The organism is Candidatus Ichthyocystis sparus (assembly GCF_900078745.1).
GTDB classification, from domain to species: Bacteria; Pseudomonadota; Gammaproteobacteria; order Burkholderiales; family 2013Ark19i; genus Ichthyocystis; species Ichthyocystis sparus.
Genome location: NZ_FKII01000044.1, coordinates 57,672 through 173,014 on the forward strand (window position 1 = coordinate 57,672; position 115,343 = coordinate 173,014).

The 115,343-nt window shown below is 39.4% G+C and carries 101 protein-coding genes, 2 tRNA genes and 1 other RNA gene (2 of these 104 cut by a window edge); 46 read left to right on the forward strand and 58 right to left on the reverse strand.

Annotated elements, in window-relative coordinates; all coding sequences use genetic code 11:
• A protein-coding gene (locus A6733_RS01675) for a hypothetical protein (protein WP_139057454.1) crosses the window boundary here: on the reverse strand, positions 1-325 show its 5' portion. Its footprint begins 959 nt before the window's first position; the window shows 325 of its 1,284 coding nt (coding positions 1-325); it begins with the start codon at positions 323-325; its stop codon lies beyond the left edge, outside the window.
• Positions 326-471: 146 nt separating this feature from the next.
• On the opposite strand from A6733_RS01675, the gene A6733_RS01685 reads away from it, so the two are divergent.
• The 5 genes from A6733_RS01685 to A6733_RS01705 are packed head-to-tail and all read left to right on the forward strand — an operon-like array spanning position 472 to position 5,183.
• The gene (locus A6733_RS01685) at positions 472-1,677 is read left to right on the forward strand and encodes a branched-chain amino acid ABC transporter substrate-binding protein (protein ID WP_092460311.1); all 1,206 of its coding nucleotides are present in this window, start codon (positions 472-474) and stop codon (positions 1,675-1,677) included.
• Between the two features lie 5 nt (positions 1,678-1,682).
• The gene (locus A6733_RS01690) at positions 1,683-2,612 is read left to right on the forward strand and encodes a branched-chain amino acid ABC transporter permease (protein ID WP_092401453.1); all 930 of its coding nucleotides are present in this window, start codon (positions 1,683-1,685) and stop codon (positions 2,610-2,612) included.
• Positions 2,613-2,618: 6 nt separating this feature from the next.
• Positions 2,619-3,689, forward strand: a complete 1,071-nt coding sequence (locus tag A6733_RS01695; RefSeq protein WP_092401455.1) for a branched-chain amino acid ABC transporter permease — start codon at positions 2,619-2,621, stop codon at positions 3,687-3,689.
• The gene (locus A6733_RS01700) at positions 3,686-4,468 is read left to right on the forward strand and encodes an ABC transporter ATP-binding protein (protein ID WP_092401458.1); all 783 of its coding nucleotides are present in this window, start codon (positions 3,686-3,688) and stop codon (positions 4,466-4,468) included. The genes A6733_RS01695 and A6733_RS01700 overlap by 4 nt, the downstream gene beginning before the upstream one ends.
• A complete protein-coding gene (locus A6733_RS01705) occupies positions 4,446-5,183 on the forward strand; it encodes an ABC transporter ATP-binding protein (RefSeq protein ID WP_092401461.1) in 738 nt (245 codons plus the stop codon). Before A6733_RS01700 ends, A6733_RS01705 begins: the two co-directional genes overlap by 23 nt.
• Positions 5,184-5,202: 19 nt before the next feature.
• Here A6733_RS01705 and A6733_RS01710 read toward each other — a convergent pair whose 3' ends face one another.
• Positions 5,203-7,899, reverse strand: a complete 2,697-nt coding sequence (locus A6733_RS01710) for an Rne/Rng family ribonuclease (RefSeq protein WP_092401464.1) — start codon at positions 7,897-7,899, stop codon at positions 5,203-5,205.
• Between the two features lie 419 nt (positions 7,900-8,318).
• Here A6733_RS01710 and A6733_RS01715 point away from each other — a divergent pair, with 419 nt between their 5' ends.
• From A6733_RS01715 to A6733_RS01745, 7 genes are all read left to right on the forward strand, one after another.
• A complete protein-coding gene (locus A6733_RS01715; RefSeq protein ID WP_175330505.1) occupies positions 8,319-9,314 on the forward strand; it encodes an RluA family pseudouridine synthase in 996 nt (331 codons plus the stop codon).
• Between the two features lie 91 nt (positions 9,315-9,405).
• On the forward strand, positions 9,406-10,302 hold the full coding sequence (locus A6733_RS01720; protein WP_242641585.1) for a S49 family peptidase: 897 nt from the start codon (positions 9,406-9,408) through the stop codon (positions 10,300-10,302).
• A gap of 45 nt (positions 10,303-10,347) precedes the next feature.
• Complete coding sequence (nadB, locus tag A6733_RS01725) at positions 10,348-11,841, forward strand: L-aspartate oxidase (RefSeq protein ID WP_175330504.1); 1,494 nt, start codon at positions 10,348-10,350, stop codon at positions 11,839-11,841.
• A gap of 704 nt (positions 11,842-12,545) precedes the next feature.
• Complete coding sequence (locus A6733_RS01730; protein ID WP_092401476.1) at positions 12,546-12,926, forward strand: Rid family detoxifying hydrolase; 381 nt, start codon at positions 12,546-12,548, stop codon at positions 12,924-12,926.
• A gap of 20 nt (positions 12,927-12,946) precedes the next feature.
• Positions 12,947-15,025, forward strand: coding sequence for an ATP-dependent DNA helicase RecG (recG, locus tag A6733_RS01735; RefSeq protein WP_092401479.1), 2,079 nt, complete (start codon positions 12,947-12,949; stop codon positions 15,023-15,025).
• Positions 15,007-15,867 (forward strand): 4-hydroxybenzoate octaprenyltransferase, encoded by an 861-nt coding sequence (ubiA, locus tag A6733_RS01740; protein ID WP_092401482.1) that lies wholly within the window; start codon positions 15,007-15,009, stop codon positions 15,865-15,867. Before recG ends, ubiA begins: the two co-directional genes overlap by 19 nt.
• Before the next feature lie 50 nt (positions 15,868-15,917).
• Positions 15,918-17,873, forward strand: a complete 1,956-nt coding sequence (locus A6733_RS01745) for an APC family permease (RefSeq protein ID WP_092401485.1) — start codon at positions 15,918-15,920, stop codon at positions 17,871-17,873.
• Here the strand turns inward: A6733_RS01745 and A6733_RS01750 are convergent.
• Complete coding sequence (locus A6733_RS01750) at positions 17,864-18,961, reverse strand: hypothetical protein (protein ID WP_092401488.1); 1,098 nt, start codon at positions 18,959-18,961, stop codon at positions 17,864-17,866. The two genes, A6733_RS01745 and A6733_RS01750, sit on opposite strands and share 10 nt — an antisense overlap.
• Positions 18,962-19,018: 57 nt before the next feature.
• The gene (locus tag A6733_RS01755; RefSeq protein ID WP_092401491.1) at positions 19,019-19,726 is read right to left on the reverse strand and encodes a type IV pilus modification PilV family protein; all 708 of its coding nucleotides are present in this window, start codon (positions 19,724-19,726) and stop codon (positions 19,019-19,021) included.
• A gap of 129 nt (positions 19,727-19,855) precedes the next feature.
• Here A6733_RS01755 and A6733_RS08265 point away from each other — a divergent pair, with 129 nt between their 5' ends.
• Entirely contained in the window at positions 19,856-20,344 is a 489-nt protein-coding gene (locus A6733_RS08265; RefSeq protein ID WP_176695541.1) for a prepilin-type N-terminal cleavage/methylation domain-containing protein, read from the forward strand.
• Position 20,345: 1 nt separating this feature from the next.
• On the opposite strand, the gene A6733_RS01765 is transcribed toward A6733_RS08265, so the two are convergent.
• From A6733_RS01765 to A6733_RS01785, 5 genes are all read right to left on the reverse strand, one after another.
• Positions 20,346-21,653: a hypothetical protein gene (locus tag A6733_RS01765; protein ID WP_092401497.1), complete on the reverse strand. Its 1,308-nt coding sequence runs from the start codon at positions 21,651-21,653 to the stop codon at positions 20,346-20,348.
• 20 nt (positions 21,654-21,673) lie between these two features.
• Positions 21,674-22,414: a type II secretion system protein gene (locus tag A6733_RS01770; RefSeq protein WP_092401500.1), complete on the reverse strand. Its 741-nt coding sequence runs from the start codon at positions 22,412-22,414 to the stop codon at positions 21,674-21,676.
• Entirely contained in the window at positions 22,401-22,841 is a 441-nt protein-coding gene (locus A6733_RS01775) for a type IV pilin protein (protein ID WP_092401503.1), read from the reverse strand. The genes A6733_RS01770 and A6733_RS01775 overlap by 14 nt, the downstream gene beginning before the upstream one ends.
• An 83-nt stretch (positions 22,842-22,924) precedes the next feature.
• Positions 22,925-23,872 carry a TraB/TrbI/VirB10 family type IV secretion system protein gene (locus A6733_RS01780; RefSeq protein WP_092460313.1) on the reverse strand — a complete coding sequence of 316 codons (948 nt, stop codon included), beginning with the start codon at positions 23,870-23,872 and terminating at the stop codon, positions 22,925-22,927.
• Complete coding sequence (locus A6733_RS01785; RefSeq protein ID WP_092401509.1) at positions 23,869-24,828, reverse strand: TrbG/VirB9 family P-type conjugative transfer protein; 960 nt, start codon at positions 24,826-24,828, stop codon at positions 23,869-23,871. Before A6733_RS01785 ends, A6733_RS01780 begins: the two co-directional genes overlap by 4 nt.
• Before the next feature lie 147 nt (positions 24,829-24,975).
• On the opposite strand from A6733_RS01785, the gene A6733_RS01790 reads away from it, so the two are divergent.
• Positions 24,976-25,800, forward strand: coding sequence for an HAD family hydrolase (locus A6733_RS01790; protein WP_175330477.1), 825 nt, complete (start codon positions 24,976-24,978; stop codon positions 25,798-25,800).
• Here A6733_RS01790 and A6733_RS01795 read toward each other — a convergent pair.
• From A6733_RS01795 to A6733_RS01805, 3 genes are all read right to left on the reverse strand, one after another.
• On the reverse strand, positions 25,797-26,171 hold the full coding sequence (locus A6733_RS01795) for a DUF4124 domain-containing protein (RefSeq protein WP_092401515.1): 375 nt from the start codon (positions 26,169-26,171) through the stop codon (positions 25,797-25,799). The two genes, A6733_RS01790 and A6733_RS01795, sit on opposite strands and share 4 nt — an antisense overlap.
• A gap of 173 nt (positions 26,172-26,344) precedes the next feature.
• Positions 26,345-26,968: an alpha/beta hydrolase gene (locus A6733_RS01800; protein WP_092401518.1), complete on the reverse strand. Its 624-nt coding sequence runs from the start codon at positions 26,966-26,968 to the stop codon at positions 26,345-26,347.
• 5 nt (positions 26,969-26,973) lie between these two features.
• A complete protein-coding gene (locus tag A6733_RS01805; RefSeq protein ID WP_092401521.1) occupies positions 26,974-28,824 on the reverse strand; it encodes an autotransporter domain-containing protein in 1,851 nt (616 codons plus the stop codon).
• Positions 28,825-29,166: 342 nt separating this feature from the next.
• On the opposite strand from A6733_RS01805, the gene purT reads away from it, so the two are divergent.
• The 5 genes from purT to recJ all read left to right on the forward strand — a co-directional run bounded on the left by purT (position 29,167) and on the right by recJ (position 35,009).
• Positions 29,167-30,369, forward strand: a complete 1,203-nt coding sequence (gene purT / locus A6733_RS01810) for a formate-dependent phosphoribosylglycinamide formyltransferase (protein WP_092401524.1) — start codon at positions 29,167-29,169, stop codon at positions 30,367-30,369.
• Positions 30,370-30,448: 79 nt separating this feature from the next.
• Positions 30,449-31,705 carry a lipoprotein-releasing ABC transporter permease subunit gene (locus tag A6733_RS01815; RefSeq protein ID WP_092460318.1) on the forward strand — a complete coding sequence of 419 codons (1,257 nt, stop codon included), beginning with the start codon at positions 30,449-30,451 and terminating at the stop codon, positions 31,703-31,705.
• 51 nt (positions 31,706-31,756) lie between these two features.
• Positions 31,757-32,389 carry an ABC transporter ATP-binding protein gene (locus A6733_RS01820; protein ID WP_175330478.1) on the forward strand — a complete coding sequence of 211 codons (633 nt, stop codon included), beginning with the start codon at positions 31,757-31,759 and terminating at the stop codon, positions 32,387-32,389.
• Positions 32,379-33,296, forward strand: a complete 918-nt coding sequence (locus A6733_RS01825; protein ID WP_092401533.1) for a hypothetical protein — start codon at positions 32,379-32,381, stop codon at positions 33,294-33,296. The genes A6733_RS01820 and A6733_RS01825 overlap by 11 nt, the downstream gene beginning before the upstream one ends.
• A gap of 21 nt (positions 33,297-33,317) precedes the next feature.
• On the forward strand, positions 33,318-35,009 hold the full coding sequence (gene recJ / locus A6733_RS01830; protein WP_092401537.1) for a single-stranded-DNA-specific exonuclease RecJ: 1,692 nt from the start codon (positions 33,318-33,320) through the stop codon (positions 35,007-35,009).
• Here the strand turns inward: recJ and coq7 are convergent.
• The 3 genes from coq7 to rpe form a co-directional block, all read right to left on the reverse strand.
• A complete protein-coding gene (coq7, locus tag A6733_RS01835; RefSeq protein WP_175330479.1) occupies positions 35,006-35,629 on the reverse strand; it encodes a 2-polyprenyl-3-methyl-6-methoxy-1,4-benzoquinone monooxygenase in 624 nt (207 codons plus the stop codon). The two genes, recJ and coq7, sit on opposite strands and share 4 nt — an antisense overlap.
• Positions 35,630-35,694: 65 nt before the next feature.
• Positions 35,695-36,876 carry a porin gene (locus tag A6733_RS01840; protein WP_176695540.1) on the reverse strand — a complete coding sequence of 394 codons (1,182 nt, stop codon included), beginning with the start codon at positions 36,874-36,876 and terminating at the stop codon, positions 35,695-35,697.
• Positions 36,877-37,032: 156 nt separating this feature from the next.
• The gene (gene rpe, locus A6733_RS01845) at positions 37,033-37,707 is read right to left on the reverse strand and encodes a ribulose-phosphate 3-epimerase (RefSeq protein ID WP_092401547.1); all 675 of its coding nucleotides are present in this window, start codon (positions 37,705-37,707) and stop codon (positions 37,033-37,035) included.
• A gap of 46 nt (positions 37,708-37,753) precedes the next feature.
• On the opposite strand from rpe, the gene A6733_RS01850 reads away from it, so the two are divergent.
• The gene (locus tag A6733_RS01850) at positions 37,754-39,799 is read left to right on the forward strand and encodes a M3 family metallopeptidase (protein WP_092411224.1); all 2,046 of its coding nucleotides are present in this window, start codon (positions 37,754-37,756) and stop codon (positions 39,797-39,799) included.
• Between the two features lie 4 nt (positions 39,800-39,803).
• Here the strand turns inward: A6733_RS01850 and A6733_RS01855 are convergent, their stop codons facing one another.
• Complete coding sequence (locus tag A6733_RS01855) at positions 39,804-41,765, reverse strand: monovalent cation:proton antiporter family protein (protein WP_092401553.1); 1,962 nt, start codon at positions 41,763-41,765, stop codon at positions 39,804-39,806.
• A 243-nt stretch (positions 41,766-42,008) separates the two neighbouring features.
• On the opposite strand from A6733_RS01855, the gene A6733_RS01860 reads away from it, so the two are divergent.
• Together A6733_RS01860 and A6733_RS01865 are read left to right on the forward strand one after the other, a co-directional pair.
• Positions 42,009-42,782, forward strand: coding sequence for an enoyl-CoA hydratase-related protein (locus A6733_RS01860; protein WP_092401556.1), 774 nt, complete (start codon positions 42,009-42,011; stop codon positions 42,780-42,782).
• A 66-nt stretch (positions 42,783-42,848) separates the two neighbouring features.
• Positions 42,849-43,397 carry a hypothetical protein gene (locus tag A6733_RS01865; protein WP_092401559.1) on the forward strand — a complete coding sequence of 183 codons (549 nt, stop codon included), beginning with the start codon at positions 42,849-42,851 and terminating at the stop codon, positions 43,395-43,397.
• 62 nt (positions 43,398-43,459) lie between these two features.
• Here A6733_RS01865 and A6733_RS01870 read toward each other — a convergent pair whose 3' ends face one another.
• From A6733_RS01870 to rsmH, 15 genes are all read right to left on the reverse strand, one after another.
• Positions 43,460-44,362, reverse strand: coding sequence for a methyltransferase domain-containing protein (locus A6733_RS01870; protein ID WP_092411223.1), 903 nt, complete (start codon positions 44,360-44,362; stop codon positions 43,460-43,462).
• A 3-nt stretch (positions 44,363-44,365) separates the two neighbouring features.
• On the reverse strand, positions 44,366-45,523 hold the full coding sequence (ftsZ, locus tag A6733_RS01875; protein WP_092401565.1) for a cell division protein FtsZ: 1,158 nt from the start codon (positions 45,521-45,523) through the stop codon (positions 44,366-44,368).
• A gap of 23 nt (positions 45,524-45,546) precedes the next feature.
• On the reverse strand, positions 45,547-46,785 hold the full coding sequence (gene ftsA, locus A6733_RS01880; RefSeq protein ID WP_092401568.1) for a cell division protein FtsA: 1,239 nt from the start codon (positions 46,783-46,785) through the stop codon (positions 45,547-45,549).
• Positions 46,782-47,531 carry a cell division protein FtsQ/DivIB gene (locus A6733_RS01885; RefSeq protein ID WP_092401571.1) on the reverse strand — a complete coding sequence of 250 codons (750 nt, stop codon included), beginning with the start codon at positions 47,529-47,531 and terminating at the stop codon, positions 46,782-46,784. The genes ftsA and A6733_RS01885 overlap by 4 nt, the downstream gene beginning before the upstream one ends.
• The gene (locus A6733_RS01890) at positions 47,521-48,459 is read right to left on the reverse strand and encodes a D-alanine--D-alanine ligase (RefSeq protein WP_092411222.1); all 939 of its coding nucleotides are present in this window, start codon (positions 48,457-48,459) and stop codon (positions 47,521-47,523) included. Before A6733_RS01890 ends, A6733_RS01885 begins: the two co-directional genes overlap by 11 nt.
• The gene (gene murC, locus A6733_RS01895; RefSeq protein WP_092401844.1) at positions 48,443-49,849 is read right to left on the reverse strand and encodes a UDP-N-acetylmuramate--L-alanine ligase; all 1,407 of its coding nucleotides are present in this window, start codon (positions 49,847-49,849) and stop codon (positions 48,443-48,445) included. The genes A6733_RS01890 and murC overlap by 17 nt, the downstream gene beginning before the upstream one ends.
• Positions 49,850-50,223: 374 nt before the next feature.
• Positions 50,224-51,288 (reverse strand): undecaprenyldiphospho-muramoylpentapeptide beta-N-acetylglucosaminyltransferase, encoded by a 1,065-nt coding sequence (murG, locus tag A6733_RS01905; RefSeq protein WP_092401838.1) that lies wholly within the window; start codon positions 51,286-51,288, stop codon positions 50,224-50,226.
• Positions 51,285-52,442, reverse strand: coding sequence for a putative lipid II flippase FtsW (gene ftsW / locus A6733_RS01910; RefSeq protein WP_092401835.1), 1,158 nt, complete (start codon positions 52,440-52,442; stop codon positions 51,285-51,287). The genes murG and ftsW overlap by 4 nt, the downstream gene beginning before the upstream one ends.
• Positions 52,443-52,455: 13 nt before the next feature.
• On the reverse strand, positions 52,456-53,862 hold the full coding sequence (murD, locus tag A6733_RS01915) for a UDP-N-acetylmuramoyl-L-alanine--D-glutamate ligase (RefSeq protein ID WP_092401832.1): 1,407 nt from the start codon (positions 53,860-53,862) through the stop codon (positions 52,456-52,458).
• A gap of 13 nt (positions 53,863-53,875) precedes the next feature.
• Positions 53,876-54,937 (reverse strand): phospho-N-acetylmuramoyl-pentapeptide-transferase, encoded by a 1,062-nt coding sequence (mraY, locus tag A6733_RS01920; RefSeq protein WP_092401829.1) that lies wholly within the window; start codon positions 54,935-54,937, stop codon positions 53,876-53,878.
• A 10-nt stretch (positions 54,938-54,947) separates the two neighbouring features.
• Positions 54,948-56,306, reverse strand: coding sequence for a UDP-N-acetylmuramoyl-tripeptide--D-alanyl-D-alanine ligase (locus A6733_RS01925; protein ID WP_242641480.1), 1,359 nt, complete (start codon positions 56,304-56,306; stop codon positions 54,948-54,950).
• Between the two features lie 5 nt (positions 56,307-56,311).
• Positions 56,312-57,790 carry a UDP-N-acetylmuramoyl-L-alanyl-D-glutamate--2,6-diaminopimelate ligase gene (locus A6733_RS01930; protein WP_092460321.1) on the reverse strand — a complete coding sequence of 493 codons (1,479 nt, stop codon included), beginning with the start codon at positions 57,788-57,790 and terminating at the stop codon, positions 56,312-56,314.
• Positions 57,791-57,796: 6 nt separating this feature from the next.
• The gene (locus A6733_RS01935) at positions 57,797-59,521 is read right to left on the reverse strand and encodes a peptidoglycan D,D-transpeptidase FtsI family protein (RefSeq protein ID WP_092401820.1); all 1,725 of its coding nucleotides are present in this window, start codon (positions 59,519-59,521) and stop codon (positions 57,797-57,799) included.
• A complete protein-coding gene (gene ftsL, locus A6733_RS01940; RefSeq protein ID WP_092401817.1) occupies positions 59,518-59,802 on the reverse strand; it encodes a cell division protein FtsL in 285 nt (94 codons plus the stop codon). The genes A6733_RS01935 and ftsL overlap by 4 nt, the downstream gene beginning before the upstream one ends.
• An 11-nt stretch (positions 59,803-59,813) precedes the next feature.
• A complete protein-coding gene (rsmH, locus tag A6733_RS01945; protein WP_092401814.1) occupies positions 59,814-60,731 on the reverse strand; it encodes a 16S rRNA (cytosine(1402)-N(4))-methyltransferase RsmH in 918 nt (305 codons plus the stop codon).
• 32 nt (positions 60,732-60,763) lie between these two features.
• On the opposite strand from rsmH, the gene cutA reads away from it, so the two are divergent.
• The 3 genes from cutA to A6733_RS01960 all read left to right on the forward strand — a co-directional run bounded on the left by cutA (position 60,764) and on the right by A6733_RS01960 (position 64,067).
• A complete protein-coding gene (gene cutA / locus A6733_RS01950; protein WP_092401811.1) occupies positions 60,764-61,459 on the forward strand; it encodes a divalent cation tolerance protein CutA in 696 nt (231 codons plus the stop codon).
• The gene (dsbD, locus tag A6733_RS01955; protein WP_092401808.1) at positions 61,459-63,246 is read left to right on the forward strand and encodes a protein-disulfide reductase DsbD; all 1,788 of its coding nucleotides are present in this window, start codon (positions 61,459-61,461) and stop codon (positions 63,244-63,246) included. Before cutA ends, dsbD begins: the two co-directional genes overlap by 1 nt.
• A gap of 218 nt (positions 63,247-63,464) precedes the next feature.
• Positions 63,465-64,067: a hypothetical protein gene (locus A6733_RS01960; protein WP_092460323.1), complete on the forward strand. Its 603-nt coding sequence runs from the start codon at positions 63,465-63,467 to the stop codon at positions 64,065-64,067.
• Positions 64,068-64,134: 67 nt separating this feature from the next.
• Here A6733_RS01960 and hemL read toward each other — a convergent pair whose 3' ends face one another.
• Genes hemL through A6733_RS01975 form a run of 3 tightly spaced genes read right to left on the reverse strand, consistent with a single transcriptional unit; the run spans position 64,135 to position 68,666 of the window.
• Positions 64,135-65,451 carry a glutamate-1-semialdehyde 2,1-aminomutase gene (hemL, locus tag A6733_RS01965; RefSeq protein ID WP_092411221.1) on the reverse strand — a complete coding sequence of 439 codons (1,317 nt, stop codon included), beginning with the start codon at positions 65,449-65,451 and terminating at the stop codon, positions 64,135-64,137.
• A 41-nt stretch (positions 65,452-65,492) separates the two neighbouring features.
• Positions 65,493-67,685 carry a RelA/SpoT family protein gene (locus A6733_RS01970; protein ID WP_175330577.1) on the reverse strand — a complete coding sequence of 731 codons (2,193 nt, stop codon included), beginning with the start codon at positions 67,683-67,685 and terminating at the stop codon, positions 65,493-65,495.
• A gap of 42 nt (positions 67,686-67,727) precedes the next feature.
• Positions 67,728-68,666, reverse strand: a complete 939-nt coding sequence (locus A6733_RS01975; RefSeq protein WP_176696096.1) for an alcohol dehydrogenase catalytic domain-containing protein — start codon at positions 68,664-68,666, stop codon at positions 67,728-67,730.
• A 91-nt stretch (positions 68,667-68,757) separates the two neighbouring features.
• On the opposite strand from A6733_RS01975, the gene A6733_RS01980 reads away from it, so the two are divergent.
• Both A6733_RS01980 and A6733_RS01985 read left to right on the forward strand, forming a co-directional pair.
• Positions 68,758-69,483, forward strand: coding sequence for a bifunctional hydroxymethylpyrimidine kinase/phosphomethylpyrimidine kinase (locus A6733_RS01980; protein WP_092401793.1), 726 nt, complete (start codon positions 68,758-68,760; stop codon positions 69,481-69,483).
• Positions 69,484-69,716: 233 nt separating this feature from the next.
• Positions 69,717-72,281, forward strand: coding sequence for an EAL domain-containing protein (locus tag A6733_RS01985; RefSeq protein WP_092460325.1), 2,565 nt, complete (start codon positions 69,717-69,719; stop codon positions 72,279-72,281).
• A gap of 21 nt (positions 72,282-72,302) precedes the next feature.
• Here A6733_RS01985 and A6733_RS09850 read toward each other — a convergent pair whose 3' ends face one another.
• The gene (locus A6733_RS09850; protein WP_092401787.1) at positions 72,303-72,914 is read right to left on the reverse strand and encodes a glycerol-3-phosphate acyltransferase; all 612 of its coding nucleotides are present in this window, start codon (positions 72,912-72,914) and stop codon (positions 72,303-72,305) included.
• A gap of 93 nt (positions 72,915-73,007) precedes the next feature.
• Between A6733_RS09850 and lgt the strand changes: the two genes are divergently transcribed.
• Entirely contained in the window at positions 73,008-73,814 is an 807-nt protein-coding gene (gene lgt / locus A6733_RS01995) for a prolipoprotein diacylglyceryl transferase (RefSeq protein WP_092401784.1), read from the forward strand.
• Here the strand turns inward: lgt and aspS are convergent.
• The 8 genes from aspS to rnpB all read right to left on the reverse strand — a co-directional run bounded on the left by aspS (position 73,799) and on the right by rnpB (position 82,289).
• Positions 73,799-75,589, reverse strand: coding sequence for an aspartate--tRNA ligase (gene aspS / locus A6733_RS02000; protein WP_092401781.1), 1,791 nt, complete (start codon positions 75,587-75,589; stop codon positions 73,799-73,801). The two genes, lgt and aspS, sit on opposite strands and share 16 nt — an antisense overlap.
• A gap of 28 nt (positions 75,590-75,617) precedes the next feature.
• Positions 75,618-76,229: a DUF502 domain-containing protein gene (locus A6733_RS02005; protein ID WP_092401778.1), complete on the reverse strand. Its 612-nt coding sequence runs from the start codon at positions 76,227-76,229 to the stop codon at positions 75,618-75,620.
• A gap of 41 nt (positions 76,230-76,270) precedes the next feature.
• Positions 76,271-76,591, reverse strand: coding sequence for an FmdB family zinc ribbon protein (locus A6733_RS02010; RefSeq protein ID WP_092401775.1), 321 nt, complete (start codon positions 76,589-76,591; stop codon positions 76,271-76,273).
• Positions 76,592-76,644: 53 nt separating this feature from the next.
• Positions 76,645-77,538, reverse strand: a complete 894-nt coding sequence (locus A6733_RS02015) for a prepilin peptidase (RefSeq protein WP_092401772.1) — start codon at positions 77,536-77,538, stop codon at positions 76,645-76,647.
• Positions 77,539-77,540: 2 nt separating this feature from the next.
• Positions 77,541-78,761, reverse strand: a complete 1,221-nt coding sequence (locus A6733_RS02020) for a type II secretion system F family protein (protein WP_175330482.1) — start codon at positions 78,759-78,761, stop codon at positions 77,541-77,543.
• Positions 78,762-78,797: 36 nt separating this feature from the next.
• Positions 78,798-80,501, reverse strand: coding sequence for a type IV-A pilus assembly ATPase PilB (pilB, locus tag A6733_RS02025; protein WP_092401766.1), 1,704 nt, complete (start codon positions 80,499-80,501; stop codon positions 78,798-78,800).
• A 21-nt stretch (positions 80,502-80,522) separates the two neighbouring features.
• Positions 80,523-81,836, reverse strand: coding sequence for a CNNM domain-containing protein (locus A6733_RS02030; RefSeq protein WP_092401762.1), 1,314 nt, complete (start codon positions 81,834-81,836; stop codon positions 80,523-80,525).
• Positions 81,837-81,932: 96 nt separating this feature from the next.
• An RNA gene (rnpB, locus tag A6733_RS02035) (RNase P RNA component class A) lies at positions 81,933-82,289 on the reverse strand.
• A 38-nt stretch (positions 82,290-82,327) separates the two neighbouring features.
• On the opposite strand from rnpB, the gene A6733_RS02040 reads away from it, so the two are divergent.
• The gene (locus tag A6733_RS02040) at positions 82,328-83,701 is read left to right on the forward strand and encodes a DNA recombination protein RmuC (protein WP_175330483.1); all 1,374 of its coding nucleotides are present in this window, start codon (positions 82,328-82,330) and stop codon (positions 83,699-83,701) included.
• A gap of 250 nt (positions 83,702-83,951) precedes the next feature.
• Here A6733_RS02040 and nadA read toward each other — a convergent pair whose 3' ends face one another.
• Together nadA and nadC are read right to left on the reverse strand one after the other, a co-directional pair.
• A complete protein-coding gene (gene nadA, locus A6733_RS02045; protein WP_092401758.1) occupies positions 83,952-84,965 on the reverse strand; it encodes a quinolinate synthase NadA in 1,014 nt (337 codons plus the stop codon).
• On the reverse strand, positions 84,937-85,824 hold the full coding sequence (nadC, locus tag A6733_RS02050; protein WP_092401755.1) for a carboxylating nicotinate-nucleotide diphosphorylase: 888 nt from the start codon (positions 85,822-85,824) through the stop codon (positions 84,937-84,939). The genes nadA and nadC overlap by 29 nt, the downstream gene beginning before the upstream one ends.
• Before the next feature lie 211 nt (positions 85,825-86,035).
• Between nadC and rpiA the strand changes: the two genes are divergently transcribed.
• From rpiA to hslU, 6 genes are read left to right on the forward strand one after another with little or no spacing between them, the layout of a single operon-like run.
• Entirely contained in the window at positions 86,036-86,704 is a 669-nt protein-coding gene (gene rpiA / locus A6733_RS02055; RefSeq protein WP_092401752.1) for a ribose-5-phosphate isomerase RpiA, read from the forward strand.
• 26 nt (positions 86,705-86,730) lie between these two features.
• Positions 86,731-87,453, forward strand: a complete 723-nt coding sequence (phoU, locus tag A6733_RS02060; protein WP_092401749.1) for a phosphate signaling complex protein PhoU — start codon at positions 86,731-86,733, stop codon at positions 87,451-87,453.
• Positions 87,454-87,494: 41 nt separating this feature from the next.
• The gene (gene fba, locus A6733_RS02065) at positions 87,495-88,529 is read left to right on the forward strand and encodes a class II fructose-bisphosphate aldolase (RefSeq protein WP_242641475.1); all 1,035 of its coding nucleotides are present in this window, start codon (positions 87,495-87,497) and stop codon (positions 88,527-88,529) included.
• A 31-nt stretch (positions 88,530-88,560) separates the two neighbouring features.
• Positions 88,561-89,460 (forward strand): phosphoribosylaminoimidazolesuccinocarboxamide synthase, encoded by a 900-nt coding sequence (locus tag A6733_RS02070; protein WP_175330484.1) that lies wholly within the window; start codon positions 88,561-88,563, stop codon positions 89,458-89,460.
• A 28-nt stretch (positions 89,461-89,488) separates the two neighbouring features.
• Positions 89,489-90,022 (forward strand): ATP-dependent protease subunit HslV, encoded by a 534-nt coding sequence (hslV, locus tag A6733_RS02075; RefSeq protein ID WP_092401743.1) that lies wholly within the window; start codon positions 89,489-89,491, stop codon positions 90,020-90,022.
• 39 nt (positions 90,023-90,061) lie between these two features.
• On the forward strand, positions 90,062-91,408 hold the full coding sequence (gene hslU, locus A6733_RS02080) for an ATP-dependent protease ATPase subunit HslU (protein ID WP_092401740.1): 1,347 nt from the start codon (positions 90,062-90,064) through the stop codon (positions 91,406-91,408).
• A 51-nt stretch (positions 91,409-91,459) separates the two neighbouring features.
• Here hslU and A6733_RS02085 read toward each other — a convergent pair whose 3' ends face one another.
• Positions 91,460-93,067 (reverse strand): ABC-F family ATPase, encoded by a 1,608-nt coding sequence (locus A6733_RS02085; RefSeq protein ID WP_242641586.1) that lies wholly within the window; start codon positions 93,065-93,067, stop codon positions 91,460-91,462.
• Between the two features lie 114 nt (positions 93,068-93,181).
• Here A6733_RS02085 and gshA point away from each other — a divergent pair, with 114 nt between their 5' ends.
• Complete coding sequence (gshA, locus tag A6733_RS02090; RefSeq protein WP_092401734.1) at positions 93,182-94,408, forward strand: glutamate--cysteine ligase; 1,227 nt, start codon at positions 93,182-93,184, stop codon at positions 94,406-94,408.
• A gap of 87 nt (positions 94,409-94,495) precedes the next feature.
• On the opposite strand, the gene erpA is transcribed toward gshA, so the two are convergent.
• Genes erpA through rplM form a run of 4 tightly spaced genes read right to left on the reverse strand, consistent with a single transcriptional unit; the run spans position 94,496 to position 96,322 of the window.
• Positions 94,496-94,846, reverse strand: a complete 351-nt coding sequence (gene erpA / locus A6733_RS02095; RefSeq protein ID WP_092401732.1) for an iron-sulfur cluster insertion protein ErpA — start codon at positions 94,844-94,846, stop codon at positions 94,496-94,498.
• A gap of 7 nt (positions 94,847-94,853) precedes the next feature.
• The gene (locus tag A6733_RS02100) at positions 94,854-95,477 is read right to left on the reverse strand and encodes a hypothetical protein (protein WP_092401729.1); all 624 of its coding nucleotides are present in this window, start codon (positions 95,475-95,477) and stop codon (positions 94,854-94,856) included.
• Between the two features lies 1 nt (position 95,478).
• Positions 95,479-95,871 carry a 30S ribosomal protein S9 gene (gene rpsI / locus A6733_RS02105; RefSeq protein ID WP_092401726.1) on the reverse strand — a complete coding sequence of 131 codons (393 nt, stop codon included), beginning with the start codon at positions 95,869-95,871 and terminating at the stop codon, positions 95,479-95,481.
• A gap of 28 nt (positions 95,872-95,899) precedes the next feature.
• Positions 95,900-96,322, reverse strand: a complete 423-nt coding sequence (gene rplM, locus A6733_RS02110) for a 50S ribosomal protein L13 (RefSeq protein ID WP_092401723.1) — start codon at positions 96,320-96,322, stop codon at positions 95,900-95,902.
• Positions 96,323-96,571: 249 nt separating this feature from the next.
• Between rplM and A6733_RS02115 the strand changes: the two genes are divergently transcribed.
• Positions 96,572-96,799, forward strand: a complete 228-nt coding sequence (locus A6733_RS02115) for a hypothetical protein (RefSeq protein WP_141663440.1) — start codon at positions 96,572-96,574, stop codon at positions 96,797-96,799.
• 1 nt (position 96,800) lies between these two features.
• Here the strand turns inward: A6733_RS02115 and recR are convergent, their stop codons facing one another.
• From recR to dnaX, 3 genes are all read right to left on the reverse strand, one after another.
• Positions 96,801-97,415 carry a recombination mediator RecR gene (gene recR / locus A6733_RS02120; RefSeq protein ID WP_092411220.1) on the reverse strand — a complete coding sequence of 205 codons (615 nt, stop codon included), beginning with the start codon at positions 97,413-97,415 and terminating at the stop codon, positions 96,801-96,803.
• 41 nt (positions 97,416-97,456) lie between these two features.
• The gene (locus A6733_RS02125; protein WP_092401714.1) at positions 97,457-97,780 is read right to left on the reverse strand and encodes a YbaB/EbfC family nucleoid-associated protein; all 324 of its coding nucleotides are present in this window, start codon (positions 97,778-97,780) and stop codon (positions 97,457-97,459) included.
• 102 nt (positions 97,781-97,882) lie between these two features.
• The gene (dnaX, locus tag A6733_RS02130; protein WP_092401711.1) at positions 97,883-99,487 is read right to left on the reverse strand and encodes a DNA polymerase III subunit gamma/tau; all 1,605 of its coding nucleotides are present in this window, start codon (positions 99,485-99,487) and stop codon (positions 97,883-97,885) included.
• Positions 99,488-99,669: 182 nt separating this feature from the next.
• Here dnaX and A6733_RS02135 point away from each other — a divergent pair, with 182 nt between their 5' ends.
• The 7 genes from A6733_RS02135 (at position 99,670) to glnA (ending at position 109,716) form a co-directional block, all read left to right on the forward strand.
• Positions 99,670-101,655 (forward strand): EAL domain-containing protein, encoded by a 1,986-nt coding sequence (locus A6733_RS02135; protein WP_176696135.1) that lies wholly within the window; start codon positions 99,670-99,672, stop codon positions 101,653-101,655.
• Positions 101,656-101,698: 43 nt separating this feature from the next.
• Positions 101,699-102,664 (forward strand): ATPase, T2SS/T4P/T4SS family, encoded by a 966-nt coding sequence (locus tag A6733_RS02140; protein ID WP_176695539.1) that lies wholly within the window; start codon positions 101,699-101,701, stop codon positions 102,662-102,664.
• Between the two features lie 114 nt (positions 102,665-102,778).
• Positions 102,779-103,066 (forward strand): hypothetical protein, encoded by a 288-nt coding sequence (locus A6733_RS02145; protein WP_092401701.1) that lies wholly within the window; start codon positions 102,779-102,781, stop codon positions 103,064-103,066.
• 298 nt (positions 103,067-103,364) lie between these two features.
• The gene (locus A6733_RS02155) at positions 103,365-105,890 is read left to right on the forward strand and encodes a VirB4 family type IV secretion system protein (RefSeq protein WP_092460327.1); all 2,526 of its coding nucleotides are present in this window, start codon (positions 103,365-103,367) and stop codon (positions 105,888-105,890) included.
• A gap of 44 nt (positions 105,891-105,934) precedes the next feature.
• Positions 105,935-106,675 (forward strand): hypothetical protein, encoded by a 741-nt coding sequence (locus tag A6733_RS02160; RefSeq protein ID WP_141663017.1) that lies wholly within the window; start codon positions 105,935-105,937, stop codon positions 106,673-106,675.
• Positions 106,672-107,622, forward strand: coding sequence for a type IV secretion system protein (locus A6733_RS02165; RefSeq protein WP_092401689.1), 951 nt, complete (start codon positions 106,672-106,674; stop codon positions 107,620-107,622). Before A6733_RS02160 ends, A6733_RS02165 begins: the two co-directional genes overlap by 4 nt.
• 678 nt (positions 107,623-108,300) lie before the next feature.
• On the forward strand, positions 108,301-109,716 hold the full coding sequence (gene glnA / locus A6733_RS02170) for a type I glutamate--ammonia ligase (RefSeq protein WP_092401686.1): 1,416 nt from the start codon (positions 108,301-108,303) through the stop codon (positions 109,714-109,716).
• Here the strand turns inward: glnA and A6733_RS02175 are convergent.
• Complete coding sequence (locus A6733_RS02175; protein WP_176696757.1) at positions 109,713-110,693, reverse strand: threonine/serine dehydratase family protein; 981 nt, start codon at positions 110,691-110,693, stop codon at positions 109,713-109,715. The two genes, glnA and A6733_RS02175, sit on opposite strands and share 4 nt — an antisense overlap.
• A gap of 73 nt (positions 110,694-110,766) precedes the next feature.
• Here A6733_RS02175 and A6733_RS02180 point away from each other — a divergent pair.
• A tRNA-Ser gene (locus A6733_RS02180) sits at positions 110,767-110,859 on the forward strand.
• 47 nt (positions 110,860-110,906) lie between these two features.
• Positions 110,907-110,983: transfer RNA gene (locus A6733_RS02185), tRNA-Met, on the forward strand.
• Here the strand turns inward: A6733_RS02185 and A6733_RS02190 are convergent.
• The 4 genes in view from A6733_RS02190 to A6733_RS02205 are tightly spaced (at most 30 nt apart) and all read right to left on the reverse strand, a layout consistent with a single transcriptional unit that may run on beyond the window.
• The gene (locus A6733_RS02190; RefSeq protein ID WP_092401680.1) at positions 110,984-111,832 is read right to left on the reverse strand and encodes a 3-hydroxyacyl-CoA dehydrogenase NAD-binding domain-containing protein; all 849 of its coding nucleotides are present in this window, start codon (positions 111,830-111,832) and stop codon (positions 110,984-110,986) included. It lies immediately after the preceding tRNA gene.
• The gene (locus A6733_RS02195; RefSeq protein ID WP_092401677.1) at positions 111,825-112,304 is read right to left on the reverse strand and encodes a rhodanese-like domain-containing protein; all 480 of its coding nucleotides are present in this window, start codon (positions 112,302-112,304) and stop codon (positions 111,825-111,827) included. Before A6733_RS02195 ends, A6733_RS02190 begins: the two co-directional genes overlap by 8 nt.
• Complete coding sequence (locus A6733_RS02200) at positions 112,264-113,712, reverse strand: OmpP1/FadL family transporter (protein ID WP_092401674.1); 1,449 nt, start codon at positions 113,710-113,712, stop codon at positions 112,264-112,266. The genes A6733_RS02195 and A6733_RS02200 overlap by 41 nt, the downstream gene beginning before the upstream one ends.
• 30 nt (positions 113,713-113,742) lie before the next feature.
• Positions 113,743-115,343 carry the 3' portion of a 3-hydroxyacyl-CoA dehydrogenase NAD-binding domain-containing protein gene (locus A6733_RS02205; protein WP_175330514.1) on the reverse strand. 367 nt of this gene lie beyond the right edge of the window, so only the last 1,601 of its 1,968 coding nucleotides appear in the window; the start codon falls outside the window, past its right edge — the gene reads right to left on this strand; it ends in the stop codon at positions 113,743-113,745.

Consider the following 115,343-nt stretch of genomic DNA (forward strand, 5'->3'; position numbering starts at 1 on the left):
ACATCCTAAGCCGTTGTAGCCAATTGACTCCAAAATACTGACTAAAGAAAATAGACAACAGCCCATGACCGGAGCCAGACAATGCCTTCAGTGGGGAGTCACCGTAATTTTGGAGCACGGCATCCCACTGGGATTTAGTAAATTTATGAGTATCTGCAACGACCGCCAGGCGATTAGGCTTGTACAAACACGAATCAGATTGAGTTAGACCATCAAGCACCCTGCTAGACAATTTATCAGATAACTCTTGGCATGAACCTTCTTTTTCTGAGAAACGCAATCTTAAGTCTCCAATGGAAGCAAATCGCCTATAATTAACAACCAAGTGTTATCAAAGCCTGCATTGTATACGAAAACTAGGTAGATAAAGGCAAAAGTAGGAGGAAAATATTTTATTTTTCTTCCAATAGGAATAGGATAGTTCACATCTACTACACGTACCTTAACTCCTGCCTTGATTGAGGATATCAAATGATTTTTTTTAACCGTGCAGCATCTCTGATACTATGTCTGTCCTGCTTATTACTATCATCTTGCTTTTCGGAATCAAAAAAAGGGAATTCACAAAACACCGAAGTCATAATTGGATTCTCCGGACCCCTTACAGGTGATACCGCTCATATTGGAGTGGACTATCAAAATGGTATTCGTCTTGCCATAGAAGACATGAATAAAGAGGATCTTAGGGTTAATGGTCGCCGTATAATTTTTCACCTATTATCACAAAATGATAATTCAGACCCTAGGATGGCAACTATAGCTGCTTCATATCTAGTTGATAATAAAGTACTGGCTGTCATTGGGCATGTAGATTCTGGGTGTACCATAGCATCATCTAGCGTGTACAACAAAGCTAATGTCATTCAAATTGCTCCGTCAGTTTCTAATCAAAAATACACCCAACAAGGATTTCGTAACACATTCAGAATGATGTCACCAGATACTATCCAAGGTCTTTACATTGCAAAATTCATATCCCAAATGGCTAAAAAACCGATCGTATCTATTATCGATGATAGAAGCTCTTATGGGCAAAATTTAGCAACCCAGGTGGAAAATTCGCTTAAAGAGAAAAACATCAAAATTGTAAGACATGAATATACAAGACGTGAGGATCTGGATTACTCAGCTATTCTCGCAAGCATCAATAAATACAAGCCAAACATTCTATTTTTCTCTGGAACTGATTCCCAGGCTGCAAGATTGATCAGGCAGGAGCGATCTATAAACCCAAGTATTTCATTTGTAACTGGAGATATGGCCTGCACTCCTAGATTCGTCTCATTAGCAGGAAAATTTGCTGAAGGAACCTTTTGTTCAAGAAATTCTCTTCCTATTGATGGCTTGCCTATGGTAACTGAGTTTAAGCATCGCTATGAAAAACAATTCTCCATAAACGTGCAACCATACGCCTTGTTTAGTTATGATGCTGCCAGATTAATAGGAAATGCTATTGCCAAAACAAATTCACTTGATAAGAACAAAATTATATCCTACCTACATAACCAAGAATCAAACGGCATAACAGGACGCATTGCTTTCAAGAAAAACGGCGATCCTGCCCACTCAGCAACAACAATATTTAAGATTTCAGGTGGTACATTCAATGTACAAAGGGTATACTCCAACGACAATTTTTCTTGCTCACATAAACAAACTCTTCCCAAGAAAAAGTAACACTCATGAATTTTTTCACCGACTTATTTGTCGATGGCCTGTTTGTAGGTAGTACATACGCCATACTAGCCCTTGGGTATTCGATGGTTTATGGCGTGCTTGGTCTGATTAATTTTGCTCATGGCGATGTACTTATGATAGGAACCTTCGTCTGCTATTCAGCCATAAATATACTAGAACACTATTTACCATCTACGTCACATGGTATAATACTAGTCGTAGCTACGTCGATTTCAATGATTATATCTGGAATAACAGGAGCACTACTTGAGCTTGTCGCTTATAGAAGGGTTCGCAAGGCATCAAGCCTCATATGTCTCACCACGGCGATAGGTGCATCCATCGTTATACAATCCATCGCCATGATTATTTGGGGTCGTCAATACCTAAAATTTCCTCAGTACATCCCTATGCACATGATCCACTTTTGGAAAATTTCAGCACCGTTTTCTCATATCACTACAATAGCAGTTACTACCGTCACGATGTTGTTGTTGTGGTTGTTCGTGCGTAAAACTAGAATTGGTCTATCCATACGTGCCGTATCAGAGCATGATATGGTTGCTGAGCTTATGGGGATTAACAGCAACGCTGTAATTTCTATAACTTTTATTATGGGTTCAGCATTAGCTGCATTGGGAGGAATATTATTAGCCAGTAACTATGGCATCATAAACTATGGAATGGGGTTCGTACCGGGAATAAAAGCTTTCACCGCTGCCGTTATTGGTGGCATAGGCAGCATACCGGGTAGCATGGTCGGAGGCATGTTGCTTGGTGTAGTAGAAGCCCTGGTTACGGGATATATAACCGATTGGACGGGAGGAATTTTGAATTCAGATTATCAAAATGTCTTTTCTTTCATCATATTGCTCACAGTTCTGTTGGTGCGACCAAACGGACTTTTGGGAACAAGCAATACCGATAAATCCTAGGAGGCTATGTTTTTATCTAAGGCTCACAAACTAGCATCAAAAGCACAACCGGTGATTATCAGCGCCATATGTTTGATGCTGCCGTTCTTAGCGGGTATGGTGGGACAAACGTGGGAAAGAAATCTAGATTTTATACTTTTGTATATTATCCAAGCTTTTGGTCTCAATATCGTTCTTGGATACACTGGTTTGCTAGATTTGGGATTCGCAGCGTTCTATGGCTGTGGTGCCTACTGTTATGCCCTACTAGCTTCAACGCAACTTGGCATTCATTGGCATAGCATAGCTCTTATACCTGCAAGTGGGCTAGCGGCTTGTGTTTTGAGCCTAATAATAGGTATACCCGCCTTGTTACTCAAGGGAGACTATTTCGCCTTAGTAACTCTTGGTTTTGGACAGGTATTTGTGGTTATCATGAATAACCTAAACCGGCCTATAAACATAACAAATGGCCCCCAAGGAATAACTGGCATTGATTCGTTTCGAATATTAAGTCTCGATCTATCTCAAGCACTAGATATCGGACCGCTCCATGTATCGTCTCTCAAGCTGCATTATTACTTGTTCTTCATAATCACTGCCGTATTAGCATATGTATACCATCTACTAAGAAACAATTACATAGGAAGGGCCTTCATAGCGATCCGAGAGAATGAAGTAGCAGCAAGATCGTGTGGAATTAAGCCATATAGGTACAAAATGTTAGCTTTTTGCTTGGGTGCATTTTTCTCTGGTGTGGGTGGAGCGCTGTTTGCTGGATTCCAAGGATTCGTGAGCCCTAATAGCTTTAATGTTATGGAGTCGTTCAACATATTGACTATAGTTATTCTAGGAGGAAGCAGTAGGATAATTGGAATAGTATCAGCATGTGTATTCATAATAGCGGTTCCAGAGTTGCTACGTTCTTTGTTACCACTTATTGGACAATATCTTATAGACGATCAATCTTCATCTTGGATTAGAAATCTTGCAGATCCGGAGATTATACGACAACTAATCATAGGTTGTGCTGTCATTTTGATGGCAACATTCAGGCCAAACGGTATATTTTCTGAAAGAAAACAATTGATCAAATGAATCACAATGTTCTCCTTGAAGCTAGAAATGTATGCAAGAAATTTGCCAACATTAGGGCCCTTAGCAACGTTTCCTTCACCATTAGGGAAGGGGAAGTATATGGAATAATAGGTCCTAATGGCGCCGGCAAAACCACTTTGTTTAACTGTTTAACTGGTTTTGGTGCACATGATAACGGAGAGTTCATTTTAAGTGGAAAAAAATTAAGAAAAAACTCCCCAGAGTATAATGTTTCACAAGGCATATCTAGAACGTTTCAAAATATTAGGTTATTTAAGAAGCTTAGCGTTTTGGAAAACATATTGGTTGGATTTCATAAAGATTTCTCAAGCTTATCGCTAATGGAGTCAATTTTCTGTAAGGCAAAACGTAAAAAAATAGTAGATAGTAGCTGTGATCTTATGTCATACGTAGGTATAGACCATAGTAAAAAGCTCATGCAAGCTGGAAACCTATCATACGGAGAACAACGAAAACTTGAGATAGCCAGGGCCCTTGCCACACACCCGATAATCATAGCTTTAGATGAACCAGCTGCAGGCATGAACTCTGTAGAAAGGGAAACGCTAAGATCATTAATAAGAAAAATACGTGATGATGGTGTGGCTGTAATTATTATAGAGCATGACATTGAATTGGTGGTAAATCTGTGTGATCGAATAGCAGTTTTAGATTTTGGAGAAAAAATAGTAGAGGATACTCCTGAACATGTGATAGCAGATCCCAAATTTATTAGCGCATATCTAGGAAAAGACTATGAAGAGCCAACAGGGCGGTAATAGTAGTTTACTTAGTATTCACAATCTTCGCGTTTGTTACGGAAAAATATGTCCAATAAGTAATATTAGCTTTGATGTTCAAAAGGGAACCACTCTTTCCATAGTTGGCCCCAACGGCGCTGGAAAATCTTCATTACTGAATGCTATATCCGGGTTCATACCTCATAGTTCAGGAAAAATAATATATGCTGGAATGGATGTTTCCACGCATAGAACTTATCAAAGAAGTAGAGCAGGGCTGATATTAGTACCAGAGGGACGTAGGTTGTTTACAAAATTAACAGTCGAAGAAAATCTCAAGTGTGGTCATATAGTACGCCCCAACAAACTGTTTCATACCATTAGAGATGAAATATATGACCTATTTCCACGCCTAGCAGAAAGAAGAAATCAGATAGCGGGACATCTGTCGGGCGGAGAACAACAGATGGTTGCCATAGGAAGAGCAATGGCCAGCTGTCCCAAACTACTGATGCTAGACGAACCGAGCATGGGGCTAGCACCTCAAATTGTAAAAAAGGTGTTCGAAGCAATAAGCGCCATATCCAAACAAGGGATAACTATAATATTGGTAGAACAAAACATAGGTCTAGCAACAAGGCACTCCCACAAAACTATAATACTAGAAGGAGGAAAGATACAGGCACAAGACAACTCCACAGAAATACTAAACAACCCCAATATAAGATCAACCTATCTCGGCGTTGCCCTATAGGCAAGGACGACGATGTTATCTAGCAGTGCGGTGGCGGTGCATCTGTTTCTTTCTTCCTAGTTTCTACCTGCACCATAGACTGTTCTACATTGTTATTATGTACCTCAGGATTAACATTTGTTGTAAAACGTGCAACCTTCTTAACGACTGCAACAGAAGCAGGCAAATCATCACCTGAATCAATGTTTGGCAATCCATTAATTTTAGTCTCAATAAGAACCAATCCACCGGATAACTCTGGAAACTCTTTCCTCCTATTAGGAGCAGGAGCAGAAAAATTCTCAGTAGAAGATGCTGCAGTAGCATCTAATTTCTCTGCTTGCGGTTGAAATTGATTTACATCTTCAGATATATCATTTTCGGCAGCGTAATACGTACTTTGAGATGATGAATCATCACAATCTGCTGATATAACTGCCTCTACGACCGAAGCTGAGTCATGAGAGGTACATTGCTGTTGAACAGAGACAACTTTATCATCATCTCTACAACGGCGCGGGCCTCTGCTACGACGTCGGTTTACGTTGTTGTGCCCTGCTGCGCTTACATTGTTACGATGTGTAGCAACTCTAGCAGGTGGCGAAGCCACAGCACTGCCAAAATCAAGCATACTCCTATCCCTAGAAACAGAATCAGAATCATCGCAAAAAGTTTCTACATCAGCAGCTTGAGGAGTTTTAGTTCTAGAAAACCTTTGTTGACGAGAAGCAGGAGCGCGACGTCTAGCAGCAGACGCATCAGTATCAGAAGAAGTAACAGAGTCCGCAGTCCTTACTGAATCAGAGTTTGTTGGCCTACGTCTGGTGCGCGTCTGACTTCCATCAAAAGAGGATGAAGAAACACGATTTGACGAAGATCTGCCACCCTGAACTCGTGTACGACGATTTGTAATATTGCGCTCATTGACTGATTGTATTTTCTCTTCAGGCACAAAGTCCACCGCAGTAGTACTTGATGGATCAGAGGGAGAATCTGTTTTAGCAGATTTGTTCCTAATCCAACCCCAAACCCTATCTAATATACCCTTGCTGGCAGTACCAGAACGACTAACAAAAGGCAAAATAGCAGATGTCTTTACAAGTGGTTTCATCCTTCTGGATTTATCAGACGCAAACGAGCTAATCTCAACGGATGCATCAATTGCATCATCTTTAGAGGTAATCATCCTGTAACTCATTATGTCAGAATCATCACAGTCAGAGTGAACAAGCTGAATACGATAGGCTGGGGTTTCCAAATGGATGCTGGGAATCAAAATTATATTTACATGAGTACGTTTTTCCAACCCCAGTATCTGACCACGTTTTTCATTCAGTAGAAAAGTAGCAACATCTACTGGAAGATGAACATGAACGGACGAAACGTGCTCCTTCATGATAACTTCCTCTTGCAAAACACGCAGTATGTGCAACCCAGATGATTCTATGTTTCGTACAAAACCAGTACCTGAGCATCGTGGACAAACAACATGACTCAATTCCCCCAAGGCTGATCTCAGCCGCTGCCTTGAAAGCTCCAACAAACCAAATCGAGAAATTTTCCCCATCTGGACTCTAGCGCGATCATACTGCAGAGACTCCCTCAGCTTATGCTCCACGGATCGCTGATTTTTAGCAGACTCCATGTCTATAAAATCTATAACTATCAACCCTCCGAGATCACGCAAACGAATTTGTCTACCAATCTCTTCAGCGGCCTCTAAATTAGTTTGGAACGCAGTTTCTTCAATGTCTGAACCACCAGTAGCGCGAGAAGAGTTGACATCTACTGCAACCAAAGCTTCAGAATGATCAAAGACAATGGAACCACCAGAAGGCAAAGTCACCGTACGAGAACAAGCCATCTCAATTTGACGTTCAATCTGAAACCGTGAAAACAAAGGCACAGAATCAGAGTACCGCTTCACAATTGAAACATTGTGAGGCATAACATGCGCCATAAATTGCCTAGCCTGTTCATATATATCAGGAGAATCTACTAATATCTCCCCTATGTCATGCTGGTAGTAATCTCTAATCGCCCTGATAATTATAGAAGAGTCTTCATAAATCAAGAACGCCGGGGGGTTAACACGATCCTTAGTTTCTTCGTATACGATATCCCCAGTTTGAGATTTATAACGAGGACGCGACGCCTCAAAGATAGCATCCCACAGCTTCAGCAGGTACTCCAAATCCCACTGCAACTCATCAAACGAACGACCGATAGCCGCGGTACGACCTATGATGCTCATACCAGTAGGAAGCGGCAAGCCCTCCATAAGATTCTTAAGTTCAGCTCGCTCATCACCCTCAACACGCCGAGAGACACCACCTCCTCTAGGATTATTCGGCATCAAAACCAAATAGCGCCCGGCCAAAGAAATATAAGTAGTTAAAGCCGCACCTTTAGAACCACGCTCTTCCTTATCTACTTGAACTAAAACTTCCTGACCTTCGTTAAGAGCTAGCTGCCCCTTACGACCAGCGTAAGTAGGTTTACTATAATATGAAGATTCAATCTCCTTAAACGGCAAAAAACCGTGGCGCTCAAAGCCATAATCTACAAAAGCAGCGTCTAAACTAGATTCAACCCTAGTTATCACACCAACATAAATATTACTCTTCCTCTTTTCTCTATGAGAAGACTCTATGTCAAGATCGAGTAACTTCTGCCCTTCCACTATGGCAACCCGCAACTCCTCGGGCTGAGCCGCATTGAACAACATCCTTTTCATGAAATATTCTCCGCGCAACTAAACAGCGCACGCAGAGCCCCAAATAGTATGCAAGAAACAAACTAACGACAGCAAATAAACAATCCGGAACGGAAAAATCTGCTTTTTTTCAGATTAAACAAAAAACCATTCCACTATTCTAGTATGGTCGTCCCTTATCACGACCACCGACCATTATTTATGCAACGTCATACGCAAACTGTGGCTTACTGATTTCCATCATGCTCCACCAAGAGGGACACTCCGCCTGTTGCAAACAAAAATTTAAAAAAACGCCTAGGGAAAAGCCCAGAAGCATCCCAAAAAAACATCACCGTCAAGTAATCACCCCAACTTTTATATGTAAAACACATCAGCTAGGGTGTACAATCGGTACCCAAGGATCAGTCCCTTACACAAACGCACCACCCAAACATCACATGACTAAAGAGAATAACCCTAGTACAACCGTTACTGTCCAGGAGGAATGCTCCGGGCAGCGCCTGGACAACTATCTCATACGCATAACAAAGCGACAACTCCCACGCTCACGAATTCACCGTATGATCCGGTCGGGAGAGGTAAGAGTCAACCGGCGCAGGCGCCCAGCCCTAACCAAGCTAACTATAGGAGACAAAGTCAGAGTCCCACCATTCTTCACAAAGGATACAAATAAACGTCCAAGGCACAACGGCTACACAGCAATGCTAGCACAGTTTGACAAGGATATCATCTATGAAGATGACAGCCTACTAGCAATAAACAAGCCATCTGGGTTATCTTGTCACGGAGGTAGTGGTATTTCATTGGGTCTTATAGAACAAATACGCCTCATTATGAATCAGTACAAATTCCTAGAATTAGTGCACAGATTAGATAGAGACACATCAGGGATTGTACTAATAGCCAAGAAAAAAAGCACCCTAACCGGGCTACACTCAATGTTCCGTGATCGTAAAATTGATAAGAGATATGTGGCACTTATTGATGGTAAAATACAAGATCCTTTCAGGAGCATAAAGCTACCACTTGGAGTTAGGGTACGCAATAATGAAAAAATAGCATTCATTGATAAAATCAATGGCAAGCCATCAATAACTGAAATTTTTTTATTGCTTCATAATACAGGAAATTCCCTTATTGAGGCACGTCCGTTATCTGGTCGTACACATCAGATTCGTATTCATCTATCTGCGGTTGGATATCCGATTGTTGGTGATACCAAATATGGTAAAAACTCTAAAGGCAATAGATTATTTCTGCATGAGCACATGATTTCATTTCAACATCCTATTAGTAGGGAACAACTTACCTTGACTAGCCCTATACCTAAAGAAATGATTTGTGAAATACGTAATAGCCAATTAAGAGCATTTCATAGAAAGGATAGTAGAGCCACTCTCTCAGCACAACAACTTGTCGATATGATTCAATAAGTGAGACAATGGCGTACTTTATTTGACCCCGCAGATTAGAGGTTTGAACATGTCAACCAACACACCCACTGACAATCAGTGTATATCAGCAATGAGAGACATTTCCATGTTGGCCGTAAAGGAGATACGGTCTGCTCGCAGATGGCGTATATTCTTTAGGGTGATTTTCTTATTAGTCTTAGGTTTTGTCTTTCTGCCCGGATTCTGGAGTAGCTACCACAAAGTTCACAGCACTCATGTATATGTTACCCGTTTGAATGGAATCATATCTGATACATCGCTTTTTAATGCTCACGACACAATTCACACCATAGAAAGTGCCCTATCTGATCCTCTCACAAGAGCGGTCGTATTGCTACTTAATTCACCCGGGGGATCTCCAGTTCAGTCCAAGCGCATCCACGATAGCGTACTCACACTTAGAAAACAGTATCCCAATAAACCTATATATGCAGTAATAGATGACATATGTGCCTCTGGTTGTTACTACGTAGCCTCAGCAGCGACAAAGATTGTTTCTAGTCCGGTAAGCATAGTAGGATCCATTGGAGTGATCATGCAAGGTTTTGGTATGGTGGAACTTATAAAAAAAATTGGCGTAGAAAATAGGACTATAGCTTCTGGAAAAAATAAGGACTTTCTTGACCCATTCTCTGCCCTAAATCCGGATCACGTAAAAATTGCAAAAGATATAATTAATAAGTCTCTATCAATATTTGCCAACGATGTAAAGGATGGACGTGTTGGCAAACTTAAAGGAACTGCCGAGGACTTGTTCTCTGGTAGGGTATGGATAGGAGCAGATGCTGTAAATCTTGGATTAGTTGACGAGCTGGGTGATGTAGACTCCATAGTTAGCAAAGACTTTGCTGGGAATGCTGTAGTTTATCAAACCTTTGAAGATTGGCCTCAATCTTTTTTAAAAAAAATTGGGTATGAATTTACTGGCAATCTCATGAATCAATACTTGGTAGCACATCTGAAGTAGTACCTATACCACTCTCAAGTTCTGCGATGGGGAAAATATTAGATAGTGAGTATTTTTGTAATTGGTTCCGGACTATCTGGGGTAGTTGCATCTCTTGAAATAGCCCGGTACCGTGATGTGTATCTGGTATCGAAGACTCCGTACAATATGTCTTCCAGCTACTGGGCCAAAGGTGGCATTGCATGTTCTCTCTTGGCAGATGATTCGTACCATAAACATTTGTGTGACACATTTACTGCAAGTGGAAACACTTCTGAGCGCGACCGCGCATACGATATAATCAGTCAATCTCGTAGTTCCCTTAAGTGGCTTACCGATAACGGATTCTCATGTACAAAACATGAGGGTCATATTCATCTAACACGCGAGGGTGGTCACAGCAAGCGTCGTGTAGTTCACTACGAAGACGCAACTGGTTATTACATAATGGAAAGTCTCTACTCGTTAGTAAGAAGCAACCCTCGTATCCAACTTATGGAAAATACAGCTGCTTTGCAATTAATAATTGAAAACAAAACATGTGTTGGTATAAAGTTATCTCACCTTGATCAAAGCACAATAACAACTTACAAAGCAGGGCATGTAGTTCTATCTTGCGGAGGATTGGGGCAAGTATATCTTAACTCTACCAACCCTATTGAAAACACAGGTGATGGCATAGCGTTAGCTTGGAAAGCAGGCTGTGAAGTAGTTAATATGGAGTTTATCCAATTTCATCCAACTGGATTTTACGCACCAGATGGAACAGTGTTTCTAGTTACTGAGGCGTTACGTGGAGAAGGTGGAAAAATATGTGATAAAAGAGGATATTGTTTTGTCAAAGACTTCGATAGTAGAGGAGATCTTGCTCCCAGAGATGTGGTGTCGCGTGCTATTTTTTCTCACCTACAGCAAAATAATGAAAAATGCGCATACATAGACATTAGTCATAGAAAACCGGACTTCATAAGGAAGCGTTTCCCAAACCTTTACATGCAGTGCAAAAAATACAATGTAGATATTACCAGCGACCTTATACCTGTCATACCATCTGCTCATTATTGCTGTGGTGGGGTACTAACCAATCGCCATGGAGAAACGGCCGTTCAAAATCTATGGGCAATCGGTGAAACAGCATACACTGGATTGCATGGGGCCAATCGACTAGCCAGCAACTCTCTCTTGGAATGCTTAGTAACTGGACGACAATGCGCACGTGCCATACTGAGCCGAAGAATAATAGCCAATAAAAACATCGTTGTAGAAAAATCAGAACCCTTGCCAAACTTGCGCCCTAACCCCAAAATCAGGACAACTATACAAGAAATAATGTCGCAACATGTAAGCATAATACGTAGCACTCGCAGCTTAAAAATAGCGGCAGAAAAATTATCATCTATTATAACTCCACAAAAAAATACAGATATAGACAATATGTACCTTTGTGCCCAACTAATAATTAAATCTTCTCAACAGAGAAAAAATAGTTACGGCTGTTATTACAACGAGGATTTTAAATCAACCGGTACAGTTTTTAAGCCAACCTACTTAGTTCAATAGTAGAAAAAAATCGGAACAATTAGTAATACTTTTGAAAGGTAATACTTTATGTGATTACCTGAACGTACAAAGATTACTATTATAAAAATTATGCTATGTTATATGTTCCAACTAAAACCATATAGAGCATGTAAAAACACGGGTAGGAAATTTGGTAACTAGCGCTTTAGAGTTTATAGGTTAATTCAAGCTATTCTTATGGGATATGTTTACAACTACTAGGACAAATTAGGTGCTGTGTATATAAACGATCACAGTACTTTTACTAAAATTGGACACATCACAAGCACTGTATAATAAACATAAGCGTTGGAAATAATTTACTGTTTAAGTAATAGTGGATAGAATTGCTACAGATCAGAATTTACCCAGCAACAACTTTATCTTAGCATCAGGGGATCGTTTTTAAGTGAACAACTAGAGTTAGGGAGCACAGTATGCTTCTACCGAAGCGCCAACAGTTAACAGGAAAATTACTTGTTGTTGTTGCAGTAAAGGAGATAATTAGAAATAGACAAACATGACGTTCACGAAAATTTCAAGTATAGTATACGATATGTCAGAGGTGATTAACACTAAAAGGTAGCATTTTAGCCGTGGTGTGCGTTCGTCTGGGTCAAATAAAAACGGTGGCTTAATCTTAGGTCAACAAATAGAAAAAACTGAAGAATTTACTCAAGTTTTTCATAAGGAGGAACAGAAAAATGTCAAGCATTATTGATACAGATCAAGCACCTAAATCCATAGGTCCATATTCTCAGGGATATGTAGTAAATGACTTTATATATACATCTGGTCAAATAGGACTGGATCCATCAACTATGAAGATGAGAGAAACATTTAAAGAACAAGCAAATACCATATTTAATAATTTAGATGCAATTCTTAGCAGTGCTGGCAGCGGCCTCTCTAGTGTAATAAAACTTACTATTTATCTAGTTGACATGAAAAATTATCCTACTTTGAATGAAATTATGACAGATCTTCTTGCCAAACCTTACCCTGCAAGAACAACAATAGTGGTATCACAATTGCCGCTAAATGCATTGGTAGAGATAGAAGCTGTAGCCGTAGTAAGAAAGTAACGTACGTCTTTGTAATCAGTATGTCTTACTCTAGATACGAATTGACAGCAACAAAGGATGCCTTTTCCAGACTAGGGAAAAGTACTCAGGATAAATTAAGACGCATGGGCATCTCCTGTCCTAAAGATCTGGTTTTGCACATGCCTATACGCTACGAAAATCAAACAAAAATAACACCAGTAAAAGCAATCCGTAGCAGTGAATCGTGTTCTGTTGAGGGTGTAGTAGTATCGGCTAATTCAATACCCATTGGTAATAATAGGATGAAAATAACGATTACTTTGCATGACGATATTGGTGATGTATTCAAAATAATTTTAACTAACGCCCGGCCTTACCAAAAAAATATGTTCCCTCTTGGAACACGCATTCGTTCTTTTGGAAAATTCACAGTAGGAAATAGGGGAAAACAAGTCATTCATCCTGACTGCAAAATAGTAAAAAAAGGAGATCCGTTACCTCAGAACTTAACAGCAGTATATCCAACAACACAGGGATTAACTCAAAAATTATTAAGTAAAATCATTCATTCAGCCATAGAAGAAAAACCATGGATTGACATTTTACCAAAAGAGATTTTACTACAGTACGGGCTTCTATCAGTAGAAGAGTCACTGATCAGTATACACTTCCCACCTGCAAGTTCTTATATAGGTATAAGCTCCATTATAAATAGAACGCACCTTTACTGGAAAAGGATAAAGTTTGATGAGCTGTTATCGTATCATATAGCACTTATTCTAGAAGAAAAAAACAGATCTACTGCTAGAACTACTTATGCTATTAGAACAAGCAATAATTTGGTGAAAAATTTCCTAAAAGAACTATCATTTGAACTAACAGATGACCAAAAGCAAGCGTGGAAAGAAATACAAGATGATCTCTGCAAAACAGAGAGTATGTACAGACTTCTACAGGGAGATGTTGGAAGTGGAAAAACTGTAATTGCAATAATGGCTGCATTAGCAGTTATAGAGTCTAGCCATCAAGTGGCATTCATGGCACCAACTGAGGTTTTAGCAGAGCAACACTATATAAGGATGCTGTCGTGGTTTAGCAAAGTAGGTGTTCGTCTGGAAATACTTCTATCATCAACTCCGTCTAAAAAAAAGCAACAAATATTAGAAGACCTATTATCTGGAAAACTTTTAATTGTTATTGGAACACACACCCTTATACAAAAAGACGTAAAATTTCTTCGCGTGGCATTAGTAATTATGGATGAACAACATAGATTTGGTGTGGAGCAACGTCTATCACTTCTGAATAAAGGAGACTGTCCTCACCAACTACTTATGAGTGCAACACCCATTCCACGTACTCTGGCAATGGCTTATTCTTCGCACTTACGCGTATCAACGTTGAAGCAACTGCCAAAGGGTAGGCAACCTATAGATACACATCTTTTCAAATTATCCAAGAAGGAAAAAATAATAGAAAAAATGAGAGACTACCTAAACCTAGGTCAACAGGCGTACTGGATTTGTCCATTAATAGAAGAGTCGGATAAAATAGAACTAAGCTCTATTTTAGAATCGCAAGAACTTATACAAAAAATTCTCCCTGAGTATCGTATTGGAATCCTTCATGGAAAAATGAAGAGCTCTCATAAAGCTAGCATAATGAAAAGCTTTCTGGATCATGAACTAGACATACTAGTAACAACCACAGTAATAGAAGTAGGAATTGATGTACCAAATGCTAATGTTATTGTAATTGAGCATGCCGAAAGATTTGGTTTAGCTCAGCTACATCAGCTTAGGGGACGTGTAGGTAGGGGAGCAGAAAAAAGCCACTGTCTACTTTTATATGACTCTGATATTTCTGATACTGGTAAGAAAAGACTATTGTCACTTTATAGGACACAAGATGGTTTTTTTCTATCTCAAATGGATTTGAAAATTCGTGGGCCGGGACAAATATTTGGAGCAAAGCAAAGTGGCATGCCTCAGTTGCGTTTCTCTGATCTAATAGCTGATGCTGAGCTATCACAAAATGCTCGCACGTGTGCACTAAAATTACTGCAAAATCAGTATGAAATAGCATGTAAACATTACAAATTTTGGTTATCGGATGCTACATGCTACGTCAATACCTAATAAATATTTTAGATTTAATACGATTCAACAAACCCGTAGGTACGTTGTTGTTGCTATGGCCAACTCTTACAGGACTTTGGTTCGCAAGCAATGGAACCCCAAGTTTAAGACTTGTGTTAACATTTGTAGTCTGCACGTTTCTATCACGGTCTGCCGGTTGCTGTTTTAATGACATAGTTGACAGAAAGATAGATGGTCACGTGAAGCGTACACTAGCCCGTCCATTGGTAACTGGTAGATTATCTGTAAGCAAAGCCATATCCACCGGCATAGCTCTACTTATTTTATCCTTTATCCTTATTATATGGCTACCAGTAAAGGTATGGATGTTAGCTGTCGTGGCAGTTATTTTAATGATAACATACCCATTTACTAAGAGATTACTTAAGATTCCACAGGCTTATCTTGGGATATGCTTTGGGTTTGGTATACCTATGACATATGAGGCAGTACAAAACCAAATACCTAAAGCATGCATACTAATGTGGATAGCTAGCTCATTATGGACGCTATCATATGACACTATATACGCAATGGTGGATCGTGATGACGATATAGCAATAGGAATAGAATCATCTGCACTATTTTGGGGTTCTCTTGATTTGCTATTTGTCAATTGCTGCGGATTTATGAGCATAATAGTATGGGCGTTAGCTGGATTTTATTCTGGTGCAAGATTAGTGTTTTACCTGGGATTAATTATGGCTGGAGCTGTAATGATGTACTTATTCAACATAATTACTAGTAGAAGCCGATCACATTGCTTGTATGCCTTTACAAAAAATCACTGGATTGGCTTTATTATTTTTATCAGTACAGTCGCTAACTTTATCCTATATTAGAGTGCTAAGTGTTTATTAAAAGGTGCTAGGTATTTAATGGGAATGCTTGGATGTGGCAAAAAATACGCCGGTTGATCTTGGGTAAACCCCTGGACCCACTTAGCAAAACGGTACGACATCAAATAGCACTTGTGGCTTTTCTGGCCTGGGTTGGCCTAGGGGCAGATGGTCTATCATCATCGTGCTATGGCCCGGAGGAAGCTTTTCTAGCCCTAGGAAAAGCCACTCATTTGGCACTTTATCTTGCAGTAATGACAGCAGCTACTGTTTTCATAATATCACTTTCTTACACGCAGGTTATTGAGCTTTTTCCTAACGGTGGTGGTGGATACCGAGTTGCCACGACGTTACTTGGAGAAAATTTGGGGCTCATATCTGGTTGTTCTCTTCTAGTTGACTATGTGCTAACCATAGCCATTTCTATAGCCAGTGGTACGGACACTATCTTCTCTACTTTGCCTTATGAATGGGGAAAGTTTCGTCTATTTTTTGAGTGTATTAGCATCCTTGGACTGATAGTTATCAATCTTAGAGGAATAAAGGAATCTATAGTTTTTCTATTACCAATATTTGTTGGTTTTGTCATAACCCACTTTATATTAATTGTTCTAGGAATCATCCTACATAAGAGTAGTCTTCCCAACCTTATTCCCGCCACAATTGAAGAAACCAATATTATGAAATCATCAGTGGGATGGGCAACTACCATAGGATTATTACTTAGAGCCTACTCACTCGGTGGAGGAACGTATACTGGGATAGAAGCAGTATCAAATAATGTACATTCCCTAGCTGAGCCGCGTCTAAAGACTGGTCGTCTAACAATGCTGTACATAGCTCTGTCCTTATCGTTTATGGCTGGTGGGATAATTATTTTGTACCTGCTTTGGGATGTTCATCATGTTGAAGGAATGACTCTCAATGCCGTAACTTTCAGCATGATTTTACACGAGATAGGAATAAATGGATGGTTAGCGCATTCAGCTCTGGTAATTATATTATTCTTGGAAACAGCTCTACTTTTTGTTGCCGCTAATACTGGCTTCTTAGCTGGACCTACTGTACTTTCCAACATGGCTATTGACTCTTGGGTGCCTAGACAATTTCGCCATCTTTCTATCAGGTTAGTAACACAAAATGGGATTTTAATGATGGGTGTAGCTGCACTTTTCATTATTCTCTTATCGCAAGGTCAAGTAAAATTTCTCATAGTACTATACTCAATAAATGTTTTCCTTACCTTCTCATTAACACTATCTGGTCTTTCTCTATACTGGTGGAAACAAAGAAAAACGAAAAAAAATTGGATAGGTCGTTTCATGTTATCTTTTGGATCATTTTTGCTAACTGCTAGTATCTTGGTAGTTACAGCGTTTGTAAAATTCTCTGATGGTGGTTGGTTAACATTATTGATAACAAGCGCAGTAATAATTTGTTGTATATGGATAAAAAACCATTACTCGCAAATGGAAAAAAGTATAGAGTCTATAGATGAATCTCTTGCCCATCTTCCTTATGGTACAATAACTAATCCGGTTAAATTGTCACCTAATGAGCCTACAGCTGCTTTCATAATTGGCAGTTCTAGGGGTGTAGGAATGCATGACCTGCGCTGGGTACAAAAAATGTTTCCTAATCACTTCAAGAACTTTGTTTTTATAAATGTTGAAACGGTAGATGCTGAATCTTATGTAGAAGAAATAGAGATAAAGAAAATTAGACAAGAAGCAATGATGAAAACCAGTTACTTTGTCAATTTTTGCAACAGCCACGGTCTATCAGCAAAGCAGTATATTGGGTTTGGTATAGACACTATAGAGGAGATATTCAAGCTATCTGAGCGTGTAGAAACGGAATTTAGCAATGTTATTTTTTTCAGCTCTCATCTAACATCTAAGGATGAAAACTGGGTAACTAGACTCTTGCACAGCAACACTCCATTTGTTCTACAAAAGAAAATGCACGCTGTAGGAATGAATATGGTTATACTACCTCTTCAGGTGTAATAGTTGTCTTTTAATTTCTTAATCATATCTTTAAAAAAATCTGAAACTTCTGATTCGCTAAATCTGTAACATCCGGTAACGTTACTTCCATAGCTATAACACCTTACTTGCACACGCGGATGAAAATAATTTGAATTTGGATTATGTACGGTTACATCCATCAGTATCATAGTTTCGGTAGCAAGTAATCTTCCAGCTGGCAGGTAAAATAGCACCCCCATTATGTATGGCCTCACGTTACTCCTTATAGAATGTGCTGGAGAACGTTCCTGAAAAATAGCATACCTTCTTATATAAGAATTAATGTTAGACTTACCCACTATGGGGTCGCTAACTCCATTCATAACAGGAGAAATAACTAAACCGCAACTTCCATTTACGTAGCTAGCGTTGTAAACGGTAGACCCTGGAAAGTACTTATACAAGTGCTTGCATTTTACACTACCAGAAATATATCCATTGAAGTTAAGAGGATCATATATCATCTCAAATAATGGCTTCAATAGTGGAGTTGCTTCTGCAAAGAAATTAATTGTTTCTGCACTTCCATAATACCCACTATAAATATCATTTATAAAATAAGAGGCATTTCCATCATTATCAAAGATACGTTCATAAAAATTATATCTAAAATATCCACCTGGTCTTAAGCCAGATGGATATGTAAATCTTAAGCACGACCCAAACCACTTTGATTGGCACGACCTAACAATTTTAGCATCTGATTTTTTGTAATTATATATGTAACTATTAACCATAGGCAATGTATTACTGCCGATAGGAGGAGATCCAGAAAATATTATATCGCCCATAAATGAATCTGCAGGTATCATATATGAATAGGTTAACCTACCTGGTGTCCATTCAGACTGAAACATTCCCTTTAATACAATATCACCTGTTGAAAAAGAACCAATATTTTCTTGTATAGCTGACTTCAAATATGGATTCCATGCTGAAGCCAACATGGCTTGTTCATTCATTGTTATATAAGAATTAAAAATATTTATATTTGAATTCTTAGATCTAATAAAAAATACTAATGATGTAGCAATGCCTACTGCTATAAAGAGAGTAAGTATCAACACATTCCCGCTGTAGATTTTTTTTATCATAATATAATTATCTTATCTAGAGTAATATTTCTATTCATCTCTTTCAACAGTATATGGTAACTTGTAATTAACGTGACTATATAGATCTGGATTAGAAGTTTCAAAGTAGAACCTACAATTAACATGTGGCATACTATTAAGCTCACACCAAAGTATATCCTGCATAGGTTGTCCATCAACATTTATAGTAGGCGTGGAAACATAGGGCAATGCAGCAGAAAATGAATACTTACTATCTTTCATATTTAGTGATTTGTAACAAACTGTAGCAGTTAATGAAATAACATCTGCGCTACCATAAGTGGATCTTACGATACCTATTGCTACAACTGGGCTAATGAGAGGGATAAAACCGTTCTTAAGAACATTATTTAACCATAAATTTTTCTGATTAATATACCCGTTTGATCCTAAAGTAGGTGTAAATGTTGCCTCCCTTACTCCACTATTACAGTTATTAGCTATGCCAGATTGCGTACTTAAATCTAAGATATGCGATTTTATGTAAATATCACTATTATTAAATTTTCTGGATAACATTACTGAACAAATAGAATAATAGTTATATATCTCTGTAGAAATAACCATACGTTGTATATAGTCATACTCAGCATTGTCATTATTAGCTATTAATTTAAAAACACCTAATATCGACCCAGTTAAAATCAGCATAGATAACAATACCTCAATAAGAAAAGACCCTTTTTCTTTTCTTGTAATATAGTAATAACTTTTCATGTTCTAATGGTTCTCTTGTTATCCCTAAAGTTAATTATACAATGGAGAGTTAATGATCTTCCTGAACACATTATTTTTATAATGTGTTTGTAAGACAAAAAAATTCACAAGTACTATGGAGAACAAAAATTGTCTATTAGGTCAAATGGATTAACTCTACTTGAACTACTTATGGCTCTAGTTATAGTTTTATCACTATTTATTGGCACTAAAAATATAATTATTAATTATTCTATTGAAAATAATATTAAAAAAATGGCATATGACTGTCTTAATATATTCACAGTTGGTAGCAACAAAGGAAGACAACACGGGGATCCATGTGGTGAATTGTCATCTGATACCAGTATAAAAATGAATACAAATATGTATACGGCCTCATGTTTACCATCTGGAAAAAATCTAACTATAACAGTAGTCGGTAAAAAATCTATAGCTGGAATCACTTTTTTAATGTCAAATGTCGATAATAAAATAACTATGACCACCTCTATATCTGGTAGCATAATTTCCAAATTTGATCCAGAACCACCATCTACTACAATTAACAACTGTATAGTGTCTGATCTACAATTAAATTGCATCCAAAATCCAGATGCATTTATCCCAACTCCATAAACTAATTATCTCGCGCCATATATCCTGCACTAACATTCACATTTCTAATAGGAACATCCATCTCAACTAATGCATATCTCCAGTGTCGCCAATTAGCTCGATCACCTGACTCCTCAGGATAATTAGCCATAGTAAAAGACCCTCCAGCCCAAGTTGGAACTGGGGAATTAAAATGCTTGTCATAATTGGCGCGCGTTAGGACTGCAAAACGCACTATATCTATATTGCCAACCTTAAGAAGACCACTTGTTAATAGATTATTAAAGCTTGTAGGATTATACCAATCTAATTTCCCAGGTGAAGATACAATTCCATACTGTGCCTGTAGAGAGACAACTCCAGGCCCTATATTTCTCACCCGCCCAGAAATTAAATTCTTTACATAAAGTCCACCACCATATTCAGCATCAACATAAATAGTATCAACATGTGCAGAACCAGCACTCAACATTCCATAGGCAGGACCATTCAAGCCATAGGAACTATAAATCATATATGGTGATGCACTTATAGATGTAATAGATGTACCAGTTGTTGATGATTCACCTGGTTTCAAAATTTCATAACCGCCAGTAGTTGCATCAATAGCAATATTTACAGATGTTTTCATTGTTGATCCGCTTGGTGCCGCATTATCAGCATGCCCATTATACAGCCAAGAAAAATTATTACCACTTGGTGGAAATACACTTTCAGCATTACTAAAATTAATTCCACCACTAGATGCAGAAGACATAATATTAATAGATGAGCTAACTGTAGGATTAGATACCGCTGCTAATTGGCAAAAAGGAGGATAATTACTTGGGATCAATGAGTCCCTGAAACGGAATAGAAATGCATACCTGGCCGGAAAAGATGGAATTTGCCTATCTATATCCAAATAATAACCAGGGTCAGAAGATGATGAGGCTGGCCTCAATGAACTCGTAAATCGCATAAAACTACTATGGTATAATGGAAGAGTATTCCAAACTATAGCCATCTGCGCTGAATTTACATCCCTGTGCTGTACTGGCTTAAATATTGCTACTGGACCAAATGGAACAGAAATAGTACCAAGACCAGGACTATGAAATGTCAGCAAACACTGGGGAATATTCAAAGACTCAAACAAAACACCACTCTTAGAAATCATCTCACGTATAGCAGATGCAGCAGCTAAAGATTGCTTATAAGCAGATACATACCCCTTAGAATCCATTGCTTTTTTAACAATATTCGAAGTCTGCATGACAACCAAAATAGTTGCAACAGAAATAGCAACACCAATTATGGTTTCAGCTAGAGAAAACCCTCCTCTTTTCATCTTCTGTCCTCAGAATATGCTCATCGACAATAACATGTCCCTACATCATCTGTTTCAACACCTGGGCAAGAAGAAAAGCTTATCTCGCACATATCTGCAATATTAGATAAAATCTTTATCTTGTATATCTTCCCATAAGAAAATTCACTATCACTAGAACTCATAACAGGATAAACGTAAATGGAATTGATTTTCCCCCTATAATCGCCAAATGATCCGTCAATAATCGACACAAAAAATTTTGTATAATATTTACCATCCTGTTTGCCAATAGCACGAATACTATAAAAATCACTGCCATATCTTGATATATCATCTGCAGAGTGATATGCCAAATTGTCAGACTTTTTTGCATCCTTAGCATATGGATGCCCAAGAAATATTTCCACATAGTTAATATCACCATAATTACTTTGTAGGGCAGTTCTATTGGCGGCAGTATCAGCTGCTATAAGACCACTACGATTAATTAGCTCTGGAGAAAATGCAAGCATACACTCCTTATATAGATGCGGTAAACAATAGGCATATGCTGCCTCTATTCTTGACTTTATTGATTTAGCATAAGTTGAGGCAGCACTATTTGCCCTACGAACTCTAAGAATGGGTGATGCTAAACTTATCATTAAAGAAAATATCAACAAAACAACTAATATCTCTATAAAAGTAAATCCATAAATGCGACTGTTGCTACAGTAACTTTCTCTGGCCATGATATTAGACTTTTTTAAAAAATCATTTATTAACTTAGATACAGTCACCCTTTTTTGATGCAATTAAACAGTTTGAAGCATTAACTGGCATTGTCCAACCATGAGGCACAGAAATTGTTCGCGGACCTGTCTCTGAAACAAGGGATTTAAAATTTGATAAACTTCTGGTGCCTTCAATCCTAACACGGAAACAATAACGATCTTCCGAGCAGGTAAACCTTAATAAGTCAGTCAATCTAGATGAAAATTCTGGGTATGTGGCGCAAAATCCAACATAAGTACGAGCATTAGTAAAGTAAGTACGGGCAACAACCTGGGCATTTAGGAGTCTAGAATTTGCATCAGACAAATCAGACCTAATCTCATTTTCTTCATATAGAGAAACTGCAACACTCATCAAAACCACCAAAATTGTAACGGTTACCATTAACTCGATAATGGAAAATCCCCTCCTCACAACTAGAATATGCCACACAGCAAAACATCCCCCATAACTATCTATGGTAGCTTAAAAAAAAACTGTCTCAACTACTTCATATATGAGTTGCCAAAATGGATTTAGGATATGTCAGGACAAGAAAAATTGGTTGTTTTTTGATTAATAATGATAAATCTCTGCCCCGGATCCAAACGAATTGTTATTGGAATTTTACCAGACTCGTTAAAGCGATCAGAAACATTACTTATAATACTATCACTCAATGGAGACATAGGATACCTGTCCGTTTGTAGACGTGGATCATAACCTGCCACTTCCTTGGTTCTCATGGATAATAGAGTACCTATTGTTGATATTCCAGCTAGAACAAAATGCGGAGCAAAATTCTGCCAAAAATGGCGATCCACATTAGCAGAGTTACCAGTAGATCCATCTGAATCAGAACTATAGAAATCTTTACCTTCTATCACATTACCATTTGGTAGAACAAACTGCTCAAAACGGAGTAGTATTCTACCAGAGTATTCCGACTGCTTTCTATCAATACGCCCAATAAACCTGCTACCAGCAGGTATAATTACACGTGACAGTGAAACTGAATCATATACATTGGCTACTACTTGAGCCCTAACAATACCATCTGGAGGAGATATAACCCTCATCATTAGTACCATAGGTATTGAAGATCCTCTAAGTAGCGTGCAAATAGGAATACTATCATCCAAAACCACCCCCCCACCAATATTATCTTGATAAGCAACCAATGGACTCATAAGAGCAGATATATTATCTTTAGCCTCACGATACTTTAAGGCATGAGATGTATGATGTTGATGATTCCGAGAGTTTTTATTCTCTGCATATGCCCCTGATATCTGTTTATCTAAAAGGTCACTAACTGGGTCAAATTTCGGAATTTGATTAGAAATGGTGCCCAAATGTCTTTGAATGCTTAGTAGCTCTTTTCTTTTATTAAGTCGGTATCTTACAACATATCCTACGATAGTACTAAACACACAAAGCGAAAACACCATTCTGGACAATAAGCGTACAAACGACGTCCTCATAGGTAACGATTGAGAAGTGATGGATGAAAAATGTTATGAATTATCTTTCTTAATGAGGTGGGTCGCCTTTTACACATTCTTACTATTTTGTCACCTAGCTTTAACAAAACGCAGTAATGTACGTGTGCAACCTTGTAATACCGACCTTTAATAACGTACTCATCAACGGAAAACTTTCCATCTATATCTGATACAAATAAAGCTGGCCAGTCCTTAACACCATCTGGCATCCTAATCCACATATGGACACCATCATCGAAAACTACATCTGGGACAAATGGCACCGAAGGAGAACTTGAGTGTACAGAGTACCCAAAATTAAGGTGATCCAAATCAATCTGAGTTAGTGAATTTTCAATACCAACCCTACCGCCATGGTTGTTTAAAAAACTAGCTGAACCCACTTCAATGGAAGAAAATTCATTAATAGAACCACTAACTCCAATATTGCCATTCTGCAATAAGCGCCAAGAAACACGATGATACCAATAGTGATTATCGTCATCTACAGACACCAACCACACATGGTACCTACGTTTATTAGTCAAAATGGTTATAGGATTTATAAGACCTCCTTGTGTCGGTTTAAAGAATAAGTCTTGCTTACCTTGACTTACTGCATGTATCCATCTAGAGGTATCGGAAAGAAAGAGACCAATAAGCGACTCATCAGGCTGAAAAGATACATTTGTCATTATTCCTACATGGGTATAAACAACATAAGTTTTATCTTCTTGATAGTTGAAAATAGCAATGGCTGGATCAGAATCCTCACCGCCAATACTCTTTTCTATAGAATGGCAAATATGGAAGTGTCTAAGAAGGTAATCATCACAGTGATGGTAATAATCTTTAGTATGCTTATCCTCAGTACCAAATGCATCATTGGGTAGGAAAATAAACAAGCCGTCACAAAGTAAAACAACAAAGTAAAGTATTATAATATGAAATTTCATCTATCTATATCACTGTCGTCAAAGAAGAATACTCTCGCATGATAATGGTAGATAGTAAATTAGATGAACCACTTTTTTATCAAACTTGGTAATAAAGAAATAACCATAATATACTGTCTTTATAGTGGTAATAACGGATTGGTGTATATGAAAAATAAAATTGCCGTAGTATTTGACTTCGACGATACTTTAACTAGAGACAGCACATCAAGATACCTAAGTTTAAACGGAATCTCACCTTCAATTTTTTGGGAAGAAGAAGTGCAACAGCTAATAGATCAAAGTTGGGACTTTGTATTAGCTTGGATGTATACCATCATGAAACATAGGAAAACTAATAACAACTTGCTCACTTTAGATTCTTTAAAATCATTTTCAAAAAGTCTTGACTTTTTCCCCGGTGTAAAAGAGATATTTGGACATATAAGGTCGTACGTAAAAAAAATAGACACTGAAAACAAAATTGATGTAGAGTTTTACATAATTTCAAGTGGAATCGGCACGATAGTTGAAAATTGTAATATATGCCATGAATTTACTGACATCTGGACTAGCAACTTATTTTTTAATAATGATGGAGTACCGTTGTTTATAAAAAATGCCGTAAGTTCTACTGAAAAAACGCGATACTTATTCCAAATACACAAAGGTTTTGTGGGAGACAATTTTAAAAACAGACCACTTGCTGTAAACGATTATGTAGCTGAAGAGGAAAGAAGAATTCCATTTGAAAATATAATTTTCATAGGGGACGGGTACACAGATATTCCTTGCTTTTCAATAGTAAATAAATTTGGTGGTACTCCCATTTGTGTATACGAAAACCACGACGAATTTTATGGCAGAAAAACATCTTCCTTCATCGAAGAAGGAAGAGCAATAAATACTGTCCTTGCTGACTATAGTCCAAGCAGCCAACTATACAACTTACTTTTTGATTCTTTATATAAAATTACGCTTCTCAATAGTTAAGGCAAACTGTTCGTGATATTTTGTATGTCTTCTACGTGAGGATTAATGTGTTTGCTCACGACATCTATATCATTAGATGCCAACTCTTGTTTAGCTTCTCTACTAATACCAGACACTGTGCTTTTCACCTTACTCACTGCACTTTCCACACTTTGCTTATCATCATCACCAGATAAACCAGTTTGAGAACTAGAAGTCTTCACTTGCCTATCGTCCTTAGAATATGCTCCCAGTGTGCTTTTTAATTCCACGCAACCATCTTTTTTAGTGCTGGTGTATACTACCTCTCCTCTTTCGGTACATTTATAAACCCCAGAAAAAGACAAAGGAGAAAATAGCAATACCATAAGTGCTACGAAGTACTTTGACACATTTACCCCCTGAGTGTAGACATGAACAAGTATAGATCATAAATTTCTTCTTCAAATTTTTAAGTAAAGTACTATACGCAGGTGAGGTAATTTATCTGCGCTGACTTGCATCACATGCCCTACATATTGACAAGATTTGGCATACAATTGCACAGATGAGTATGGAACGTATCTTATTTAGAGGAATAAAACAACAAAATAAACTCCTTTAGAGGAATCAGCTTACGATCAAAGAAGTGGCTAGCGCCTGGGAAAACAACCACCGGAATTCCCTGAGGCTCCGCCCAATTGTACACTGAATCCAGCGGCACTACTTCGTCAAGCTCACCATGCACAACCAAAGAATACTCTGGAACATGGAAGCAATCAAAACGAGACGGTGGCAATCCCAAAAGCACTATCCGGTCGAAGTGGTATAGATTAACCACACGAGACCCAACAAAAGAACCGAAAGAAAAAGAGAAGAGAGCCGTACTATCTAAGTTATAATAGCGCTCCTTACACCAATCTATAACGCTAACAGCATCATCTATCTCTCCATCACCATGACTGTAAGTACCGTGTGATTTACCAACTCCACGAAAATTAAAACGTACTGAGCAATATCCCATTTCAAGCAAAGCTTTAGAAAGTATATACGGAACCTTATGGGTCATGGAACCACCCATAAGGGGATGAGGATGCAGCACAACCCCCCAACCAATAACATCTGTACCTTGAGGCTCCTCAACTAGAACCTCAATCTTACCCGCAGGGCCATCAATAAATAAATTCTCAGTTGATGTGGATAAACCCATAGTTACTATAAAAACTTCCTGGATAAAGACAAGTTAACAGAAAATTGCCCCCCTAAAGCAGGCAAATAAACACCACCTGCACCACCAAGAGCCCAAGTATATCCATTAACATCCCCACTAAACCCCACCTCCATGTTGGCTGAATACCTTTTAACAGGATCAACAAGCACATGAAAAATAGAGGGAGCACTAATTAGGCTTGCATAAACATATCTTCTATTGCGAATATTCTCCCTATTCACAAAGAAGCTAAAAAATGAATTAAGGCCATGCCCATTAACAGAAAAATTGCCCTTAACAGACCACCCGAGGCCGGTAAGCAGTGAGTAACGCTTCTGATCTAAAAACCTCATGGAAGTAGAAGATGCCCCTTCCTCAGAAAAACCTTGGATAAAAGTGTACCTATAAAGCGCATTCACAATAGGCCCATAAGTAAGATTAGCGGAAGATTTCCAGGGATAAAAAGCACTAATCTCTCCCCAAGCACCGTAACCATCGGTCCTAGAAACTTCATGGCGTAGGGCTTTACCCAAGGTAATTTCACGGCTTATGGAAGGATATCTAATCCCAGCGGCACCCATCTTGCCAGTAAGAAGCCATTTACCTACAAACTGTTGGTGATAGGCAACTGCTCCAAACCAATTCATTAGGTAGGATGAATCATCACCATTGAGATTACCTGACCCTGAGGAGAAAAACATTGACAATCCACTATAAGATGGTGAATTGGCATCACGTAAATAGGTCCACCCAAAATTTACATCGTTAGAAGTATATGAAACTGGGGAAACTGGTCTACTATCCAACGCTAAATCAGAATCACCATGGGACAAAGACCCGGTAAAGATCCATTCATCTAGGTAATTTTTCGTTACTCCTCTCTTTGAAGTACCTATAGAAGAAAGCACATTGTTAATCAAAGCGCTACTAGAAAGTACCTTCCCTTCCGGTACTCTAGAAAGAGTAGACATTATGAATGGAGCTTCAAACAAGGATATTGCATACTCAGACATAACTTTTTCTGCGGCACCGCCTGGGTGAAGTGCATCCATGAAAAAGTAGTACGTTGGAGCATCAGGACGCTCCCAGTGCGCAACAGGGCATGGCCCATTAAGATCGGTAATCGGATCAGAACATCCAGATTTGGTAATATTTCCAAAACCATATTCAGTGTAACTAGCAAATATTTCATCAAGCAATTTTTCCCAATTAATTATCAGTAAGTTATCTCCCTTGCCTTCTCGGTTAGCAATTGAAAGATTAGAACCTAGGGACGAGTTAAAATTCTTTGTAATTTCACCGAGAGCACCTTCCATACCCAATGCATGCGCAAGAGGGGTAGACCCCAAACTTGGCATATTGGCTATAACAACGAGCTCCACATTCATGTTGCTTGCAACAAGTCTCTCAATTAATCCTAGGTTGGATACTGCCCTGTTAGAAGCCCTCAGAATGTGCCTGGCTATATCTGGGTCTAATATGTGTTTGTTTATAGCATGCATTATGTCATTGCCGCCGCCGTTAACAAAAACAATACCCTTCCGTACCCCTCCCGACTGCTGCCAGTCGGAGACAGCGCTAAGAATGTCTCCCGTCTCCTTACCGGGATAAGCATAATTGGTTCCACCTTTATCATATGGACGTATATGCTGTCCAAAGTAACTTCCCATAAGCGCCGGCCACATTTCATATCCTATAGACGTGAACGGCTTATCGCCTGCACCTCCATTTTGGGCGGTTAAGCTATCACCAAACATGGTAAAACGCCAAACCCACCCTTCATCGTCAGCTAAACTACAGGAACTAATTGATATAAAAACTAGAAATGCAATAAAAGAAGAATGAAATCTATTCACTAAATCCCCCTACTGTTTTGCTTCTGCTATTGGCATACTGCTTGCTAATAACTCGTACAACAAAATCATACTAATCAACGACTATACCCACGATGGAGGAACAGTCGCACCCATAAAGTCTGGCGACTAGTCCACCCTATCATAAAATTTGTCTCTTATTTTTATTTTTTTATCCCAAAAATGCACCATCTAATGACTAGCACACTCATAATGGTAAAACATGTTGTTGCTGGATAGTATTTAACACAACATTATCAAATGCACCTAGTAGCTTAGAATAAGAACTTAATTGGGGTATAATGGAGTGTTTCATGAATAGTTTGTAAAAATTAAAGAGGAAAGATGATAATCGGGACTCCCTTTAAAAAATCATCTAGACGTGTGCTACTACTTGGTTCTGGAGAGCTTGGGCGAGAGATTGTATTTACGCTGCAGAGGTTTGGTTGCGAAGTAACAGCTGCTAGCTCATATCCGGAAGCACCAGCGCAACAAACAGCACAAAAGAGTATCACAGCTGACCTCACCAACTCGGAACAACTTCTTCAAATCATTCACCAGGAAAAACCAGATATTATATTCACTGAAATTGAGTATATTGCATATGATGCTCTGCTAAAAGCAGAGAAAACAGGTTTGTCCAGGGTTATACCATCTGCACATGCAGTGGAAACAGCAATTCACAGAGAAAAAACAAGACGACTAGCTGCAGAAGAGCTATGTTTGGTAACATCTGCTTATGAGTTTGCTAGCAGCTGTGACGAGCTATTGTCAGTAATAAAAAACAAAATTGGATATCCGTGCATAGTCAAACCAATGACCTCTTTCTCTGGCAAAGGTCAGTCTATTGTTAGCACGGAAGAAGAAGTTGCATCTTCTTGGGATCGTGCTCAAAATGAGCCACTTGTGCACCATCCGCGTGTCATCGTCGAATCTTTCCTTGAGTTTGACTATGAAATAACACTTCTTGCTGTCCGCCACGAATTGCCTACCGGAGAGTATGTAGTTGATTTTTGTGATCCTATAGGACAAGTACAGCATAATGGAAATTATCATGAATCTTGGCAACCTTCTGACATAAGTGCTAAGGCTCTGGAACGAGCGCACACCTTTTCCAGCCTTATTGTAAATCGCCTTGGGGGAGTAGGATTGTTTGGAGTGGAATTTTTTGTGCGTGGCGAAGAAGTATGGTTCTCTGAGATCAGTTCTCGCCCCCATGACACTGGTCTAGTTACACTTTGCTCACAATATCAAAGTGAATTTGAACTCCACGTGCGTGCTGCACTGGGATTTCCCATTGACGTACAGCTTCGCGAACCAGGTGCAAGTCACGTAATCGCAAGCCAGATAGAGGCAGAGGATGTAGTATATGACAATCTGGCGGCTGCGCTTTCTTATCCCAAAACTAGTGTACATCTATTTGGAAAACCTAAGAGCATGATTAATAGACGAATGGGCATTTCGTTAGCCAACGGGCAAACTACAGATGAGGCACGATTTACTGCCAAAAAAGCAGCACAGTCGGTAATAATAAGAAAGGCAAGGTGATAACTATGCTTAATTATAAATCACCGGCTTATCTATTACTGCCATATAAATTCGGGGCTTACGACAACAGGAAAAAGTGATGTTGGGTTATCAGTTGCTCATAAGCTTGCGCTACGCTACTGGGAAAAACAGCAGCCGTTTTGTATCGATCGCCTCAATAACGGGAATAGCTCTTGGAGTAAGTTCATTAATAGTTGTGTTGTCAGTTATGAACGGCTTCCAGGAGGAGCTACGTAGGCGTGTACTAGGGGTATCGGCTCATTTGCAAGTTTTTACGCAAAATGGCTTTCCAATCAGAAATTGGAAAATCGTGGAGAAAAAGGTAAATTCTGTACCCGGCGTAAAATCTACGGCACCATTTGTTAGTGGGCAGGGATTAATCAAATCTCCTGTAGTAACTAGTGGTGTTGTGTTGCATGGAGTTATTCCGCGCTTAGAAAAAAGAATACTAGACGTACCAAATTCCTCTCTTGAAATATCTCTAAGCAATCTAGAAAATAGTCACTCCGGCATCGTGCTAGGATCAGAGCTAGCACGTCGCTCCGGTGTAAAAGTTGGAAGTACGGTGCTGGTAATGGTACCGCAGACTTCTGTAAAGACAGAGCCGCTAGGTGGCCACCCTAGAATAAAAAAATTTCGCGTTGTGGGTATATTCAATGTAGGCATGTACGAGTATGACGCTAACCTGGCTTATATCAGACTAGATGATGCCCAAAAGCTCTACCAATTACTGAAATTGGATAATATTTCTGGCATCAGTGTATCGATAGTAGATCTTTCCAAGCTAGCTCAGATCGAGGAAAAAATTTACAAATCCTTATCTTCTTTTCATGAGCAGTATCATATTTCTAATTGGCAAAAAGAGCATGAAAATCTATTTAATGCATTAAACGTAGAAAAGAGGGTCATGTTTGTAATACTTACGCTTATAGTTGCAGTAGCAGCTTTTAACATAGTATCATCTCTAGTCATGATTGTACTAGAAAAACAAAGAGATATAGCAATACTAAGCACCTTGGGGGCTACGCCTTTTTCCATTGTGTGCATTTTCCTTTTCCAAGGTCTGTTAGCATCCATCATAGGAATAAGCATAGGCACGATAGTAGGTCTTTTACTTGCTAAAAATATAGGCACTATAGTTCCGTTTATTGAAAAGCTTCTTCACGTTCAGCTTTTGAATAAGGAGATTTATCTACTTTACAAGGTTCCATCAAACATCCATATAACTGATATTGCAGCAACCGTTATAACAACCTTTGTATTGTCTACCATTGCAACTATATACCCATGTTGGAAGGCAACTCGCATTGATCCTGCTGTAATACTTAGAGATTAATAGGACATGACTGCTATTTCCGTAAACTGTGCTACCAAGAGCTATCCCATTATGCTTTCCGAGGTTGTAGTGTTTAGTAACATAAGCCTCAGTATAGATAAAGGAGAACAAATAGCAGTACTTGGAGCATCTGGATCAGGAAAAAGCACCCTACTACAGTTAATGGGTGGTTTACTGCGTCCTTCGTCTGGAACTGTTAGTTGGGGAGATGAAGATATATGGTGTATGTCTCGTAGGAAACGCATTATGTGCAGAAATCACCATATAGGCTTCATTTATCAATTTCATAATTTGCTTAATGAATTTAACGCTCTAGAAAATGTTGCCATGCCTTTAATGATAAGAGGAGAAAAAGCCTCTAGTGCCAAGGAACAAGCTGAATCATGGCTTAACAAAGTTGGACTAAAAGACAGATGCTACCATACGCCTCAACAACTATCTGGTGGAGAAAGGCAACGTGCCGCTGTGGCTAGAGCACTGTGTGGATTACCAAGTTGTATACTTGCAGATGAGCCCACAGGCAGTCTGGATGATAAAACGGCACGGGATATCTTGTACCTGCTACAAAAACTAAGTACTGATCACGATATTGCTTTAGTTTTAGTAAGTCACGATCTGATTTTAGCTCAGAATATGAGTACGCTATATACTCTAGAAAATGGAAGTCTAGTCAGTGGTTCCTAATCAGTTGGTCATTATTATCAGGAATTTTCTTCCATCATTTAGCATAAATGACATACCCAAATTATTTTACAGGGCTAATTTTAAAAAATATCAACAACATGTAGACGATCTACTAAATCAAATGTTAAATATTTCTAAGCAAGATATGGGATTTTTTTATCTGTCCCATGATGGCATACAATCTGATGAAAGCAGATGGTGGTTACTGTTCGAACCGGTTCATATTCAAGTTGGCTGGAACAAAGTATCCTTCATCCGTGGGGAGAGCATCGACGTATCTACAGATGAGACGGATACATTTTTGCAACAATTGTCTGAAGGCAGCAGTGGAGGATACAAATGGATAGCAACTAATACCAACCGTTGGTTTTGTCTTGTAGATGAGCTACCGGATATCTATGACAACAATGTTGAAACATCTGTATCATGGAAAAAGCAATTGACAGAATGGGAAATGATCTTACATGGATCATGTATTAATGCTAGATTGGTGGCTAGTAACAGGCCTACAATAAATGGAATAAGGCTAATATCATATGGTTCTACCACGAAATCGTGGACACTGCCCATTAATCCGTTTGAACATATTTGGACTAATGATAAATGGTTACAAGACCTGTGTAATAGGCAAAATAAATGCCCGCATCAGTTGAAAAATTCATATCCATCAATTGAAAGCGGTATGCGTGGTCCCTTCCTGATTGATGATCAATTTAACTATCTGCCATGGAATAAAGAATTACATAAAGTTGTTTCTTACCTTGGAAAAATAAACATAAATCGCATTGATCTTTATTTGGATAGTGCTGATAAAAGTAGTAGTATAGGCCTACTCCTTCGAAACATTGATAGATACAAGTTCTGGAAAAATAACCAGAATGAAATCTCTCAATATCTTAAAGAATAGGGAAATTGGACCCACAAAATCATGAGTCTTATAATTAGAGAAAGGCCCTTTGACAATGATGTTGTCAGGAATCTTGTCGATTCTGGAATTAGTCCAATCTTAGCTCGTATTTTTGCAGCGCGAGGAATTGAATCCAATGAGGACGTGTATGAGTCTTTTAGTAATTTAATTCCGCACTTTTCAATGAAAAACATTTCTCTTGCTGCTGAAATGGTAACTGGTGCCATTATTCGCAAGGAAAAAATAGTCATATTGTCTGATTATGATTGTGATGGTGCAACAGGATGTGCACTAGGGCACGAGGCTCTATCTAAGCTAGGTGCTGATGTTGAGTATTTTATACCGGATCGCACAACAATGGGATACGGCCTAAGCCCAGAGTCAATTGGTGCTTTAACTAAAGAATACGAGCCTAAATGGATAATTACAGTAGATAATGGAATATCAAGTGTTGATGGGGTCAGATATGCTAAGGATCTTGGAATAGGAGTTATCATAACCGATCATCACTTAGCGGGCGCCAAACTGCCTGAGGCTGATGCCATCATAAATCCCAATCAACCTGGATGCCCTTTTCCCAGCAAGTACTTATCTGGTGTGGGTGTGATATTCTATTTCATGCTAGCCATTCGTCAATGTATGCGAGATCATAATTTACTATCAGTTGAATCTCAACCTAACTTTGCTAACCTTTTAGATTTAGTTGCTATTGGCACTATTGCCGACATGGTACCTCTGGACAGAAACAACCGTATCCTAGTTAAGGAAGGAATGCAACGTATTAGACGAGGAGTAGCACATCCAGGCGTAATAGCACTTTTTCAGGTAGCGCGTAAGGACCATAGAAAAGCCACTACTAATGATATAAGCTTTCTGATAGCGCCTCGCATAAATGCCGCTGGTCGCATTTCAGATATGAGAGTAGGAATAGATTGTTTGATAGCAACATCTTCAGCAAGTGCCTATGAGCTAGCAAAATCACTAAATAGCATGAATAACAAGAGAAAAATCATAGAAGCTTCTATGAGAGATCAGGCAATGTCAAAACTGTCCGAGCTATCGTCAGAAAAAAGCACAGTGGTTTTGTATGACCGTGAATGGCACCCTGGATTAGTTGGACTGATAGCAAATAGGATTAAGGATGCAACACAGTTACCAACTATAGCTTTCTCTAATTGTGGCAATAGTATATTGCGTGGTTCGGGAAGATCTATATCACAAATACATATTAAATCCGTTTTTGACATTGTAGATAAGGAAAATCCTGGCATGTTGCTACAATATGGTGGACATGCGTCAGCTGCTGGGTTAACCATAAACGAATTGGATCTTAACAACTTTACTGTTGCTTTCGAACATGCTGTTAATAAAGAGATGGAAAACAAGGTCTCACATGAAGAGGTACTAACGGATGGTTCTTTAGATCCGTGTGATATAAACATGAAGTTAATAGAGGATATTGAAAACACTGTATGGGGAAAAGATTTCAGTGAACCCCTTTTTTGCAATAAATTCGAAATACAAAACATTAAAGTTGTGCAAAATAAACATTTGTCATTCAGATTAAAGCACGGATCATATTCATTTCCGGCATTCCAATGGAATCGCAACAATGTACCAGAAGTGCCAGGCAGAGCAATTTATCAGCTAAAGTCTAGCCGGTTCGGACAAATAGGGCCGGCATTGGTAATAAGCGCATGGGAAAATGATTAGATTAACGGGCTGATGAAAACCATTACACGCGACATACACCACATAATCTTTTTTATTGGGGTCGGGAGTTCTCGTGCTCCATTAAGCCTTGCATGCTCTTGATGTTGCTCCTCTTCTTTTTTCATAACAGAAAAAATCTCTGCACTTCTAGGATCCTGATCACTAAGAGCTTCTAAATGTTCGCTCAGGTGTCTTGCAACCTGCTTTTCTGTTTCCTCAAGAAACCCCAAACTCCAACTATCGCCACAACAGCCAGCAAATAATCCTATAAAAAAGGAAGATGTAAACCATAGCGGCAATAACATACTTGGACGGCCACCCAATTCATACAGTCTACTCAAACACCAAGATAAGTGATCAAACTCCTCTAGGGAAGCACTCAAAAGGTAATCCCGCAGCTGTCCATGTGTGCATGATGATAAAATCTGGCCTTGGTATAAGCCCTGCGCGCACACCTCTCCAACATGATTAATACGCAGCAAATTAATACTCTTACGTCGCTGCTCAGAAGAAATTTCATCACTATCACTATAGGAACGTGAATACGGCTGGCGAGTAGAATTAGTTGTACCAGTAACTGTCCTCAAAAAAGAATCAAAGGCTACGATGAGACGTTCCACAAAAAGGCTCCAACATGAAAAGGGGGTACCCCCCTTTTTCATTCTCTGAGTATTCAAACTAGAAGCTAGAAATTATAGCGTACGCCAACCACAAACTCTTCAGGATTATTACCCAATGGCACTATCGGTGCGGGCAAAGAGGCATTACCTATAGAGTAATGTGCTAGCTTACCATTCATAATCTTAGATGCTGAAACGTACAAAACCACATCTTTTCTAAGCTCGTACAAATAAGCAAGGCCAAACAACCTAGAATTACTTTTATCTGGAGCAGGAGATGACGACTGTGAACCTAATTTATTAGTTAAAATAGAAAAATTAGTAACAAATGTTCCACGACCAGAAGACATGGAAGCACCAATACTTAAGACATTATTCTTACTTACCGGAACGTAAAAACTCCCAGTAGGGTAAGTATATCTAGTTTGCCTCCTAAAACTGACAAATGGCTTAACTTTAGGAAAAGAGTAGGAAAAACCTAAAATATAGCTAACAAGATTGGAAGGCCTCTTAAAGGCCGGAGGTACACCAGGCCTGGGATAATCAGTATATGAATCATTAACACTGCTATAAGCAGCGCCAAAGTATACAGGACCACTGGTGTACTGAACGCTACCACCATAGGCAACACTACCATTAACTGGAACCTCGGGTACAGTAATATCATCATTGGTCATATTTTGATCACCGGTAGAATAAGACACCTGAGCAACCAACCCCCTAATACTATTGGTAGTAAGCTTAACTGAATTATCTAGACGATCTGTACCTTCCGAATAAGTATCCGGAGAAAAACCCAGCCCACCGCACGTGGGATCGAGATTACACTTCACGTAGGAGATGGGGGAGTACTGTCTACCCAAAGACACTTCACCAAATTTAGTTTTTAAGTAGATACGAGCCATACGATTCCACAGGGTACCAAATGTAGCTCCAGGAATAATACGCAACTGATCAATATTACTACCAGAATCCAAGAACAAGCCCCTCTCAAAAGTAAAGCCTGTCTCAAACTGGAAACCTATTTTCGAATCAGGATCAATATCCTTCTCACCCTTTATACCTAAAACTGATGGATCTAACACACCAGAAGTAAACCGCCCAACGCGAACACGGGCACCGGAAGGATCTAAACCTAAGTCAATATACTCGAATCCAAAATCTGCAGTACCATATATGGTAAGCTCGGCAAAAACAGGAGCCGCAAACAACGCTACAACAACCGCAACTAGTACCTTCTTCCGCATTAAAGCTCCCCTATAAAAATCGGTGCAAACAAACATACCCTGTCTGAATCAAGGGCCTGCCATTCTCCCAAAACAAATTATAACAAGCAACTACAGAAAATCTTGATGTTGCTTTTTAACAACCAAAACAGCCCTTTAAAAATTATTTTTTTAAGATCAGGGAACAGACTTACGAATTTTATTTATGATTTCTGCGTAAGAGCAATTTTGCCCAAAAAAAGCAGAACCTATGACAAAAACGTCTGCACCATGGCAAGATAGCTCATATATGTTGTCAACAGTAACGCCGCCGTCAACTTCAAGGTTTATACGACGTTTAGTCCTGTCATAGTATAAATCAAGAATAGATTTTACCTCACTAATTTTTGGGATTACGCTGCTAATCATCTTCTGACCAGAAAAACCTGGATTAACTAACATTAGCAATACCAAGTCAATTTTATCAAGTACATAATCTAGGACACTACATGGAGTTGTAGGATTTAAAGCAACTCCAACTAAACAACCTTGTTCGCGAATAAAGGATAGTAGCCTGTCAAGATGATCTACTACTTCCACATGAACAGTAATAATATTAGCACCACTTTGGGCAAACATCGATACAAGATCGTCAGCACGACGAACCATAAGATGGACATCTATGGGAAGAGAGGTATGTGGTCGTATTGCACTACAAACACACGGACCAACTGTCAAATTAGGTACATAGTTTCCATCCATAACATCAAAGTGAATCCAATCTGCACCTGCATCCTCAATCTCCGTTATCTCCTTTCTCAAACAAGAAAAGTCAGATGACAAAATACTGGGAGCAATACGAACAGTTGGCATAAAATACTCCATGACATAGAATGCTCAATTAAAGAGGAATACACCAATGAATAATAATTTATCTCGCCATTGGCAAAGATTCAGTAGGATATCTCCTCGAGATGTTCGCACCAAGACGGAAGAACTGCTGAAAGAAAGCCAACAAGCTATTGACTCTCTAGCAGATGATAGCACACCCTCGTCTTGGGAAGGGTTTGCGATATCCGTTGAAGACATTTTGCAAAATATAGAGTCGTTTTGGTCACCGGTAGCACATCTTAACGCTGTTATGAGCACGGAGGAGTGGCGAAATGCATTTAATGAATCCAATCCTCTGATAGTCAGTTTTTTTACCCGGCTACAACAAAATCACGATCTCTACAAAAAGTATATTGCTCTAAGTCAATCACCTGATTTTGGCAAATTAGGGCAAGCTAAGCGTAGGATAATTGAGCTGTCGATCAAAAATTTTGAATTGTCGGGAGTAAATCTTCCCAAAGAAAAACAGAAAAAACTTTCTGACATAGAAGACAAGTTAGCGCTACTGATGAATAAATTTGCTGAAAACAGTCTGGATAGTACTAACTTTTTTAAATTACACATTCAAAACAAGGAAGAGCTGGAGGAAATCCCTGAAAGGGTTGTGAAACAAGCAGCAGAATTGGCAAAAAAACAAGGTAAATCGGGATGGATCTTAACTCTTCAAGAACCATGTTTTATGCCAGTTATGCGACACGCAAAAAATAGAAACCTTAGAGAAACCATGTATAAAGCATATGTTACTCAAGCATCGGATCTGTTCTCATCATATGCAGGTGGCTCAAATGAGTGGGATAATAGTAAAAACATAAAGGAAATAATGGATCTTCGCTTAGAAAAAGCACATTTACTAGAGTTTGCCAATTTTGCTGAGTACTCTTTGTCACTAAAAATGGCTGATACTACAGGTGAAGTAAACACTTTCCTAGAGCAGATGGTTGCCCGTACAAAAGAGGCTGGAGTAAGGGATGCAAACGAGCTTAGGGAGTTTGCAAAAAACAGCCTCGGAATAGACAAGATGGAACAATGGGACCTAAGTTACGCATCAGAGCAACTCAAGATCTCTAAATTCCAACTTGACAATGAGAAAGTAAGACAATACTTCCCATGGGAAAAAGTTCTGGAGGGACTGTTCCTCCTGGTAGAAACATTATATGACATTGTCATAGAGAAAATAGAAGTTCCAGTGTATCACACTGATGTTAAGGTGTATCAGATAAAAGACAAAGGCTCTCTAAGTGTAATAGGGCATTTCTATCTTGATCCATTTGCACGTGAAAACAAAAGATCAGGAGCATGGGTTGATGGCTGCCGCACACGGCACAGACGTATTGAAAAGGAACTTGAAACTCCTGTCACATATGTAGTCTGCAATTTCCCTGGAAAAACCTCTACACTAGATTCTTACCTATCACACAATGAAATTATAACACTGTTTCATGAATTTGGACATGCACTACATCAACTACTGACCGAAGTTGATGTGCACAGTATATCGGGATTTAATGGTGTAGAGTGGGACGCTGTAGAGATACCTTCACAGTTTATGGAAAACTTTGCTTGGGATGAATCAATTTTGGTGAGTTTAAGCGCTCATGAAGTTAATAATACGCAATTACCAAATGACGTGTATCAAAAAATGATTGCAGCGAAAAACTTTCATGTTGGCCTAGCATGGCTGAGGCAACTTGAATTTTCTATATTTGATTTTCGCATCCATGAAAATTGGTCACCTAAAATGGATGTGATGGAGGAGTTATGGAAGGTACAAGAAGAGGTAGCTGTGATAATTCCACCTCGGTGGAATCGTTTCCCTATGATGTTCGGCCATATATTTGCATCACCAGCGTACGCTGCAGGATACTACAGCTACAAATGGGCAGAGGTTCTGTCGGCTGATGCTTTTGAAGCTTTTGAAGAAAGCGGGGTTATAGTAAATAAAGAGGTAGGAAATCTTTTTCGCAGAGAAATCATATCCGCAGGGGCGTCCCGTCCAATGAAGGACTCTTTTCGCAAATTTAGGGGACGAGATCCACAAATCAACGCTCTACTAAGGCATAACGGCATATTATAAAATTTTAGGCATCAACCAAAAACCCTTTATCAACAAACTTGGTACGGTTCTTTTCAGGACCGAACACAATTAGAACGTCATTGGATTGAAGCTTAAACTCCTTATCGGGGGACATTATCCTTTCGGCTCCTCTCTTAATGCTTCTAACGGAGATATTATCTTCGAAAAAACCAAGCTCATCTAGGGACATGCCAATAGAGTCAGAGCCCTCTGGAAGTGAGCATTGCCACCACGAAAGAGGTCCCTCTTCTCCATCGGAATAGCCCAAAAACGGGTAAATAGAAGCGTAATTCTTGGCTCTCACACGATTAACCATCTTTCTAACCCTAAACATTGGCAACCCGCTAAGAGTCATAACATGGGTCAACAAAACCAATCCTGTCTCTAAAACATCTGGCACAACCTCATTAGCACCAGCTTCCAAAAAACGTGGGATGTCTGATGATAATGAAACACGAGATATGATAGGAATATCTTGATTAACTTTTCTAACCTCACTGACAATACGACACGCTTCAGCACAACTAGGAAATGCAGTGACTAGGGCACTTGCCCTATCTAACCCAGCAGACTGGATAAACTCCAAGGTTGGTTCACCATGAATTACTAATCCACTAAAGGTACTAGCAGCGCGTACCACATTTTCATTTATATCAATGACTGTATAGGGAACTGATTCTTCTTCAAATACACGGCATATAAATTGTCCATGCCTACCAAAGCCCAGCACTATAACGTGTTTGTTCTGAGATATAGACTTTTCTATAATTCCGGCGAGATAAGTTTCGTGAATATTTATAGCTACCCTAAGGTGCGAATTATTAATAAAGCGATAGCTATATTGAATAAGTATAGTAACCAAAATCATTGACAAGACCATTGAGACAACTAATATCTTTTCCAAATCTTGACTTACCAAGCTCACACTTTGTCCAATTGCTAACATAACAAAGCTAAATTCTCCAGCAGAACACAACCATAATCCTGTCTTGCTAGCTGTAAATAAGTCGCGACTAAAGATATAACTTACTAAAGCAGTAAGAACGGCCTTAGACACCATTAGTACAACAACTATTCCTATAATTATAGGAAAATATTTTAGCAAAATAGATAGGTCGAGATACATTCCAAGTGTGACAAAAAATATTCCCAACAATATGTCACGAAATGGTCTAATATCCTCTTCCACTTGTTCTTGATATTCAGTATCGGATAGCAACATTCCTGCCAAAAAAGCCCCCAACTCCATTGGTAAACTCATGAGACTCATAACAAAAGACAGTCCCATGCTTACAAAAAATATGTTAAGCAGAAATAACTCATGAGATTGACCGCGTGAAACAATATCGAACCACTTATGCATAACTGGCCTACCCCACCTTAGTACTATGGACAAAACCAGTACAGATTTGGTCAAGGCAGAAACAACAGTAACAATTGGAAGGGCCGTACCTGGTTCACCCAAGGCGGATAATATAATCAACATAGGCACGATAGCTATGTCTTGAAATAAAGCAATTCCCAATACTTCGTATCCATGAGCTGAATGAACAATACCTCTTTCAACAAGCATCTTTCCAACGATAGCTGTTGAAGACATAGAAAACATGAAGCTCATCAATAGTGACGATTGCCAAGATAATAAAAATACCCAAAAAGACAAACAGAAAGTAGCAATGGCAACTATAAAAACCTGAGTCAGACCTACCTGAAAAACTAAACGTTGAATGGCGCGGAGCTTTTCGAGACTAAACTCTAGTCCCATAGTAAACAACAGCAAAGCTATACCAAACTCGGCTAATTCCTTGAGTACACTCGCATCTGAAAGACTTATCTTTAAAATACCGGACAACACAATTCCAACTAATAGATATCCGATCATAGCGGGCAAGTTGAAACGTCGTGCCATAGTTACTGACACGACCAACCCACCTACTATGGAAACAAAAAAACCCAAACCAACCATCACGTCACCCAGTTCAGATGTAAATACCTTTATAAGTGTAAAACAATAGCCTATTTTACACTAAATATGCCTAAAAAATTAGTGTAAAACAACATCTTCCTTTAAGATTATACGAAAAAAAATGGAACTAAAATAAAAACATCTTGCAAACACTAGCCAACCCTAAACAAATAAAATTTGTAGTAAAATTTAGGCTCTGAACAAGCATACAAAGCATTTGATCGAATCCAGGAAGGAATAGTTGTGGAAAAAGACCTGATAATTACTGAAAAGCACGAACGCTTCACGATACTACAATTAAACCGTCCAAAAGTGCGTAACGCTATAGATAATAGCCTTTTACAAGAACTATCATCCCACCTTTTGGAAATAGAAAATGACAATAATCTCCACTGTGCCATCATATCTGGTCACGATGGTTTCTTCGCTAGTGGAGCTGATATATCCATGATGAAACCATTATCCCATACCCAAGCTTTTTTATCTAACTTTGTTAGCAATTTTGACCCTATTGCCAAATTCAGAAAACCTCTTATTGCAGCTATTTCAGGATATGCTCTTGGAGCCGGTTGTGAACTTGCTCTTATGTGCGACATTATACTTGCTTCTGAAAACGCCAGATTCGGTCAACCAGAGATTAATCTAGGAATCATACCCGGGGCTGGGGGATCTCAGCGCTTAGCAAGGAGCATAGGGAAGGCAAAAACAATGGACATGTGTCTAAGCGCTCGTATCTTAACGGCAGAGGAAGCGGAAAGGTCGGGCTTAGTAAGTAGGGTTGTCTCTAATGAAGAACTAATTCCAGAAGCCATCAAAATTGCCACTAAACTAGGATCGCTGTCATTGACAACATTAATGAAAGTTAAGTCATCTGTCATAAATGCATATGAAACTTCTTTGTCTTCTGGTACTCATTTAGAAAGGCAGCTCTTTTATTCTTGTTTCTCTACCAAAGACCAGGAAGAAGGGATGACCGCGTTCCTGGAAAAAAGAATTCCTAATTTCCACAACGAGTGAAGAATTATTGACAACCGTGATTATTGCATTGCAAGATACATCATTGCTTTTTAAAGGACTGGGGCTATGGCTACAAAAAACGTTTGGTCTGAATATCAGGAGTCATGCAAAAAAATAGTTCAAAACAATTCCGAATTTTTAAAACAATCTGGCGATCGTATAAAGAATGCAGTCTCTAGTAGTAACAATCTAGTGTCAAATATAGTATCTGAGATGGGTTCAGCTATAAATTCAGAGGGATGCTGTTCTACCATGTCCCAGCAAACACAGGCAGCGTATCCCGTTGTGCAAAATATGGTCGCTGTGGCGCAGGAAGGTATTGATACGGCTTTGAGCATAGCTGAGAGCGCAACTCTTGCGGCTGAAAAGAATGTGCTTGAAGTAGGAAAAGTCACCAACAGCGCACTTGATGAGCAGTCACAGCAAATGGTTCCCCCCAGTGGTGATGTTTGTCGTGCTTCTGCAAAACACGCCCTATCATCGTGGGTAGAAATGTCTAACTGGATCTTGCAGGCCTCACGAAACGGGATTAGTGCGTTTAGATCAGTAATGGCAGCTCAGGTCCCAGCAAACGTTCCTGCTACTGTCAATGCTGGCAGGGCCAACAAGAAATAAGAGTCGAGTCAGCCGAGGCGCAATTTACGACTCGGCTGCTAGATATTCCCACTGAGGCTAGATTAATCCCTACTGAGATTGGTCTTTTTACTGAAAAATTTAATGACGTTCCTTTCTTCCCCATGGTGTTGAGGTGGTGTAATCGCCCCCCAGGCGTGTCCAAATATTAATTCCCACGTAAGTGGCAGCCCTTTACCGTGGCGCAGTGATTCGTATTTACTAACCACAGTTTCCCACTCTTTCTTTGAAATCAAACCATGTCTTTTGTCATCAAGTCTCACATAAAAAACCCCCGCTTTTTTTAGATCATGGCATAGGGAATTGAAGCTACTATATGCTGTCTGCTTTATATCAACATCAACTACTACGTCTTGGAAACCTTCCTGAATCAACTCATCTGCAACATCATGCATATCTGGAAAGTACTCAGTGTGCGAATATGAATCTACAAAAGAAAAAGCCCACCTTATCTCCAGGAAAGTACTAGGCCCCAAGCAAGAAAACAAAAATAATCCACCTGGCTTAAGTACCCTACGCCATTCACGAAAAGCTGCTCGTCTGTCAGCGATGCAAGGTAAAATTAGATTGGCAATCATAACGTCTACAGATGAAGAGGCTAATGGCAGCTCCCTAACATCAGCAACCAAGAAGCATACTTTTTGTCTCCTAAACCAAGAAGTAAAAATCGAAGCAGAGTATTTTTTATGGGCATATTGCAAGAATTCCTCAACCAAATCCACAAATATCCAGTAACTATCGGGACCAAAAGCAGAAGAAAACACTGGGAAGACAATGGTCCCTGGACCGGAAGCCAAATCTAGCACCACGGGATTGGATGGCTTTTTGATTCCACTAAGACGATCACATAAAGATTGCGCTACTATGCGATGTAGATCAAACTCATCATATTCCACTTTGCCCACGCGCCTAAAACAACGCTGAACTACCTTTGTGGAATAACTCATTTCTCAATCAACAGACCTTCTTAAGAAAGAGGGAATATCTAGCACCTCCACACCACCACGACCAGACTTATCATGCAAAGATCCTGACATTGTTGTCCTGGATCGTCTACGAATCACGGCTGGGGTATCAAAGGTGTCATAATCAATTTGGCCGGTAGATGAAAGTGGTAGGGACTGTTTCCTCTCAAAATGACTGTTCTCAACGACAACAGGAACTTCTGATAATCCGGTAGCAACCACTGTCACACGCAGATTCTCCCCTATATCGTTATCATAAACTGCACCATATATGATTGTCGCATCATCAGCCGCATAGGAGCGTATAATATTCATAACTTCTTTCGGCTCTCTCAGCTTCAGTGACAACTCAGAAGCGGTAATATTCACAAGCAATCCACGAGCACCAGACAGATTGATACCCTCTAATAGAGGGCAAGCGATGGCCTTATCCGCTGCCACCCTAGCTCTATCTGGTCCAGAAGCAATTGACGAGCCCATCATAGCGCGCCCGTTTTCGCTCATTACAGTACAAACATCCTGAAAATCTACATTGATCATTCCTGGAGAATTAATAATCTCAGCAATACCTGCAACAGCGTTACACAATATAGAGTCAGCTGCCCTAAACGCCTCCTTCTGCGTGATATCTTCGCCCAACACCTCCTGAAGTCGCTCATTCAAAACAACAATCATAGAGTCAACACACGAAGATAGCTCATCGATACCTTCGGAAGCTACACGCATGCGCTTTATACCCTCAAAATCAAATGGCTTGGTTACAACCCCAACAGTAAGTATTCCCATTTCCTTAGCAACTTCAGCAATTACAGGAGCAGCACCCGTACCAGTCCCACCACCCATGCCAGCCGTAACAAAAACCATATTCGCCCCGCGAATGGCATCGGCTATCCTCTCCCGATCACTTAAGGCAGCATCTCTTCCCACGGTAGGATTGGCACCTGCACCTAATCCTGTTTCACCCAATTGGATCAAAATACGAGCCCCTGTACGAGACAAAACTTGAGCATCAGTATTAGCACAAATAAAATCTACGCCTTGTATCCCTTGCTGAATCATATGGCTTACCGCATTACCACCCGCGCCACCAACACCAATCACACGAATAATGGTATTATCCCTTTTCTCTTCCAAGTAAACCATTTCTTCCTCCGGGACAAATATCCCTAAAAATTTTCCTTAAACCAACTATGTATGCCTGAAAAAAAATCAAAAATAGACGCCTTCTTTGGTAAGTTTTGTTCTCCATAACTTTGATCACGTGCTTCCATCAATAACCCGTAAAGAGTAGACAATGAAGGAGTACATATATTCTCAGATAATGGCCCGCTATACCTTGGACGTCCAGTCCTGACAGGAACCCTAAAAATTCTTTCTGCCAAAACTTCAATACCTGACATTTCAGCTGTCCCACCTGTAATCACAATACCAGACGACAAAACATCGTCAAATCCATGATATACCAATTCATCTCGAATAAGCTCGAATAACTCTTCTAGTCGAGGCTGTATTACATCTGCAAGAACAGCTGCAGAAAAACACTTATCAGCCCTATCTCCAATACCAGGCACAGAAATTTGTTCTTCATCCGAAACCAACTCACGTACAGCACATCCATATTGACACTTTATTAATTCAGCATCTTTCATCGGCGTATGCAAGGCTATAGCGATATCACTAGTGACCTGGCTACCAGCAATAGGAATAACTGAAGTATACTTCACAGCACCGCCAACAAAGACCATCAGATCGGTTGTACCATCACCAATATCTATTACACAAACTCCAAGATCCTTCTCATCAGGAGTTAATATTGATTGGCTTGATGCCAGTGGTTGAACAACCAGATCTTCTATATCCAAGTTGCAACGACGAACACATTTTATAATATTCTGGGCAGCTGAAATAGCACCGGAAATAATGTGAACATTAACTTCAAGACGCACACCACTCATGCCAAGAGGATCTTTTACGCCACTTTGACCATCAACTGTAAACTCCTGGGTGAGAATATGTAAAACATCCTGATCAGCAGGTATGAGAACGGCCCTAGCAGTCTCAATAACTCTTTCAATATCACCTAGTTTAACTTCCCGATCTTTAATAGCAACCATTCCGTGGGAGTTCATGCCACGAATATGGCTACCAGTAATTCCGGCACATAAAAAAGATACTTGGACGTTAGCCATGTTCTTAGCATCCTTAATTACTTGCTGGATGGTATGAACTGTTGATTCTATATTTACAACGACTCCTTTTTTCAAACCTCTAGAAGGACGCTGACTGAATCCAATAATGCTAGGGGAAGAATCAACGGATGATATCTCAGCTATGGCACATGCTACCTTAGACGTACCTATGTCAAGGCCAACAACAATATTGTTCCCTTCACGATTACGACTCATCCGTAGCCCCTTTTTAACAATATTCTCCCTGTTCTTTCAGACCCCTTATTAAAATGCACAGCAAACCCATTTGGGTAGCGCAGATCAACGGACTTAATTTTGTTTTTGTCAACCTTAATAACTTTATAGCTCTCAACAAAACGCTTCACCCTAACAATCGCTGGATCCTGTTTAAAATCTGACCCAACATGTAAAACAGTACCATTCTTAAGGAAAACATCCCAAGAATATGTGGGAGATAAATAAATCTTGCTTATATATAAATCTACAGGCTCTAGAATTTCTTCTAACTGGTTATATGCTTTAAGCATTTCTTGATGAGTACCTTCAGGTCCTACAAGAACTGGCAAATCACCCTCAACAGTACCAGAAAACAAAACACCATCTCTGCTTAGCAAGTAATCTTTTCCCCATCTAGCATCGGGTATATATTCGGAAAGAACTATAAAAATCTTCCATGGCCACATACGTTTAACGGTAACATGTGAAACCCATGGTATTAATTCAAATGAACATCGCAAATGATCCAAATTTACAGCAAAAAAATTGCCGTAAACTGAATTGGCTGCTATCTCTTTAAGTTGCTGCAAATCAATATGGTGCCAATATCCTTGAATAAATACCTGACTAATAGAAAAAGATGGCTGATGCTTTACCCATGACCATGCTGCGGTCAAATATGTAAGCAAGCTCAAAATAATCAATATGGCAGAAATTTGATTTAGCCAAGAAGGCCTATCCCACACGACAATTCTCCAACAGAGTAACTAAAAACTCCTCAAATGAAATATTTGCAGCACGCAATAACATGGGATACAAAGAATGCTTGGTCAATCCTGGCACAATATTCATCTCCAAAACGTAAACCTTTCCTTTATTAACGATAGCATCTACGCGACCCCAAAAGTGGCAACCTAATGCTCTCGCTGCGGTAATTGTAATAGACTTACATTCCTTGTCTATACAATCAGCAAGCCCGGAAGGACAATGGTACTTAGTACCTGTACCGAAATACTTTTCATGGAAATCGTAAACTATTCCTGGATATTCAATACGTATCACTGGTAATGCATCACCGTCATAAATACCACAGGTAATCTCATCCCCAGTAATAAACTCCTCTAATACTAGTAAGGAATCAAATCGCTTAGAATTTTCATATGCATTTCTCAAATCTGATTCATCATCAATAATAAACACCCCCTTGGTAGAACCACCTCGCATAGGCTTTAGAACAAGTCTGGTGCACATATCGTGGAAAAAATCTTTGCACTCCTCATAGGTTGAAACTACTCTACCTTTAGGAACAAGCAAGCCACAGCTTTTCCAAACCAATTTGCTAATCCACTTATTAAATCCTTGAGTAGCAGCTAGAGCACCCGATCCAGAGTACGGAATCCCCATTAAATCTAGCAATCCTTGTATGCGACCATCCTCACCATTTTTTCCATGAGCTAAAATCAAGGATCTAGAAAAACCTTTTTTCTTTATATTAAAAACTTCATCCGTTCCTATATCTATCACATCAAACGACATATTTAATGAGCGCATAGCAGACGTTACAGAATCAAGGCTCATCAGTGAAATTTCTTTTTCATGTGAGTCCCCTCCAACTAAAACAGCAATATATCCCAACTGTTTAGAACGAAATAATAAATCATGATTTTTTGTCATTTCTCAGTCCAGATAAAATAAAAGGAAACAATTCGCTTATAGATCCCGCTCCCATAATCATAACTACATCTTTGTCTCTAATAACTTCCTTAAGCACAACACAAACATCATTAATATCTTCTACAAAGTAAGGATTAAGCTGCGAATTTCTTGTAGCTATGGACTTAACTAACTTTTTAGATAAACATTCGGTATCTATACTCTTTTCACCAGCTGCATATACAGGTAACAAAATAAGCTCATCAAAATGAGATAAGGTGTCTACAAATTGATTAAATAAATCTCTTGTACGAGTAAATCTATGAGGCTGAAAGATTAAAACAATCCTTCTATTTTTGAATACTTGGCGTACAGCATTTGTGGTAACAACAATCTCTGAAGGGTGATGTCCATAATCATCTACTAGGCTACAAGAACATCCGTATAGGCAAACATCATCACAACGCTGAAATCTACGTGAAACTCCAGAAAAATTAACTAACGCATCACTAATATAGTCTTCATAAACACCAAGCTGTCGGCAAACACCAATCGATGCCAGGCAATTAAGAATATTGTGTTCACCAATCAAAGATGTTTTAATGGCAAGTGGAGAAAATCCATCTTGCTCCACTACAAACGATGAACTCGAAAAATCTACGCTACAATCGATAGCTCTTATGTCGCTATCAGCAGAAAATCCATATTTAAAAAATGGTCTTGTAATGTGTTTTAGCATACTCCGTATATTGGGATCCTCGTTGCACAAAAAGGAAAATCCATAAAATGGAATGTTCTCTATGAACTCTAGAAAAGCCTGCTTAAGATTATTGAGGTCGTAATCGTAGGTTTGCATATGGTCTAGATCAATATTTGTAACCACATTAATAACTGGGCTAAACAGCAGAAAAGTTTTATCAGATTCATCAGCCTCTACTACTATATATTCCCCTCTTCCTAAAGAGGAGCCATGTTCAAATCCTAATAAGCAACCTCCAATAACATAAGTAGGATCTTTGCCGGAGTGATCCAAAATTGAAGCAATCAAACTGGTAGTAGTTGTTTTTCCATGCGATCCTCCAACAGCAATTCCTCTTTTAAGACGCATCAAATCAGCTAACATTTTGGCTCGAGGAATAACGGGAATAGATTTCCTATGTCCCTCAACAAGCTCAACATTGTCGTCTCCAATAGCAGACGACTGAACTATAACTTGAGCTCTCGATATGTTACTGGCGCTGTGTCCTATAAAAATATCCGCGCCTAGTTGTGAAAGACGTTCAGTAGTAGCAGAAGAAATAATATCGGAACCAGAAACTTTGTACCCTGACTGAATCAAAACCTCTGCTATTCCACTCATACCTGAACCGCCAATACCAACAAAATGAATATGATCAATTTTTCTCTTCATTCACCCCACCAAATACCTAAATTGTACAGAACCATTAAAATTTCAGCTAAACATAAAAAAATAAGCAGATTATTTAAATAACATAGCCATTTTGATATTTTTTCTTTTTTTACAAAATTATGTAGAAACAAACATCTATGTATTTTTCCAATCTCATCAGTATATCCCCCAGTGGATTGCAAGAATAATGCCACAAGATTACGTACTTTATCTTTGATAAAAAGAAAAAAGTTAGCATTTTTTTTTATTATTTTGGTCTTATGTGCCTATAAAAAACGACCTACTACCCTCAAATTAACAGGTCAGTAACATAAAAAGAGCTGCTATATAAAAAAAACCGCAACAATGCTACTTAGCGCCCCAATATACCTGGTTTACTTAGAACGAAGTAGATCTAGGTAACACTTGCTAATAATATCTTGCGTGGCTTGAGTTTTTGACAAGCAATACGCTCTTTCTGCCATCTCCAAACATTTGTCTCTAGTCAAAGATGACAGAAAGTTGAATAAAAACTCGGCGGTAAAAAGATCTTGCCGCACTGCATATGCAGATCCACAAGACACACAAAACTGTGCATTCATCATCTGGTGATCATCAACAGCATATGGGTAAGGAATAAAAAGCGCTGGCAATCCTATAATTGTAAGTTCTGTTACCGTCATAGCACCAGCCCTACATATAACAAAATCAACATCCCTATAGACATCTATGATATTACTCATAAACTCAAATACTGTTACGGTGGCATAATCACCATATGCATCCTGAACCATCTGTCGCCTGTGGTGCCCAGTTTGATGGTATATAACCGGCCTTTCATCGAGTGAAATAAGATTAACTGCTTCTGGCAATACATCATTGAATACAACCGCACCTTTAGATCCACCTAAAACTAATATACGAAGAGGTCCTTCTCGATCCCTAAATCGTACGGATGGAGGCTGCTCATCTAAAAATTCAGGTCTAACAGGGTTACCAACATGATAACCTTTAGATAGCACTTCCGGGAAAGCGCAAAAACGAAGTCGCGCAAAGGGAGAAAAGAACCTGTTAGTCAGCCCAGAAACTGCATTCTGTTCATGAATAGCTATGGGTATGCGCAATAACAATGCAGCTAAATACCCTGGGAAACACACATAACCGCCCGTACCAAAAACCAAATCTGGACGAATTCTCCAAAAAAAAACTAAAGTTCTAAGCAGGGCAAAAAATAAAGTAAATGGCGATTTTATCCAGGTCAAAAACCCACTGCGGCGAACAGCATGAAAATTAACTGACAAAAATGGAATATGCTTTTCTAATACAATCGAGTGCTCCATTCCAGAATCGTTACCTAACCAAAATACTTGTTCTCCTTTTTGCAAAAAGGATGTGGCCAATGCCAGGCCGGGGAATATATGACCGCCAGTACCTCCAGCCATAACGCAAATGCAACTCACAACACTATCCCCCTCATAACACAACGATTCTCCCAGTCAATACGAAATAGTATTCCTAGGGCAATACCATTGCTCAGTATGGCTGATCCACCATAGCTCATCATAGGCAAAGTTAGTCCCTTAGTGGGCAAGAGTCCCATATTAACTCCCAGACTAACAACACTTTGAAAGCCCAACCATACCCCTATTCCCTGTGACATCAAACCAGAAAATGGCTGGCCTAAGGCTATAGCCTGCCAACCGATGTCCAATGCCCTATAGGTAAGAAAAGCGATAAGCGAAACCAAGACCAAAACCCCGGTAAAACCCAGTTCCTCTGCAATTACTGCCACTAAAAAATCACTATATGCTTCAGGTAAATAAAATAGCTTCTCAACAGAACCACCCAACCCAGTTCCAAACAAACCTCCCCTACCAAAAGCAATTAGTGCATGTACCAACTGATATCCCTTGCCAAGCTCATCAGCCCAGGGATCAATAAAGTTGAACAATCGCTGACGGCGATACTGGGAAAAAAAGATTATGCATGTAAATGAGATAGCTAGAACAACCAGCAAAACTACAAAAATTCGAGGATTTATTCCGCCTAAAAATAAAATGGCCATCGCCGTAGCTACAATAACAACAAAGGCACCAAAATCAGGCTCCTTCAAGAGCAAAGTACCAACAACTACCATAACGATAACCATTGGCAAAAAACCTGCCTTAAAGCTGTACATCATGGCAGCGCGGCGCACTGTGTAATCAGCCGCATAGAATATTGCTAACAATTTCATTATCTCTGAAGGCTGAAATGACAAAAACTTAATATGTATCCAGCGTCTAGCACCATTTACGGAATACCCTACATGGGGGAACAATACAACCACCATAAGGATGAGTCCAAAGAAAAAGAGCATCGGGGCTGATTTTTGCCACCACCGGGATGGAACATGAAAAGACAAAAAACCTGCTAAGGTAGCGGTACCCAAGTATAGTAGATGACGTACTCCATAGTAGTTCGGGTTAGCACCGTTGGTATCGGCATCGGCCACAAAAACGCTAGCGGAGTAAACCATAATCCAACCCCACAATGCCAACGAGCAAACTACCAGTAAAAGAGTTCTATCGATTGGTACTGAAGGAAAAACTCTATTTTTCTGCTGGTGTGCCACAACTACCCCGCATCTAGGAAGAAAGAAGAGATCCTAATAAGACATGAACGCATTGACAAAAAAACGCCCCCCTATCCTCGTAGCTCGAAAACTGGTCAAAACTGGCGCATGCTGGAGCAAACAAAATAGTATCGCCTGGAAGAGAATACTTCCATGCTGAGTCTACTGCCTCTCTAATCCCATTAACACGTACAATGGGCACCACACCACATAAAGCGTTTATGATACATAAAGCATCTTGACCAAATACGAAAACAATCCTGGCACGACAAGCAACAGCATCGCGTAGAGAAGAAAAATCTTGACCTTTAGCAACACCCCCAAGCAAGAGGATGACACGCCCATTAAAATTCTGCAATGACGCAAGTGTAGCACCTACGTTAGTTGCTTTTGAATCATTATAAAAATTAACATCTTGACAAACAGACACATGATTAAATCTATGCGGCAATGGAACAAAGGTAGACCAAGCAGGAACTGAACTGAAAATTTCATCACAAAATAATGCATACCCAATAGATAATGATGCCAACAGGTTGGAATAATTTACAGAACCAGTAAGAGAAAATAACGACAAATCTCCAACTTCCCTTCCGTGGCAGAAAACACGATTGCTTCTTACAGTAAAATCGCTAGTAATATCAGATATGGAGTAACTAATAGTTGGCCTATCATACGGTACTAATTTTGCTACATTGCTATCGTCACTATTAACAACAAGTTTTGACGAATGATTGTAAATTCTACTCTTAGCATTTACGTATGATAAAAAATCACCGTGGTAATCTATATGGTCTGGCACTATGTTGAGTATTAGACTAACATCACTATGTAGGCTAAATGTATTTTCCAACTGAAAGCTTGACAGCTCTATCACCAAAATGTTTGGCCAGTCAGATAATTTTTCCAGTGCTAAATAAAAATCCAAAACAGTTTTACCGATGTTTCCTACAGCAACGCAGCTGTAGTTCAAAAACTCGAGCAAATGGGACACCAAAGATACGGTAGTTGACTTTCCATTAGATCCCGTAATTGCAACAATTTTAGAAAAATTTTGAGGATTAATTTGTGCAAAAAGTTCTATATCCCCCACAACCGGAATACCACTTTCAATAATGGCTCTTATTTCATTGCTATTACGGCTTACACCAGGCGATAGACATACAAGATCAACACTATCAATATCAATGGATATGGAACCACACTGCACCGCCACTTCAGGAAATTTACATCTGCATTCATGATAACAAGGAGGCTCAGAACGACTATCCATAATTATAATAGACTTAAGGTATGGATATAAGAATCTGACCATGGATAAGCCAGAAGCACCTAAACCAACGATCACCACACGCTGGTTAACCAAACTAGACAAAAAACTACTTTGAAAAAAAAGCTCCTTCTGAAACTCACTTGACATACACTATCTACCGTCAAGAGTTAAAAAACAAGAATAACGATAGAACAAGAAAAATTGAGGCAATAATCCAAAATCTTACTACCACGGTAGATTCATGCAAGCCACTTAATTCAAAGTGGTGGTGAAATGGTGCCATAAGAAATACTTTTCTATTAAACAATCGCCTAGAAATAAACTGAATAATTACAGACAAAGTCTCACAAACAAAAACCATAGAAAGAATAAAAAATATAACCTCTTGGCGAAAAATTATAGCCATGGTACCTATGGTAGCTCCCACAGATAGAGAACCAATATCGCCCATGAAAATACGGGCTGGATAAGCATTGAACCACAAAAAACCTAAACTTGCTCCCATCAAGGCAGTACAAAATACCAACAACTCGTTCAGCCCTCCAACAAAGGACAAAAAATCTAACTGAACTGTGTGGAAATAATTAACTGTTCCTGACAAAATAGCAAAAAACAAAGTTGCAAAAATTACAAGAACAATCGCTAAACCATCTAACCCATCGGCAAGGTTAACAGCATTAGCAGAACCAACTAAAACGAAATAACTTAGCACACAAAATCCCACAACGTTTCCGGGATATTTAAAAAAACCGCCATATGGAATATAAAAATAAGCAAATATATTAGTCGGTAATTTTCTAGATAAAAAAAATATCAATCCTATTACAGCAACTGCTAAAAAAGACTGTGCTAAGTACTTCTGCACAGCAGATATACCTTGGTTGAACTTCATCTTTTTGTAGTCATCCCAAAAGCCTATCAGTCCAAATGACCATAAAACAAACAGCAAGAGACGAACAAACACATTGCTAAGATCAGACCATAAAAAACAAGATAAGGTTACAAAAAGAATTATAAGAACACCTCCCATGGTAGGAGTTCCATCCTTACTATAGTGAGAAGCAGGTCCAGATCTACGAATACTTTGGGTCATTTTATGTTTTCTAAGAAAATTCACAAATGGCTTTCCCCAAATAATAACCGCCAAAAAACTAGTCAAGAAAGAGGCAAACCCGCGAAAAAATAAGGTACTATCCCAAAATGGCGACGGCAAAACCAGCATACTTTTCTCCCTAACAAATTAGTTCTGCCATAACTCTTTCCATGCCCATAAAACGTGACCCCTTGACCAGAATAACCGCATCGTCAAGAATAGAATCTTTTATCACTGATACCAAAGCCTCTACAGTATTGCAGCATGTAGCCCCGTCACCAAAATAATCAGACATACTATGAACTGAGCGACCTAACAAAAATAATTTACTAACACCTTTAGAACGAGCATAACAGGCAATATCTCTATAAAAGGTTTGTAAAAAAGGTCCCATTTCAGCCATATCGCCCATAACAAGCAACTTTCTTCTTCTGGGTGATGACATTAATACATCGATAGCAGCGCGTGTGGAATCAGGATTAGAATTATATGTATCATCAATCAGTTCACTACCATAAATACCGCTAAAGAAGTTCAGGCGCCCGGCAACTGGGTATACCTTAGATAGGGCTCGGGCTATAACTTCACCACTAACTCCTAAGGCTACACCCACAGAAAAAGCTGCCATAGCGTTGCTAATATTGTGCTCTCCTGCTAAGTGTAGATAAACCCTATAGCATCTGTTATGGTAAAAAAAATCCACTGTCTGGCATCTGCTATTACGAGAAATTAAGGTAGACGATACATGACTGTTATGTTTGCGCCCAAACCAAACCTGATTGCGTGGTCCAGCCTGTCTTACATACAAAGGGTAAAAATCATCATCGTGATTAATAATGCACGTACCATTTTCTGGAAGCATCTCATATGCCAAACCATTCTCTCTAGCGATAGAATCCAGGGACTTCATAAACTCCATATGTTCATGCAAAGTATTAGTAACTACTGAAACAGTTGGGCTGGCGGCTAGTAAAAGGGTAGGCATTTCTCCAGGATGATTCATTCCAAATTCTATAACAGCAGCACGGTGTCTAGGATTGAGATTAAACAGCGTCTTTGGTATTCCAATATGATTATTAAAATTTCCACATGTAGCTAAATAGTTGTCCTCACCAAAAAATTCCGTGAAAATGGCAGAAATCATGGAGCGTACAGTTGTCTTGCCATTACTTCCAGCAACACATACTAAAGGAATAGAAAAATGCTGGCGCCAGTAGGCTGCCATGTGCAGTAAAGCACGATTGGTATCGGGAACAACAACAGCTGAGGAACCAGATGGTAAGCTATCCAGAGAAGAAACTAGAAATGAGCGTATACCTTGTTTATGAGCACCAATAAGAAAGTCATGGCCATCAAAATTATTACCCTTGAGTGCAACAAACAAGGCCTCTGAAGATAAATACTCACATTTACGTGTATCAGTTTCAACACCGCAGAAGAACAAATCCTCCCCATAGCACTTCCCTCGTAGAACAGAAGCTAATCTAGACAAAGACATCTTAATCACAAATTATTCCTTTCTCTAAGCGCTTTAAGAGCCACAACCTGATCTGAAAATGGATATCGTACTGAAGCAATTTCTTGGTAATTTTCGTGACCCTTTCCCATTATGATTACAGCGTCACCAATGTCAGCAGACAAAATAGTATTAACAATTGCATCATGACGATCAGGAATAACTGAAACAGAAGAATCTTTTATATTACAACCGGATAGAATATCAAAGATAATTTGTCCTGAGTCTTCTCCCCTGGGATTATCTTCCGTGATAACCACTTTATCAGCAAGCGAACAAGCAATTAGACCCATCTGAGAGCGCTTAGAACGATCACGTTCACCACCACAACCGAAAATACAAATTAGTCTTTGATCATCACGAAGCCAACCTCTAACCATCTTTAAAACTGCAGACATAGCACCAGGAGTATGCGCATAATCCACCCAAACTAAACAATCATCCGTATCCTGATGAACTGGTTCGAAACGTCCGGGTAAAGAAGGTAAGTTAACAACATGCGGGAAAATATTTTCCCATGATAATCCATGCGCTACCATAGTTGACAAGACAGCTAAAAAATTGTAGAGATTATGCTGACCACGTATAGGGAGTACAATGGGCGTTGCTTCGCCAAAAATCGATATTTTACACCTAATACCCGCATCATTTATTACCACTTCAGATGCTGATATGTCATGGTCAAACATTGGATCAAGACCAAAAGTCACTCTTTCCTTATTGCAAACGTGATGTGATGAAAGTAGGTATTGACCGAAGGGATCATCACTATTGATTACAGCGCAATCAAAATCACGTTTAAACAATAGCTCCTTAGATCTTGCATAGTTATCTCTATTTTTGTGATAGTCCATATGGTCAGTATGCAAATTTGTAAGAACAGCCACATCAATATCTATGCACTGCAGTCGATCTTGTTCTAAACCTATAGAAGATGCTTCGAGTGCAACATGTGTAATACCTTGTTTTTCAAAATCAGATAAGTAATCGTGCAAAGTTACGGCGTTTGGTGTTGTTAAGCCGTGAGGAAATAACCTTCCAGGATATCCCCATCCAAGAGTGCCAATAGAAGCCCCACGATAGCCACACTTGCCATATAAGAACGCCAGCCATGATACAACGGTAGTTTTACCATCCGTGCCAGTTACAGCAGTTATATTCATCCTAGATGAGGGGTTGTTGTACACATGGCAAGCAATTTCCCCTAAAGATGACACAATGTTAGGGTGTCCAACATTAGGACATACCAGCCCTCTGGGCCAAACAAAACCATCCACATTTTCATAAATAACTGCAAAACACCCTTGTCCTATCGCTTCACGCAGATAGCACCTGCCATCAAAAACCAACCCAGGATAGGCCAGAAAAACGTCACCTGCTCTTACTTCTCGTGAATCAGTAACCAATCTTCTAACAGAAGATACGCCTTGAAAAAGCAATTGCTCAAAAATTATATGAACACTCATGAACAATCACTCGATAATACCGGATGGATCATCCCTATCAGGAGAAACAATAAAACGACGCAAGGCAGAAAGCATAATGGAGTGAAAAACGGGAGCCGCAACACTACCACCATAGTGATTAACCCCCCTTGGGTCATCAATCATAACACCAACAACGAAACGTGGATGTGACAACGGTGCAAGACCGACAAAAGACGCTACGTAACGATGCACATAGTGCCCATCGCGTACTTTATAGGCTGTGCCAGTCTTGCCTCCAACACTATAGCCATCAATTCTTGCCTGCAATGCGGTTCCACCACTTTCAACAACAGTAGCCAAAATTTTTAGCATCTTGTTAATTGTTTCAGCAGAAAACACGAAACGACCAATGGCAGCTTTATCAGTTTTAAGAATAGTTAACGGGATAATCTGACCATGACGTGCAAAAACAGTGTATGCCCGCACTAATTGTGCAAGGGTTACAGAGATTCCTTGGCCGTAAGAAATAGTCACCTGCTCAATCGGTCTCCACTTACTATCATCTTTCAACATGCCAATTGCCTCACCGCCAAAGCCTACTCCAGTAGCTCTACCAAAACCCAAATTCTGTAACATTTTACCCATAGAAGAGTGATCCAACATAAGCGCTATCTTAGCCATACCAACATTGCTAGATTTTTGAACAACTTGCGTTACAGTCAAATGATCTGAGGAATGCATATCTGAAATTCGTACTAATCCCAATCTAAAGTAACCTCCATTGGTACTAATAACAGTGTCTGGAACAACCTTGTGCTGTTCTATTGCTAATGATACGGTAAAAGGTTTCATCGTAGATCCTGGCTCGAACATATCTGTGAAGGCACGGTTTCTAAAGCTAGACCATTTGAAGTGACGGCGATTATTGGGGTTTAGTGACGGCACATTTACCAAAGCTAATATTTCTCCATTCAACGTATCAACAACCATTGCTGATCCAGCAATGGCATTAGTTTCTCTCACTTTTTCCAGGAGAACATTGTATGTTTCTTCTTGGAGATTATGGTCGATAGAAAGTACTACATCCTTACCCTGTACTGGTACACGTATTGCTTCAACATCATCGACAGCACGTCCCTTCCTATCCCTCAGGACTCTCCTAGAACCTGAGGTACCACGAAGTGTCTGCTCAAATAGCCTCTCTACACCCTCTTGACCACTATCGTGTACATTATTTATCCCAATAAGTTGGGCTGAACTCTCCCGTGCTGGGTAGTATCGTTTGTAGTCTCGTTGTAAATAGATACCCGGAATATCAAGATCTGCAACCTGACGTGCGATATCGGGGAGCAGACCTTTCTTTATACATACCCAGTCGGAGTGAGAATGAAGCTTTTCCTTCCAAAATGAACCCGTTATCTCCAATAAATCCCATAAAGTACTAATTCTCTGCTGCCTACTAAGATCATCCTTGAAGTGAGCCATTAAAAACTCAGTGGGCGATAGCCACACAGACCTCACAGGAACACTCATAGCTAGAACAACACCAGATCTATCCAAGATTCGTCCCCGGATGGCTGGTATGTCAACAACGTGACTACTTATCTCTTGTCCCTTTTTTAGTAAATAATGATCAAGTACTGCTTGCAAGTAGATAGCACGCACTAGCAAAATAACAAAACCTAAAAAAAAACAACCCTTAATAAAGTTAGTGCGCCACCGCGACAATTCTCCAGAACCTTTCCTACACTTCTCAAAATTTAACTTCACGCTTTGTCTACCACTTTAGGAAAAAGTCTTACTGTTCTGGTATTTTGCGGAGTAACCAACCCTAATTTTCTGTTAGCAATCTTTTTAAGATTAAAACGCATGCTGTAATTTGTCTCTTCTAACTGCAATTGTGCAAAACGAACATCTAAATCTCTAGCTATTGATTGTTGCTGGGTAATTGCAAAATACAACTTGCGTGCCTGATAACGAGACATAACAAGTCCCACAGAACTTAATAGTAATACAACTACTAACACTATATCTAAAGGACCAAACCGCACGCATCACGCCCCTATATTTTCTCTGCCACTCGCAAAATAGCACTACGAGATCGTCTATTGTCTCTAACCTCTGCAGCACTAGGACGAAACCGCCCTATAAATTTCATAGATGGCACAGGTAACTCACATTCTTTCAGAGGAAGGAACCTCGGAACAACTGGATTAGCTAAGGACGAAATGAACCGCTTAACAATCCTATCCTCCAAGGAGTGAAAACTTATCACAATCAACCTTCCACCACTCATCAAAATACCACTTGACTGCGCAAGAACAGAACTCAGTTCTTCCAGTTCCTTATTAATATGAATTCTAATAGCCTGAAAGACACGAGTCGCTGGATGCTGCCCCCTATCTACATAAGGTATAGCATTGGAAATTATATCTGCAAGTTGCTTGGTAGTTAATATGGCAGACTTTCCCCTTTCTACGTCGATAGCATTCGCAATTCTTTTAGCAAATCTTTCCTCACCGTATTTACGAAAAACTGATTCCATTTCAGGAATTGTAGCAGCTGCAATCCAGTCAGATGCAGACTCCCCGGTAGAAGTCATTCTCATATCTAGAGGACCATCTTTAGCAAAGCTAAATCCTCTGCTGGGGTCGTCGATTTGTGGACTACTAACACCAAGGTCGGCAACTATATCTGACACTTTTTCGATCCCCAACTCCAGTAGGCGATTGCTCATTTCGCTAAAACGGGAATTTATAAAAGTGAACCTAGTATCATCAACTTGATCTGCTAATTTAGCTGCATCAGGATCCATATCGAATGCAAATAGTCTTCCCTCTTCAGGTAGTATTGACAAAATTGCCTTACTATGGCCGCCCCTACCGAAAGTGGCATCTACAACCACAGGAGGATGGCAGGTAGATAAGTTCTCTAATACAGAATGACACAAAACTGAATTATGAGTATATTGATTACTCAAGGGTATAAGTCTCCAATATCTTAGGATAGAAAATGGATAAGATTGTCCTACGCAATCTAGTTAAGAAGGCTTTTGTAGGATTGTACGACTATGAACGATACCAAAAACAAACGATCTGCATACATGCAACGCTTCACTTACAAATAGCGGAGCATACCAAGTTTTCATCAAAGCCTGAGCTTGATTACTCTGATGTTGTATTTGGAATTAACAAAATATTAGACGAAGAACGGTTCTTATTAGTAGAGGGGCTATCACACCGCATATTGGGCTACTTATTTGAGTATAGTCCCATAGATGCCGTGCACCTGCAAGTATTTAAGGATCGTCCAATAGAAAACATAGACAGCGTAGGAATAGAACTGTTTAGGACAAGACAAGAATTTATGTCCAAAAAATGTGATCAAAATAGGGTCGTTGTAGTAAAGTCACACGCTCCGGATCCTAGCATAGCAACGGATATTATACAAATCCTCATAGAGAAAAAACTGATAGCGTGTGGTACACTTCTCCACGAATCTCTCACCACCTATTGTTGGGAAAATCAGACTCATACCCAGAGGGTTTTCCCTTTTGAGCTTAAAACCGTCGCAAGTGCTCTACAATCGGTTAGCCTTGTGATAAAGCAAAAGCACCCGGATATAGTGCCAGAAATAATAGTGCTCCCCGTTTCTAATGGCCTGGAGTCGTATCTGGAGTGGGTACAAAAATCTGTGGAGGCATTTTGATGAGAAAAATCTGGCTAATACTACTCATTTCCTTCGCATTTCTCACTTTGGAATGTAGCACCGTTTCAGCCGAAGGTCTGGAAAATCTTACTTTTGGCGATAACTCCTCTAAGATTTTGTCTCCGGGAAAAGCCTTCAAAGTCCAAATTTATAAAAGTGGTGACACCATAAGAGTGCATATTGAGCCTGGGAGCGGAGTGTATGTATACAAGAATAGTATAAGCATATCTGTAAGACCATCTAGAGCCGCAACTATAGGCTCTCTTTACTTGCCTGCCACTTACTCTCATATCAAAACCAGCTCTAATGGCTCTGAAGAGGTATATGAAGAGCCCGTAGTAATAACTGCAAAATTACTAAAATCTAGTAAGCAAGCATTCACTATTTTTGTTAATTTAAAGGGGTGCTCATCAGCTGGTATCTGCTACCCCCCTCAAACTTATACCATGCATGTAAACAGTAAAACTGACATGCATGTAAACAATAAATCCTTATTAGCTAACAATGCTACAAAGTTTTGTGAATCAGATAGCCCCTCAGACAAAGACGGGGACTCTGGAAAGTTTTTTCATGGATTGGAAGCAAACAACTGGCTATATACTCTGCTGCTAATGTTTGGTTTGGGCATAATGCTAACGTTCACGCCCTGTGTTTTTCCCATGCTACCTATAATTTCATCAATTCTTGTGGGTCAAACTAAACTGTCTAGGTCCCGTAGTTTCTTCTTATCACTAGCCTATACCTTGGGCATGTGTACCACCTACACAGTAGCTGGAATAGTATCTGCACTCAGCGGAACACTATTAGCCGCATGGCTACAAAGTCCAGTTGTCCTATCAATTTTCGCTCTCATTATGGTGGCGTTATCATTGTCTCTATTTGGAGTATTTGAAATAGGAATACACTCCAAACTGTCTACTAAAATTTCCTCCATCAGTAACCGTCTTGAAGGTAGTACGTATAGCGGAGCTTTTGGTATAGGAGCTCTATCGGGTCTAGTGATAGGGCCGTGTATAGCTCCGCCCCTAGCTGGAACATTGCTGTACATAGCTAAGACAGGAAATATGTGGATTGGGGGTACTGCCTTGTTTATGCTTGCATTAGGCATGGGAGTACCTTTAATAATAATTGGCATATCTGCAGATAAGATACTTCCCAAAGCAGGTGTGTGGATGGATAAAATAAAGCAAATTTGTGGTTTTTCTTTATTAGGATTAGCAGTATACATAGTATCTCCCGTGATCCCTCCCGTCTGGGCAACCATAGGGTACACACTTGTTGTTCTCGCATGTAGTGTATGGATAGGGTTCTTTGATGCTGGCACTCCTGCTCCTTTACGCTTTGTGGGTCTTCTATGTTTGCTGTTTGGTATCGGCACGGGTTCTCAGTTATTAACGAGCGACTTTGCTGCAACTAAATCAGAAACTTCTATCGCACCTTACTTTACCCCTATCAAATCAGTGGAGCAGCTACATCAAGTGATAAAGCACCACCGCAAATCTCCAACTTTTATCAAAATAACTGCAAAGTGGTGTTCTTTGTGTAGAGAAATGGAAAGAACGACATTCCGTAATCCGGAGGTTATTAAAAAACTGGATAAGTTTGATAAATTCATTATCGATGTTTCTGACAACAATGCAGAAGATAGAGCCATGATGAAAGAATACGGAGTCTTCGGACCACCAGCAATGATTATATATAACAAAAAATACGGTGATTCTTACGAAAAACTCATCGGCCTACACAATAGCAGCAGTCTATTAAAATCACTTAGTAGTAGTAAGTAACTACTTTTAGTTACCAGCTTATAGGATGAATCCATTAAGAGTACGTGCTTGATATGCACATATCTAGTGTCTAACATCTTATTTCGGGCATATAATTTTTCTATAGCTCTTGATTTAGGAAAAATGTTCCTCCTATATACCTTATATAAACTGTTTACTTATGTTACGTACAAATTAAACCTTGGCTAAGTAACTTAGCACACTGAGGAAAAATATAAATGATCACCCATAACGGTCTTGAACCTATGGATAGTGTTCCTGAGGAGTACGCTCATGCATTCTATGCACCTCTAGAGAAAGCATACCGTAAAGAGAATATCCATCGCGAGCATTTGCTATCGAATTCGAATAGTGCACCTGAGTTTGATTTACCTCCAACAGTTGAGATATTTGCTCTAGACGGATTTTCTCAAAACAGGGAGGGTGAAGAAGAAGAGGAGGAGGAAGAAGAAAAGAGTGAATCTGATGGTGAAGTGCGGGTATTATCGCAAAAATCTAGTATAGGGGTCATGAGTGGGATACGGGAAGTAATGCCCACAGTAAAAACCAAGATAAGATCTAGTAGATACAGGGTTATAGGCCTACATTCTCTATTAGTTTCCCACCTAACGGTAGACAGCACGCTATTAGTGCTAGTAGAGTCGGTGGCATCTGCTTTCCTCTCCTTAGGGCTAACCGCATTCAGGATTGCTCCCAGTAAAATGCGTGGGTTACCAGCTACGTACAACATGTGTATGTGCCACATAGCAGCTACATCATTTTCTATTTCCCATTCATTAGATGTACAAGACTCCGTATTGCCTAATTGTGATGTTGAATAAGCATAATCAATATAAGCAAACAAGCACTTGTTTTTGTTTAGTAATTATTTTTCGCAAGAGCAGGCATTCACATTTGCTCGTTTCTTTTTACTAACTCACTAAAAGATTCACAAGCTGCCTCGTATGTTTTATGTAGTGCATCATCGTCGTGAACAATCGACATAAATCCAGCTTCATAAGCAGACGGTGCAAAATAAATGCCACGGACAAGCATACGGTGGAAAAAGTACCTAAAATCACGTTCGCTACATGACTTAACTTCTTCCAAAGATGTAGGGATACTATCCTTAAAGTACATACCAAACATACCACCCACACTCTGAGCAGAAAAATTTTTATATCCAGAGTCATATGCTGCCCTTAACATCATAGCAACAAATTTTTTTGTTTTATTAGAAATCTCATCAAAAAAACTGGGAATAGAAAAAATCTTTTTAAGAGTAGCTAGTCCAGAAGATACAGAACTTGGATGTCCTGACAATGTCCCTGCTTGGTATACATTACCAACTGGGCTAAAGCTATTCATTATAGACGAGTGTCCACAACATACTGCCAATTGGGAACCACCACCGACAACTTTACCAAGAATTACAACATCGGCCTCTGTACCCCAAAAACCCTGCGCACCTTTGCTATGAACACGAAATCCAGTCATAACTTCATCAAAAATTAATACTGAACCATGCTTAGTACACAAAGAACGTAAAAGCTTAATCCATTCCAATGAAGGAACGACCAAATTCATGTTACCTGCGATAGCTTCTACGATACAACAAGCTATGTTAGAACCATAATCATCAAAAACTTTGTTTAAAGAAGAAACATCATTATATGGTAGTACAATGGTCTCAGACGAACACATCGCGGTAACACCTGCTGAGCTTGGAATACCGAACGTCAGTAAGCCTGAACCTCCCTCTACCAAAAGACAATCTACATGCCCATGGTAGCAACCAGCAAACTTTAAAACCAAGGTTCTTCCGGTGTATCCACGGGACAACCTGATAGCAGACAAAACCGCCTCAGTTCCTGAGTTAGTCAAGCGCACCATCTCAACTGACGGAACGTACGCACACAAAAACTCAGCCATTTCTACCTCTAGTGCTGTAGGGGCACCAAAAGAAAAACCAGTATCTACTACTTTATGGAGGGCAAGTCTTACATCAGGGTCAGAGTGTCCCAAAATTAATGCGCCCCAAGAACACACGTAATCAATATATTCAGCACCAGTCTCATCTATCAACCTGCAACCATCAGCGCTCCTGAAGAAAATCGGATCACCCCCAACACCTTTAAAAGCTCGCACAGGAGAATTAACACCTCCTGGCATAACCTTTTGCGCTCTATCCCACAAACTGGCATCTGCATCTGTATAACTATGCATTACGTACTCTCCAATAAGGTATAAAGCAATAAAATACCATCTTACACACGATATACTCTGATAAAACCTGGTATCTTTTTCAACAACAAAATCGATTCTTCATATCTATCAGGGTTTGTCTCCCAAACAACATATACAACTAAAACATCGCGGTGCAAGTTAGACAAAAATTTCGTTATTCTACCTTGATGTCGAGAAAAAACATCCATGAGCTCTTTTAGCACATTATCTGAATTGATAAATTCCATTTTAAAGCTATATGGCCACGACAATCCCATCAAATGCATAATTTGATTGCAATGTACCGGTACCGTACGCTCGGGATTTTTTTCACAAATTTTAAGCAAATTAGGACAATCACTCCTATGTATAGAGACACAGTAATCAGATGTTATAAATCCCATCATTTCATCCGATGGAATTGGATGACAGCAATTAGCCAAACGTGTAGATAATCCAGATACTCCCATAACAGAAAAATCTAAAGATGTTTTTTTAGACAACTGCGGTACTGCACAAATGTTAACTGCATCCACCTTACTACTGTCTTCAACTAGGGAACGCCACATCTTGGGGGATATATCACCGTTGTATGCAGCCCTGTACAATAATTGAACATCTGAAAAACCCAATGCAGAGGCTACATCTTCAGATGTGATATTGCTAAGCTTATATTGTGCTATCTTCTTAGAGAATACTTGCTTACCTTTGAAGAAAACATCGTCGCTCACATCATCAATATGGTGGAAGTAATGTTTTATTTTGGAACGCGCTCGATTACTTACAGAATACACTGGTGAATTTCCCAGCCAATCACGAGAAGGACCACCTTGCTTAGATGTCATAATCTCAACTTGTTGGCCTGTATCCAAAGGTGTATCTAGGGAAACAATTGATCCATCAACTTTTGCTCCCCTACACCTATGACCGACCTCAGTATGTAACGCATACGCAAAATCAATTGGCGTAGAGCCTCTTGGTAAGGAAATAATCCTTCCCTGAGGAGTAAAAACGTATATAGTCTGATTTAGTTCGGCACGCTGCGTATAATCAGCCCACATAGGCTGTTGGGCCAAGTCGTCACGCCAGGTAAGCAATTGCCTAAGAAGTGATATTTTTTCACCATATGAAGAAGTTCCAGAACGCTCCTTGTAGAGCCAGTGAGAAGCTACACCAAGCTCAGCATTTTTATGCATATCAAAGGTCCTAATTTGGACCTCCAAATTTTTATCCGCAACAACTTGAACAACAGTATGCAAGGATTGATACAAATTACTCTTAGGTTGCAGAATATAATCATCAAATTCCTTAGATATTGGAGCCCATAGGCTATGCACCACGCCTAAAACCATGTAGCAATCACGCACTGATGGAACTAGTATTCTGATAGCGTGAATATCGTATAAATCATGAAAATCCAGATTTTTATAGTTCATCTTATTATAGATACTATATATGTGCTTAGGACGCCCATAAATTTTATAGTCCATTTCCTCCTTAGATAAGATGGCACTCAGGCTATCTATGCAGTACTGAATAAATAGCTGCCTTTCTTCTCTCTTAGAACTAAGCTTATTAACTATTGATTGGTAGAGTTCTGGCTTATAGAATCTAAAAGACAAATCTTCAAGTTCCCACTTAAGTTGCCAAACTCCAAGACGATTTGCCAATGGTGCAAAAATGCTCAATATAACTTGCGCGAAACGCTCGTGAAATATACTCTTGTCAGTAGTTGTTAAGTAGCGTAGTGTTTGCAAATGAGATGACAAAACGATGATTACGACTCTAATATCCTCAACCAATGCTAGTATCATTTGACGAAAAGATTCCGCGTGCATAAGTTGAGAACTTGGTTTTTGTAGATCATCATATCGAAAAAACTTTATACGTAATACTCCTAATACTCCCTTGAGCAAAGAAAATGTACCTGGATCGACTAAGTCTACTAGCTTGTTTAGGTCTACATCTGGGTCATCAGATAAAGCAGGTGACAAAAACAGGAGCGATGCGTACACTACCTCCTTGCCCAAACCCAACTTAGCAGTAATAGCTGCCACACCATAGGCATGGGATAGAGCATTCTCTCCAACTAGAAAACAGCTCTTTTCAGCCAAAATATGATGAACTAATTTCTCAATTTCGGCGAGAGACTCTCCATTGTCATCTCCGAGGGAATTAATAATACTGGAGCGAAGCGTATCTATATCAAAAAAACTCTTCTTTTTATCCGACATGGTCAGCACCATACCCACTACCACCCATAATGCATAGAATACCTAATCAGATGATAAATGTATTACTATCTTGCCAACAGACTGATAATCCATTAGAAGTCTATGCGCTTCCTCTACTTGACTAAGCTCAAATATTTGATTAAGGCACACTGTCTTAGGTAGCAAAAGACCGGATTTCCACTGAGTAGCAAGCCAGTCCCTGAGAATTTTTACAACATTTTGAGGCTGAGAACGCATAGTCGCTCCACGCAATGTTACCTGCTTAAATAATATTGGAGCCAGGCTGATATTACTAGGATGAGCACCTGATAAGAAACCAACAATTAGCCATGTACCATATAAATTTATAAGCTTAGAATTAGCAGTAAAACAAGAAGCCCCTACAACATCAAAAATAACATCTACTTTGCTACTTTCATCAATCAAATGTTGTATCCAATTATCATTGTTGCGAAAAAAAACTTTTTTCTCATCAATTATTGATGATATATCGCATTTCCTTTCAGATCCGAGAGTACCCCATACATTGGCACCTACCCATTGTGAAAGCAAAGCTGCTGCTCTACTCACATTGGACATAACGCTATGTATAAGAACACGGTCATTACTAGACAAAGGCCGTATATAGTGCAAAAACAAAGCGGCTGTAAACCAAGCTTCTGGTATGCCGGCTGCTACAGATAAAGGAAGATCAGATGGAATAATTAGGCAAGACTCACATGAACAAACAACATATTCAGCATAACCACCTCCATTTACCAAAGCGCAAACTCTTTCACCCAACCATTCTTCTCCAACATCTTCACCAATAGCATCAACAATACCAGAAACCTCCAGACCCATAATTGGATTAGCACCATGGGGCGGCCGATACACACCGCGCAATTGGTATACATCTGTACGATTAACACCAGCGTATGCAACCCGAATGCGTAGCTGACCTTTTTGAGGAGAAGTTACCTCTCCACGAAGCAGTGACATTTCGTTAGGCGCCGAATGATTCACATACCACATAGAAATTTCCTTGTAGATTGTCTAGTATCGAACATCCTGTTTTACATGGTTATAGGAAATGACCCCAAAAAACACTTTACTAATTATTACAGATCTCAATCCATCGCATAAGACTGGATTAGGCCTAGATATACGCATCACAACACAGCAAGGATGCAAATCTGTAAGCGTCCTAACTGGTATATATGCTGATAGGCCAAGCCTACACTATTGCTTAGATACGTACCAAGTTCTTCAGCAACTAGAATCGCTGAAGGATTGTGGTATAAACGCTATTAGGCTTGGTCTACTAAATTCGCATGAGATAGGATTACTCATTGGGCAAAAATTACAAAAAATGTTTTACGATGTACCAATTGTGATAGACGGACGAGCACTAATACCAAATGGCAAGAAATTCCTCGACTCACAAAAGGTCAGAAAATTCTGTCAATTTATCCTAAAAACAGTACAATTGCTTGTAATAGATGAGAAAAATCTTCCTAGATTATGTGCACATCTCTGTCCAAATATTATAGGAACAAATAATCAATTAGAGTCACTTATAAACTATGGATGCGAAACTGTTATGCTGGTCGAATGCCATGAAAACAAAGCTTCATATGTTCTATCTGATAAAAGAAACATCATCCATATGACTTCAGACAATCAGCTAACGATACCTGAGCAAGAAACAGCAACAACCATAGCTTGCCATATTGCCAATGGATTAGACGTAATGCAGGCACTAAGGAGTATGTCAATATACACGACACAAAAATTAGCAAAAGAATCATTGACATAGAAATCGCACCCCATAGAGTGCAATATCCTAGATATCGGTGTACGTTGTGTATACTTATTTTGTGTTTATACGCTTTAGTAATTAGCATATAAAAGGTTGGAGTCTGTGTAGTCACACCGTTTGTACACTAATTTACGACATAGAAACTAAAACTACACTCACATCCTACCATTGTCAAAATAGCAACAACACGATAATAGAATACCTGTCTTATAAACACAACGAGACTTACTGTGCTAGCTTCATTTATCAACACTGCATCTAAAAAAATCTATAGATTTAAAAAAATACGTATCCCCGTCATAGTGTTTATTATCGGAAACATAATAGCCTACACAAATTTCTATCTTTTTAGATACCAAGAAAGCACAAAACTCTACTTAGAAAATCTACAACAAATCAATATTGTTATAAATCAAATACATACAAACATCAGTGACCATTTTCACCTTATTACTTTCATCAACAAATTTATTGAAGAGTACGAAAACGTCTCTGCTCACGATATTAAAAAGATACTTAGAGTATATAGATATCGAAAAAAATTCATGGGATTAGAATATCTTGCATTCTTCAAAGATGGAAAACAGATCTGGGAAACTCATATACAGGGAGCAAAGCTAACAAGTAAACAACAATCTCTCATAAAGGAATTAGCATACAAAAACTCTAAAATCGGTAAAATAATACCGCTAGATACGAATAACGGAACCATAGCTGCGGTTTATCCGTTAAAAAGTGGGCCTGACCACAATGGAACTCTTGTAACTATTTTTAATTTATATAAGTTAGTACAGGAAAATAATAAAAAGGATCAAGTCTCAGTTGAGATTGACATTGAGGATTCGAAAAATAATTATAAAAATGTTCTTGATTATCCTAACCTTAAGGATGACGAATACTATGCCTACGATATATATAAAGCCCTAGGTAAAAAGTTCATATTCCGCTTTTTTATTACTCATGAGGAAAAAAAATCTTTAAGCTACTGGACTTTAGCATTCGGAGTGCTAATTGTATCGTTAGTATCGCTGCTAATTCACTCTATAACCAAGACTAAAAACATAGCAAAAAATATTGCAGAAAAAATAACCTGGCAACTACGAGTAAATGAGGAACGCTTGCGGGATGCACAAGCGATGGCTCACGTAGGTAATTTAGATATTTTATACAAAACAAACGAAATTATATGGAGTGATGAAGTATTTAATATATTTGGTATAAAGCCACCTGTGCCCTCACCGGAGAATCTACTAGAACTGGTAGATTCGGCTGACCGTAAAAAAGTGCGCTTTATCTTCAATGCCAAAAATATAGAAAAAAACTCTTTCGACTTAGAATTTCGTATTTTACGTAACCAAGAAATTAGGTGGGTGAGAACAAAACTTCATGCTATTCGTGATAACAATAATGATGTAGTAGGAATGAAGGGAGTAATTCTTGATATAACTGACTATAAAAAAATAGAAGAAAAAATAGAAAATTTTGCCTTTAAAGATCACCTAACTGGATTGCATAACAGAGCCTCAATAGAAGAAATTATGACTCGGGTCATGAACAACCCAGATACTGTATGGCCAGTTTGCATAATATTTGTTGACATTAACCAATTTAAGGTAGTTAACGACTCGTTTGGACACACCATTGGAGATATTTTAATAAAAATAATTTCTGATAGGCTGATGGGACTCAAAAAATCTGGAGATTATCTCGCAAGACTTACTGGAGATGAATTTATATTCTTCCTGACTCAAGTCCACAGTGTGGAAAATACAAAGTACTTTGCTGAACGTATTCTAAGTACTGTTAAGAAACCTGTAGAAATAGAAGGACATCAATTCCACGTTGCTTCTAGTATAGGTATTGCATTTGCTGAAAGTAATATAGGCGCATATGAGCTCCTAAGAAATGCTGACTTAGCAAAAGTAAATGCAAAAGAACAGGATAGAAATAACATACAGTTTTATATTAAGGAAATGTCTGAAGTTGCAACTAATAAATTACTTCTAGCGGAAAGAATTAGGCGTGGAATTCAACAAGATGAATTCGTTACATTCTATCAGTTACAAGTTGAGCTAAGCACCATGAAAGTCATAGGAGCAGAAGCACTGATACGATGGAATCATCCTGAAAGAGGAATCGTATCAGCAGTTGAATTCGTAGAAGTTGCTGAAACACAAGGACTAATAGGTGAAATAGGTGAGATTACACTAGAAAAAGCTTGTTCTGATGCTGTTAAGTGGCGCATGGAGGGACATCAAATATCCTTAGCCGTCAACATATCAGCTGAGCAATTCTCAACAAAGTCTTTAGTAGAAAAAGTAACTAATGTTTTATCGTCCAAAAATTTGCCAGCTCATGCCTTAGAAATAGAAATAACAGAAAGTGCGGCAATGAAAAACCCTGAAGATGCCACTGAGCTTATAAATGAACTAAAAGCTATTGGAGTCTCCATAGCCATAGACGACTTCGGCACAGGATACTCTTCTCTAGCTTATCTTAAACGTTTCGACATAGATTTTATAAAAATTGACAAATCATTCATTAAAGATCTGCCAAACAATATTGAGGATGCAACTATAGCGCGTGCTATATGCACTCTTGGGCATTCACTTAATTTACGCGTGATAGCAGAAGGAGTAGAATCCATGGATCAGGTAAATTTGCTACGTTCATGGAAAGTAGATGAAATACAGGGATATATAATTTCTAAACCGATACCATATGATGAATTCATCTTATTACTAAAAGAGGATTTCCTGCCAGATGGAACCTGGAAAAAATTTACTCCTACTTAAAACAACATCTGTTCGTAACAACTAAAATCGTAATTTGTTTTCGTTTCCATTTAAAAAACGGATAATATTGGATCGGTGCCTACTGATTATCAGTACCAAAGCACAAATATAAGACCCTATCAAGGGACTGATGGGCAGTCTGATAGCCAAAATAACTGCCATTAATATCAATCCAGATAAAGTAGATAGGAATGAATATCTAGTAATTACAATAATTAATGCCATAAGTGCTAACCCAATAGTTGCTGACAATGAATCAATGGCAAAAGTGGCTCCAATGAGGCAAGCAACCCCTTTTCCACCATGGAAAGAATTGAATACAGAAAAAATATGCCCAAGTATCACGCCTAACAACAGAATTGAAAAATCATATGGACATACAGGAAAATCCAAATATACGTGGTTAAGATGTGGTATACGCATTACAAAATAGGCCTTAGATATATCACCAATCAAAGTAAAAAACGCAATGTACTTACTTGCCCGAAAAACGTTGGTTGCACCTGCAGAGTGAGACCCATAGGAACGGGGGTCAGGAAGATTAAAAAATTTACTCAACACAATAGCAAACGAGAATGAACCCAACAGATAAGATACTAGAAATAAAAACAATGAGTTCTCTATACATAACATGTGCTATACCCTATAACTGTAAAATAACAAGACTAAATCAACCCCATATTCTATAATCTACTCAACACTTCTACTAATCTCGGTGGGCCATACATGTTCATTCACCCAAATATAGACCCTGTAGCGTTGCACCTAGGTCAAGTAAAGGTCTACTGGTACGGGATTATGTACTTCCTGGGCTTCCTATGTTTCATGCTCCTTTCCTACTACAGAAGAAATTTTCCACATTATCAATGGGTAAGTACAGAACTGATTGATACAATGGTTGTCTATGGTGTACTGGGTGTTGTAATAGGTGGGAGATTAGGAGAAATTATTTTGTACAGGCCCTTCCTATATTTAAATCATCCTTCTGAAATTATAAAAGTCTGGCATGGTGGAATGTCTTTTCATGGAGGATTAGCTGGTGTAATCATATCAGTAATAATTATGAGCTACCAACATAAGCTAGACTTTATTAGAACAATTGAATTTGTAGCACCTTCGGTAATACCCGGATATGCTCTAGGACGGATTGGAAATTTCATAAATTCGGAACTAATAGGAAAGCCGACGGAAGTACCATGGGCGGTCGTATTCCCGCATGTAGATTATGTTCCCCGCCACCCGTCGCAAATATATCAAGCTGGAATAGATGGGATATTATTCTTCATAATAATGTGGGCCTTCACCTTAAAGCCAAGGCCTAGGTGTGCAACCGCGGGACTGTACCTTGTAGTATATTCCTTGACCAGATCATTTACAGAAATATTCAGGGTGCCTGATGGAGTAATATCTGTGAAAGGCCTTGGTATTACTCTCTCCATGGGCCAATATTACTGCGTACCTATGTTCATTGGCGGAGTAGGCATGCTTATATATGCTTACTTTTTTCAACCTAAAGATCAAACAACAAATTGACCTTCTAGGCTATTTACCGATATTCCAAGTTGATCTAATTGTTCATCGCTAACAGCGCTTGGCGATCCGGTAAGAATACACTGCGCCTTTTGCGTCTTGGGAAACGCAATCACATCCCGTATAGAATCCTCTCCACAAATCATGGCAGAAATTCTATCAAGTCCAAAAGCAATACCCCCGTGTGGAGGTGTCCCGTAACGAAGAACATTCAGAAAAAATCCGAACTTATCATTAGCTTCATCGGAACTGATCCCCAAGACACGAAATACTTTTTCTTGAATAGCAGGATTATGTATACGCACTGACCCTCCGGCGATCTCTATCCCGTTAAGAACCAAATCATAGGCCTGAGACAAACATGAGTCTGGGTTATCAATATCATCTGCATTAATGGGAGCAGTAAAAGGATGATGCCTAGATAACACGTTACCTGAATCTCTATCTATTTCAAATAAGGGGAAATTAACCACCCACAGCGGATACCAACCATCATTAATTAAGCCTTTATCTTTAGATATTCGTACGCGCAAAGCCCCCAAGGCAGCGCAAACTATACTCTCATTATCAGCACCGAAAAATACCAGATCACCATCAACGACACCCGAACGTTCAATTAGCGTTTTCAAAAACAAGTCACTTAAATTTTTAACAATCGGAGATTGAAGACCATCACGTGATCCGGTTTTCAAAAAGCGAGAGACATCGTTAAATCTAATCCATGCGAGCCCCCTAGCACCGTACTGCATCACAAATTTGGTATAAGAATCAATTTCACCGCGACTTAGAAAAACTTCAGCTGGTACACGTAACGCAGCAACTCTACCTCTCTTGGAATTAGCTGCGCGTGAAAATACCTGAAAGTCCACATCCTTTGATACATCAGTCAGCTCAGTTAAAACTAGGGGAAGACGCAAATCCGGTTTATCTGTCCCATATTTGGACATAGCATATTTATAATCCATTGTAGGAATAGGTCCGGGAAGATCAATTCCCACCGATTTAAAAACTTCAAGCAAACAACACTCCATCAACTTCATTATTTCTTCCTGAGAAGAAAAAGACATCTCGACATCTATTTGAGTAAACTCTGGCTGACGATCGGCACGCAAATCCTCATCTCGAAAACATCGAGCTACCTGATAATAACGATCAAAGCCTGCCACCATAATCATCTGTTTAAACAGCTGTGGTGACTGAGGTAAAGCAAAAAATTCCCCGGCATGAACTCTAGAGGGTACCAAATAGTCACGAGCCCCTTCGGGGGTTGATCTGGTTAACAAAGGAGTTTCAATTTCAATAAAACCTCGATGATCAAAAAAGTGTCTAAAAGCACGTGTAACTAGGTAACGTGTAAACAAATTTCTCTGCATATCGGGACGACGAAGATCCAATACCCGGTAGCTCAAACGAACTACATCTGATATTTGATCATCAAAATGAAATGGTGGTGTCAAGGAGGAATTGATTATTTCCAAACTGGAGGCATGCACCTCTATTTCACCAGTTGAGAGCTGATCATTCACCGTTTCTGGGGTTCTACGAACAACAGCACCCAAAATACGTACAACGAATTCGCTACGCAAATCGTTTGCTCGCCTGAACATATCAGCATCCTGCGGATGAAACACGACCTGAACTAAACCTTCACGGTCCCTCAAGGAAACAAATAGAACTCCCCCGTGGTCTCTAACACTATGTACCCACCCACACAAAGAAACATCCGTACCAACATTATCTAAAGACAAAACACCACAATAATGAGACCGCACTAACATCTCCTAAAAGGAAAAACCATTAAATCAACTAATCGTTCTCATTAGTTTCAGGATTGACAGAACCCATTGATATGACATGTTTAAGCGCTTGTTCCACACTCAAAGGTAAAAATACAACCGAAGAAGAGGGAACAATCACCATATATCCAGACGTTGGATTTGGGGTGGTTGGAACAAATACGTTTAGATATCCCAATTCCACATTATTCAGAGAACTTGTAACGAGAGAAGAGGATTTACCAGTTACAAAGGCAATTGACTTACTTCCCAAAAAATCTACTAACACAACCTGACCAAAGTTAGTACTAGAATCAAGAAGCAAAGTATCACTAACCTGTTTCACACTTACGTAAATACGATTAACTATAGGAATCTTGCAAATAATAAGTTCCCCAAGTTCAACAAGGCGGCGCCCAACATAGTTTGAGGCAATAAGACCAGTAACAAACACTATGGCTATGCTGAAAAAAAAACCTATCCCGGCAATTTTGGAACCCAAAATATTCGAAGGTTGCCAAGACGATGGCAGATAGGAAATAAACCCGTCTAAGGTCATAACAACAAGCTTAACTATCCAGATGGTAATAATTACGGGCGCCCAAACCAACAAGCCGGTAAAAAAAACCTTTTTCAGCTTCATAAGTGTATCCTGCAGTATTATTATTTCGCCACTAAAAATTACTAACCTTCTGAGCCCGAGTTACTACTTGCACTGGCAACTGTAGGCTCGGCAGCACCAGCAGTGTTAACTTGCTTATCAGAGTCAATTTTCTTAACCACATCCCCACCTTGGGGAGAAGATGTACCCTCAACTACGCTGGAAGACTTAAAATCAGTAGCATACCAACCAGAACCTTTTAACTTAAACGATGGAGCAGAAACGAGGCGACAATAATCATTGGAAAGACACGAAGGACACTTTACAAAGTGTGGGTCAGACATTTTCTGCCAGTGGCTGCTCTTGTAACCACAATTTCGACAACAGTATGAATAAGTAGGCATTACGGCGTACCAAGTAATTAAAACACCTCCATAGATTACAACAGCCAACTCATTCAGTGAATATGGAGAATGTACGGATAGAAGTATTGTTTGTCTACAAAAAATATTGCAATCCACCCCATAAAAGCCAAGTATGGGCCAAACGGAATCTGCCAATGTAGGAATTTACCTTCTGTTTTAGAGCATCCTGGTTTATACGACAATAAGAAACATATAAATGAGATTAAAAGAGCTTCTATACATGCGCCAAAAACAACAAATGGAATAGATTTCCAGCCTAACCACGCCCCCAAAGCACACATAAGTTTAAAGTCACCAAAGCCAAAACCATGCTTCTTGGTTAACCAAAAAAAAATCCAATAGACCGACCACAAACAATAGTACCCAACAATTGATCCCCAAACAGAATCATGCAATGGAACAAAAACTGAGAAGCTATTTACAAGCAGGCCCATCATTAGCAACGGCCAGGTTATCTCATCTGGTAAAAGTTGGGTGTCAAAGTCTATCAATGCAGCAATTAGTAGGTAGAACCCCAAAACAGCAGAACATAAAAACTTAACTGTTGGACCAAAGCGAAAAAATGCCAAAAACATCAACAAAGCGCCAGATAGCTCAACTATGGGATAACGCCTAGATATGGGCTGTTTGCAAAAGAAACAACGCCCACTTAGATATATGTAGCTTAGTACCGGGACATTCTGCCACCAACTAATTTGGTGCAAACAGTTGGGACAGCAAGAGCGAGAAAACAAACTCCAATCACAAGGTTCCTCACTCTTGACACTATCAAGCTTCAGTATGGAACAGGCCTCCTCGCGCCAGCCTGCCATCAGCAGTTTAGGTAACCTATATACTACTGCGTTGGTCAGACTACCAAAAATCAATCCCCCAACAACCACCAATACCCAAAATACTTCTATGTTGCCATGAAAATAATCAACCATCTTTAACCAACGGCCGCTCCCATCTTAAATATCGGCATGTACATAGCTGAAATGATAAAGGCCACAGTACCTCCTAATACAAAGATAATAATCGGCTCTAGCAGAGAAGAAAGGTTCTTGACCATAACATCTACCTCATCTTCGTACATTTCAGCAACCTTTGAAAGCATCTCTTCCAACCGCCCTGACTCTTCTCCAATGGAAACAAACTGCATCATCAACTCTGGAAATACAGAACACGTTCTCATAGCAACACTCAAAGAGACACCCGAATGAACTTGTCTTATGAGATCAGCAGTATCATCATAAACTACGATATTGTCAGCAGAACGAGCGCTAAAATCAAGAGCATCCACCAAAGGCATACCTGCTTTAGTCATAGTAACCATGGTACGCAGCCACCTGGACAATACTGCCAATGTGATTATCTTACCAATAACAGGTACCTTGGCAATCTTTTTTTGGAAAAATCTCTGTAATAACAAGCTGCTACGGTATGTCCTTATAGTAAAAAAAATAAGACCAGCTAGTCCCACGGCCAGCTTAACCCCGTGTTTAATAATAAAATTAGAGGCATTAACAAGTATCTGCGTAAGCGCTGGGAGCTCTGCTCCCATATTTTCAAATATGTTCTGAAAAGATGGAATAACCCATACCATCATGACTATAATGACTATGATAGCTATACCAATAACAGATAAAGGATAGATTAAGGCTGTTTTCACTTGTGACTTCAACTTTGCAGATTTCTCAAGGTACACCGACAGCCTAGATAACATTTTCTCCAACATACCAGACTGTTCGCCTGCAGCCACCATGCTAATAAAAAGTTCATCAAATACATGCGGGGCATCGGAAAGGGCCTTGGCAAAACTTGAACCCTTCCTAACTTCCTGTGACAAATTATTAATAATATTTGCCATAGCTGCCTTTCTCTGGGAGCTGGCAATCATGTTTAGACTCTGCAATAAAGGAACCCCTGCTCTAAGCATAGTTGACAATTGGCCAGAAAAGGAAATTATGTCTTTTTGCTTTATTCGACCAGAGAAGCTCCTCTCACTGACCAACTTTACAGAGGTAACAAAGTAACCTTGCTTCTTCAGGTTCTCGATAGCATCACTTCGGGATTTGCTTCTTAACTGTCCAGAAACATACTCTCCCGTCTTATCTTTAGCCTTCCAAGAGAAAAGAAAGCTCTTACCAGACTTACTAGTGTCAGCCATATACATCCACCCTAATAATTTTTAGTGCCTTCATTTTTAGGCGTTTGTGGAGCTCAAAATCTCCTCCAGTGATGTTTCACCACGAGAAACCTTAAGCAGGCCTGAACGACGCAAATCATTTATTCCATCCAATTTTGCTTGCCCAGCAATCTCGGAAGTACCTCCGCCCTTTAAGATAATTTCCTCTATAGCGGGAGAAACAGGCATGACTTGATATACACCAGTTCTTCCCTTATACCCAGAGCCAGTGCATTTGTCACATCCCTTCGGTTGATATACCTGCAACCCATCAAGTTCTGACTCCAAAAAACCTGCATTTAACAAAACTTCCTTAGGAATATCAACAATATCCTTACAAAATTCACAAAGTTTCCTCACAAGCCTCTGTGCAGTAATCAAATGAACTGTGGAAGCGATATTGTACGTAGGTATTCCTATATTAATAAGGCGCGTAAGAGTACTTGGTGCATCGTTAGTATGTAGCGTAGATAAAACCAAGTGCCCAGTTTGAGCTGCTTTAATAGCCACCTCAGCCGTTTCTATATCACGAATCTCACCAACCATGATTATATCGGGATCTTGTCGCAAAAATGACTTCAAAGCCGAGGCGAATGTCAACCCAATCTTATTGTCTACATTTACCTGATTAACGCCTCTTAAATTAATTTCTGCCGGATCCTCTGCAGTTGAAATATTTACATCATCAGTATTAAGAATATTAAGACATGTATATAAGGATACCGTCTTACCACTTCCCGTAGGACCTGTAACCAAAACCATGCCATAAGGACGATGAATAGCCTCCAACAATATATCCCTTTGAGGTGGCTCATACCCTAAGGCATCAATACCTAAAGAAGCATTTGACGAATCAAGAATACGAATTACTATCTTTTCACCATGCAAAGTAGGCAATATGCTTATCCGCATGTCAACTTCTTTAGAATCACCCAAGACTATCCTAGAGCGCCCATCCTGTGGCAAGCGCTTCTCAGAAATATCCAATCTAGAAATGACCTTTATCCTAGAAGAAATAGAATCCTTTACAGCGAAAGGGGGAGTAGCAACTTCCTTCAACACCCCATCTCTACGAAAACGAACCCGATAGAACTCCTTGTAAGGTTCAAAGTGAATATCAGACGCTCCCTGTGAAATAGCATTCGTAATAACTTTTTGAATAAACCGTACTACTGGAGCCTCGTCAACATCAACAGACACAGATGATGTCGCATTATTATTTGACGAATCTTGAGCACCTGATACCTGAGAAAGCAGATCAATGGCCTCTTGGCTAGAAACAGCAGTACCACGATTGCTAGCACAAAGTGAGAAAAAATCTTGCAATTTCCAATACTCAACTACCACTATGTAAATCCTATAGGTAGTCTGAAAAGCAACATCCTTTATAAATTGATAGTCTGTAGGGTCATACACTGCTAACAACAATTGACCATCACGAACAACTAGCGGAAAGCATTTATTCTGGTCCTTAAAACAATTCATCTCTAGCAAATCATTTGAAATTTTCTCTCTGTTAAAGCTACTAATATCAAAAAGTGGATACCCTAGGCTTGACAGAAACGATGCAACTTGAGAAGAAATATCTGCATTAGACACCACAACCTGATGAATAAAAGTATTACCTTCTTTTTCAGCATTTTTTGTAGCCTCAATGGCATCGGACTTACTAATAATTTTTTTATTTATAAAGCTCTTAGCTAACCCAGACAATCTTTCCATGGATCACCGTTCCACAAATATTTATGTCACTGAACATCTTTTTTTATCGTCACTAATTAGTCTTAACCTTGCCAATCTAACGTATTTATCAGATACCTGAATCGTCTCAACAACAACATCGCCAATCCTGATGGAGACATCACCCTCAGGTAAATCCTTCAACTGTGAAAGAATCCACCCATTCAAGGTTTTTGCACCATCCAATGGAAAAGATAATAACAATCGCCGATTCAACTCCCTCAAACGAACAGCACCGTCCACGATAACAGAATTATCTTTACCCCATGTAACTGGCTGACCCAACGGCATGGGATTAGCACTAAGTTTGCCCATAATTTCATCAACAATATCATCAGCGGTCAAGATTCCCAAGACTTCACCATACTCATCAACTACTATGGCAAAGCGTTCATGAGTCTCAATAAAAAAACGCAATTGGTCCAAAGCTGAATTACTGCGAGGAACAAAACTTGCCCTTTGTGTGAGTTCTATTATTTTTTCATCCGTAACCGGCTCTCTTGGCCATAGACTCAAAATTCTCTTAACTGGCAATACACCTATAATCTCTTGATAGTTACCTCTGTACACCGGAAGACGGGAATGAAGGGCTGTGGTTACCTTCTTCATTATGGTTTCTATGGGCTGAGAAATATCAATATCTTCAATATTACGGCGAGCAACCATTAAATCTTCTACTGTAACCTCACTCAAAGTCGCTAAATTAAGAAGCATGTCCCTATGTTCAGAAACAATAAGACTGGAATACTCCATTAAAAAAACCTTAAGTTCCCCTCCAACCTCTGTACCTCTAGTCTTTACGTGATTGTCAGAACTACCTTTAAAAAAAGTCAGTGCATCAAAAATTGCCAAGAAGGTTCTAGAAATAACCCTAGTGATATAAATAATTGGGAAAAATAATTGAAAGAACAAGAGGATAAAAAAACTAATTCTAACAGCAATGTAATTAGCGAACCTGTTACCGATAACCTTAGGTATAATTTCAGCAAAAACAAGTATTACAAAGGCAGAAAAAACTGTCGTCATACCCAGCACAAACTGTTTTTGTCCAAAAATAGCCAGGCTTATCTTAGCTACTATTGTTGCTACGGCTGCATTGGCCAAATTGTTTCCAAGCAATATGGTTCCAAGCAAATAATCAACCTGCGATAACAACTTTATGGTACGAATGGCTCCTCTGTCTCCCCTCTCAGACAGTGCTTCAAGGCGATAACGATTAACGGACATCATACTAGTTTCAGCCATGGAAAAAAAACCAGATATTATGAGCAGAGCGGCAAGAAAAACTATTTGAGCACCATAAGAGTCGGAAAGCATATTGCCTTTTTAGGTATATTTTGTAAGCACACAAATAAAAGACTTGGCAGTATAGCAAACTACAGCAGGAATATATAATTCCTATCCAATACAGCAGGGAAAAGACAATCTATAAGCCGGGTTCTGTCTAGGACAACCATACATCTAGGATGGTTATTGCTAACCACCTCAAGCAACCTACCCACAAGCTCAGCGAGTAACCTCAGCGCCTGTCTATTTGGTCTTGCTCCAAGAGGGGTTTGCCTTGCCCTTGAATGTTACCACCAAGGCGGTGAGCTCTTACCCCACCATTTCACCCTTACCCCTAACCTAAAAAAGGTAAGAGGCGGTTTATTTTCTGTTGCACTTTCCGTCGTTTCACAACGCCCGGCCATTAGCCGGCTCTTTACTCTGTGGAGCCCGGACTTTCCTCCCTTAGTAAAAAACACCAAGAGCGGTTGCCCAACTGTCTTCTCCCAGTGCGAGTGTACCAAATGATAGGATATATACCAATGAGAATAAACTCTCTTTTATGGACAAATTTTATGCTTGTTATCATCCTATCTCTTTCCTGTATCGCAATCTCGGTAGCAATAACTGTGCTATTCGGACAAAAAAAATTCTACAAAGAAGGATATGAATCTAGGAGCTTAGAAATATCAAATCTGAAGTCTAAAGTTGAAAGCATTCAAAAAGAGCTTTCATTTTGTAGAGAGCAAATTGTAAAACACACGTCTACCGAGCAGCAGTTACAATTAAAAAATGCCCAGCTAACTGCAGAGCTGGATTGCCAAAAAAAACTATCAGAGGAAACTAAACTAGCACTATCTTCTACTAAACAATACTTACAAGATCACATGACTTTGGTAGCGCAATCTGTTATGAAAGAGTCGAGGCAAGAACTATCATCTGCTAATGAGAAAAATATTGTTGGCTATATAAATCCCTTGCAACAAAAAATAACTGCGCTCGAACAGTACATTAGTGAGGCATATCATAAGGAAAATAAGCAACGCTACGCACTACAGCAAGAAATTAATCGACTATTTGAGGCAACAATATCTGTAAGCAAGGATGCGCAAAACCTAGCTACAGCCCTGAAGGGAAATAATAAAGTACAGGGAAATTGGGGAGAAATGATTTTAGAAAACATTCTTACATCATCAGGACTTAGGAAGTCATACGAATATAAAACTCAAGTATCGCTAAAAAATGAAGAAAATGAGTATCTACGGCCAGACACTATAGTATACCTTCCCGATAACAAGCATATAGTAATAGACTCTAAGGTATCGCTAATAAGTTATCAAAAATCACTTGAGGATGAGGATAATAGCTCTCATTTTATAAATCAACACGTGCAGTGTATAAAGCAACACATAAAAAATCTGTCGCAAAAACATTACGACAAACTTAAGGAAGTGGAAACATTAAGTTTTGTAATATTGCTCATACCTATAGAGCCAGCTTTTATAGCAGCACTTACAAAAGAACCATCGCTTTTAGAAAATGCATCCCAAAAAAGAATAGCTCTTGCCAGTCCGTCCACTCTTATTCCTATTTTAAAAACTGTTAGCCTACTTTGGAAACACGAACAACAAAATAAAAATGCCTTAGAAATTGCGCAACATGGAGCACAACTGTATGATAAATGTGTCAACTTTATAGAATCTGTAGATGAAATGGAACAAAAAATTCAATCCCTATCTAAATGCCATGAAACTATGATGAACAGGTTATACAGGGGCAGAGGAAATTTGATATCTCATATAGAAAAAATGAAAAACATGGGAATAGAACCACGTAAAAGTATGAATCAAAATCATATCAACCGTGCTCATGAGGACTGTATAGATGTTGCCTCAATAAATGAAAAAACAACTTAGGCCCAAAACATATCATTGCACATGTCTGTGGTCTTATTTTAGCGATAACATCTCTATCAGACCCTACTTTTACAACAAATCTAGGCGACAATAATAATTTGGGCAACAATATAGCTCTGGTGACAGTGGTAACTCAACAAACCGGAAAACACAACCCCAGCACACAATGTAACTAAGAATATTATTGATATCTTGTTATAATGAAAGAAATTTCTACTCTATCCCCACCCAACAAAACGTGGTATAAAAATCACCTACTAGCAACTAATCCTACACTGGCTCCAAAGCTCAGCATTCGTTCTATGGGTAAAATCGCCCTCCGTGCAATTTCTTCATCCAAAAAAATCTCCGGCTGACCCTTCTCCAAGGCACTAGCCAATAAAGAAAGACTATTCATAGCCATCCATGGACAATGTGCACAGACCGTGCATGGACGATTTTCTCGCGAAGTAGGAGCAGGAATAAAAATCTTCTCAGGATTTTGTGCTCTCATTTTATATAGCAACCCAGCATCAGTAGCAACTATCATTTTCTTAGCACTTGTATCACGAGCGTAAGACAACAACTGCGTTGTTGATCCAACGCAATCAGCTAAAGACACAACACCAGTGGGAGATTCAGGATGTACCAATATCTTGACGTCTGGCTCCTCATTTTTCATCTTTTGCAGCTCTAAAAGTTGAAATTCGTCATGTACAACACAGGAAGCATTCCATATAACCATATTAATACCAGTTCGTTCGGATATATTACGTCCTAAGTGCCAATCAGGAGCAAAAACTATCTTCTTGTTTTGGGAATGCAAATGTTTAATAACTAGTTCAGCTATTGAGGAAGTTACAGTCCAATCACACATAGACTTTACTGCAGCACTAGTATTCGTATAACAGACAATTGTGTGATCACTGTATTTCTCGCAAAACAACTTGAACTCGTCAGGTGGGCAACCCTCATCCAGGCTGCAGGTCGCCTCCTTACTGAGAGTTAAAATCCTCTTGTTATACGATAAAATTTTGGCAGTTTCTGCCATAAAACGCACCCCAGCAACCACTAAGGTATCGGCAGGATGGTCGCGCCCAAAACGAGCCATCTCCAAAGAATCAGAAACGCAACCGCCAGTTTCCTCGGCCAAATCCTGTAAATCACCATCAACATAATAGTGAACAACCAACACAGCATTGCTCTTTTTTAGTAAATCGCGACAATGTTCCTTCAAGGCTACCTTATCAGGGTAATCATCTAGTAGTCGCAGAGGAATTGACATGGCTAACCCGAACTTGTAAAGAAAAATCAACGGCAACAATTGACTTAGTCAAAGCACCTATAGATATACGATCCACACCTGTTTCAGCATAAGAAGACACCGTATTTTCAGTAATGCCCCCAGACACCTCGAGAACAGCTCTCCCATCGTTAATTTTTACTGCTTCACGAACACAAGAAAGCTCCATATTATCTAACATAATCATATCTATACCGCAGCTCAAGGCTTCCCTTAATTGTTCTAAAGTATCAACCTCAATCATTACTGGAAACAAACCAGATGAATGAAACCTATGCTCCTTTTTTATTCTATTATATGCTTCCGTAACACCGCCAACTGCATTAATATGATTGTCCTTAATTAGTATCATATCGTACAAACCCGAGCGATGGTTTTCCCCTCCCCCACAACGAACAGCGTACTTCTGCGCCAATCTAAGGCCTGGTATAGTCTTTCTAGAGTCTAGTATTTGGCATTTAGTGTGTTTGACAAGGGACACAAATTTAGATGTTCTTGTGGCCACACCACTAAGCATCTGTAAAAAATTCAAAGCAACCCGCTCCGTAGAAAAAACTGACCGAGCACAGCCACAAACTTCAGCAACTATTGTCCCTGGAAGTATGGTATCGCCGTCATTAAAGAACCACTTAACCCTCACTGAAGGATCAACCTGAAAAAAAGAAGTGTCAAACCATTGCTGCCCGCACAAGGTAGCATGCTCATTAACAATAAGCTCCACGCAAACAACAGAACTACTAGAAACTAATATCGAGGTCAAATCCCCTTCTGAGCCCCAGTCCTCCATTAATGCCAAAGACACTTGATTATGTATTTCATGAGAAAATGGGAATCTTTTCATAACAGCATGGACCAAAAACTAGATACGGTATCCTATACGGGCAAATGTCACCACAAAATTGTTACTGCTCTATCCAAACTACACACCTATATACCAATATTTAGGTAGCAATACACAGAACGCGCCTTTAATGAAGGCCAAAAGTCCACATTTAGCAACTTAATACCGTGCTACAATGCAGGGGGTGATTTGAAGACCTGGAACAAATTTCTTGAACGATAAAGATTACCTCAAACAACAGGCAGCAACAGCAGTCCTAGAAATAATAGGAAAGAATTGCACAATTGGCGTAGGCACGGGATCTACGGTCGACTTCTTCATTGAATTACTTAACAAATCTGGGCTAGAAGTGTCTGGGGTTGTCCCGAGCTCTGTTAGAACTAGAAAAAATCTGGAAATAGCCAATCTACCTGTCACAAGCCCCAACAGTGTATCAGAATTAGATTACTACATTGATGGTGCAGATGAAGTCATGGAAAATGGATTCATGCTCAAAGGTGGTGGTGGAGCCTTAACTGGAGAAAAAATAGTATCTCAATTGGCTCGTACTTTTATTTGCATCGCGGATTACTCAAAAAAAGTATCATTTTTGGGAAGAGGTCAGTCTCCTGTTACACTTGAGGTAATTTCAATTGCGCGTTCCTATGTATCTCGCGAGATTGTTAAAATGGGTGGATCTCCTCGTTGGAGGGAAACCGAGAAGACGGATTATGGCAATGATCTTATAGATGTTTTTGACTTACCTATAGACAGTGCAACTGAATGGGAGTCCAAGCTGTCACAGATAATGGGAGTTGTATGCTGCGGTATATTTGCAAAAAACAGGGCTCACATAGTTATACTGTCGTACCCTGATAGTGTTTCCATAATCCACACATAGATTAACCTAGGAGGGCCCTGCTATCCATGGATAGCCATCACGTCAATAAACAATTCGATGCGGAACTAACTAAGTTACGCCAGAGAATACTAGAGATGGGTCGCTTGGTACAAGAGCAAATAGCTGATGCAATTTCCGGCTTTGCAGATGCAGATTTGGAAAAGCTCAACAAGGTAGTAGACACCGACTCCGTAGTCAATAACATACACGTAGAAATAGACGAGGAATGTAGCCAAATCATTGCCCGACGGCAACCTAAGGCAAACGACCTTAGGTACGTAATGGCAGCGGCGAAGATGGTTACAGACCTGGAGAGAATAGGTGATGAAGCAAAAAAAATAGCTCTTAAAGCTCGGCTTGTGATACTCAGACAAGAAGAAAAGCAGCTTCCATTACCCAAAGTTGGACTAAGACCATCAGCGGAGATTGCTCTAGGCATGATAGCCCTTTCTATGGATGCGTTTGCATCTTTAGATACAAAAATGGTATTTACCATCGCCCGTGAAGACAAGCGTGTAGATAGAGAGTTTCGTGGAATAATTAGGCAACTTGTAACTTTCATGCTAGAAGACACCAGATATATTTCCAATGCGATGGAAATTCTGTTAATAGCTAAGGCCATAGAGAGAATTGGCGATCATGCCAAAAACATGGCCGAGTACATAATTTACATTGTGGAAGGTCGTGATATTCGTCATGTACAAATAATTGAGCCAGATGACGAGATTGAACTGGACGACATGAGTTAGAATTGCCAAGGTACCCGTTCTTTCAGTAGGAGTTTATTACTATGTTATTGCCAATGAAGGTGCTGTTGGATCATGCAGCAGAGTTCCAGTATGGCATTCCGGCGTTCAACGTGAACAATTTAGAACAAATACAGGCAATTATGCGAGCTGCTGCTAAAACCAACAGCCCTGTCATACTACAAGCATCTGCCGGCGCAAGAAAATATGCCGGAGAGATTTTTTTGAAGTACTTATTTGAATCTGCCATTCAGGCTTACCACAAAATACCTGTTGCTATTCATCAAGATCATGGACAAACACCTGCAGTTTGCATGGGAGCCATACGTATGGGATTCAGCTCTGTGATGATGGATGGATCTTTGCGTGAGGATGGAAAAACTCCAGCAAGCTACGAATATAACGTGGAAGTGACTAGGAAGGTTGTGGAATTCGCTCATGCTGTTGGAATAACAGTAGAAGGAGAGCTTGGTTGTTTAGGCTCACTTGAAACGGGAACTGCTGGCAGTGAAGATGGTATAGGAGCAGAAGGAATCATTAAAGGAGAGGATCTTCTAACTGATCCTAATCAGGCAGCTGACTTTGTTGACAAAACTGGCATAGATGCATTAGCAATTGCTATTGGCACATCTCATGGGGCGTACAAGTTCACTAGAAAACCAACCAACGATATCTTGGACATTGAACGTATAAAGGATATCCATAAACGTATTCCTAACACACACTTGGTAATGCACGGTGCTTCTTCAGTCCCTCAGGAACTTTTGGATGAGATTCGTTCCTTTGGCGGCACAATACCTGAAACATATGGTGTACCTGTTGAACAAATTGTTATAGCTATAAAAAATGGTGTTCGTAAGATAAACATCGACACGGACATCAGGTTAGCTATGACTGCTGGTATTAGAATGTCTCTTTATAAAAATCCTGAAAATTTTGATCCTAGAGTTTATTTAAAGGAAGCCATAGTTGGTGCTGAGAAAGTATGTTGTAACCGCTATGAAAGTTTTGGATGTGCTGGCATGGCTAGCAAAATACGAGAAACATCCTTTGAAGAAATGGCTTCTAGATACTTGTAAGAACAACTGGAACCGAAGGAAAATCTTCTTAGTGAATAATGTTTACGAAACCCACCTATCCGGTCTTGCTATTGTAAACAGAGGTAAAGTCAGAGATCTATATGCAATAAATAGTGACTCCTTGTTAATGGTAACTAGTGATCGATTATCTGCTTTTGATAGAGTTTTTCGTTACCCAGTTCCTGGTAAAGGAATTATACTAACTGATATATCTAACTTTTGGTTTAGCAAGATAGGTCATGTTGTTCCGCACCATTTGCTTCCCGTTGATCCCGAATCTATAGTCTCTATGGAAGAGGATAGGAGGGCGATACATAGACGTGCTGTTGTGGTTAAGCGTCTAACGCCAATTCCGATAGAGTCAGTAGTTAGGGGGCATTTAGCTGGAAGCGGCTGGAATGATTACAAAAGGACGGGAAAAGTTAGTGATATCTCTCTTCCTCCGGGTATCGTTCCTTCAAAACCTCTACTTGAGCCTATCTGGACTCCTTTCATCAAGGCCTCAAATAGTGGTCATGACCAAATCTGCTCTTTTGACTATGTAGCAAATCTTGTGGGAAAAGACATAGCTGAAAAAATGCGTAGTATATCAATCGACATATACAAGCTGGCATATGACTATGCCCTGGATAAAGAGCTTATACTGGTAGATACTAAAATGGAATTCGGCTTAGATAAAGACGGTACTCTCTACATAATGGATGAACTTTTAACACCTGATTCATCAAGGTACTGGAGGCGTGATAGCATTATCAATGGCAGTGATACTCCTTTTTCCCTTGATAAGCAGTATATTCGCGACTACTGGCGAAAAATGTCGTATCATCCGGATTGCCAGGAGTTGCCGGACGTCCCCAGTTACGTTATTGATGAGCTTCGCAGACGTTATGATGAGGTACATGGATTAATATTGGGATATCGTGCCGTTTAACCTTAAAAACTTATTCGTAAAGGTTGTTATGGAACAATTTCATGGAACGACTATTGTTTCTGTTCGTAGAGGGGATAGTGTTTGCATCGGCGGAGATGGTCAGGTTACTTTAGGAAGCAGTGTGATTAAGGGATCTGCAAATAAGATTCGTCGACTTTATCATGGTCGTGTCCTGGCGGGGTTTGCTGGAGCAACCGCCGATGCTTTTGCCCTATTTGAGCGCTTCGAAGCTATGCTGAAAAAACACCAGGGTCATCTTATGCGATCTGCTGTCCAATTGGCTAAAGATTGGCGTAGTGATGGTGGATTGCGCAAATTGGAAGCTATGTTAGCTGTAGCAAGCAAGGAGAACTCTGTCATCATAACTGGAACAGGGGACGTACTAGAACCGGAGTACGGCATAATAGCCATCGGCAGTGGCGGTAATTTTGCCCACTCTGCTGCTCGTGCCCTATTAGAACACACGGAATATGATGTAGAGAAAATAGTAAGTATTTCTCTTGGTATTGCTGGGGATTTGTGTATATACACGAACCAGCACCACACCATAGAAAAACTTTAGTAAAAATTGTAACTGTTACTTGAAAATAGGACTGTATGTATGTCTTCAATGAAGCCAAGCGAAATTGTTCAAGAGCTGGATAAGCATATTGTTGGTCAACAAAAAGCCAAGCGTGCTGTTGCTGTGGCTTTAAGGTCGCGCTGGCGCAGGCAACAGGTACCGGACCCACTTCGTCAAGAAATCACGCCCAAGAACATCCTGATGATAGGGCCGACTGGGGTAGGTAAAACAGAGATAGCTCGTCGTTTGGCAAAAATGTCTGGGGCCCCGTTCATCAAAGTCGAGGCAACAAAATTCACTGAGGTAGGTTACGTTGGTCGTGACGTGGAGACCATAATACGTGATCTAGTGGAAGTTGCCATAAAGCAGGAACGCGAGCGTACTATCATAAAGAATAACATAAGAGCGACAGAAGCTGCGGAAAAGAAGATTTTGTCAATCCTAATAGCATCTGCCAGGGCTTCTTATGACATAGCTGATTTTGAAGATGAGGAGCAAAAGAAGCAGTCTGAGCTCTCTGAAAAGGAGTGGCTAGAAAAGCTTCGTAATAACGAACTGGACAATGAGGATATTGAGCTTGAGCTGTCTGGCAATAATCAGGCAATGGAGATATTCGCTCCTCCGGGAATGGAGGAGTTGACTGGCCAGATACAAAGTATGTTCCAGTCTGTTGTGAGTCAGCAGAAAAAACGCAGAAAAATGAAGGTTAGCGAGGCTCGTAAGTTGTTGGCTGATGAAGAGGCTGGACGTCTTGTAAACGAGGAGGAAGTTAAGAAAGATGCTCTTTATAATGTAGAGCATAACGGCATAGTTTTCATAGATGAGATTGATAAGATCACTATCCGCAACGCTACACAAAATGCTGATGTATCGAGGCAGGGTGTGCAGCGTGATCTTCTACCATTGGTTGAGGGTACCATTGTGACTACAAAGTATGGAATGATTAAGACGGATCATATTTTGTTTATTGCCAGTGGAGCTTTTCACTTATCAAAACCCTCCGACATGATACCGGAGTTACAGGGTCGTTTCCCTGTGCAGGTTGAGTTAGAAAAGCTCACGGTTGATGACTTTGTGCAGATATTATCTCAGACCAACAACTGTCTTACCAAACAGTACGTAGCCTTGCTTAAGACAGAGGGTGTGGATCTGCATTTTACTGAGGATGGTGTACGAAAAATTTCTGAAATAGCATATGACATGAATGAATCTGTAGAGAATATAGGCGCACGCCGCTTGTACACCGTAGTAGAAAAGATGTTGGAGGATATTTCGTTCCTCGGTTCTGAGAGTATAGAAAAAGAAAAAAACATAGATTCCAAGTACGTATCAGAGCATCTATCTGACCTCAAGGAAGGAGAAGACTTCCAGCAGTACATAATATAGTAGCTTACTCCTATCAAGGTAGCTGGTGTCTCCCACCAGCTACTTTTGCTCTCAGTTCGTAACTGCACTGTTCTCCACAGAATCCACATATTCGTCATATGTCCCCAAGTAGTCCTTTATTTTATTATTAGAAAATGCCCATATGCGAGTTGCAACGGAGGATATGAATTGGCGATCGTGGGATACAAATATTACTGTACCTGTATAAAGCTCCAATGCATAATTTAGTGACTCTATAGATTCCATATCCATGTGGTTAGTCGGCTCATCTAGCAACAGCACATTTGGCTTGGTTAGCATCAAGCGCCCATACAGGGCCCTTCCTCTTTCACCACCGGACAAAACTCCAACCTTTTTATGAACATCATCACCAGAAAATAAAAGTTTACCCAAGGTAGCACGCACTATCTGATCATCTTCTTTTTCAGGCTTATATGACATTACCCATTCAAAAAGAGTAATGTCTTTCTGAAAAATATCACCATGGTCTTGGGGGTAGTAACCTAAATTAGTTTGATTTGACCAAGATACAGTCCCGCTGTCTGGTACCAAATCGCCGACCAATATCTTAAGCAAAGTACTCTTACCAACACCATTTGTACCTACAATCGCGATTTTCTCTCCTGCGTGTACATTTGCCCCGAAACCTCCAAACAAATAGTTATCTGAAAAACTTTTAGACAATGATCTAACTTCCAACACCGTCCTATGCATAGTTTTGCCAACTTCAAAACGTATGAATGGATTTTGGCGTGAAGAAGGTTTAACATCTTCTACTTTAATCTTTTCAATTTGTTTGAGACGCGATGTAGCCTGTTTTGATTTTGATTTGTTAGCAGAAAATCTCCTCACAAATTCCTGTAATTGAGTAATCTTTTCCTTTGCTCGTGCCTGCTCTGACAGTTGCTGGGTGCGAGCCAGAGTAGAGGCTTCCATATAGTCATCATAATTTCCTGGGTACACCCTTATAGTTCTATAATCTAAATCAGCAATATGTGTGCAAACAGCATTCAAAAAATGTCGGTCATGAGAAATAATAACCATGGTTGATTGGCGCGTGTTTAACACGTCCTCCAACCATTTAATGGTGTAAATATCTAAGTTATTCGTTGGTTCATCTAGCAAAAGTATATCTGGATCAGCAAATAACGCCTGAGCCAACAAAATGCGCAGCTTAAACCCAGGAGCAATCTCCTTCATTTCCTTTTCATGATCTTCTATAACAATACCAACGCCAGACAGAAGTTCTGCAGCACGAGCGTTGGCTGTGTACCCGTCTAACTCAGCAAAACGTGCTTCTAAATTACCAGCACGTATATAATCATCATCTGTAGAGTCTGGGGAAGAGTATATGGCATCCTTTTCATTCATAACTGCCCACAACTCTTCATGTCCTTGCACAACTACATCGATAACTTTTTGATCATCAAAAGCAAACTGATCCTGTCGTAAAATACTAACTCTCTCATGCTGTCCATGCGATACCTCACCCCGAGTCGGATCAAGCAAGCCACCCAAGACTTTCATAAAGGTGGATTTACCGGAACCGTTAGCACCAATCAAGCCGTATCTATTACCCTCTCCGAGTTTTACGGAAACATTCTCAAACAGCGGCTTCGCACCAAATTGAACTGTTACACCTGACGCAATCAGCGGCACACTAATACCTTTCCCTAAAAAATAAGAAGAAACCTGCTCCCAAAAGCATATCTTACAGCACGGCCACAAAAGCAATGATATCCTTGTAGGGATAGTCATTTTACAGGTTAATCCATGACATATGTAAGCAACCAAGCACTATCCCAAGTACAAAGAATGCTATGGGACAGAAGAAACTCTATAGAGGATTGGTTCACAACAAGACTTCCGGGAGAGAAACTACCTATCTACTGTTCGGTAGACATAAGGCACTCTGGATCAAAAATTGCAGTCATAGACACGAACCTATTCCCAGCTGGATTCAACAATATCCATCAATACAACTGGCAGCTGTGTGCGGACGCACTCAAATCTGCTTTGGAACACGAAGCCAAAGAACAAGCAGTCCTAATAGTGACTGAGGATCATACCAGAAACAGAGCCTACTTGGAAAATATCTACTCCCTCAATAAGTTGATAAAAATGGCCGGGCTTAACACATATATTGTCAACACATCGACAGCAAAAAATTCCAATACCGAGATACCATTGGGTAACAACAAAAGCGTTGTAATAAACTCTCTACAAATAGAGGAGATTAATTCATTATTAGGTCAGTGCTTCATATTACTTAACAATGATTTGTCTGGCGGTGTACCACCAGAATTAGCGCATCTTGCACGAACACGAAAGGTTAGTCCCCCCATATTAGGAGGTTGGTTTAATAGAAGCAAATACTTACATTTAAAAAACTACAACCTAATTGCTAATTCGTTCGGTGAAGATATTGGAATAGATCCATGGCACTTAACTAGTGAAATAGATATTTGCCCTTCCAACATACTAAAGGACGACACAGCACGTAGCGACATGGTGCTCAAGGTGGCTCAAATTTTAGAGCATGCATATCAGGAGTATCAAAAACGCAATATAGATAAGAAGGCATTTGTCGTTATTAAAACAGATCCTGGTACGTATGGCATGGGTGTAATAACTGTCGAAAGCGATAAAGAGGCACTAGAAATAAATCGCAGTAAGAGAAAAAAATTAACTAGTGTAAAAGGTGGAGCTATTATCAGGAATTTTATTTTACAGGAGGGCATACACTCTGCAGAAAAAGTTAACAATCAGGTGGCAGAAAATACAATATATGCCATTAAAGATAAGGTTGTAGGTGGATTCATACGCACGCATCACAAAAAAAACGAACGAGAAAGTTTAAACTCTGTAGGCTCTACATTCGTCCCTATGAAATACGACATAAACAACCAACATCACTATGTACTAAGTATACCGGTCAGGTTAGCCATGTTAGCAGTTGCTGAAGAAAACATACACGAAGCAACACCTGATAGCGAATGAACCCATGACGAGCCAACTGAAGGCACTATGCTACGTTACAACTTGCGTTTTACTCAAATCAGCTGGGCGTATTGTACGCGTACCAAGTTATATGGAAAACGATGAACCACACCCACAGGTAGTTTTAGCATTGGGATTTTTAATTGTAAACTGAGCCCCTTCAAGATCATCAACGTAGTCAATATCTGCGCCTTGAAGATATTGATAGCTCATAGAATCTACAAGCAACAACACTCCCTCCTTCTCAAGAATGAAGTCATCGTCATTTATGACCTCATCGAAAATGAAGCCATATTGAAAGCCAGAGCACCCTCCACCTGTGATAAAAACACGTAGCTTCAAATCAGGATTAGATTCCTCATCCATCAGCTCCTTAACTCTAGATGCAGCAGAGTCAGAAAAATTTATCACCGGAACAAAAGCAGATTCATCACTCATAAGACACTCATCCTTTTTTGGGATTTACGGGGAGCAATCTCACTTCGCGACCACTGTTGAATACAGCCGTCTTCTTAGCTGTAGAGTATTTATCCTTTACTATTAAAAAGGCACGCAACAACGTGTCGGTAGCATGCTTAGCCTTGGGCTCCAACATACCAGAAACCTCAGAAAAGTAACGAAAATTAACTGATCCGAAGGTGGAGCAGGCATCTCGAACTTTCGATCCATCAGGCAGTAGCCACTCACACTCTATAGAAAAGCCCAAGGAAAACAGTCTTTCCCTTGCAGCACCACCAACGGAGATTAGCGCATAATAAAAGTAGGAAGCACCGTCATATTGCACACGAAAATTAGAAATACTAATCAAAGAAGACCGTGGAGCAACCACTCCGCCCAAAATTGAGTACAACTCTAGACGTTCCCTGAGAAGCAAATTTTCCTGCTTAAGGCGATCAACATCATCAGACAAAGCCCTAACAAGGTAATCCCTACCCAGCAACAGGTCCCCATGAGCAGAAACGCCACGTGCGGAACGGAAGCCCAATCTGTAAGAAAAAAAGAAAAAACAGAGAAGAAAAAAAAATACAACCAGGACCCTAAGAACTACCTTCCAAGAAGCATTTTTCATCTTACCGTTTAGAAAACTGTTTACGTCTTCTAGCTTTGTGAAGGCCAACCTTTTTGCGCTCAACTTCACGAGCATCTCTTGTAATAAAGCCAGCAGAGTACAATTTGGGCTTCAAAGACGGGTCATATTCAACTAGCGCACGCGACAAACCGTGGCGTATGGCACCAGCTTGTCCATACTCACCACCACCACGTACGGTAACCTTAACATCAAACGTTCCATCGAGACCAACCAAAACCAGAGGTTGACGAGCAACCACACGGCCTGTCTCACGAGAAAAGTAACTAGCAAGAGGCAGCCCATTAACACTAACCTTCCCAGTACCCATCTTAACGAAAACACGAGCCACAGAACACTTACGCCTTCCTGTACCGTAATAATAGTCACCTACCATCTGCTTTCAAATGCCCCCAAGTTACGTCTCATAAAGTTTGTGGCTGCTGAGCTACATGTGGATGATCAGAGCCATTATAAATCCTGCATTTACGCAGCATGTCCCTACCAAGAGGACCCTTGGGCAACATACCACGAATGGCCAACAGTATAACCCTACTGGCATCAATACCCATCATCTCTGAAAAAGTACGCTCGCGAAGACCCCCTGGATACCCAGAGTGGCGATAATACTTCTTCTGTGTAGCCTTACGACCAGTAACAACAATTTTACTAGCGTTAACAATTACCAAAAAGTCACCAGTGTCTAGATGCGGTGTATACTCGACTCGATTCTTCCCCCTCAACATACACGCACAGTCACTTGCCAAACGACCAAGTACCTTTCCGGAAGCATCAACGAGTATCCAACGACGCTTAATATCCTTCAGCTTTGCAGAACAGGTCCTCATCACCCTCTCGCTTAGACCACAAAATGTGAGATTACACAGTATTAGAAGCACCTAGTCAACAAATTATGGCTATTTTTTTGAAATAAAAAAATAGCAGCGACGTATTAGTACCTAATTTATCCGAAAATGATATGATGACATGTATAGTATTTGCCGTTCTACACAGTTAAAAGGAAAGTACGGAAACACCAGATGAAGAAAAATAACTACTCTACATCTAGTACCAACATGTTGGGCAAAAGCACCAAAGTGACGCATACCAGAAAATCCAATCAAAGGAACCGCCTTCCTTGGGATGGAAAAAGGGAAGACAAAAAAACGGAGCAGTTTAATCTGCGGCTGTCTGAATGCGAGCTAGAAAAGCTGAGGTTCATATCTGCAAATACCCCCCTTTCAATGCAATCGTTCATACGAGGAGTACTAACTACCGCGATAGAAAAAAAACTTAAGTTGCTACTACGAGACACAACAATGTAACTTAAGAAACGCTACAATCGGGCGGAGAGTAAACTATTACCCTGTCCATAATCGATTGACCAACTGAAATTTGATCGGAGTACTCTATCTCGCTACCGGCAGGCAAGCCTCGCGATATCCTGGAGACAGAAACTCCTCTTTCCATAGCCACTTTGGAAACTAAAAAAGCCGTTGCCTCTCCCTCGGGAGTAAAGCCCGTGGCCAAAATCAGCTCCTTAATCCGCCCTTCGCATAATCGGCCAACAAGCTTGTCGAAACAAGATTGTTGGGGAGAGAGATCATCCAGTGGAGAAACTTGTCCAGACAAAATAAAATAAAGACCACCATACACTCTTGTTTGCTCGATAGAATACATATCAGCAGCAGAGGACACAACACACAACTTAGTACAATCACGACTAGAGGAACAACAAATTGCGCAAACCACCGACTCCGCAAACGCGTTGCATAATGAACAAAAAACCACCTTATCCAACGCCTGCGAAATAGCATCAGACATACGCTTAGCAGCCACCCGATCCCGATGCAGCAGGTGGAAAGCAAAACGCCTAGCCATGCGGGAACTAACACCAGGCAAACAGCGAAAAGCATCCACTAATTCATCAATGCAGGACATGCACTCGCCCAGAAAAAACCCAACCGGGATGGTACCACAAGCTACAGAGACATCTTAAAAACATCGGTAGGCAACTTGACACCAGCAGTCAACGCCCCCATTTTCTCTTGTACAGCTTTCTCAATCTTCTTGAATGCATCGTTATAAGCTGCCAAAACCAATGATTCCAAAACATCAACATCAACTAGAGCTCGTTTCTTTATTCTGATACTCTTCATAGTGTATCTACAGGTCATAACAATCTTGACCAAACCCTCTCCAGCTTCTCCGCTAACTTCTACGCCGCCGAGTTCATCTTGCATATTTTTCAAATTTTCCTGCATTTGTTGGGCCTGTTCCATCAGAACAGCCAGCTGTCCCTTCATGTTTATTTCTCCCTTGGAAAATTAAAAACTCCTAGCTAACACAGCACAAGCCAAAACGCACTGCCCCCACAAAAAAGTCCTGACACACAATCCACAAAAGGCTCAAGACTCCAAATCAACAACCTTTACACTTACGGCATCTATTTCGCCATCCAAAGAGCTAACTATCTCAGCAATATTCTCGTCTCTATTCAAAGAGTCAACTGCCTCCTGGTAATCAAAATTGCTCTTTTCTTTTCTATGGCTGGCAATAGAATTATCTACGTCACCAACCTCAGACAGAATAACCCTAATAGGTCTCCCCATTAATCTAGATATGTCACGGTCCAACCTCTTCTGAACAAACGGAAACAAGGTTTTCGACATCTTGTTAGGCTGAACCACCCACTTGTCTCCTTCAGAAAAACACCAGGTACAGTTGTCTACAAATTGGCGTACCATCCCATCGAACTCTACCTTAGACAGAAGAAGATCCCAGTCATTCTGAGAACGCGGACCACTATGCTCGAAATCATGACGAGTAATATTGCTCTCGACAAGTGACAAATACTCGTTATTAGAAAAATCTATCCTTTTTGTACTAGGTGGGGACAGAACCTCATCTTTTCTATAAGCGCATTCCTGGGGAACAAAAGCGTAAATCCTAATCAATAGCATATCTAACAGTACAAAAGGATCCAAATAAGACTTCATGTCCTGGATTGCCAATAGTGCCGTTTGATATAGCAATTGCACATCCTCAGGATCATATTGCTTTATCAATACTAATATTCTCTCACGATAGGCATCATCTATTGTTACATCATCAGGGACTACGTGAAGGACTGCCATTTGATGAAAGAGTTTCATTAATCCGGAGTAAATGTTATTTAGTAGAGCCCCTTGTATGAGCATTTCACGTCCATATAGCAAAGCCTTCTTAATATCCGATGCAGCAAGCATCTCCATAAGATCAATAACCTTCCCAAAGTCTGCCACACCAAGCATGGCACGTACAGATTCAGCTGAAACAACACCAGCACCATAGGCAATTGACTGATCTAGAATAGATAATGCATCTCGTAGGCTCCCAGCGGCTACACCAGATATGATGGATAGCCCTTCGTTATCATATGATATTGATTCTTTTTGCAAAATGAATTCCATGCGATCATATATCTGCTTTCTGGGTAAACAACGCAAAGAAAAGCTTAGACAACGCGACAAAACTACCAATGGAATTTTTTGTGGATCTGTAGTAGCAAAAATAAACTTAAGATAATGCGGAGGCTCCTCTAAAGTCTTCAACATGGCATTGAAGGCAGAATTGGACAGCATATGAACCTCATCAATTACATATAACTTGAAACGACCAGAAACTGGTGGATACACAACCTTGTCTAGAAGCTGACGCATATCATCAACCTTGGTATGTGTAGCTGCGTCCAGCTCCAACAGGTCCACAAACGATCCATTGTCAATAAACTTACACGAAGGGCAACAACAACACGGAGAATCGGAAACACCTCTATCACAATTTAGTGCTTTAGCCAAAATTCTGGCTATAGTGGTTTTTCCTACACCACGGGTACCAGTAAATAAGTAAGCCTGATGAAGACGATTTTGATTCAAGCTATTTCTCAGCGCCTGCAAAACATGTTCCTGTCCCACTACATCATTAAATGATCTAGGACGATATTTGCGTGCCAGAACTGTACTGTACTCCATGTGGTAAACATCTCCTAAATTTGTAGTAATTAATCAGCAACAATAACATGGTTGTCAAACATCGGCTGTGCCACCATGAGAACATATAAATTGGAAAAGGGTTATTCTAGTACATAATTGTTTTTTTATAAGCAAAAAGAAAATGCGTAGGAAAGCACAGCATGACTCTTACGAAGCAAGTAATGATTGGCTGCTCGATATTGTTTTTTGTCATTACTATTTTTTTATTTTCATCACTTATCTACTCAGCTTCTGAGGGTGCTCAAAATGAAATTAGGAAAAACTCCAAAGAAAGCTTGCTGATACTGCAAAACACTCTAGGAGAGATACTACGCTCTAACGACAAAGACAAAATAGCAGACATCACCAACGCCCTCCTAGAAACAGGGCTTTACAGAGATATTACGATTTTCGACCACGATGGAAACATAATAATATCACAACACACCAATGTCAGGCCCACAGGGATTCCTAAGTGGTTCATTAACAGCCTGAGACAATCCCCAGAAAAAAATAATTTGACAAGCAACAAACATACTCAACTTACAGTAAATGGCTACGATATAGACGTCTTGGCTTACCCATTATTCGCGTATCGCTACCTTTGGTATTTATTTATTTCATGCATCATCAGCCTATGCATAGCATGTATATTCTGCTTCATAATATTAAGAGTCATGATATACAAACTTCTAAAACCACTGAGCGATCTTTATTTAAACATAGATAAAATTGGAACAAAGCAGTTTACAAAAATAAATGAATTAGTCAAAACAACTGAACTAAAAAAGATTATTATATCGGTAAACAATTTATCTAATAGATTATCAAAAATAACAGCAGCCGAGGTGATGTTAGCGAGATACTTCCAACGACAAATCTACATGGATAAAGTTACAAACTTGTACAATAAGTCAGGAATGAAAGAGGAAGTAGAAAAGCTATTATGCAACAGCAGCACAAACAAAAACGACTGGTACATGCTTCTGGTTAGCATGATAAACCTTGAGGAACTTAACAGGGAGTACGGTATAAAAAAAACGGATGAGATGATAGTATCAGTTAGTAGCATAATAAAAGACTGCTGTTTAGACAAAGAGCAATATCTCCAGGGCAGACCTCTCAACACTATAATAGCAGTAGTAGTTAATGATAAGAATGCAAAATATATAGCAGTTGAAATTCAAAAGAAATTATTAGATATGCTAGAAAACGGGACTGACACTGTAGTTCCAAGAATTGCCATTGCTATTTTCAGTTGGGAACATCACATAAGTTTTTCTATTTTTATAGAACAAAGCACTCACAAATTTTTGAAAAAAATAACAGAAGAAGAAAAAATTCAATCATGTGAAATAATTTATTATATACAGCCACCAAACAGCGGCACACAAACTCCCAATTCGGTAAGTGCCAGCGAATTGGACTCTATTATAAGCAACGAACTCATATACCTTGAAAGTCAGCCCATTGTAAGAGCGGATATAAACAAAAAAACGGTCACGGGATATGAAATTTTTTGCCGTTCAACACTTGGAGATAGAACTCTCTTCCCATCAGAGTTACTTAGTATCGCTGATGAAAATAACAGATTGTTCGATCTTGATCATATGATTGTTGAAAAATCTATTGGTGTCATAGAACGATTGTGGAAAAAATCCGTTTGTAAAGATATATACTTTCATATCAATCTGTCAAAAGCAGTATTGGAAAGTACTGATAATATGATGAGAATAATTTCATTACTTAAATCCAAAACGGAATGCTGCAGCATCATTTTTTTCGAGTTCACAGAAAATATGTTTGTACGAAAAAAGGAAGAGATTCTAGAATTTACTAATAACTTAAGGAAAAACAACATATTAAACAAAATTGGACTTGACAGGGTACATCTAAGCGCTGATTTCTTCTCTATCATATCTGACATACCTATTTCTCATATGAAAATTTCTGGATATACCATACAACAAACAGCCGATAAGCACGCTCAAGATTTGATGATCAGTATTATAAAGATTGCCAATTCACTAAACATAAAGGTAATTGCCGATAATATAGACACAGAAGAGAAATTGGATATAGTCAAATCTTGTGGGATAAACATTATACAAGGCACTCTAGTATCTGGAATAGAGAAAAAATTTAACAAAAATTTCTTAATGCACTGATATATAATGACGTGCACTTGGTTTTATAGTTGATGTAGAGATTGTGTCGGTAAATATAGTTAAAGAGTATCTACGGCCCATATGGTCCCTTTTAGAAGATCCCAGTATAGTAGATATAGCTGTAAACAGTGACAGATCCATTTGGTTTTGTAGTAAAAACGCCTGGCTGCGGTTCGATGGAACTTTGCATCCCAAATCCGTACGGGCGATATCATCAATTCTTACTTCGCAAAAGCGGCAAACTCATAAGCACATAAATTGTTTCGATCTAGAAAACTTAAGAATAGCCATTGCCAGACCACCTATTTCAAACACTAATGAAGTCATGGTGATTCGCAAGCATAAAAAAGCTTCTTATGCTACGGAAGATTTTACTTTATCATCTTCTATTGAACCAATTTCATGCAGTAATTTCAATCGTAACTCATCAGGCTTTGAAAAAATTATATCTGATAGAAAAAACATAATAATTTCTGGTGAAACAGGTAGTGGAAAGACATCTTTTCTATGCTCACTTACGAAGTTTTTTCATCCTTATGAGCGTATTGTTTTTATACAGGATACTGTGGAAATAACTTCTGAAGTTTCCAACTCCATATCATTAATAACTAACGATGAAATAACGCTAAACAGTTTGATATCATTTTCTTTGCGATGTTGTCCGAACAGAATAATTGTGGGTGAAATTCGTGGGGAAGAAGTTTATGCATTTTTAGATTCTTGCAATACTGGACATAAGGGAAACATCACCACAGTTCATGCAAATTCGGCACGGGACACTATTTACAGACTGGAAACCCTTCTCTATGGGGCTAGAGAAGCAAATAACTGGTCGTCAAGTATGATCAAAAGAATGATATGTAGCAATATCGATTATATTGTTCATATGAAAAGGGGCACAAGCACACCAATTATTAATGAAGTAATTAGTATAGAAAAAGAAAATAACAAGTATCAAATAACTAGCATTAATGCTTATGGAAAATGTAATCAATTGTTAGAAATATAAAAATTGGCAAAAATTCTACAGTAAGCTGTGAATTGGTTGTGACTGTTAGTCAGCAACAGATGTATAGAATCCCAAGTTGATTTAATAATAAATAATAGCAATAAACTAATCATCATGAAAAAAAGATTTTATCTTAGTATAGCCTTCTTAACAAAATCTACAATCTCTACGGCTGGGCTACTGTCTGACCAAATATGTTCTGCTTACAAAAACATATTTGATGCATCATTCTACGGCATAGCAATTGCTGCTGGTTTAGGTGGATTGCTATTAGCACTTGCACTTGATGAAGGGGGCAATCAGATAAAAAGCAGGATACTACGCATTAGCATTTCTGCAGTTGCAATAGTTAATTTAGATAACATAGTAGGTGTTTTGACTGGTCAGCATTTCGTATGCTAGCAAGATCTAATGTTATTCATAAGTTTATAGTTGATGATATAACAATTTTAGGCGCCAATAAAAAAGCGTGTTTAGCTAATTTTTCCTTGTGGCTAACTCCAGTTATAGGATTAGGACTTAGTTTTACCATAATTTTTCCGATCATATTCCACATATTAGTTATATTTCTAACTAACCAGGATAAACAATTCTTTGAAATAATGTTAAAGACCAAGTACCACAGAAAAAAATATTTACCATGGCCACAAGAGAACATAGCTATTAATAAGAGGCCTTATGGCTTTGGTCGTGATACCTTATGTTAGAGACACCTGGTTCATCGTCAGAGCTTCTTCCATGGCTTTTTCTGGCTAACGACAATATTGTAGTTACCAAGGATGGTGGACTTATGGCATGCCTAAAGATTGACGCCATGTTCTCTGACAACATGACCTCAGAAAACAAGAATTTTATTGCTGAATGCAGGCAAAGGGCCATTGATACTTTTAGGGATATAAATGTATCAACGTGGTGGAGTTTTCACAAACAGTTAGACTGTGAATATCCTGAATATAATTTCCCAGAAGTAATAAGTGCAATGATTGATGATGCCAGAAAAGACTTTTTCAACAAAAATCCCCATTACCATATTAGCAGCTACTGCTCAATCGTGCTGTATCCTAGCATGGGAATAAATAAGTTTGTAAATCAATTTCATTTTTTCTATAAAAAGAAAAAACTGTCTCTAGCATCATCCATTGTCAAATCTATATTCTGCTACTTCGGAGAAAATGCTGTTTTCCCATACCTTGAACAAGAAATGAATGATGAGATATCTCGCTTTGAATTATTGATTGATAAATTTACATCTTGTCTTCATGGATTCTCAGTTCACAGATTGAACAATTCTGATCGTTCTTTGGGAGCATTTTTATACCATTCTGCCAATCCGTGTAATAAAAGACCATCATTGGCCATACCAACAGAAAATTGGTTAATTGATAGCTTTATAACCGACAATGAAATCTCTCTTAAAGACGATCATTTAGTATTCAAGGGAAATAATGGCCTAAAGAAATACGCTTCAGCTATAACGGTGAAGTTAGCCACAGAAAACAGTTCTCATACATTTACCTCTCCTGACATTTCATTAACTGATATTTTTTCAGTTCCTGCTGAAATGGCTATATCTTTCTGTTTTCGTAATCTTTCTAATCAGCATACTTCGAGATATATCCGCAATATGAAGCGATGGTACAGCTATCGTATGTATTCATGGAAAGCTTACCTATCTGCAGCTTTACTTCAATCTGATATCCAGGAATCGTCATCTATTAAGAGTAAAAAACAGCTTTTCGATCAGTGCAATGAACTACAATACCAAATAGACTCATCCCAAATAATCATGGGATACAGTAACATAAGCATAATAGTGTACAGTGATACAAATCGTTCCTTATTACAAAAAAAGAAAAGCTTATTTGAATCATTAAGCCGTAGTAACTTTATCTTCATAGATGAAACAAATCATTTATTATCATCATGGATGGTCACTCAGCCTGGAATGCATAATAGTTGCTGCAGATGGAGCATAATTTCTAGTGCAAATATAGCTGATAACTTGCCTATTATTAGCAATTCCAACAAACACAATAAACAATCACCGCATCTACTAAAAATAACCAAAGGGGAGCCAATAAGTTTTTTATCGGGAGAATATCAGCAAAAAATAGCAGTACATCCATATGTTGATGATAATGGACATTACTTCATAATTGGGCCAACAGGATCTGGCAAATCTCTATTTGCCAACTTACAAATGAGCCAATTTAGAAAATACAGAGGTGCGAGTATATTTGTTCTAGATTATGATCAATCTTCTAAAATTCCCATTTTGCTTCAAGATGGAATTTATATTGACCCAGAAGAGGACAAATATAAAAAACTAGCACTCAACCCATTTTCGCTATTGAGTGACAAATCATCCTGGCCGTGGCTAAGAGATTGGATTTTTAGCCTAATGGGTGATAATGAAAATTTACTTAAAAATCAGTACGCAGATGAAATAGAAATTACAATAGAATCGATGTCCTATTTAGAAAAAAGTAACTGGAATATACACACTCTATATTGCCACATAACATCTGAATCCTTACGAGTACGGCTTCATCAGTGGATAAATAAAGAATTTTACGGTAAATGGTTAGGCACAGGACCAGACATTTTTGATATGTCTTTAGATAAAAAACAGCTTATAGGACTTGAAATGAAGACGCTTATAAAGGCATCTTTCAATTCAGCTCCACTAATAGAGTACATACTCTATCGCATAGAAAATCACCTTTCAAAAAAACAGCACCAGTACACTATTACACCATCTGTAGTCCATATAGCGGAGTGCTGGAATTTTTTGTCTAATCCATTACTTATGAACAGGGTAGCAACATGGTTAAAAACCTTCAGAAAATACTTATGCTCTGTATGGATGGACACGCAGTCAATAGAAGATTTATTTTCGTCAGACATTTTTCCAAGCATTAGAGACAACATTGCTTCTCGTGTATTTTTACCTAATCACAAAGCCAAATCTGAGTCTGTAAAAAATTTATACATGCACGAGTTTGGACTTAATGAGGAAGAAATTAATTATTTAAGTTATTCACAACCTAAAAAAGAACTTCTTATAGTACAGGGAGATACGTCTTTTCGTGCATCTTTAGTTATAGATAACAAACTAACACTTCTCTTGTCTTCTGACCTAAAACAAAGACAGCGCCTTGAGCATTGTATACGTACTGATTGTCACAAATGGAAGGATTTATACCTATGCAATCAAGATATGTAGCAACGATCATATTATTTATATCAGTACATCACACAGCTATTAGTATGCCTGGCGTAGAAGCTACAGAATATACTCAAATACTAAATCATGAAGCACTTTTGAGGGAAATTCATCAAATCTCTTCCTTAGTTGCGGAACAACAAAGAATAAAAAAGGTCATGCTTGACCAATATCGTCTTGCTCAATCTCAGGCAAAAAAGTTATCACCTGAACACATTGAACGCCTTATAAAACAATCGCTATCAATAGACAAATTTATAAAGGAATTACATACTTTTGAGGATTACTCTAATCGTTATACAGAAATGATATCTAGAAGATCCAGGGAAATTTCTGCACTTCACATAGATCCCAAAAAGTACATAGAGGAAGAGATAAACCTAGCCAATGAGCTTGGAGGAATATATAAAAAAACAATGGAAAACGATATTGACACCATGCGATCTTTAGAAGAAAAATCATCATCACTTTCTGATGATATAATATCCATAGAGAATATTAGTGGACCAACTGAGGGCTTGCAAAGCCTTAGTTTACAGCTGAATAACCTTAATCATCATATTAAAAATTTAGAAAAAATTATTCTTTATCAAAATATTGACAAATCAACAACTCTAAGAAGAAAAAATCAGCAAAATATGTATTCGAATCTAGTTATAAAAAATTATTTAGATGTACAAAACAGGCGCAAATATAGGGATCATAATTTAAAAAAGCAAGAAATAGTTGCCTCATGGAACTACTCATCAAACTCTGATACTTTAGAGGAAAATGATTCACTATGAACGCTCAGATTATACAGGATATATGTACAACAGCCCTAAATTCTAGCCAACAACTAAGAGGTGTTTTTTTAAGTGAGGGTAAGGATTTAACCTGGGTTCTGTTTAGTATTTCCATTGGTTATCAGTTATGGGCAATGCTTATAAATGATGGTCAACAGTTGCTGGTAAATATATTCAAAAATATTTTGATTGCCAGCATAATATTATTTTTATTGACTCACTGGAATTCGGTTGTAGCTCATTTCTTTTTCAAAAGTGTTAATTCATTAGCACAAAAAATCAGTCCGGAAGAAAAGGACTCTACTTTGACTATTTTTTTCGAATTACTTAGTCACATAAGTAACAATTCATACTTCAGTGGAATTTCTCTATCTCCCCAAAAAATAGTGGCAGCAACCATTGGTAATTTTGCTGCTGTTATACTAAAAATAGCTGCTGAGATAGCTATAATCATAACCATGGGAGCATATATAATAGTTTTGTACATGGGAGGGGTATTATTATCGATAAGTATAATGATAGGTCCGATACTATGTCCATGGTTGCTACTTGGACCTTGTCAATTTTTATTTCATGGTTGGTTGAGGTTTACAATTAGTGCTGCTCTTTATCAAATTGTAGGATCAGCAATGTCGTATATATGTCGTTCTAGCATCAAGCAGTTGCACCAACTTCAACAAAGTTTCATTCCTGATTACATATCACCCGACCAAACGATACTAGTATTAGTAATGATAGTATGTTTTGTATTTTTGACATTATTCTGGAATATACCTGGTATATGCCAAGGAATTATAAGTGGTGGGGTGCATTTATCAACTACTCATATAAGACAATCCCTTGATCTACGCAAAATCTTCAGTTCTTCTTACACTAATAAGAATGAAAATTATGGGAATAACCAGAAATATCCATCAATTATGAAGTCATTAAGAAGAAAAAGTTAGTATTTTCAAGACTAAGTAAAATATATTTTTCTAAAAGTTTAGCGTGTGCAAATAATGTGCACAGTTTCTGCCAAACTTCAGCAGTAACAGCAGAGTAGGTGACATTCAGGCGTAAAACCCAACCGCTATCAAAGTTTGACTGTCTCGTTTAACAGACTGGTTGTCTAGCTTGAGAACGGCTTTGCCCCTCATAATGTTGGAGGTAACACATATTTGCCAATTATGCAACAACCAACTTTCCCGTGTTTTCCGCATCTGCCTCTAGCTACTACCACGATGAATGTCACAATTAGGATTGACATGCCCCCTAACAATATGCGCATGTTATACACTATTTAGTCTCAATGGCGCACCTGTAGGAACAAAACAAATCCATATTCCTGCATAATGTAACCGATAGTGAGTAACGAATACTAGAACCAGATGTAGTCATGCGACCGCATACTTACACATATCATGTTCTCATTATTTTCTAAGACAATCAATTAATTAAATTGTACGTTAGAAATCTTAGGTTCGGCCGGTATTTATAACAAAAATTACTAGCATAATTACGGCATTTGTAAAGACATAGAACCCTATACAACTGCTAGAGCAAAAAAGATGCTAACAAAGAGCTTTTATATGCGATAATTCCTTATGTAGCAACAACAGGACCATCGTAGAAAGAGCGGCTTTATGGCAAGTAGTAACAGCAAATACTCCGATATTATATCTCGCATAAAAAACGATGATATCAAATTCCTAGATTATAGATTCTCTGATATTTTTGGTCGTCATTGCCACCTAACATTGCCGGCGCAAAATGCTTCGGAGCAACTTCTCTTTGAGGGGCAAACCATTGATGGTTCGTCTTTCCCTGCGTGGAAAAATGTTCAGGTGTCTGATGTAATTCTTGCTCCTGACATAGACACGGCGGTAATTGACCCTTTCTTTCAGGAAAAAACTCTTTCCTTTTTCTGCAATGTAGTTGATCCTGTGGATGGCAAAGGATATGACAGGGACCCTAGGACCATTGCTCAACGCGCTGAGAATTATTTAAAAACATCTGGCATAGGTGACAGTGCTTTTTTTGGCCCAGAGTTAGAGTTTTTTGTATTTGATAAAGTTTCGTGGGGATGCGGTTCCTCAAACAGTTTCTACAATATTGAGTCCTGTGAGGCTTGTGGCTCATCGATAAACAACAGTATTTCTGGGCATTACCCAAGAACTAAGGAGGGGTACATGACACTACCTCCCACAGACAACCTTCATGATCTACGGTCTTGGATTTGTGTACTTCTTGAAAGGGTTGGCTTACAGGTTGAGATACATCATCATGAAGTTGCTGCCTTTGGTCAATGCGAGATTGGAACCAGGTTCTCAACGCTGGTACAAAAATCTGATTGGGTGCAATTAGTAAAGTATGTGGTAAAGAATGCTGCTGCCAGATTTAATAAGACTGCTACTTTTATGCCTAAACCTATACTAAACGACAATGGCTCTGGTATGCACTGCCATCAATCAATCTGGAAATCCGGAAAAAACCTATTTGCTGGAAGTGAGCGCATAGGTCTTTCACAGACTGCATTGTTCTACATTGGGGGAATATTGAAACATGCTCGTGCCATAAGTGCTTTCACAAACCCTACAATTAACTCTTATCGCAGGCTTATTCCTGGGTATGAAGCTCCGGTAAGACTTGCATATTCTGCTAAAAATAGATCTGCGGCTGTTAGGATACCTTATTCATCGTCTGATTCTTCTAGGCGTGTAGAGGTTCGTTTTCCTGATGCATCATCCAACCCTTATTTAGCCCAAGCAGCCATGTTAATAGCTGGTATGGACGGTATAGCAAATCAAACTAGTCCCGGCGATCAAATTGACAGAAATCTATATGATTTGAGCAAAGAAGATGCTCTATCCATCCCCAAACTCCCCTCATCTCTAGATGAATCTCTTAGAGAATTAGATGTAGATCGTGAATTTTTGGTAAGAACAGGGGTGATGAGTCACGATTTTATCGACTCATATATAACTGCTAAAATGGAGGAATTAAGTAGATCTAGGGCCTACATACATCCCGTGGAATTTGCGATGTACTATAGTTGCTAGCAGTTATAGACGTTAAAAATAGAAGTTAGATCTGCATTTGCACCGCATGCAAGTGTTACTACGTTGTCTGTCTTGTTGCTGGTACTAGTTTTGCTCCACTGGCCCAAAGCGGCCAATGAGGCTGCTCCTGCAGGTTCCAGTACCACCCTACAGTGCCTATAAAACTCTTTTATGGCATCAATTACTTCTTCTTTACGTACAACCACAACATCATCTAATAATTCTCTACAAATACGAAAAGTCTCTTTACCTACGTACTCTGTAGATATTGCAGATGCAAATGTACTTAGTGGTTTATGGGATACAATTTTTCCTTCCTGTAGAGAACGTCTCATTGAATCACAGCCATGGTATTGCACTCCAATGACTTTTGTTTTAGGCATTACTTTTTTTATGTAGAGTGCTACGGACGAAGCCAAAGCACCACCTCCTATAGGCACAAAAATAGCCTTTATCTGCTGGTAGTAAAGTTGCTCCACAATCTCCCTAGCCATAGTGCCATGGCCTACTATAATATCTGGATCATCATATGGATGTACCAGAGTGGCCTTGATTTTTAAGGCTATTTCTTCGGCCGCCGCACAAGATTCACTACAACTATCCCCAGATAATATTACCTCCCCACCCATTGAAGAAACCTTATTAACTTTAATATCAGACGTACAGGTGGGCATAACAACTGTCACTTTATAGCCCAAGCTTCGCGCACAATGCACAACACTGATAGCATGATTACCAGTGGAAGGAACTACCAAGGCTAAGTTGGTAATTTTTTGTTGGTTACACAACTGAGAAAGTTTATAAGCTACACCCCGGATCTTAAAGGAATAAACTGTTGGCTGCAGATCATCTCTCTTGGAAAATACATGAAAACCAAGACGATCGCTAGTTGTACAAAGCAAGTCGAGAGGAGTTCTACGTACAAACCGAGATACGTCTGCCTCCAAAATGAGCTTGAAATATTCATTAAATTCCATAATTTTGGGGCATCCACCAAACATTAACACTGGATAAAATAGCATGTGTTTGTGCTACAATCCACCGCTAGGAGGAGATGTGCCCGAGCGGCCGAAGGGGCTACACTGGAAATGTAGTAAATGGCTTTAAACCGTTTCGTGGGTTCGAATCCCACCGTCTCCGCCAAAAAACAAAAGACTTTCTCAGTGCATGTATGTTAGGATTAAGGGGTCGGCGAATTAGCTCAGGTGGTTAGAGCGACGGAATCATAATCCGCAGGTCCGGGGTTCGAGTCCCTGATTCGCCACCATCAGTATTTGTAGAATCCCCTGCCAGATTTTTTCCCCAGGAGCCCAGCGTCTACCATTTCTCTAAGGAGTGGGCAGGGCCTGTACTTGGAGTCACTAAACTGCCGGTAGAGCTGCTCGCATACCTTCAGACATATGTCAAGCCCTATCATATCTGCCAATGCAAGTGGACCTACCGGGTGATTGCAGCCAAGCTTCATGGCAGAATCAATATCCTCAACACTAGCCACTCCCTCTGAGTAGACAAAAAACGCCTCATTCAGCATTGCTAAAAGTATGCGATTAACTGCAAATCCTGGTCTATTGGCAACGCGTATTGGTAACTTGCCCAATTTACGTACAAAAGAAAGCGCCTTTTCAAAAGAGCTGTCGCTAGTTTGCAGTGCACAAATGATCTCAACTAGCTTCATAATTGGAACAGGATTAAAGAAATGCATTCCAACTACATTCCCAGGCTCTGATGAAAAACTAGCAAGTAGAGACAAAGATATAGAAGAAGTATTGGAGGCTAACAAAACACCGGGATAACTTCTACTAATTCTACTAATAAGATCAGCCTTCATAGAAACATCTTCCGGTATAGCCTCAATACCGAATGATAGTGAAGAAATACTGTCAGTAGAACTAAGCCAAGCAATACGAGACAGAGTACTTTCCTTATCGGTAGGAGAAATACTGTTCTTTTCAACAAGACGATTTAGACTATCTGCAACAGAGGCCTTTGATTTATCTAGAGAAGAAACATCAGGATCAATAACGGCCACAGAAAATCCTGCAGCAGCAGACACTTGGGCGATACCGCTTCCCATAATCCCCGAACCAAAGACGGCAACATCTACCTTATCAACCACGAGACACCCAACTTTCAAGCCACTTAGGGGCTGACACTGAAATCGCGTTATAGCCACCGTTCAAATTGTACACGTTAGAGTATCCATTTAGCATAGCAGCCTTTGCAGCACACGAAGACCTCGAACCAGAGCGGCACATAAATATCATATTCTCCGACTTAGAAGTAACCAGTTCAGACAGCTCACTAAGAAAATTTGGGTTCTCTACTCCATTAACTGACCAAACTACGTGAATACTACCTTCAGGTGTACCAGTAATAAGCAACTCACTATCCGTCCTAACATCCACCAGTACAAACTTACGCTCATTTTGGCCATGCATTATCCAGTACGACTCCTCGGGCCCAAAAAATGGAAGACCAGCATCAGATTCATGCTTATCACGAAGTTCATCCAAGGTAGTCCAATCCATTTTTACTACTCCGAAATCATCAGAAACTACGCACGTACTGAACGCCCAAAACCCACGCATGAGAATCAAAACTACCCCTAAGAACTCCTAATGACTTCTCATTGTCATCAGCAAAAATCTTAGAGGGAGCTGTAGACATTATGTACAAGACACTCGCCGCCAAACTACTGTCGGGAGAAACATTGTAACTTACACCACCAGAAAAACCAAAGCGGTTACTGTCAGGTAAGCGCGGCAGCAAAGTACGTTTATCTTGCGACGAAAATCCTTGTGCTAGTACAAAACCACCTCGTAGAGTCAACTTATCAGAGTGATGATACTGTCCACCCATGTTTAAACTCCAAGTGGAACGAGCGTTCACTTTAACAGACAGTACCTCACCAGCACCGTCATTCATCGACATTTTCTTGGTATCAAGCCAATCAAAATGCCTAATATCAAGGGCAATATCATACGAATCGCTAAACTTATGGAAGATACTAAAATCAACTACACTGGGAAGATCTACGTAGGAATAGCCCGCACGCCCCTTCAAACTGGTAGGACCAACTGACGGCGACAACCATTTGAATACATAGAAGTCCACGTCGAAATTATCGATATTAATATTACCATTTACCCGCAATGAATATCCATGTCTGTAGCTTAGGCCGAACCGCCAATCGTTGCTCGGTTGGTACATAGCACCAGCGTTCCACCCCAAAGCAAAGCTACTACCCGAAAAAGACGATCTAGCACTACCTCTTTCAGAACAAACTAAATCAACATAAGGTTGCAGAGTATTAAACTGCGACGGCAAAGGAGTAGCACATAAGGTAGCCAAACTCCTTCCCACACGGGCGCTCAACGAACTCCCAATCGCTTCAGACAAATTAACTATCTGCGAAAGTTCAGATTGAAAATAGAGTGCATTTAAACCAAAACCGATAGATAAGCTGTTAGTAGGACGAATAGACAAAAATGGATTAAATACCAATGAAACAACTTTGGACGAAGTAGCACGATAGCGCCCCATCCAAGTAGAACCATAATCAGTAGCCAAGCCAAAAGGCGGTCCTAAAAAAAACCCACCTATCAAACCATAACGGTCTGACAAAGGAATACTCAAAGATACACTGGGAATAGCTGCCGAAGTACGGGAAGACCCATCCTTAACAGAATCAGGAAAATATACTGGAAAAGAAGGCTGCTTTGAACCTAGGTCATGAAACGATATATCCAAAATAACATACTGACCACCAACAACTATCTCTCTTTGTTTAGATTTCGGCAAAAAAGATACTGCTGCTGGATTAAAAAAGGCCACACCAACATCATCGGCGGCAGCCACTCCAGAGACACCCATACCCTCCAAAGATACCGACTGTTCAGACAAAGCAAAACCAGAGGAATGCACATTTTGTACTGCCAAAGGAGAACAAAAACAAACAACCAAAGCCAAAAACTTACTCTTACTATTAGAAACCATAAAAACACACCCCTGAAATTACCACAAAGGCTACTTAACGTTACGTCGCTTCAGATCAAAAAGTGGGCCTCCCAAAAAAGGTGCAAAACCAGCGCCAAAAATCATACCTGCATCAGCGAGATCATCGTCTTCAACGACCGCCTCTTCAACACACTTTACAGACCAATCATAAAGGGGTTTCACAATACGCGCCACCATGCTATCACCCAAAGAGGTAAATTTGCTAGAACGAATAGGTTTTAATTGTTCATCATAGGAATAATATCCTTGTCTTGTCTTCCTCCCAAGCTTTTTCTCTGAAACTAAACGAACCAATGTTTCGGGTATAGTGTCAGAAACTGACATTCCATGTCCTGCAGCCACACAAACATCTAAACCGACATAATCTGCCAACTCAACTGGACCCATGGGCATACCAAAACGTCTTGCAGCATCATCAATAGACTCAGGTACAAGACGCTCTGAATCCAATAAGGACAACGCTCCTAGAATGTATGGTCCCAAAACACGATTCACTAAAAACCCAGGAACGCTCTTAACAGGAAGCGGAAGTTTACCAATTTGGCGCACAAAATACATTAGCCTACCCACAGTCGCAGAATCAGTTTTCTCTCCCCTAACAACTTCCACCAGAGGCATTGAATGAACAGGATTAAAAAAGTGCAACCCAGCAACCCTCCCAGGGCAACTTACAACTTCAGCAATACGCTCCACAACTATACTGGAAGTATTTGTAACTAAAAGTGCGCTACGGCGAGCACGCTGTTCAAAATTTTTGAAAAAATTACGCTTAACATCAACATCCTCAATAACCGCCTCAAAAACTATATCAGCATGTGCAAGCCCATCTCCTCTTAGGTCAGGAATTAACAAATCCATAGCTCTCATTATTAAAATAGGATCCCTAAGTTTCTTCAAATACCAATCATGAGCCCTTTTTAAGGCCAAGCCAATTTGCTGATTAGATAAGTCCTGCAGAGTTACTCTAATCCCCTTAGATGCGCACCAAGCGGCTACATCACCACCCATAACACCTGCACCAACAACATGAATATGGAATATGGGAAAAATAGAATCATCTTTTCCATAAGATTTTAGGCGTTCCTGCAATGAAAAAACTCGCAGTAAAGAAACAGATGTAGAAGATTTAATTAACTTAACAACATGTGATGGATGCTCTTCTGGAATAAGCGGAGTGTTACCAGAAAACTTCTCCCAAGAATCAAGAATAACGTATGGAGTAGGATAGTGTTCAAACCTAACCTTACGACGCAACTGTGAACGTATTATATATGCTGGAATAGCTCTAAAAGCATCGCTAACCAATATTCGGTTAACGAATCCTAGGAACTTCCTAGGTGAAACTACATTAGTAGACTTCAAAATACTGGACACAACATTGTCCAACACACGAAGAGGGGCTACAAAATCTACTAATCCCATCTCTTTAGCTGATTTTGCACTTATCATACGACCAGATAAAATCAAATCAAACGCTTTAAACGGACCAATCAATCTAGGAAGGCGCATGATTCCACCCCAGTCAGGCAAAAGTCCTAGCCTAACTTCTGGTAATCCAAACTTAGTAGACTTGTCATCTGATGACACACGAAAACGACAGGCCAAAGCTA

What these genes read in the sequence shown, in the direction of transcription:
- nadC (WP_092401755.1), bottom strand. Translation starts at nt 85,824, where the DNA reads ATGAAAAGATTCCCATTTTCTCATGAAATACATAATCAAGTGTCTTTG.
- rplM (WP_092401723.1), bottom strand. Translation starts at nt 96,322, where the DNA reads ATGAGGACCTGTTCTGCAAAGCTGAAGGATATTAAGCGTCGTTGGATA.
- hslV (WP_092401743.1), top strand. Translation starts at nt 89,489, where the DNA reads ATGGAACAATTTCATGGAACGACTATTGTTTCTGTTCGTAGAGGGGAT.
- murD (WP_092401832.1), bottom strand. Translation starts at nt 53,862, where the DNA reads ATGTCAAGTGAGTTTCAGAAGGAGCTTTTTTTTCAAAGTAGTTTTTTG.
- A6733_RS01980 (WP_092401793.1), top strand. Translation starts at nt 68,758, where the DNA reads ATGACCCCAAAAAACACTTTACTAATTATTACAGATCTCAATCCATCG.
- A6733_RS02020 (WP_175330482.1), bottom strand. Translation starts at nt 78,761, where the DNA reads ATGGCTGACACTAGTAAGTCTGGTAAGAGCTTTCTTTTCTCTTGGAAG.
- A6733_RS01730 (WP_092401476.1), top strand. Translation starts at nt 12,546, where the DNA reads ATGTCAAGCATTATTGATACAGATCAAGCACCTAAATCCATAGGTCCA.
- lgt (WP_092401784.1), top strand. Translation starts at nt 73,008, where the DNA reads ATGTTCATTCACCCAAATATAGACCCTGTAGCGTTGCACCTAGGTCAA.
- A6733_RS02010 (WP_092401775.1), bottom strand. Translation starts at nt 76,591, where the DNA reads ATGCCTACTTATTCATACTGTTGTCGAAATTGTGGTTACAAGAGCAGC.
- ftsZ (WP_092401565.1), bottom strand. Translation starts at nt 45,523, where the DNA reads ATGGTTTACTTGGAAGAGAAAAGGGATAATACCATTATTCGTGTGATT.
- A6733_RS01715 (WP_175330505.1), top strand. Translation starts at nt 8,319, where the DNA reads ATGACTAAAGAGAATAACCCTAGTACAACCGTTACTGTCCAGGAGGAA.
- A6733_RS01815 (WP_092460318.1), top strand. Translation starts at nt 30,449, where the DNA reads ATGTTGGGTTATCAGTTGCTCATAAGCTTGCGCTACGCTACTGGGAAA.
- A6733_RS02015 (WP_092401772.1), bottom strand. Translation starts at nt 77,538, where the DNA reads ATGGTTGATTATTTTCATGGCAACATAGAAGTATTTTGGGTATTGGTG.
- A6733_RS01780 (WP_092460313.1), bottom strand. Translation starts at nt 23,872, where the DNA reads ATGAGGACGTCGTTTGTACGCTTATTGTCCAGAATGGTGTTTTCGCTT.
- dnaX (WP_092401711.1), bottom strand. Translation starts at nt 99,487, where the DNA reads ATGGAGTACAGTACAGTTCTGGCACGCAAATATCGTCCTAGATCATTT.
- A6733_RS02100 (WP_092401729.1), bottom strand. Translation starts at nt 95,477, where the DNA reads ATGAAAAATGCTTCTTGGAAGGTAGTTCTTAGGGTCCTGGTTGTATTT.
- ftsA (WP_092401568.1), bottom strand. Translation starts at nt 46,785, where the DNA reads ATGAGTCGTAATCGTGAAGGGAACAATATTGTTGTTGGCCTTGACATA.
- A6733_RS01695 (WP_092401455.1), top strand. Translation starts at nt 2,619, where the DNA reads ATGTTTTTATCTAAGGCTCACAAACTAGCATCAAAAGCACAACCGGTG.
- dsbD (WP_092401808.1), top strand. Translation starts at nt 61,459, where the DNA reads ATGAGAAAAATCTGGCTAATACTACTCATTTCCTTCGCATTTCTCACT.
- cutA (WP_092401811.1), top strand. Translation starts at nt 60,764, where the DNA reads ATGGATAAGATTGTCCTACGCAATCTAGTTAAGAAGGCTTTTGTAGGA.
- A6733_RS01850 (WP_092411224.1), top strand. Translation starts at nt 37,754, where the DNA reads ATGAATAATAATTTATCTCGCCATTGGCAAAGATTCAGTAGGATATCT.
- pilB (WP_092401766.1), bottom strand. Translation starts at nt 80,501, where the DNA reads ATGGAAAGATTGTCTGGGTTAGCTAAGAGCTTTATAAATAAAAAAATT.
- nadA (WP_092401758.1), bottom strand. Translation starts at nt 84,965, where the DNA reads ATGTCAATTCCTCTGCGACTACTAGATGATTACCCTGATAAGGTAGCC.
- recR (WP_092411220.1), bottom strand. Translation starts at nt 97,415, where the DNA reads ATGTCCTGCATTGATGAATTAGTGGATGCTTTTCGCTGTTTGCCTGGT.
- A6733_RS02195 (WP_092401677.1), bottom strand. Translation starts at nt 112,304, where the DNA reads ATGCGTGGGTTTTGGGCGTTCAGTACGTGCGTAGTTTCTGATGATTTC.
- A6733_RS02165 (WP_092401689.1), top strand. Translation starts at nt 106,672, where the DNA reads ATGAACGCTCAGATTATACAGGATATATGTACAACAGCCCTAAATTCT.
- A6733_RS01865 (WP_092401559.1), top strand. Translation starts at nt 42,849, where the DNA reads ATGGCTACAAAAAACGTTTGGTCTGAATATCAGGAGTCATGCAAAAAA.
- gshA (WP_092401734.1), top strand. Translation starts at nt 93,182, where the DNA reads ATGACATATGTAAGCAACCAAGCACTATCCCAAGTACAAAGAATGCTA.
- rpe (WP_092401547.1), bottom strand. Translation starts at nt 37,707, where the DNA reads ATGCCAACTGTTCGTATTGCTCCCAGTATTTTGTCATCTGACTTTTCT.
- A6733_RS01765 (WP_092401497.1), bottom strand. Translation starts at nt 21,653, where the DNA reads ATGAAAAGAGGAGGGTTTTCTCTAGCTGAAACCATAATTGGTGTTGCT.
- phoU (WP_092401749.1), top strand. Translation starts at nt 86,731, where the DNA reads ATGGATAGCCATCACGTCAATAAACAATTCGATGCGGAACTAACTAAG.
- murC (WP_092401844.1), bottom strand. Translation starts at nt 49,849, where the DNA reads ATGAAGAGAAAAATTGATCATATTCATTTTGTTGGTATTGGCGGTTCA.
- A6733_RS01790 (WP_175330477.1), top strand. Translation starts at nt 24,976, where the DNA reads ATGAAAAATAAAATTGCCGTAGTATTTGACTTCGACGATACTTTAACT.
- A6733_RS01705 (WP_092401461.1), top strand. Translation starts at nt 4,446, where the DNA reads ATGAAGAGCCAACAGGGCGGTAATAGTAGTTTACTTAGTATTCACAAT.
- glnA (WP_092401686.1), top strand. Translation starts at nt 108,301, where the DNA reads ATGGCAAGTAGTAACAGCAAATACTCCGATATTATATCTCGCATAAAA.
- recJ (WP_092401537.1), top strand. Translation starts at nt 33,318, where the DNA reads ATGAGTCTTATAATTAGAGAAAGGCCCTTTGACAATGATGTTGTCAGG.
- A6733_RS09850 (WP_092401787.1), bottom strand. Translation starts at nt 72,914, where the DNA reads ATGTTATGTATAGAGAACTCATTGTTTTTATTTCTAGTATCTTATCTG.
- A6733_RS01755 (WP_092401491.1), bottom strand. Translation starts at nt 19,726, where the DNA reads ATGAAAAGTTATTACTATATTACAAGAAAAGAAAAAGGGTCTTTTCTT.
- hslU (WP_092401740.1), top strand. Translation starts at nt 90,062, where the DNA reads ATGTCTTCAATGAAGCCAAGCGAAATTGTTCAAGAGCTGGATAAGCAT.
- A6733_RS02160 (WP_141663017.1), top strand. Translation starts at nt 105,935, where the DNA reads ATGCCTGGCGTAGAAGCTACAGAATATACTCAAATACTAAATCATGAA.
- A6733_RS01975 (WP_176696096.1), bottom strand. Translation starts at nt 68,666, where the DNA reads ATGTCACTGCTTCGTGGAGAGGTAACTTCTCCTCAAAAAGGTCAGCTA.
- A6733_RS02155 (WP_092460327.1), top strand. Translation starts at nt 103,365, where the DNA reads ATGTTAGAGACACCTGGTTCATCGTCAGAGCTTCTTCCATGGCTTTTT.
- A6733_RS01720 (WP_242641585.1), top strand. Translation starts at nt 9,406, where the DNA reads ATGAGAGACATTTCCATGTTGGCCGTAAAGGAGATACGGTCTGCTCGC.
- hemL (WP_092411221.1), bottom strand. Translation starts at nt 65,451, where the DNA reads ATGCATAGTTATACAGATGCAGATGCCAGTTTGTGGGATAGAGCGCAA.
- recG (WP_092401479.1), top strand. Translation starts at nt 12,947, where the DNA reads ATGTCTTACTCTAGATACGAATTGACAGCAACAAAGGATGCCTTTTCC.
- A6733_RS01710 (WP_092401464.1), bottom strand. Translation starts at nt 7,899, where the DNA reads ATGAAAAGGATGTTGTTCAATGCGGCTCAGCCCGAGGAGTTGCGGGTT.
- A6733_RS01785 (WP_092401509.1), bottom strand. Translation starts at nt 24,828, where the DNA reads ATGAAATTTCATATTATAATACTTTACTTTGTTGTTTTACTTTGTGAC.
- purT (WP_092401524.1), top strand. Translation starts at nt 29,167, where the DNA reads ATGATAATCGGGACTCCCTTTAAAAAATCATCTAGACGTGTGCTACTA.
- A6733_RS01690 (WP_092401453.1), top strand. Translation starts at nt 1,683, where the DNA reads ATGAATTTTTTCACCGACTTATTTGTCGATGGCCTGTTTGTAGGTAGT.
- fba (WP_242641475.1), top strand. Translation starts at nt 87,495, where the DNA reads ATGTTATTGCCAATGAAGGTGCTGTTGGATCATGCAGCAGAGTTCCAG.
- A6733_RS02030 (WP_092401762.1), bottom strand. Translation starts at nt 81,836, where the DNA reads ATGCTTTCCGACTCTTATGGTGCTCAAATAGTTTTTCTTGCCGCTCTG.
- ubiA (WP_092401482.1), top strand. Translation starts at nt 15,007, where the DNA reads ATGCTACGTCAATACCTAATAAATATTTTAGATTTAATACGATTCAAC.
- A6733_RS01745 (WP_092401485.1), top strand. Translation starts at nt 15,918, where the DNA reads ATGTGGCAAAAAATACGCCGGTTGATCTTGGGTAAACCCCTGGACCCA.
- aspS (WP_092401781.1), bottom strand. Translation starts at nt 75,589, where the DNA reads ATGTTAGTGCGGTCTCATTATTGTGGTGTTTTGTCTTTAGATAATGTT.
- mraY (WP_092401829.1), bottom strand. Translation starts at nt 54,937, where the DNA reads ATGCTGGTTTTGCCGTCGCCATTTTGGGATAGTACCTTATTTTTTCGC.
- A6733_RS01870 (WP_092411223.1), bottom strand. Translation starts at nt 44,362, where the DNA reads ATGAGTTATTCCACAAAGGTAGTTCAGCGTTGTTTTAGGCGCGTGGGC.
- A6733_RS01960 (WP_092460323.1), top strand. Translation starts at nt 63,465, where the DNA reads ATGATCACCCATAACGGTCTTGAACCTATGGATAGTGTTCCTGAGGAG.
- A6733_RS02175 (WP_176696757.1), bottom strand. Translation starts at nt 110,693, where the DNA reads ATGGAATTTAATGAATATTTCAAGCTCATTTTGGAGGCAGACGTATCT.
- erpA (WP_092401732.1), bottom strand. Translation starts at nt 94,846, where the DNA reads ATGAGTGATGAATCTGCTTTTGTTCCGGTGATAAATTTTTCTGACTCT.
- rpsI (WP_092401726.1), bottom strand. Translation starts at nt 95,871, where the DNA reads ATGGTAGGTGACTATTATTACGGTACAGGAAGGCGTAAGTGTTCTGTG.
- A6733_RS01925 (WP_242641480.1), bottom strand. Translation starts at nt 56,306, where the DNA reads ATGTCTTTGTCTAGATTAGCTTCTGTTCTACGAGGGAAGTGCTATGGG.
- A6733_RS02200 (WP_092401674.1), bottom strand. Translation starts at nt 113,712, where the DNA reads ATGGTTTCTAATAGTAAGAGTAAGTTTTTGGCTTTGGTTGTTTGTTTT.
- A6733_RS02125 (WP_092401714.1), bottom strand. Translation starts at nt 97,780, where the DNA reads ATGAAGGGACAGCTGGCTGTTCTGATGGAACAGGCCCAACAAATGCAG.
- A6733_RS02145 (WP_092401701.1), top strand. Translation starts at nt 102,779, where the DNA reads ATGAAAAAAAGATTTTATCTTAGTATAGCCTTCTTAACAAAATCTACA.
- A6733_RS01855 (WP_092401553.1), bottom strand. Translation starts at nt 41,765, where the DNA reads ATGGTTGGTTTGGGTTTTTTTGTTTCCATAGTAGGTGGGTTGGTCGTG.
- A6733_RS01800 (WP_092401518.1), bottom strand. Translation starts at nt 26,968, where the DNA reads ATGGGTTTATCCACATCAACTGAGAATTTATTTATTGATGGCCCTGCG.
- A6733_RS02135 (WP_176696135.1), top strand. Translation starts at nt 99,670, where the DNA reads ATGATTGGCTGCTCGATATTGTTTTTTGTCATTACTATTTTTTTATTT.
- A6733_RS01970 (WP_175330577.1), bottom strand. Translation starts at nt 67,685, where the DNA reads ATGTCGGATAAAAAGAAGAGTTTTTTTGATATAGATACGCTTCGCTCC.
- A6733_RS01890 (WP_092411222.1), bottom strand. Translation starts at nt 48,459, where the DNA reads ATGACAAAAAATCATGATTTATTATTTCGTTCTAAACAGTTGGGATAT.
- A6733_RS01840 (WP_176695540.1), bottom strand. Translation starts at nt 36,876, where the DNA reads ATGCGGAAGAAGGTACTAGTTGCGGTTGTTGTAGCGTTGTTTGCGGCT.
- A6733_RS01930 (WP_092460321.1), bottom strand. Translation starts at nt 57,790, where the DNA reads ATGAGTGTTCATATAATTTTTGAGCAATTGCTTTTTCAAGGCGTATCT.
- A6733_RS02040 (WP_175330483.1), top strand. Translation starts at nt 82,328, where the DNA reads ATGAGAATAAACTCTCTTTTATGGACAAATTTTATGCTTGTTATCATC.
- A6733_RS01700 (WP_092401458.1), top strand. Translation starts at nt 3,686, where the DNA reads ATGAATCACAATGTTCTCCTTGAAGCTAGAAATGTATGCAAGAAATTT.
- A6733_RS01685 (WP_092460311.1), top strand. Translation starts at nt 472, where the DNA reads ATGATTTTTTTTAACCGTGCAGCATCTCTGATACTATGTCTGTCCTGC.
- A6733_RS02005 (WP_092401778.1), bottom strand. Translation starts at nt 76,229, where the DNA reads ATGAAGCTGAAAAAGGTTTTTTTTACCGGCTTGTTGGTTTGGGCGCCC.
- A6733_RS01820 (WP_175330478.1), top strand. Translation starts at nt 31,757, where the DNA reads ATGCTTTCCGAGGTTGTAGTGTTTAGTAACATAAGCCTCAGTATAGAT.